We start from the raw sequence: 115343 nt of genomic DNA, 5'->3' as shown, positions 1-115343 counted from the left end.
TGACAAGAAATAGTAAGCGCCCGCACCGCCCAGCAGCACCACCGCTGCGACGGCCGCGGCGATCAGTTTCATGCGCTTGCCAGCCGGTGGGCTGTCAGCCGGCGTGTCGGGAACGCTGTCTGTCACTGCTGCGGGAGCGGCTGCTGGTTCCCGTGCAGGGGCGGGCGCAGGGACAGGATCGGCACGGCGCTTTTCCAGCACGGGCGGTGGCGCAGGTGGCGCGACCGGTTCCGCCACCGGTACCGGGGCAGGCTCAGGCACGGACACGGGTTCAATGACAGGTTCAATGACGGGCGCAATCTCCGGCGCGATGACCGGCTCTGGCAGCGGCATCGCTGCGGCCACCGGCGCCACGGCAAAGCTGAACGCGCACTTGGGGCAGAACCGGGCGTCCGGCTTGCAGTCATGGCCGCACTGGCCACAGGATTTTCCCGGCACCGGGGCGGCAACGGTCGTGGCAACGGCAAACGTCGTGCCGCAGGAAGAACAGAATTTGGCGCCCGGCTTATTCTCGGCCTGGCAGGAAAGGCATTTCAATTGGCATCTCTTTTCATATCAACGCTGGGAGCCGCGTACGCCGGCGCTTGCCAGAATGGCAGTATTGTTGACGTACGGCTAAATGTTCAACGAGTATATTTTCAAATACCAAGTTGCCACAAGGGAAAATTGCCTTTTGCTCTATTCAATTTTTAAATATTGGTAAAAATCCTGCCAGCATGGCGTGCTGCGCCCCATGTTGGTGCGCAGATGGCAAAAAACCCGGCAACGCTGTATGCGTTGCCGGGTTCTCAGTCGATGCCGGGGACAGTGACGCTGGCTTACTTGCGTCCGCCCCGTGCCGGTGCGGCATGAGCGCCCTTGGCTGGCGGCTTGCCGCCACGGCCCATCGGCGCGGCCGCCGGCTTGGCCTTGGTCTTGATGGTCGACAGGATCGATGGACGCACTTTCGATTCGACGGCTGTCGCCTTCGGCGCGGCGGCCGTGCCGCCCAGGGCGATGCGGTTCTTGCCCGGCGTGACCTTGAACTTGTCCGGCGTGCCGGCGCCATGCGTCTGGCGGCTGCGTTCGCCTGCGGCCAGTCCGCCCGACTCGGACGAGGTCCAGGCCGGAATCAAATGCTTGTCGCCATTGCCGATCAAGTCGCCACGGCCCATGTTGACCAGCGCTTCGCGCAGGATCGGCCAGTTGGCCGGGTCCTGGTAGCGCAGGAAGGCTTTGTGCGTGCGGCGGATCTTGCCGCTGCGGGCCGTTTCCACCACTTCCGAGTCCGCCGTGACCTTGCGCAAGGGATTCTTGCGCGTGTGGTACATGGTCGTCGCCATGGCCATCGGCGTGGGCATGAAGGTTTGCACCTGGTCCAGCTTGAAATTATTTTTCTTCAGCCACAGGGCCAGGTTCAGCATGTCCAGGTCCGTCGTGCCCGGATGGGCGGCGATGAAATACGGGATCAGATACTGCTTCTTGCCTGCTTCCAGCGAGAAACGGTCGAACATTTCCTTGAATTCGTCGTACGCGCCGATGCCGGGCTTCATCATCTTCGACAAAGTCCCCTCTTCCGTGTGCTCAGGGGCAATCTTCAGCAAGCCGCCGACGTGGTGCGTGACCAGTTCCTTGACGTATTCAGGCGAACGTACGGCCAGGTCGTAGCGCAGACCTGAGCTGATCAGCACTTTCTTGATGCCGGGAATGGCGCGCGCCTTGCGGTACAGCGAGATGAGCTTGCTGTGGTCCGTGCCCAGGTTCACGCAGATGGACGGGTACACGCACGACAGGCGGCGGCACGACACTTCGATCTCTTTTTCCTTGCAGGCCAGGCGGTACATATTCGCCGTCGGGCCACCCATATCGGAAATGGTGCCCGTAAAGCCTTTGGTTTTATCGCGGATATGCTCGATTTCACGCAGGATCGACGGCTCCGAACGGCTCTGGATGATGCGGCCTTCATGCTCGGTAATCGAGCAGAAGGTGCAGCCGCCGAAGCAGCCGCGCATGATGTTGACGGAAAAGCGGATCATTTCCCAGGCTGGGATATGCGCCTTGCCATAGCTCGGGTGCGGGGCGCGCGCGTAATTCATGTCGTACACGCCATCCATCTCGTCCATGGCCAGCGGCAGCGGCGGCGGGTTGAGCCACACGTCGCGTTCGCCGTGCGCCTGCACCATGGCGCGCGCATTGCCGGGATTCGATTCCAGGTGGAACACGCGCGACGCATGCGCATACATGACGGGGTCATCCTTGACGACGTCGTAGGCGGGCAGGCGCACGACCGTCTTGTCGTGCTTTTCCTTGGCCATGGCCAGGCGCTCTTCGCGGCTCATGATACGGATAGGCTTGATGACTTCGGCCGATTTCGACGCATTTTCCGTGGCGCAGGCGGTCTTGTCTTCCTGCACCATCTCATACGGGCTGTAGTGCGGATCGATCTTGCCGGGCACGTCGACGCGGGTGGAGTTGTGCACGCCCCAGTCGTCGCCGGGCAGCCAGCCGGACGGCACCATGAAGGCCGTGCCGCGCAAGTTGCGGATATCCTTGATCGATTCGCCGGCGGCCAGGCGGTGCGTCAGGTCGACCAGCGCCCGTTCGGCATTACCGAAGATCAACAGATCGGCCTTGGAATCGGGCAAGACGGAACGGCGGACCTTGTCCGACCAGTAATCGTAATGGGCGATGCGGCGCAAGGATGCCTCGATGCTGCCGATGACGATGGGCACGTCGGGATACGCTTCGCGCGCGCGCTGGGCGTACACGGTGACGGCGCGGTCCGGGCGCTTGTTCGGTTCCGCATTCGCCGTGTAGGCGTCGTCGGAGCGGATCTTGCGGTCGGCCGTATACTGGTTGACCATGGAATCCATGTTGCCGGCGGTAATGCCGTAGTACAAACGCGGCTTGCCGAGGATGCGAAACGCGTCGGCCGACAGCCAGTCCGGTTGGCTGATGATGCCAACGCGGTAACCTTGCGCTTCGAGCAGGCGGCCAACGAGGGCCATGCCGAAACTCGGATGGTCGATGTAGGCGTCGCCCGTAACGAGGATGACGTCGCACTGGTCCCAGCCCAGCGCGTCCATCTCGGCACGCGACATCGGCAGGAAAGGCGCCACGGCAGCGCGGGCAGACCGCTTGGGAACGGTCGCAAATAAATTGGTAGGGGAGCTCATAGGGTACGGATTGTACCGGAATTGGCCATTTCCAACCTGACGGCCTGCTTTTTACTGTTGGATTTCAGTACAAAAAACGTTTATTTTTCAATCACTTGGGGTCAGACCCGTTGGGTCTGACCCCAGAATTTTTGACTGCTGGGGTACGACCCGGCGGGTCGGACCCCGATCAAATTCCCATATTCGCCAGAATCTCACCAAGTTCCCGCAACGCCGGCTCCAGTTTCGGGTGCTTGACGGCAAACTTGGCCGACAATTCCTGGCTGCGCTCGGCCAGTCCATAGGTGGTCGACTCTTCTTCCTGTTCCTGCGCGGCGCGCTTTTCCATCAGCAACTTGATGTCGACATCGAGTTTTTGCAGCAAACCATGCAGTTCTTCATCGACGGGGCCGCTGGTTTCCAGTGTCGAATGCAGTTGTTGCAGCGATTCCTTGAGTTTGCTATCCATGTTTTTTCCTGTCAGTCAGTAAATTGCGTGTCCAGGAACAATTGTTCCACCTTGCTCCTGGCCCACGGGGTCTTGCGCAAAAACTTCAGGCTCGACTTGATGCTGGGATCGCTGATGAAGCAATTGATATCGATGTGCTTGGCCAGGCCGTCCCAACCGTAGTGGGCGTGCAGGCGCGTCACGATACCTTCCAGGGTGATGCCATTCAAATCTTGCTGACTCATATACTCTTTCGACTGCCTTCTTGTTTACATCTTACTCAATTCTACGCCGCCGGCACGGAAAGCTTGCGTGCGCCATGTCAACGCAACGCAAGCTTCTGACGAGGACGTCTTACTTCGCGTTCAAGCCGCGGCGTTCCAGCAGCGGTTCCACGGTGGCATCGCGGCCGCGGAAGTCACGGAACAGTTGCAGCGCATCGACGCTGCCGCCGCGCGACAGCAATTTGCTGCGGAACCAGTCGCCATTCTTGCGCGTCAGGCCGCCGTTTTCCTTGAACCAGTTAACCGATTCCGCATCCAGTTTTTCCGACCACAAGTAGGCGTAATACGCGGCCGAGTAGCCGCCCGAGAAGCTGTGCGAGAAGTAGCTGGTGCGGTAGCGTGGCGGCACGGGTGCGTAATCGACGCCAGCGTCTTTCAGCGACGCCGCTTCAAAGGCCAGCACGTCGGTTGGGATCTGGCTTGGCGCCAGCTGGTGCCAGCGCTGGTCCAGCAACGCTGCCGACAGGTATTCCGTCGTCATGAAACCCTGGTTGAATTTCTTGGCCGCAGTGACCTTGTCGAGCAATTCCTGCGGCATGGCCGCGCCGCTCTGGTAGTGCTTGGCATAGTTTTGCAGCACTTCCGGCCAGACGGCCCACATTTCATTGACTTGCGATGGATACTCGACGAAGTCGCTCGGCACGCTGGTGCCGGCAAAGCGCGGATATTTCACGTTCGAAAACATGCCGTGCAACGCATGGCCGAATTCGTGGAACATGGTCGTCACTTCATCGAACGTCAAGAGCGTCGGCTGGCCGGCCGGCGGCTTCGGAATGTTCAATTGGTTGGCCACCACTGGATGCGTGCCCATCAGCATTGACTGCGACACGTATTCATTCATCCACGCGCCGCCATGCTTGTTGCCCCGCGCATAGAAGTCGGCGATGAACAGGGCCAGCGGCTTGCCGTTGGCGTCCGTCACGTCGTAGACGCGCACGTCCGGGTTGTACACCGGTAGATCAGTGCGTTGCTTGAAGCTGATGCCGTACAGTTTATTGGCGGCAAAGAAGACGCCGTTGTTCAGCACGCTGTTCAATTCCAGGTACGGTTTCAGCTCGTTTTCATCGAAGTTGAAACGCTGCTTGCGCAGCTTGTCCGTGTAGATGGCCCAGTCGGCCGCCGCCACCTGGAAGCCGCCTTTTTCCGCATCGACCACTTGCTGCAGGTCGGCCGCTTCGCGGCGTGCGTTGGCGACGGCAGGTTTCGCCAGTTCCGACAGCAGCGTATTGACGGCCGTCGTCGTCTTGGCCGTCTGGTCTTCCAGCGAGTACGCGGCGTAGTTGGCGTAACCGAGCAAGGTGGCCCGTTCGGCGCGCAGTTTCGCCAGTTTCAAGACGGTGGCGCGGTTGTCGAACTCGCCGCCCTGGCTGCCGCGGTTCAGCGACGCATCCATCAGGCGCTGGCGTGTCTTGCGATCCGTCAATACGGCCAGCGGCGGCTGGCCGCTGGTGTTCACGAGAGCAATGACGAACTTGCCCGTCAAACCGCGTTCCTTGGCGGCGGCGGCGGCCGTGTCGATATCGCTGTCGGTCATGCCGGCCAGCTCGGCGCGCGTGTCGACGACGATGCTCTTGGCATTCGTTTCCTTCAGCACGTTTTGCGCGAAGGCCGTTTCCAGGCCCGCCTGCTCGGCGTTGTAGGCTTTCAATTTTTCCTTGTCCGCATCGGACAGCTTGGCGCCGGCGCGCACGAAGTCCGTGTGATAGCGTTCCAGCAAGCGCAAGGATTCGGCATCGAGGCCCAGCTTGTCGCGCTTGGCGTACAGGGTGTCGATGCGGATAAACAGTTTTGGATTCAGGGTAATCGCATCGCCATGCGCGGCCAGTTTCGGCGACACGTCCACTTCCACCGCTTCCAGCACGCTGTTCGTGTTGGTCGACGTCATGTTGCTGAAGATGCTTTGCACGCGGTGCAGCAGCTGCCCCGTGCGCTCGAGGGCCACGATGGTGTTCTCGAACGTGGGCGCCTGGCGGTTGTTGGCAATGGCGTTCACTTCGGCCAACTGGCGTTTCATGCCTTCGGCAAACGCCGGCGCGTAATGCGCATCCTTGATCAGGCCGAACTGCGGCATCTGGAATGGCAGCGGACTCGCTTTCAGCAGAGGGTTCTGGGCGCTGACGGCGGCGGCGGGCGCGGATTTTGCAGTGGCGGCAGCCATGGCGGATGGGGCGGCGTGTGCCAGCATGACGCTGGCGGCGATGACGAGCAGTTGTGGACGGATCATGACATCTTTCTGAAAGCGCGGGGAAGAGCCGCGATCGCGTCGCGGGCCAGTGGCAGATCATAGCAGCCTGTCACACAGGCGTCATCCAACATGGGCGATCCTGTGGTGCATCACGCCAACTGCGCGGTTTACCACGGTTTGCGTGGCGATTCGCCAAATAAAAATGGCCGCCCATTGCATGGCGGCCACTGATGTTCATCACCGGCCAGGCCGGTGACGGGTACGAGGATTACTTGCCGTTCAAGCCACGGCGTTGCAGCAGAGGCTCGATCTTCGCATCGCGGCCGCGGAAGTTGCGGTAGATGTCGAGCGCATCGGCACTGCCGCCGCGCGACAGCAGTTTGTTACGGAACCAGTCGCCGTTCTTGCGCGTCAGGCCGCCATTTTCCTTGAACCACTCGACCGTGTCGGCGTCGAGCTTCTCCGACCACAGATAGGCGTAGTAGCCGGCCGAGTAGCCGCCCGCGAACGCGTGCGAGAAATACGTGGTGCGGTAGCGCGGCGGCGCCGGGGCGAAATCGACGCCGGCGTCGCTCAAGGCAGTTTTTTCAAAGGTCAGCACGTCTGTCGGGATTTGCGCCGGGGTCAGCTGGTGCCAGCGCTGATCCAGCAGGGCCGACGCCAGGTATTCCGTGGTTTTATAGCCCTGGTTGAAATTGTCGGCCGCTGTCACTTTCGCCAGCAGTTCGGCGGGAATTGCCGCGCCCGTCTGATAGTGCTTGGCATAGTTTTGCAGCACTTCCGGCCACAGCGCCCACATTTCATTGACTTGCGACGGGTATTCGACGAAGTCGCGCGGCACGCTGGTGCCGGCAAAGCGCGGGTATGTCACGTTCGAAAACATGCCGTGCAGCGCATGGCCGAATTCGTGGAACATGGTGTTGACTTCGTCAAACGTCATCAGGGTCGGCTGGCCAGCTTCCGGCTTCGGAATGTTCAGGTTATTCGCGATCACCGGCTTGCGGCCCAGCAAGGTCGACTGGCCCACGTAGGCATTCGCCCAGGCGCCGCCGCGCTTGTTGCTGCGCGCGTAAGGATCCAGAGTGAAGATGGCCAGCTGCGTGCCGTCTTCATTGAAGACGTCGTAGACCAGCATGTCGGACGTGTAGACGGGCAAGTCGGTGCGCTGCTTGAACGTGAGACCGTACAACTTGCCTGCAGCAAAGAACACGCCCTTGGTCAGCACGCTGTGCATTTCAAAGTACGGTTTCAACTGCGTCTCGTCGAAGTTGTAGCGTTCGGCGCGCACCTTGTCGCTATAGAAGGCCCAGTCGGCGGCACCCACCTTGAAGCCGCCTTTTCCTGCATCGATGACCTTCTGGATATCGTCCGCTTCACGGCGCGCATTGACGACGGCCGGCTTCGCCAGCTCGCCCAGCAGGGCGTTCACGGCGGTCGTGTCGTGCGCCGTCTGGTCTTCCAGCGAATATGCCGCGTAGTTCGGGTAGCCCATCAGCGCGGCACGTTCGGCGCGCAGTTTTGCCAGCTCCAGCACTTCCTGGGTGTTGTCGAACTCTCCGCCACGGCTGCCGCGCGCTTGCGAGGCGGCCATGATGCGTTCGCGCAAGGCGCGGTTGGTCAGCAGCGACAGCGGCGCCTGGCCCGTCGTGTTGACGAGGGCGATCACGTATTTTCCGTCCAGGCCGCGCTTCTTGGCCAGGCCGGCGGCCACTTCGATGGCGGCCGGCGACAGGCCATCCAGTTCTTCGCGCGTATCGACGACGACGGCCGACGCGTTCAATTCCTTCAGCACGTTCTGCGCGAACTTGGTCGACAGGGCAGCGAGCTGGCCGTTGTAGGCGCGCAGCTTTTCCTTGTCCGTGGCCGACAGCTTGGCGCCGGCGCGCACGAAGTCCGTGTGATAACGCTCGAGCAAGCGTTTCGATTCGGCATCGAGGCCGAGCTTGTCGCGCTTGGCGTACAGGGTATCGATGCGCTTGAACAATTTGTCATTGAGCATGATCGCATCGCTATGGGCCGCCATTTTCGGCGCCAGTTCGCGTTCCAGGCCCTGGATCGTGTCATTCGTATTCGAGCCGGACATCACGGAAAACACGGTGCGTACGCGGCTCAGCAACTGACCCGAGCGCTCCATGGCCACGATGGTGTTGTCGAACGTGGCAGGTTTCTTGTTGTTCGCAATCGCACTGATTTCCGCCAGGTTGGCGGCCATGCCTGCCGTAAAGGCTGGCGCGTAGTCGGCGTCCTGCACCTTGTCGAACGGCGGATAGTTGAATGGCAGGCTGCTCGCTTGCGCAAACGGGTTCGAGGCAGGCAAGGCTACCGCCGCGGTAGCGGTGGTGGTTGGCGCCGCGGTGGCGGCAAAAACGGCGGCGGCTGGCGCCAGCATCAGGCTGGCGGCGATGACGAGCATTGTTGGACGGGTCATGTCTTCTTTCAAGAAACGCAAGAGAGCCGCGATTGTGTCGCGGGCCAGCCTGAAATAATAACAGCCTGAAACACTTGCGTCACCAGCAACTACCGATGGTAGCGATAGGGCCATACATGAAAGGTTTTCATGCCCGATCATCCGTCAGGCGCTCCCCTGCGGCAGGTCCATACCCACCACGCTCGGTGCCGGGTTCCCATTTGTTCAGTCCCGCATGGACGCGCCGGCGTAGCTCGGCGCTTTGGAGCCAGTCCAGAATGAACAGCGTGCGCTCGATGCGGCCAAGTGCACGCAGCGCGATTACTGAAAATATGCGAGATGCCTTGATCTAGAATGTGATGATGAAGTGAGCGCCATCGTTGACCGGGCGGGCGTAGCGCACAGTTCCGCCGTTCAACTGAATTAGCTGCCGCACCATTGCAAGGCCGATACCGCCTCCCTGTTTTTTGGTCGAGAAAAATGGCGTAAACATTTCCGCCGCTACCCCATCGGCAATGCCATGTCCATTGTCTCGCACATCGATGCGCAACCGGCCACCTGTCGTCAGGCGCGCATCGACGGCCACTTGCGGCACCAGATTCGCGGTGGTTGCTTCTACCGCATTCTGGAGCATGTTAACCAGAGCTTGTTCGATCTGGCCGGAGTCAGCCCGTAATGCCAGCGTGCTTGATGCAACGACGAAAGTCGCGCTTCCTCCGCGGGCCTGCCAGCTCGGTGCCACCAAAGCCGATAAACGTGCAAACAAGTCTTTGATTAGGAATTGTTGCGGCAGAGGCGTCGGTAGGCTAGCCAACACGCGGTAATGGCTGACGAAATGACCCAGACTTTCAGCGCGACGGCTTATTGCGTCTAGCGCGACGTCAAGGTCTGCGGCAACGTCGGGAGCAAGAGAGCCTGCTGCCTCAGCGAGCAGCGTGCGCGACGTTTGCGAAAGGGACGCCACTGGGGTCAATGAATTCATGATCTCATGGGTCAATACATGGACGAGCTTGCGCCAGGCTTGCATGGCTTCAGCGGATAGTTCGTCCTCCAGCGGCAGCAGTGCAACGAGGGACTGCGGCGTACCATCGACGGTCAAAGCATTGCGCACGGCTAGGGCACGTTCAGTGCCATGCTCACTGTCGAACTGAACCAGCGTTCGCGTGCCAACGGCAAGGCCGGCTAAAACCGTACTTAGGGGAACCGTGTCAGTGACACGTCCAGGCGCCAGAAGCCGCCGCGCGCTTGCATTCAATGGTTCCATCCTGGTCGGAGTCATGTTGAACAGCGGGACCGGTGCATGTTCAAGGCGTGCTTCAAGCAAGAGCAGTCGGAGAGTCTCAGGCGCTTGCAAAGTCGGGAGTTGAAACTGTCTCTCTGGCGTCATTGCCGTAACGTGTACGATTGAAGGCCAAATCAGCGCTGCAGCGAGCAGCACTGTCAGGACGAGCAAAACGGTGGCGCGTGCTCCCAGACCATCAACGCTCTCATTTAGCGCACCACCTACCCACCCAGCCGCAGCAAGCAGTGTCCCGCCGAGGGCGACGCGAGCCTGTCTATAACCCATGTTTGTCCAGCTTGCGATACAGCGCTGCCCGGCTTACACCCAGCGTCTTGGCGGCCTTGCTGATATTTCCCTTAACTTCCAGCAGCGCCGCGGCGATGGCGGCACGTTCGAGTGTACCCAGTTCACGTGGGACATCGATGGTGAGCGGGGACGATAACGCAGGCACAGCTGTCTTCGCAGAAATACCGAAGTCAGCGATGGTATAGACATTTTCCCGACCTAGGATGACAGCGCGTTCACAGGCATGGCGCAGGGAGCGAACATTGCCTGGCCATGCATTCGTGCACAGCACATCGAATGCAGTCGCTCCTATGGCACGCGCGGGTTTGCGATATTGGTGCTCGTAGTAGGCCAAATAATGGCGCAGCAAGTCCGGAATGTCGCCCGCGCGCTCGCGTAAGGGCGGCACGCGCAGGACGATAGTATTTAGGCGAAACAGAAGGTCTGTGCGAAAAAGCGCAACGTCGTGCAGCCGGTCTTCTTCGAGATTGGTGGCACTAATGACGCGCACGTCAACGCCCTCGGGAGTGTCCGCGCCCAAGGGCGTCACCTGGCGTCGTTCGAGCACTCTTAGCAGCTTCGCTTGTGCTGTCAAGGGCATATTGCTGACTTCGTCAAGAAACAATGTGCCACCGCACGCTGCCTGGAAGCGGCCCGCGCGGTCATTGCGTGCATCGGTGAACGCGCCGCGCCGGTGTCCGAACAATTCGCTTTCCAGCATTGCCTCTGGCAAGCTCCCCATATCCACTGCCAGAAACTGCCTGGATGCCCGGTGTGAAGCCCGGTGAACGGCTCGCGCCACCAGTTCCTTGCCCACGCCGTTTTCTCCCAGGATCATGACGTTTGCCTCGGTGGGCCCCACACTGGCGATCATGTCACGCAAGGCAGCCATCGCAGTCGAGTTTCCGAGCAATCCATCGGCGTCGGCTGGCGCCGCGTCAGATGCTTTAGCATGAATAGGCTGACGCAAGGCCTGTCGCGCAAAGGCTGCCTCGACAGCATGCACCAGGCGAACGTTATCCCACGGCTTTGTCAGAAAATCGCTTACGCCGCCCTGCATCGCCGCAACGGCCAGAGGAACATCAGCGTACGCGGTCATCGCGATGATATCGGGTGGGTTGGGCAGCGCCCTCAATTGCGCCAAAACCTGCATACCTTCGCCACCATCCGTCCGTCCCGCCGAAAAATTCAAATCGAGGAGAACAACGTCAGGACGATTGCTTGCGAGCCATGTGGGCAACTGTGCAGGATGGTCAAGTGTCGCGACCTGCGCAACGTGCCGGCGCAGCAGCATACGCGCTGCCAGCGCCACGTCTGCATCGTCGTCGAGGATCAGTACATTTGCGTGCTTGCCGGACATTGGAAATAAAAGAATTAACAGAACTCGAGTTTATCAGCATGCTTTGCATGATTCCACAGCGCGATATCACTTTGCCAAAAGTGTCCGGAAGTGGACAGTTTGCATGTGCGTTTGCGAACGAATGAGCGGGCAATTGGAAAAAATACCGGTCGATTGGTCCGAAACCGCGTGGCACGGATGTTGCGACAGTAGAAATCATGACAAAAGACGACAGCGCAAATGCATCACGCCCTACGGGTGCGGCGATGGACCAACCGGTCCTGCGACAGCGCGGCCAGCGTTGGCGCATGGCAATAGCGATTTTGCTCATCTTGATTGGACTTGCTGCACTGGCGTGGTGGCTCTGGCCCAGCGGACTTCAGGTACCCGCTGCCAGCGTGCGCATCGCTGTCGTCGAGCGCGGCATCCTGCGCGACGACGTGGCCGCGCGTGCAACGGCCCAGCCGCTGCACTCGGTCGTACTGGATGTGGTGGAAAATGGCCGGGCCGAAGAGGTGATGGTGCGCGATGGCGCGCTGGTACGCCAAGGCGAATTACTGTTCCGGCTGTCGAATCCACAGCGCCGGCTTGAGGTGCTCGCACGCGAAGCTGAGCATGCGCAGCAGATTTCAAACCTGTTGAACCTGCGCCTCGCGGGTGAAACCAGCCGGGCGGAAAGTGCGCGGCGCAGCGCCGACCTCGCGTTTGCAGTCGCTCAGGCTGAGAAGCAATTCGCGAGGAGCGCGGCACTGGCCAAGCAGGGTTTCGTGTCGGGTTCCGCACTGGAAGAAGTAGCCGACCAGCTGACGCGGCAGCGCCACGCGCTAGCCAGCGAAGACGCCGCTGGGAAAAGCGAAGAGGCAGCCCGGCGCGACGCCATCGGACAGATTGCCCAGGCGGTATCCAGGCTGGAAGATGGCCTGAAGTTGGTCAATGCCGGCGTCGATGCACTGGCCGTGCGCGCGCCCGTTGCCGGCCGCCTTGCAGATTTCAAATTGCAGGTAGGGGAAACCGTCCGATCAGGACAGCGCCTTGGACGCATCGACGACATCGCGCAATTTTGTTTAGCGGCCCAGCTCGACGAATACTATTTACGGCGCCTTGCCACCGGCCGATCGGCGACAGCCGTGATCGATGGCCAGACCAAGCACGTGGTTGTCAGCCGCATATATCCGCAAGTGAGCGACGGCAAATTCACAGTTGAGTTGACGTTCGTTGATGGCCAGCCGGCCACCCTTAGCCCAGGCCAGAGCGTCGACGTCCTGATCACGCTGGGTGCTGCGCGGACAAGCTTGCTTCTTCCAAACGATGCGTTCAGCAATGACACCGGCGGCGGCTGGGTATTCGTCGTGCGCGCTGACGGCGTACAAGCGGAGCACCGGGCCGTGCGTTTTGGCCGGCGCAACAGTACGCAGATCGAAGTACTCGACGGCCTGGTCGCCGGCGAGCGCGTCATCGTGTCATCCTACACGCCGTATGCAACGGCGCGGCATCTTCAGCTTACCCACTAACAGGGCTCTCACGGAAATGACAAAATCATGCAATTGAATCGTACACAACAGGAAAGCATGTTCAGGCTCGTCAACCTAACGAAAACGTATCGTGGCGGCGAGGTGCAGACAACGGCGCTTGACCGGATTGACCTCACCATCGCCGCGGGTGAATATGTGGCGATCACCGGGCCGTCCGGCTGTGGCAAGTCTACACTCCTGGCTATGCTGGGACTGCTGGACACGCCCGACGGTGGCGAATGCTGGTTCGACGGTCGCAATGTGGCGGGCTGGAGCGAGGCACAGCTCAACCGATTACGGCGCGGACGTATCGGCTTCATTTTTCAGAATTTCAATCTAATCGAAGAATTGACGGTTACCGAAAACGTGGCATTGGCACTTGACTACCTGGATGTGCCTGCAACGCAACGAAAGGTTCGCGTCGCCGCGATGCTCGATCAACTAGGCGTGGCGCACCGCGCCGGTCACCGTCCGTCGCAACTTTCCGGCGGACAGCAACAGCGTGTAGCCATCGCGCGCGCGCTCGTGGCCAGTCCAGCGCTGCTGCTTGCTGATGAGCCGACGGGCAATCTTGATACAGCACACGGCGACGAGGTGATGCGCATTCTGCGTCAGATCAATGCAGATGGCACGACCATCGTCATGGTGACGCACTCGCCGACGCACGCCGCGCAAGCTTCTCGTACGGTACGGCTGCTGGACGGCCGTATCCTGATCGACGCCCTGCAGCCCGCCTGACCGGAGAGCGAACATGTTATTGACCACGATGCGCCACAGCGCACGCTCACTGCGGCGGGAACCCGCCTACGCTGCCATTGCCATACTCACCCTGGCTATCGGCATTGCTTCAGCCATACTGATTCTCGGCTTAGTGCGTTACTGCTGGCAATATAATGCCGAAGTGCCCGATGTGGAACATGTCTACATCGTGAAGCAACGCGACAATGTCGATCCCACGGGCCCCTGGTACGACCAGGCGCCGCTGCTGCTGCGCTCTGTTGCAGCGGCAGCACCCGGTGTGGCTGCGGCCACCGGCTACTTGCCATCACGTCCCGAGACAGCAGGCTTGACGGTCAACGTCGACGGCAAGCTGCATGCCCTGAAAAGCCTGACTGTCTTGCCTGGGTTTGTCGAGATGCTGGGCCTGAGGGCAGTGCGGGGCGATCTTGCCACGGCATTGGGAGCGCCGGATCAGATCGCGGTCACCGAATTAACTGCAATGCGGTTGTTTGGCACCAAGCAGGCCCTGGGCCGCAGTCTGTTTGCGGAAGGTAAATTGTTACGGGTTGGCGCGGTGCTGCGTACGCCGGCTGCGAATACCACCATGCCATTTGAAGCACTGCTAGGCACCGATTCAACGCTCGCGGCCGATGTCCGCGATGAAATGCGAACCGGCCTCAAAGGCTGGTCAGGCAAGCTCCTGGTGCGTGTGAACATCGGCGCGTCCGTGCCGATGCTTGTCCGACAGCTGCAGGACGCAGTCGACGGTGCACCAGCATTACATCAGCAGGCCCCCGATATCAAGGCGCGCCTGGGCCTGCGCCCAGTAATGGACATTGCGCTAGCGCGGCTCGACGCAGCCTATTTCGATACGGGCATCAAGGGTAATTTCATCGCCAGCGCCGGCCAGCGGGGCGATCCGGTGGTCGTTGCCGGCCTTGCCGCTGTCGCCGTGCTCATCCTTGTTCTGGCTTCGATCAATTTCGTGAACCTGGCGACCGTGCGGGTAATACGGCGCCAGCGTGAACTGGCCATGCGCAAAGTGCTCGGCGCCTCAGCTTGGAGCATTGCGCTGGAATTGCTGGCGGAGGCATGGCTGATCACGTTCTTGGCGGCCTGTGTCGGCCTACTCCTGGCATGGCTGGCACTGCCGCTGTTTTCGACCCTGGTAGACCGCCAACTCAACGACGCGTTCACAGTTGGCGACCTGGGTTGGGTCGCTACCCTTGTCGTCGGGCTCGGGCTGTTGACGGCGGCCTGGCCGGCGTGGATCGCCTGGTCTGTCCCTTCGGCACAATCATTGGCCGGGCGCACGGCAACTGAATCGCGTGCGACTGCACGCCTGCGGCGCAGCATGACCGTGGCGCAGCTAACGGCAGCGATTGGATTTGCCAGTGTGACGTTAGCCATCGCCTGGCAGACAAGTTACGCCATGCGTGCTTCGCCCGGATTCGACCCGGCCTCCATACTCATCGTAGATATGCCTGAACAGGTCAAATACAGCGCGCCAGCGCGCGGCCTGATGACGGCTTTGGCGGCTGCGCCCGGGGTACAAGACGTAGCTGTGTCGGATGACGCGATCGGCCGTCATAACGACACGTGGCGCCGCGACCTGAAACGTCCGGATGGCACCAGTGCCACGATGGAAATCAAGCAAGTTAGCCGCAATTTTTTTATGCTTTACGCCATCAAGCCAGAAGCCGGGCGCTTATTCGATCGAACCCTGGACCGTGACGACGACCCCGTGCCGCTGGTCCTCAATGCACTTGCAGCACGCCAGCTGGGCTTTGCCGACGCCCGAGCAGCACTTGGTCAAATCGTCATCACGACAAGTTTTGATAACAAGCCGGCCCCAGGTCGTGTCATCGGGATCGCGCCACCACTGCGGTTCCAGTCATTGCGCGAAGCACCGGCGCCGATGGCGTTCCAATTGAGCACAGGCGGTAGTGCCTTGAGCGTGCGCACGGATGGCGACCCCGCCAAAATGGCTAATGTCATCAGGTCCATATGGCCAAGTTATTTTCCCTCGGCCATTCCGTCCATCCAGCCAGCGTCGAGCGTCCTCGCCGCCAATTATGCTGACGATGCGCGCATGGCCAGCCTACTCGCACTGGCAACAGGTATCGCCCTAACCCTTGCAGCATTTGGAACCTACGTTCTGTCGGCCGATACCGTGCAGCGCCGCGCTCGCGAAATCGTCTTGCGCAAGCTGCATGGTGCAAGTGACACTGCTATCGGCCTGCTGGTCTTGCGCGGCGTCGGAACTATGCTGTTGGTAGCCGCGTTAATTGGGTTGCCGGTTGCAGCAGTGGCCATCGCACGTTATCTGTCTACTTGGGTCGAAACGGCACCTGTCGGGTACTTGACCCTGCTGCTCGCGTTCGTCGTGACCAGCGTCGTTGCATTGGCGGCAGCCAGTCGACAAGCGTGGATCGCGATGAAGGTCCGTCCCGCCAATGCCCTTCGAATGTAAGGCATCAATGTTCGTTACGAACACGCGACGTAAGCAAAACGCAGCCTTTGAAAGGCTGCTTTGCGTCCAGGCTGTGTGAAAACGCAAAAACACGAAATTTTCATGGGTAGGGTGACCATTCCCCACGCCGAAAAAATCGCGTAGCGGGCGTTTTAAGAGACCGTTTTTTTGCGGGGCCGAATTTTTCTGCGTTTTCACACAGCCTCGGTCGAAAGCAGTCCTTCATTGAAGGACACGTTGCCTTAGAGCCCGATTTTTTCCGAATTCTGTGTTCTCCCCTGGACGACCAACAAGCGGCGTCGCCAGGCTAGTTCCTGTCTCAGTAGTGCGGTGGACGCTCGTTGACCAATCCGCCATTGGCCTGCTGCGCGCCGTCGCGTACGTGTTCGCCCAGCTTGTGCAGCATCGCTTCGAGCTGGTCGATGCGCTTGCCCTGCTGGTACACCATCTGGTTCAGCGATTCGACCAGGTCTTCCTGCTGCGCCAGCTTGATTTCGATATCGACGAAACGTACTTCCATCTGTTCTGCATTGTCCATGGTGCTCACGATCATTTCTCACTGAAAGCGGCATTCTACCGCCGTCACGGCGTGAGCCAGGACAAACAAGCGGCATTCTTCCTGTAGCGGTGCCGATTTCTGCCTATTCTCCCCGTATGGCTGAATCAAACCGCTTGACGAATGAGAACAAACGATTACAATGGATGCACCGACGCCACCCGAACCACTGCTGATCGACACGCGCAAGACGGCTGAATACCGGCGATGGGAAGAGTGTCTGCACGACGTGGCTGCCGCCGCCATCGATGCGCGCATCAAGCATTTGCAGCACGGTAAAAAGGGCGACTGGCGGCCCGTGGGCGAAGGCGTGTGCGAGCTGCGTTTTTTACAGACGGGGCCCGGCTGGCGCGTGTATTCTCACGAAACCAACCTGGGCACCCTGATCTTGCTGCTGCTCGGTGGCGACAAGTCGAGCCAGCGGCGCGACATCAAGCACGCGCAAGCGATACTGCAAACATTGAAGGCCCGACAGGCGGCCATCCGGAAACAAAAAGCGGTGGCCAGCCCATCGACAGGAGCACGAAAAAAATGAACGACCATACTGACGCTGACGGCTTTGACCTCGACGACCTGGACGCATTAGACCTGAGCAAATTTGATCCCACGCAACACCTGACCAGCAAGGAAGCCGTGGCTGCCTACATGAGCGAAATCGTCGCCACCGGCAACGCCGAACTATTCCAGTCCGCCATGAACGACGTGGTGCGCGCCTACGGTATGGGCAAGGTGGCGGCCAGGGCCGACATCACGCGTGAAGGCGCGTATAAAGCCTTGCGCGAAGGCAGCAAGCCGCGCTTTGAAACCATTTTAAAGATGCTCGATGCGCTGGGCATGCAGCTGGCCATCGTGCCGAAAACCACGCCAGACGGCGCCGTGGAAGCGTGAACGTTCTTTAGTTAACTTTCGGCGCAGCCAGCAAGGCCTTCATGCGCGCCAGACGTTCCTTGGGCGAAATCACTTCCGCCTCCGTCGGCACGGCGTCGCCTACGTCGAGTTCCATTTCCTTGATGAAGCGCGACGGGTCGCAATGGACTTGCTCGCCAGCCCGCTTGCGCTTCTTGCACCACGTGATGTGCAAGGTGCGCTGGGCCCGCGTGATGCCCACGTACATCAGCCGCCGCTCTTCCTGGATGCGCGCGGCGATGGTTTCGGCCGGCGCGTCAGGGTCGCCCTTGTGCGGCAAGATGCCCTCTTCCACACCCACCAGAAACACGTGCGGAAACTCGAGACCTTTCGACGCGTGCAGGGTCGACATGCGCACGGCGTCCTGCTCCTCGTCCTTGCCCTCGAGCATGGTCATCAGGGCTACCATCTGCGTCAGTTCCAGCACGTTCTTTTCTTCGCCGTCGCGGTCCTTGCCGCCCCGGCCCCGTTCCTTGAGCCAGTTGACGAATTCCAGCACGTTCTGCCACTTGCTTTGCGCTTGGCGTTCCTCGAAAGCATCGTACAGATACGATTCGTAGTGGATTTCCTTCATCATGTCGTCCAGCACTTCGGCCGCGTTATCGCCGCTGCCGGCCGCGCCGGGACGGCTGGCGCGCGATTCGAGGTCGTTGATGAAGTTGCAGAAGTCGCGCAGCGGCCCCAGCTGGCGGTCCGTCAGCTTGGCCTCGATGCCGCCTTTAAACACAGCCTGGAACAGCGAGCACTGCCACTGCCCCGAGAACGCGCCCAGCACCTCCAGCGTCGATTGCCCCACGCCACGGCGCGGCGTCGTCACGGCGCGAATGAACGCCGGATCGTCGTCTTCATTCGCCAGCAAACGCAGATAGCTGATGATGTCCTTGATCTCGGCCTTGTCGAAGAAACTCTGGCCGCCCGAGATCGTGTACGGGATGCGTTCCTTGCGCAAACACTGCTCGATGATGCGCGCCTGGTGGTTGCCGCGGTACAAAATCGCGTAATCGGAAAATTTGTTCTTGCGCTCGAAATGGTCGGCCGAAATCATGATGGCGACCTGCTCCGCCTCCTGCTCGTCCGTCTGCATGCCCAGCACCTTGATCGGCTCGCCCAGGCCGTGCTCGGACCACAGCGACTTTTCAAACAGTTTCGGGTTGTTGCCGATGACGGCATTGGCCGCGTTCAGCACGCGCATGGTGGAGCGGTAATTCTGCTCGAGCTTGATCACGCGCAGATCGGGGAAATCCGTCTCCAGGGTCTTCAGGTTTTCCACGGTGGCGCCGCGCCACGCATAAATCGCCTGGTCGTCGTCGCCCACGGCCGTAAACATCGGCTTCTTGCCGATGCCCGTCACCATCAGTTTCACCAGTTCGTACTGGCAGGTGTTCGTATCCTGGTATTCATCGACGAGCAGGTAGCGCAGGCGGCGCTGCCACTTGTCGCGCACGGGGCCGTTGTTGCGGAACAGTTCCACCGGCAAGCGGATCAGATCGTCGAAATCGACGGCCTGGTAGGCGGACAAAGTCGCGACATAGCTGCGGTAGATGCGCGCCGCGTTGGCTTCGTCCTCATCCTTGGCTTGCGCCAGGGCCATGTCCGGATCGATCAGGCCATTTTTCCACAGGGACATGGCATTCTGGATGCCGCGAATGACCTGTTTATCGGTGGTAATGGCGAGGTCTTGCACGAGTGAAAAACAATCGTCGCTGTCCATGATGGAAAAGCGGTCCTTCAAGCCCACGCCATTGGCTTCCTGGCGCAGGATTTTCACGCCCAGCGAGTGGAAGGTCGACACTGTCAACTGCTTGGCCTGGCGCGGCTGTTTCAACAGCTTGGCGATGCGTTCCTGCATTTCCAGCGCCGCCTTGTTGGTGAAGGTCAGCGCGGCGATGGTGCGCGGGTCATAGCCCCGGTCTTCGATCAGGTGGGCGATCTTTTGCGTGATCACGCGCGTCTTGCCCGAACCGGCGCCCGCCAGCACGAGGCAAGGGCCGTCGAGGTAGGTAACCGCTTCACTTTGGGGCGCATTCAGACCGAACTGTGGTGCTTTGGACATCAGGGTATTTCCGCAGGGAACAGCAGCCCATTGTAACAGCGTCGCGTGGGCTATTTGCATGGCGGACCCTGCCTGAAAAACAGGCATAGTCATTGATATATCGCCATATGCCGCCATCTTGGCCGATTCAATGCGTGCGGCGATGCCACGCCTGGAGTACCATTCCGCCTATATCGCCCGTGCGCGCCCACTTACCGAATGGCAGTCCCATGAAATTTGAACACCTGATTGAAATCAACGATCCCTTGAACCCGCTGATCGACACCTTGACACTGGAACAGGTCTGGCGCGGCCTGGTCTTGCGCGCCGAGTCGCCGAAGCTGTTCGTGCCGCACCTCGACGAATGCCAGATCAGCGAACGCAGCGACGCCGGTTTCGCGCGCAGCCTGCGCTATGGCGAGCTGGTCATCAACGACAAGGTGGTGCTGATACCGCAACTGCAGGTGCGCTACGAAGTGCCGGCACAACAGGATATCAGCGCGTCCTCGCTGGTGATGACCATCGAAATGCCCGACGAAGCGAGCATGTGGGTGCGCTTCCAGTACGACGACGGCCACGACGCGGCCACCGACGCGGCCAATGCCCTGTACGACGACTTCCGCCGCTCGGCCTACAAGGAGTCCGACATCGACACGGTGCGCATCATGCGCGAACTGGCGCTTGAAGGACGGCTCGATGCGGGCTTGCTGAACTAAATCAAATTCGCGCGCTGCGGCCCCACAACTGATCGGGGCGAAACTGCAAGCCCGCCTGCTCGGCACTGAGCACTTCGCGGATGGCGTGCAAGTCCACGCGCGTATCGCGCCGCAGCGGCACGTCCAGGCGCGCGCCACGCGGGCCGACCAGCGACTGCACGTGCGGCGTGGTGGCGTTCAAGCCCTTGCGCGTGACGACGCCGATTTCCCCATTGAGCAATTTGACGAAGGTGCCGACCGGATAGATGCCCAGCTCGCGCACCAGCAGGGACGCCAGCGGCGCATCGAAGGTGGCCTTGTCGGCCATCAGCATTTCGCGCAGGGCCACGTTCGGCAGCAAAGGCTGGCGGTAGCTGCGCTTCGATACGCGCGCGCAATAGCGGTCGGCCAGCATGATCAGGCGCGCGCCGATGCCGATCGCCTCGCCTTGCGTGCCCAGCGGATAACCGCTGCCATCGATATTTTCATGGTGCTGCAGCACGGCTTGCAGCCAGACGGCATCCGTCACGCCCGCCGCACGCAGCAAGTCGACACCGGCTTGCGGATGGGCGCGCAAATAGGCGCGTTCCTGCGCGTCCAGCGGCCCCGCCTTGTGCTGGAAATGGGCGTGGCGTTCCAGCATGCCCACATTCATGCTCAGCGCGGCCAGCACCACGCTGCGGATCACGCCGTCATCGAGTTTCAGGGGGCGCGCCAGCAAGGCCGTGATGACGGCCGTATCGACGCTGTGGCGCACGGCAAAGTCGCCCGCGCCCTGATTGTGCAGGATGCAGGCCAGCGCCACGTCGGCGTCCAGTGCAACGGCCTCTTCCACCAGCTGCGCCAGCGGCGCGAGGGATAGGTGGCTGCCCGCCTGCCTGGAGGCAATGGCCGGCAAGACGAGGGCCAGGCCGGCCGTGACGAGGTTGAGCATGCGCAGGGCCGACGGCGCTTCCGTGGCCGTGCGCGGCACGTCGGCGCTGGTATCGGCGATGACGCCGCGCGCCAGCAGCAATGCGATCTGGTTCTCGCTGCTGATGACATGGCCCAGCCTGGCCAGCAAGCTGCCCGTTTCGCCGTGCACGTCCCAAGGCAGGGCCACGCCCAAGGCGAGTTCTCCCGCGTAAATGCGCCGAATTTTCACATCGTCTCCGTGTCATCGCCAGCCGCCACCCTTTTTACCATTGCGGCATGGGCGGCATGTGCCAATTGAAATGTTTTTTGCTTTTAATCAATATTTCAATGTGGCAGCGATGATCGCGCAATCATGTGAGCTTGTCTACAAAATTATGTAAATCATAAAGTTGCCTTCAAGGTCCCGGTGTGCAATCGGCGCAGCCGGGCGCATGTTCCGGGTCTTTTTCCAGGTGCAGCGCCAGTTCGCGCAAGGCCGTGCGCACGCCTTCCTCGATGACGGGGTGGTAAAACGGCATGTCGAGCATGGCCGGCACCGTCAGCTGGGCTTGGCATGCCCAGGCCAGCAGATGGCCCAGGTGTTCCGCCCTTGGGCCGATCAGCTCGGCGCCGAGAAAACGCTTGCTGCCGAATTCCGCATACACGCGCAGCAAGCCCTGGTTTTGCAGCATCACGCGGCTGCGGCCCTGGTTGCCGAACGACACGGCGCCGACGGCGAAGCGGCCCGCGTGGCTCACGCACAATTGCTGGTACGTCGCGCCCACGGTGGCGATCTGCGGTTCCGTGAAGGCGATCGTCAACGGCGTGCGGCGCAAGCCCGGTTTGACGTCAGGAAAGCGCGCCGCGTTGTCGCCCGCGATACGGCCCTCGTCGGCCGCTTCGGGCAGCAGCGGTAACTCGTTGTCGGCGTCGCCGGCGATGAAGATGGCGCTCTTGCCGCACTGCATGGTGTGCGGATCGTGCAGGGGAATACCGTGGCGGTCGAGCTCGATTTGCGCCGTTTCCAGGCCGATCTTGTCCACGTTCGGCGCGCGGCCGATGGCGGCCAGCACATACTCGAACTGCTCGCTTTTTTCCACGCCGGCGTCATCGCGACTGGTCAGCACGATACCGCTGCCGTCCGGCGTTTTTGCCATGTGCGCGACCTTGGTCATGAAACGGATATCGAGTTCGCGCGCCAGCACGGCGTCCGCCTCGCGCAGCACCAGCGGGTCCGTCAGCTGCGCGACTTTATTGCCGCGCGCAAACAAGGTCACGCGCACGCCCAGCCGTGCCAGCGCCTGGCCCAGCTCCAGGCCGATGACGCCGCTGCCGACCACGGCCACCGAGCTGGGCAAATCCGTCCATTCGAACACGGCGTCGCTGGTGATGAGGCGCTCGCCCGCCTCCCGCCACTCGGGCGGCACGATGGGCGTGGAGCCGGTGGCGATGACCACGCTGGCGGCCTCGACGATCGTATGCTCATCCACCTGCAGCTTGCCTGGTCCGATGAAGCGTGCATGGCCGCGCAGTTTCTCTTCCTCGGGAATGGCGTTGACGCTGTCGAGCACGAAGCCGACAAAGCGGTCGCGCTCGCTGCGCACCCTGGCCATCACTTGCCGGCCATCGATGCGCACGGGGCCCGGATGCACGCCGAAACCGGGCGCGGCAGCCACGGCATGGGCCGCCTCGGCCGCCGCGATCAGGAGTTTGCTGGGCATGCAGCCCACCCTGGCGCAGGTCGTGCCGTACGGTCCGCTTTCTATCATCAGCACGCGCTTGTCCTGCATGCGCGCCGCCCTGTGCGCCGTCATGCCGGCCGTGCCGCTGCCGATCACGGCCACATCCACTTGTATCGTCTTCATGGTGCTATCCATCCACTGAGGTTGCTCACAGCGTTCGATACTACCCGTTTGCCGAAAATAAGGTTTTACTTTGCAGCAATATATGCATTAGTATAACTAATCATTTTCAAAATTTATAAGCTGAGCTAATGGGATCACTCGATTATCGCGCGCTGGCCGTGCTGGACGCCGTGGCCAGCCATGGCAGTTTCGACAAGGCCGCCCTGGCGCTGGGCATCACCCAGTCGGCCGTCTCGCAGCGGATCAAGGCGCTGGAAGACGCCAGCGGGCGCTTGCTGATCATCCGTGGCCAGCCAGCCGTGCCGACGGGCCTGGGCCAGCGCCTGATCGTGCATCACCGCAATGTCAAGCTGATGGAAGCGTCGCTCGACATCGACTTGGGCAACAGCGTCAGCATGCCGGAAATCGCCATCGCCATCGATGCCGACAGCCTGGCCACGTGGTTCCCCGACACCTTGTCCGCCCTGCTGGCGCCGCCGCGCTGCCAGCTCGACGTGCGCCTGGCTGACAGCGACAGCGCCTTGCAAATGGTGCGCGACGGCTCCGTGTTTGGCTGCGTGGCAGCCGAGTCCGGCACAGCGATCGACGCGGCGGCGGCCACCAGCGTCACGCCGCTGGGCACCTTGCGCTATGTCTGCGTGGCAACACCCGTGTTTGCGGGCCATTGGTTCGGCGATGGTTTTATTGCCGAGGCGGTGCAACTGGCACCGGCCGTCGTAGGCCAGCACAGCTTGCTGGCGCGTTTCCTCGCTGAACAATTAAGCATGCGTGAACCATTCCCCCACCACACCTTGCCGGTGGAAGCGGCGCGCCGCGGCTGCGTCCAGGATGGCCTCGCCTACGGCCTGATGCCGCAGCGCCTGGCCGCGCCAGCGCTGGCGGCGGACCGTCTCGTGGACCTGATGCCGGGCAGCACCCTGGACGTGGCACTGAGCTGGCATGCCTGGACCCTGGACACGCCGTTTACCAAGCTGCTGTCGGAACAGATCGTCAAGTCGGCCCGCAACTACCTGCAGTAATCAAATATCGAGCGGGTCCACTTCCAGCGACCATTTCACGCGCGTTTTCATGGCGCGCAGCTCGGCTAACCATTCCTTCAAGAACGCCTGCAGCGCGGGCCGCGAGGCGGACTCGAGCAGCAGCTGGGCGCGGTCCACGTTGTAGACGCGCGTCATGCTCATGGGAATCGGGTCATTGATGGTCACCTGCGGGTGTTCCATGCACTCTTTCGCCGCCTGCAGGAATTCGATGGCCGTGGCCAGCTCGGGCGCCTCGGCGCGCAGCAGGGCCTGGAACAGATACGGCGGCAGCGCCGCCTGCGCCCGCTCTTCCAGCAAGGTCGTGGCGAAATGGTCGTAATCGTGGTTGACGACGGCGTCGTACAGCGGATGGCGCGCATAGCGCGTCTGGATCAGCACCTCGGACACGCTGCCCCCTTCCGTCTGCGCGGCCCGCCCGGCGCGGCCCGCCACCTGCATCAATTGCGCGAACAGCCGTTCGCTGGCCCGGTAGTCCTGCGAAAACAGGGCCGTGTCCGGATTCAAAATGCCGACCAGGGTCAGCTTTTTGAAATCGTGGCCCTTGGCCACCATCTGCGTGCCGATCAGAATATCGACTTCGCCCCGGTGCACGGTGTCGAACGCTTCCTGCGCGCTGCCCTTCTTGCGCGTGGAATCGGCGTCGATGCGCAAAATCCGCGCCTCCGGAAACAATTGCTGCAAGCCCTCTTCCACCCTTTGCGTGCCGCGTCCCAGCGGCTGCAAGTCGACGTTGCCGCACGTGGGGCAATGGCGGGGAATGCGCAGTTCCAGGCTGCAATGGTGGCAGCGCAAGCGGTGTTCGGGTTTGTGCAGCACCATGAACGAGGTGCAGCGCGTGCAATTGCTGATCCAGCCGCACGATTCGCAGCAGATGACGGGCGAATAGCCGCGCCGGTTCAGGAACAGCAGCGACTGCTCCCCGCGCTCCATGCGCAGTTTCAAGGCGGCTACCAGATGCGAAGTCAGGCCATCTTTCGGCTTGTCGCGCTCCATGTCCAGGATCTTGACGCGTGGCAACACCGCATTCCTGACGGCCCGTTCGCGCAATTCCAGCTTGCGATAGCGCCCCGTCTGTGCGTGGTGCCAGCTTTCCAGCGACGGTGTGGCCGAACCGAGCACGATGGGAATCTGCAATTGCCAGGCGCGCCACACGGCCAGGTCGCGCGCCGAATAGCGCAAGCCTTCCTGCTGCTTGTAGGAAGGATCGTGTTCCTCGTCGATGACGATGAGCTTGAGCTTCGGCAACGACGCCAGGATGGCCAGCCGCGTGCCGAGCACGATGCGCGCCTGGCCCTGGTGGGCGGCCAGCCAGTGCAGCATGCGCTCGCCCTCGGACAGGCTGCTGTGCAAGGTAGCCAGCATGACGCCGGGAAAGCGCGCACGGATATTGCCTTCCAGCTGGGGCGTGAGGTTGATTTCTGGCACCAGAATCAGGATTTGCGCATCGTCCTCGCGCGCCAGCACCTGGGCGCAGGCTTGCAGATACACTTCCGTCTTGCCGCTGCCCGTCACGCCGTACAGCAGGGTGGGCTTGAAACCCTGGGCGCCGCCAATGGCATCCGCCGCCTCCTGCTGCGCCGGGTTGAGCACCGGCATGTTCAGCGGCGTGCCGTCGTGCGCGTCGGCCAGCTTGCCCAGCTTCTTGATGGCGCGGTCGAGCGCCACGGTGGTGAGCACGCGCAAATTTTTCGGCAAACCGGGCAGCGCCACTTCACCGAGCGGGCGCTGGTAGTAATCGGCGGCAAAGGCGGCCAGCGCCAGCCACTGTTCCGACAGCGGCGCCAGCTGGCTGCGCACGGCCAGCACGTCCTTCAATTTCGCGGCGGGCACGTCGGTGCTGTCGGAGACGCCGACGATCAGCCCCATCACTTCGCGCCGGCCGAATGGTACCAGCGCCAGCTGTCCCACTTGCGGCAGCGGCGCCGCAGCGTCCGCACCGGCCTCCGCCACCGCCGCGTTCCAGCGGTAGTCGAACAGGGCGTTCAAGGGCGTGTCGAGCGCGATTTTCAGGATGCACGACGTCAAAATGCACTGCGACATGGGAGGTGGGCCTATCTCAATAAAAAAGCGCGCCGCAGGGTCGGTGGCGCGCGGGAGTCCGGCATCAAGCCAGCGGGCCATGATACTTGTTTCGCCCATCAAACACCTAACGGCAGGCACGACAGCGTGTCATCGTGCCTGAAGAAAATTCTGTGGATAACTTTGTGGACAAAGCAAAATTAACTTTCAGAAAAATGTGGACAGAAAATTTCGATCGCCGTCAAGAGCGGCACGCAAGAAAAATTACCCTTTTAAAATCAATGGCTTAAAAATTGATGCCCGGGAAGCCATAAATCCACAGGGCATTTCCGGCGCTGTGCATAACTGAACCATTTGTAATGTATTTATACAGAAATCAGCACCGTTTTGATACATGCGATCCGCAAAAATACGGGAGGAATGAAGCAAAGTTGACAATTGCCGGGCAAGCGTTCGTTTTTAGCTGACGAGCGGCGAAACATTGTTCAATTATCATGCACTGCAACATGCACTTCAGGTGAAACCTGAACATCGGCGCTAAGTATCGGTTAACAAAATACTTTTCAATTTTATCCACAGAATCTGTTGATAACTTTGTGGACAATGAAGGAATAAGGCAAGCGAACGAAAGAATAACCTTATCAATAGCAACAAAGTCCACCGAACAATAGATTTTTTATATCTTAATAATCAAGCACTTGCAGAGCATCCCCGGGCATGGCTTTTACGGTGCCTCTTATTTCCGCAGCAAAAAAAATTGTGCATAAGTCGGTATTTCTTGCTAGGGCGCAGCAAAGAAAAAGGCAGGCTTCCGCTGGAAAGCCTGCCTTGTCTTGCCCCTGAACCAGGGGGGAAGCGAATACTTACTGGCCGCTGCGCATGGCGCGGCTCATGCTGTGCACGGCTTCCACCATGGCTTCCACGGATTCCGGCGGCGTGAACTGGGAAATACCATGGCCCAGGTTGAACACGTGGCCCGTGCCTGCCGATGGCGCGCCAAACGCGTTGAGCACTTTCGCCACTTCGGCGCGGATCTGCTCGGGGCTGGCAAACAGGATGGCCGGGTCGAGATTGCCCTGCAAGCCCACTTTATGACCGACCAGCTGGCGCGCGCGCGTCAGGTTGACGGTCCAGTCCAGGCCCACGGCATCGGCGCCAATGTCGGCGATCTGCTCGATCCACTGGCCGCCGCCCTTGGTAAACACGATGGCGGGAATCTTGACGCCATCCTTGTCGCGTTTCAGCTGCGCCACCACTTGCTGCATGTAGGCCAGCGAGAATTCCTGGTAGGCGCCGTCGGCCAGCGCACCGCCCCACGAGTCGAAAATCATCACGGCTTGCGCGCCGGCATCGATTTGCGCATTCAGATACTGCGCCACGGAGGTGGCGTTGATCGCCAGGATGTGGTGCATCAGGTCCGGGCGGTTGTACAGCATCTTCTTGATGGTGTGGAACTCTTTCGAGCCGCCGCCTTCCACCATGTAGCACGCCAGGGTCCACGGGCTGCCGGAAAAACCGATCAGCGGCACGCGGCCATTGAGTTCCGTGCGGATTTGCGTGACGGCCTTGAAAACGTAGTCGAGCGACTCCAGGTCCGGCACTTGCAGCGCCTTCACGTCCTGTTCCGTGCGCAGCGGACGCTCGAACTTCGGGCCTTCGCCATCGGCGAAATACAGGCCCAGGCCCATGGCGTCAGGCACCGTCAGGATGTCGGAAAACAGGATGGCCGCGTCGAGCGGGAAGCGCTCCAGGGGCTGCAAGGTTACTTCGGTGGCGTAATCGGGATTCTTTGCCAGGCCCAGGAAAGAGCCGGCCCGCTCGCGCGTGGCGCGGTATTCGGGCAAATAGCGGCCCGCCTGGCGCATCAGCCAGACAGGGGTATGCTCGGTCGGCTGGCGCAGCAGGGCGCGCAGGAAATTGTCGTTCTGGAGCGGAGCAAATTGTGGCATGGCAGGCAATCGAGCTTGGAGAAGCGGTATTATCGCATCCAATCGCCGCCATTTCATTGATTCCGGTGCCGCTTTGCAGCATTTGCCACGCACAGCGATGACTTTCGTTGTGCTTGCCCTTCCATTATGATGATGCACGCCGCCGCGCGCCCTGACCCTGCCTGGCGGCCCTTGATCCCCTCACTACACGGAGCCCGCATGACCTCGACCGCATCCAGCACCCCTTATGGCATCTGGCCATCGCCGATCAGCGCGGCCATCGTCGCCGCCGGCGCCTCGCCGCTGACGCAGCTGGCCCTGGGCGGTGCGGATGGGGCCGACGTGTTCTGGCTGGCCGGGCGCGCCAGCGAAGCGGGCCGCAACACCCTGCTGCGCCAGCGCGGCGCCAAGGTTAATGAACTGACGCCGGCGCCGTTCAATGTGCGCACCCGCGTGCATGAATACGGCGGCGGCGCGTATGCCGTGGCCGGCGATACCGTATATTTCTCGCATTTTGCCGACAATTGCCTGTACCGCGTGGCCGGCGACAGCGCGCCTGAAGCGTTCACCACGGGCGGCAACACGCGCCATGCGGACTTCGTCGTCGATGCGGCCCGTTCCCGCCTGATCGCCGTGCGCGAACAGCATCCGGCGGAAGGCCATGCGCATCCGGAAAACAGCCTGGCGGCCGTCGGTTTCGACGGGCGCGAAACGGTGCTGGCGCGCGGTCACGATTTCTATGCGGCGCCGCGTTTGTCGCCGGACGGCAGCCAGCTGGCCTGGATCAGCTGGGACCACCCGCGCCTGCCGTGGCAAGGCACGGAACTGTGGCTGGCCGACGTGCAGGCGGACGGCAGCCTCGGTTCGCCGCGCCTGATCGCCGGCGGCGCGCGCGAGTCGATTTGCCAGCCGGAATGGTCGCCGAACGGCTTGCTGCACTTCGTTTCCGACAGCAGCGGCTGGTGGAATCTGTACCGCCTGCATGGCGCCGACATCGAGGCGCTGTGCCCGATGGAAGCGGAATTTGCCACGCCGCACTGGACTTTCGGCGGCAGCATGTACGGTTTTCTTTCCGACGACGAGATCGTCTGCACATATATCCAGGCCGGCGTCAGCTACCTGGCGCAATTGAACGTGGCGGCGGCCAAGCTCGAGCCGATACCGCATCCGTACCAGGAAATCCGCGAACTGCGCGTGGGCCCCGGCTTCGTCGCGCTGCTGGGCGGCAGCCCCACCATCGCGCTAGAACTGGCGCGCATCGATTTGTCCAACCATGAGCTGGAAGTACTGGCGCAGTCGATCGCACAATTGCCCGCGCTCGAGTATTTGTCCGTGCCGCGCAGCTTGAGTTTCCCAAGCAGCAATGGCCGCACGGCCTACGCCTTCTTTTATGCGCCCACCAATGGCGACGTGCAGGCGCCGGCGGGTACTCTGCCGCCCGTCATCGTCATCAGCCATGGCGGCCCCACCAGCATGGCCAGCAATACCTTGAAACTGGCGACGCAATACTGGACCAGCCGCGGCATCGGCGTGCTCGACGTCAACTATGGCGGCAGCAGCGGCTTCGGCCGCGAATACCGCGACGCGCTGCGCGGGCAATGGGGCATCGTCGACGTGGAAGACTGCATCGCCGGCGCGCGCTACCTGGCCGCCAACGGCCTGGCCGATCCGGAACGCCTGATCATCCGCGGCGGCAGCGCGGGCGGCCTGACGACCCTGTGCGCATTGACGTTCCACGACGTCTTCAAGGCGGGCGCCAGCTACTATGGCGTGTCCGACCTGAAGGGCCTGGACGACGATTCGCACAAGTTCGAATCGCGCTACACCGATTACCTGATCGCTTCGCAGCCGCAAGCCGAGGCGCTGTACCTTGAGCGCTCGCCCATCCACCACACGGATAAACTGTCGCGCCCGATGATCTTCTTCCAGGGCCTCGACGACAAGGTCGTGCCGCCGCAGCAGTCGCAGCTGATGGTCGACGCGCTGCAGGCGCGCGGCGTGCCGGTGGCCTACGTGCCGCTGGAAGGCGAGGGCCACGGCTTCCGCAAGGCGGAAAACATCGTGCGCACCCTGGACGCGGAACTGTATTTCTACCAGCGCGTGTTCGGCCTGCCAGTGGCGGCCGGCGAACCGCCCGTCCACATCGCCAATTTGCCCGCATGACAGACCAGCTCTTGCTTGACGAATTTGCCGCACTGGAGCAGCACGAACAGATGATCCTGGCCCTGCTGGCCATCGCGGGCGAACCGGTGGGCAAGCATGCCGTGTATGAACACTTACAGCGCGCCAATGTCGTCGAGCCGGACGGCACGCCGTTCGCCCTGCTCACCGTCACGAACATGCTGCAGCATTTGACGCGGCACGCGCTGGCATCCGAAGTGGTGGGACGGGGCTTTGCCTGCGAAGCGAAATTGCGCTGGCCCGCCATGCGCGCCGCCATCGAGCACCTGGTGTTTCGCGACCTGTGCCAGGCCATCGAGCTGATCAACCCCGTGCGCCGCAACTGGGATGGCTATGTGGAATTGCGCAGCTACCGGCAAGGCGTGGCGCGCTTGCGCATCGCCCTGCTGCGCAACGACGAGGTGCGCCACGTGGCCGCCATCCTGGCCGCCTGCATGGCCTGCTATGAAGCGCAGCAGCTGCATCCGCTGATTGAGATTTTCGGCCGGCCGTTCGAACCGGAAATGCTGTCTTTCGTCATGCCGCAACTGCAGGATGACATACTCGCCGTGCTGCTGGGCAACGCCCCGCGCGAGCCGGCCACGGCGCACGCCATCCGCACGTATGCGCGCGCCCACCATGCGCGCCAGGCGGCCGCCGGCGACCATATCGGCGCCGCCCTGCCGCTGGCCCTGGCAGAAGACGCCCTGCTGTGCGGCGAACTCGACGCGGCCGCCCGTTACCTGGCGGGCCAGCAGGGGCCGCAGGCGCTGTTTGTCGACAGCAGCATCGCCCTGTTGCGCGGCGAACATGCGCACGCCGTGGCCGGCTTTGAAACGGCCTTGAAAGGGCTGCGCAAGGAGGCGGGCAAGCGCAAGCTGTGCTTCACGGGCATCGGCGGCCATTTGTACGTGCTGGCGCTATTGCGCGGCAACGATGCCAAGCTGCTGAAAAACGCGGAAACCTATCTCGATATCGCGCTGCACGCGCAGCCGAACCACGACAGCATCGTCTACCAGCAACTGAGCACCTTGCGCCTCGTGCGCGCCGGCGTGCAGCAGGCGGAAAGCATTTCCACGCGCAGTTGGGAAACGGGACTGCAGGCGCAGCTGTTCCAGGCCTTGCTGTACTACTGGCTGGCGCTACCGCAACTGGCCGAACGCAAGGACCAGCTGCGAGCCCTAGTGCAGCAAGCGGACGCCGCCGGCTACGATTTGATCGCCGCGCAGGCGGCCAGCTTGCTGGGCTTGATGGGCGAGCCGCAGCAGGAGCGCTATGCCACGGGCAAGCGGGCGCAACACGGCCTGACGGACATGGCGCCGTGGTTCGAACGCCAGGAAGCGTGGCAGCGCCAGCTGAGCGCCCTGATCAACCTGCAGCAGAACGCGCCCGCCGAAGCGCTGGGCGGCGTGTCGCGGCTCGTATGGCTGGTGGCGTTCGATCCGCGCTTTGGTCTCACTGCAGTGGAAGTGCGCGAGCAGAAACGCGACGCACGCGGCGGCTGGAGCAAGGGCCGCGCCATGGGCCTGAAACGCCTGGCCGAGGAAGCGGGCGACATCGATTTCCTCACGCCGCAGGACGCCCGCGCGGCCGGCAGCATCGCGCCGTTCAAACAATACTATTCATCGGCGCCGCGCTATGAAGTCGAGCTCGACAAAGCCGCCATCCTGCTCGTCGGCCACCCGCTCGTCTTCTGGCTCGACAATCCCGACACGAGAGTGGAACTGATCGCCGGCGCGCCGGAGCTCCTGATCAAGTCGCACGAGGGGCAGCTGTGGCTGGGCATGCAGCCGCCCCTGCCCGACAGCGGCAGCAATGTCGTGGTGCAGCGCGAGACGCCGACGCGCTTGCGCGTCGTGCACATCCTCGACGAACACCGGCGCATCGGCGCCATCGTGGGCCTGGGCCTGTCCGTGCCCCTGCATGCGGAAAAACAGGTGATGCAGGCGATCGGCGCCATCTCGTCCATGGTCACCGTGCAATCGGACATCGGCGGCGGCGCCGGCGACGCGGAAGCGATCACGGCCGACCACCGCCTGCACGTGCATTTGCTGCCCTACCAGCAGGGCCTGAAAATGCAGATTTTAGTCCGCCCACTGCTCGACAACGGCGCCTATTACGCGCCGGGCAGCGGCGCCGAAAGCGTGTTTGCCGATGTGGCAGGCCGTGCCGTGCAAGCGCGGCGCGACCTGAACGCGGAACGCGAAGCGCAGCGCCAGCTGATCGGTAAGTGCCTGGTGCTGGAAGAGGCGGAAGAAGAGCATGGCGAGTGGCTGCTGGGCCAGCCAGCGCTGGGCCTGCAACTGCTGGTGGAACTGCAAGCGCTCGACCCCGCTGGCATCGTGCTGGCCTGGCCCGAGGGCGAAACCATGCGCGTGTCGAAACGCATCGACAGCGGCCAGATGCGCCTGAATATCAAGAGTGAAAAAGATTGGTTTGCCGCCAGCGGCGAGGTGCAGATCGATGAAGACAAGGTGATGGATTTGCGCGCCCTGCTCGACTTGATGCAGAACAATAAAAGCCGCTTCGTGGCCTTGGGCGACAACCAGTTCCTGGCCCTCAGCGACGAGCTGCACCGGCGACTGTCGGAACTGGCCGCGTATGGTGAGGCGCATGCCGATGGCGTGCACATCCACCCGCTGGCCGCGTTTGCGCTGGAAGAGCTGGTCAACGATGCGGGCGGCGTGAACGCCGACAAATTGTGGCGCGAACACTTGCTGCGCCTGCGCGCGCTCGACGACTATCAACCGCAGCTGCCCAGCACCTTGCAGGCGGACTTGCGCGACTATCAGCTGGCCGGCTACGAATGGCTGGCGCGCCTGGCGCACTGGGGCGTGGGCGCCTGCCTGGCCGACGACATGGGCCTCGGCAAGACGTTACAGGCGCTGGCCCTGATCCTGGCGCGCGCGCCGAACGGCCCCACCCTCGTCGTCGCCCCCACGTCCGTCTGCATGAACTGGATCAGCGAAGCGCAGCGCTTCGCGCCCACCTTGAACATCAAACTGTTCGGCAGCGGCGACCGCGCCGACATGCTCGATACATTGCAGCCGTTCGACGTGGTGGTGGCCAGCTATGGCTTGCTGCAGCAGGAAGCGGCCATGTTTGCCGGCGTGCACTGGCATACGATCGTGCTCGACGAAGCGCAGGCGATCAAGAATGGCGCGACCAAGCGCTCGCAAGCCGTGATGGCCCTGCAAGGCGATTTCCGCATGGTGGCCAGCGGCACGCCGCTGGAAAACCATTTGGGCGAATTATGGAACCTGTTCCGCTTCATCAACCCCGGCTTGCTGGGCACCCTCGACCAGTTCAATTTGCGCTTCGCCGGGCCCATCGAGAAGGATCAGGACAAGCGGGCGGCGGCCGGCGCGCGCTTGCGGCTGCGCCGCCTGATCGCGCCGTTCATCCTGCGCCGGACAAAAACGCAAGTGCTGTCGGAATTGCCGTCGCGCACGGAAATCGTGCTGGAAGTGGAATTGTCGCCGCAGGAAACGGCGCTGTACGAATCGTTGCGCCGCGAAGCGCTGGAAAAGCTGGCCATGGTGGAAGGGCCGGCGTCCAAGAAAGCCATCCAGATCCTGGCCGAGATCATGAAGCTGCGCCGCGCCTGCTGCAATCCGCAACTGGTGGCGCCCGAGCTGGGCCTGGCCAGCAGCAAGCTGGCGGCGTTCGCGCAACTGCTGTCGGGCTTGCTGGAAAACCGCCACAAGGTACTCGTCTTCAGCCAGTTTGTCGACCATCTGACCCTGATCCGCCAGCATCTGGAACAGCATGGCGTGCGCTACCAGTATCTCGACGGCAGTACGCCGATGCAGGAGCGCAAGCGCCGCGTCGACGCCTTCCAGGCGGGCGACGGCGATGTTTTCCTCATCAGTCTGAAGGCGGGCGGCATGGGCATCAATTTGACGGCCGCCGATTACGTGATCCACATGGATCCGTGGTGGAATCCGGCCGTGGAAGACCAGGCCTCGGACCGCGCTCACCGCATGGGGCAATTGCGCCCCGTCACCATCTACCGCCTGGTGGCGAAACATACGATCGAGGAAGGCATCGTCGAATTGCACCAGCACAAGCGCGACCTGGCCGACAGTCTGTTGGAAGGCAGCGATGCGGCCGCGCGCATGTCGGCCAATGACATGCTGGGCATGCTGCAGGAAGGGTTGAAGCGATGAGCTTGAAAAAATGAACGGCGCCGCCGCGTTCCATGCGATGATCCATTTTTCCTGTTGCTCTCCCACGCCATGACCGACTATATCGCCACCAGCGCCGGCCAGCGCGCCACCTTTTTGTGCGGCAAATCCTGGACCGCCTACGTCAGCACCTTCCTCATTGCCGTGCTGCTGTTTTTTGCCGCCCTGCCGCTGGCCTTCAAGTACAACACGCGCGCCGCCTTCATCGTGCTGGTCGGTTCGGCCCTGATCGTCGGCTACCGCCTGCTGACGATACGCAGCTATCAGCTGTACTACGATGAGGCGGGCGTGTGGCTGGCGTCCGGTATCTTGCCGTGGAAAAAGAAACTGACGGGCGTCAAATGGCGCGACATGGATGAAGCCGTCTATGAAACGAACTTCTGGAGCTGGCTGTTCCAGTCCTACACGGTGCGCGTCAGCCAGCGCTACACGCAGGAAACAGAAATCCACGCCACCGGCATGGCGCGCGGCAAGGATGCTGTGGCGGCCATCAATGCGCGCCACCAGGAGCTGCTGCACGGCAGCGCCATCGTCGTCTAGCGCCGCAGGGGCAATTAGTGCTAATCTTTGGGCCGCCCAGACAAGCAAGGCCAACCTTTCAATAGTTGTTTGTTACTTATATTATCAGTTTATTATTTTCTGATGAGGGCAAACGACAAAATATTCAAGAGATAAACTATGCTGATAAAAAATAAAGTTGCGCTCGCCGCATTGATGATGGCTTTTACCCTGACACCGGCCAGCGCCGCGAAAAAGCCGCAGAAAAACGGCAAGGCCAGCACCAGCAGCAAGAAGAAAACCGTCGCCAAGAAAGCAGCCGTCGTCACGGCGGCAACGGCAGCCACGGTCGCGGCCGTCGCCAGCGAGAACAGCAGCGACCGCTCCATGAATAACCTGAGCGGCCAGTTCCTCACGGCCCTGTGGCGCCTGGACCCGGAAAGCGCGATTTCCGTCGGCAAGTACGATGGCGCCGCCAACCTGAGCATTCCCGACGCGGCCAGCCGCCAGAAGCAACTGGCCTTCATCGAAGAATGGCTGGGCAAGTTCGGCAAGCTCAATGCCGGCAAAATGTCGGACAAGCAACGTACCGACCTGGCCTTGCTGACGAATAAACTGCAATCGGACCGCTGGTATCTGACCACCTTCCGCGAATTCGAATGGAATCCCGCCCAGTACAACGTGGCCGGTTCCATCGACTTCATCCTGAACACGGAATATGCGGCCCAGCCGCAGCGCCTGCGCACCTTGCTCAAGCGCATAGCCACCGTGCCGCAATACTATGCGGCCGCGCGCGCCAGCATCGTCAACCCCACGCGCGAACACACGCAGCTGGCCATCGCACAGAGCGCAGGGGTGATCAGCGTGCTTGACGACTTGAACAAGACGGCACAGGGTTCCATCCTGACGCCGGCGGAAAAGCAGCTGTACAACGCGCGCATCGCCGCGGCCCGCACGGCCGTGCAAGGCTATGCGGCCTGGCTGACGGAACAGGATGCGGCGCTGGCGCAGAACGGCAATGCGCGCTCCTTCCGTATCGGCAAAGATTTGTATGAGCAGAAATTTGCCTACGATATCCAGGCCAGCGTGAGCGCCGAGCAGATGTACCAGAAAGCCCTGGCCGCGCGCGAAAAGCTGCTCGAACACATGGATAGCCTGTCCGATGAGCTGTGGGTGAAAACCATGGGCAACACGGCCAAGCCGGCGGACCGCACGGCGAAGATCGGCATGGTGATCGACAAGCTGTCGAGCAACCACGTGGCGGCCGCCGATTTCGTGCCGGAAATCCGCCGTCAGATTCCCGAGCTGCAGGAATGGGTGACCAGTCACAACCTGCTGACGATGGACCCGAAAAAGCCCCTCGTCGTGCGTGAAACGCCCGCTTACCAGCGCGGCGTGGCCGGCGCCAGTATCGAGGCGCCCGGCCCGTACCGTCCGCAAGACCGCACCTATTACAACGTGACGCCGCTCGATGGCGAAACGCCGGAACAGGCGGAAAGCAGCTTGCGCGAATACAACCACTGGATCTTGCAGATCCTGAACATCCACGAAGCCATCCCCGGCCACTACACGCAGCTCGTGTATGCCAACAAATCGCCGTCCCTGGTCAAGTCCATCTTCGGCAACGGCGCCATGATCGAAGGCTGGGCCGTGTATGGCGAGCGCATGATGCTCGAATCGGGTTATGGCAACAACGCGCCGGAAATGTGGCTGATGTATTCGAAGTGGAACTTGCGCAGCGTCACCAACACCATCCTCGACTACAGCGTGCACGTGCTGGGCATGACGGAAGCGCAAGCGCTCGACCTGCTGACGCGCCAGGCCTTCCAGACCCAGCGTGAAGCCAAGGAAAAATGGCGCCGTGTGCAGCTGAGCTCGGTGCAATTGACCAGCTATTTCAGCGGCTACAGCGAAATCATGGATTTGCGCGAACAGCGCAAGCAAGCGCTGGGCAGCAAGTTCGTGCTGAAGGATTTCCACGAGCAATTCCTCAGCTACGGCAGCGCGCCCGTGAAAGTCATCAAGGAACTGATGAATTAACTCGTACGCATCCTCTCCTTGCAAAGGGCGCTGCGGCGCCCTTTTTGCATGCGTTTGCGCCACCGCAAACCGCCGGCGTGCCTGTCCATTACGCTGACGGGAAGGCAGGCGCCACCGCACTCCTCACTGGCAATTGCCGATTTTCCTGCTAGGCTGGATACAGGAGCGTCCATGCATATGCCCATCCAGTTCGACACCTTCGATTACGCCAAACGCCTTGCCTCGGCCGGCGTGCCCACGCGGCAGGCGGAAGCCCATGCGACGGCGCTGGGCGACGTACTGGGTTCGGCCGTCGTCGTGCATGGCGAACTGGCGGCGCTGGAGCGCAATCTGCTGGGGGAAATCAAGCTGGTGTCGCACAACGTCGATGCCAAGGTGGGCGCCCTGGAGTTGAAGATCGATGCACTGGAGCTCAGACTCGATACCCGGATCGATGCACTGGACCTGAAACTCGATACGAGGATCGATGCGCTGGAGCACAAATTCGATACTAAATTCGACGCCTTGGAACACAAATTCGACGCCCGCCTGGAACGCCTGGACTTGCGCCATGGCGCGGACATGAAACACGTGTACTGGATGATGAGCACCCTGATCCTGCTCAATCTGGGCATCCTCAGCAAACTGATGCTGCAGTAAGCACCTGCTAACTGATCTGGCAATAAAAAAGCCGCTGCTCCCGAAGGAGGCCAGCGGCTTTTGCTTGCGCGTCTTGCAAACCGTCTAGGACGCTTCTTCCGGCGCCTGCGTGGCCTTGACGAAGATGGGCGCTACCAGCAGGCCCAGCTCGAACAGCAGACACATCGGGATGGCCAGCGAGAACTGGCTGACGACGTCCGGCGGCGTGACGATGGCGGCAATCACGAAGGCGCCGACGATGATGTAGGGACGCACTTCCTTGAGTTTCGCAATAGAAACAATGCCCATGCGCACGAGGATCACCACCACTACGGGCACTTCGAACGTGGCGCCAAAGGCCAGGCACATCGACATGACGAAATCGAGGTAGTTTTCGATATCGGGCGTGACGGCGATCGACGATGGCGAAAAGTCGCTGATGAAGTGGAAGACGCGGCCAAACACAAAGAAATAGCAGAAGGCCACGCCAGACATGAACAGCAGGGAAGACGAAATGACCAGCGGCGCGATCAGGCGCTTTTCATGCGTGTACAGGCCGGGGGCGATAAATGCCCACATCTGGTACAGCACCCAGGGCAAGGCGACGATGAAGGCGATCACCAACGTCACTTTCATCGGTACGAGGAACGGTGAAATGACGCCGGTGGCGATCATTTTCGAGCCGGCCGGCAGCGAGGCGATCATCGGCGCCGCGATAAAATCGTAGATCTGCGAGGGGCCGGGCCAATAGAACAGCACGGCGCAGACGACGGCGATGCCGATCGACGCCTTGACCAGGCGGTTGCGCAGCTCGACCAGATGCGAGATAAAAGTTTCTTCCACCGGGGATTTGCTACTCATGAGTAAAAGGAGGAGGAACTGGTGCGCGGACGGAAGCGCGCCACGCGGGCGGCCGCCGACTGCACGTGCAGCTTGCCGCCATGGCGCTGCTTGTACCAGCCAGGGATGGCGGAATTGCGCACCAGCTTCTTGCGGCGGAATTCGCGCGCCTTGCGGGCCAGGTCTTCATTGGTGGCACGCAGCATGGCTTCATGGGTATCGTGATGCCCGTCATACGCACTGGCATCGCCGCGCCAGGCGTTTTCCACCTCGGCCAGGTTGCCGGAGATCGAGTTTTCCACGCCATGCATGGATTTCTCCACGCTTTGCTTGACGGAATGGGCCGCATCCTGCACTTCCTTCTGCAGGTTTTTCAGCTCTTCCATTTCAATTTCGCGCGAGACTTCGGATTTCACCTGGTTCAGGTAGCGTTGCGCACGGCCATACAGGGTACCGGCCATGCGCGCCACTCTCGGCAACTTTTCAGGGCCGATGACTATCAACGCAACCACGCCGATGATGGCGATTTTAGAGAGACCGAGATCGATCATAAGCGGACAAGGGCCGTTACCGGACGAGGCAAGCGCCCCGCCACGCTATCAGGACTTGCTTTTCTCTTTCGTCTCGACGTCGATGGTGCTTTTGTCGGCCACTTGCGATGGCGCAGCAGGAGGGGTATTGGCTGCCGGGGCGTCATCTTCGCCCTTGACGCCATCCTTGAAGCCTTTGACGGCCTTGCCGATATCACCGCCGATATTGCCCAGTTTCTTGGTGCCGAAGACCAGCATCACAATGACCAGAACGATCACCCAGTGCCAAATACTCAATGAACCCATCACATTCTCCTTGCGGGACGGTGCCCGAATAGCGTCAACCAATGCCGGTAGTATACACGTGAACCCGGCGCGCAGCGAAATCAGTGTTGCCCGCGCCAGGGACGGGGACCGCCGTACACGTGCATGTGCAGGTGATACACCTCTTGCCCGCCGTTCGGGCCGCTGTTGATCATGGTCTTGAAGCCGCCGGCAGGCGCGCCATCGGCGTCATACGTGACGGCGCAACCGAACTCGGCAGCAAGTTTCGGCGCCAGGCGCAGCAGCTTGCCCAGCATGTCCGTATGGCTATCGTCGCAATCGGACAGGCTGGCCACGTGGCGCTTCGGGATCAGCAGCAGGTGCACGGGGGCGGCCGGGTTGATGTCCTTGAAGGCCAGCAAGTCCTCGTCTTCATACACGATGCTCGAGGGAATTTGTTTTGCAGCAATCTTGCAGAAAATACAGTTATCCACGCACGCTCCAGTAGGTCAGTGTTTGTCTGTTTCGCCGGCGTCGCGCAGCTCATCCTTGCGCGCTGCCTTTTCCTCGAGGCCGGACAAGCCTTCGCGGCGCGCCAGCTCGTCGAGTACCTGCTGCGGCGTCAGATCGAACTGCGCCAGCATCACCAGCGAGTGGAACCACAGGTCGGCGCATTCATACAGGACCTTCGACGGGTCGTTGTCGCGGCGCGCATCCTTGGCCGCCATCACGGTTTCCGTGGCCTCTTCGCCGATTTTTTTCAAAATCGCATCATCGCCCTTGGCAAACAGGCGCGCGACATACGACGTGGCGGGGTCGCCGCCATTGGCCAGCTTGCGCGATTCGATCACGGCGGCCAGGCGCTTCAGGGTTTCACTCATTTGCTCTTGCTTTCCGCGTAAATCGTCTCAGGGTCTTTCAGGACGGGGTCGGTGACTTGCCATTCGCCCGTTTTTTCGTCGCCTTCGAATTTCTGGAAGAAACACGAATGGCGGCCCGTATGGCAGGCGATGCCGCCCGCCTGCTCGATTTTCAGCAAGACCACGTCTTCATCGCAATCGAGGCGGATTTCCAGCACCTTTTGCGTGTGGCCCGACTCTTCGCCTTTATGCCACAATTTCTTGCGCGAACGGCTCCAGTACACGGCTTCGCCCAGCTCCACCGTGCGCGCCAGCGCGTCGCGGTTCATCCAGGCGAACATCAGCACGTCATTGCTGCCCGCTTCCTGCGCGATCACGGGTACGAGGCCGTGCTCGTCCCATTTGACCTTTTTCAGCCACTTGGCATTGCTTGCTACGATGGTTCCGTTTTGCATGTTCTTCTATCCTGCTGATTTTACGCCAGGCGCATGGGGATGCCCTGCTGCGCCATGAAACGCTTGGCTTCCTGCACCGTGTGCTGGCCATAGTGGAAAATGCTGGCGGCCAGCACGGCATCCGCGCGGCCCACCTTGATGCCATCGACCAGGTCCTGCAAGCCGCCCACGCCGCCCGAGGCGATGACGGGAATGCTGACGGCGTCGGACACGCCGCGCGTCAGGCCCAGGTCGAAGCCGACTTTGGTGCCGTCGCGGTCCATGCTGGTGAGCAAGATCTCGCCGGCGCCCAGGCTTTCCATTTTACGCGCCCATTCGAACGCGTCCAGGCCCGTCGCGGTGCGCCCGCCATGGGTAAACACTTCCCACTTGCCGGGCGACACCTGCTTGGCGTCGATGGCGACGACGATGCATTGCGAGCCGTGCTTTTGCGACGCCTCGTACACGAGCTGGGGATTCGTCACGGCCGAGGTGTTGATGCTGACCTTGTCGGCACCCGCATTGAGCAGCCGGCGCACGTCTTCCACCACGCGCACGCCGCCGCCCACCGTCAGCGGAATGAACACCTGCGACGCGACGGCTTCGATGATGTCGAAGATTAGGCCGCGGTTGTCGCTGGACGCGGTAATGTCGAGGAAAGTGATTTCATCGGCGCCCTGCTCGTCATAGCGGCGGGCGATTTCCACCGGGTCGCCGGCGTCGCGCAATTCCGTGAAATTGACGCCTTTGACGACACGGCCATTGGTCACGTCGAGGCAGGGGATGATACGTTTTGCAAGCATGATGGTATCCAGATTGTCGCCAGGCCAGGGCGTGCGCAGGCACGCTCCCGGCCGGGCAGGCTTAAACGGCGGCGTCGGTCAGTTCGTCGGCGCGTTCTTGCGCCTGCGCCAGGTCGATCGTGCCTTCATAGATGGAACGGCCGCAGATCACGCCTTCGATGCCCTCGGCCTGGACCGCGCACAGCGCTTCCACGTCGCCGATATTGTGCAGGCCGCCCGAGGCGATGACGGGGATCTTGACGGCTTGCGCCAGCTTGACGGTGGCGTCGATATTGATGCCGCCCATCATGCCGTCGCGGCCGATGTCCGTGTAGATGATCGATTCGACGCCGTAGGCTTCGAATTTTTTCGCCAGGTCGATCACTTCGTGACCCGACATCTTGCTCCAGCCATCCGTTGCCACTTTACCATCCTTGGCATCGAGGCCGACGATGATGTGGCCGGGGAAAGCGCTGCAGGCGTCATGCAGGAAGCCGGGGCTTTTCACGGCCGCCGTGCCGATGATGATGTAGGTGATGCCGGCGTCGAGGTAGCGCTCGATGGTGTCGAGGTCGCGGATGCCGCCGCCCAGCTGCACGGGGATTTCCTCGATGTCGTTTTCCACGGCGAAATCCTGCACGGCCTTCAGGATGGCCTTGACGGCGCCCTCGTTCTTCGGCTTGCCGGCAAAGGCGCCGTTCAGGTCGACCAGATGCAGCCGGCGCGCGCCTTGCATCAGCCAATGGCGGGCCATGTCGGCCGGGTCTTCGGAAAATACGGTGGCAAGTTCCATATCGCCTTGTTTCAGGCGTACGCAGTGACCGTCTTTCAGGTCGATGGCGGGAATGAGCAGCATGGTCAGTGTGATTTAAAAGTGAGTGAGGGGCGGAAAAAAAGCCGGAGAGCTAACGTTAAGGTTGCCAGTGAACGAAGTTCTTGTACAGCTGCAAGCCAGCGGCAGCACTTTTTTCAGGGTGGAACTGTGTGGCGAAAATATTATCACGGGCGACGGCGCAAGCGAACGGCGCACCATAGACAGTCTCGCCCACCGTGTGCAACGCCTCTTGAGGTTGAGCAAAATAGCTGTGCACAAAGTAAAAATAGGCGTTGTCGGCGATACCATCCCACATGACATGGGACGCCGTTTGCCGTACTTGGTTCCAGCCCATTTGCGGCACCTTGAAGCGCGAGCCGTCTTCCTGCACCTGGCCGTCGAGCTGGAAACGCACGACTTTGCCGGGCAGCAAGCCCAGACCGGCCGCATCGCCCTCTTCGCTGCCGTCGAACAGCATTTGCTCACCGATGCACACGCCCAGCACGGGCTTGCTGTCGGCGGCGCGCAGCAGCGCTTCGAGCACGCCCGATTCGCGCAGGCTGCGCATGCAGTCGGGCATGGCGCCCTGGCCCGGCAAGACGATGCGGTCGGCGCTGTCGATGTCTTGCGCCAATCCGGAAATGCGCACGTCGGCTTCCGGCGCCACGGCACGCAGCGCTTGCGCCACCGAGCGCAAATTGCCCATGCCGTAATCCACCACCACAATTTTATTCATGTTTGATCTCGGAATCTACAGTGGTTCGCGGGCGCTTACAGGCTGCCCTTGGTCGATGGAATGATGCCGGCCGCGCGCTCATCGAGCTCGGCAGCCATGCGCAGCGCGCGGCCAAAGGCCTTGAACACGGTTTCGCATTGATGGTGGGCATTCGTACCGCGCAGGTTGTCGATATGCAAGGTTACGCCCGCATGGTTGACGAAGCCGCGGAAAAATTCCAGGGTCAGGTCGACATCGAAGCCGGCGATCATGGCGCGCGTAAACGGGATGTGGTATTCGATGCCCGGGCGGCCCGAGAAATCGAGCACCACGCGCGACAGCGCCTCGTCCAGCGGCACGTACGCATGGCCGTAGCGGCGGATACCCTTCTTGTCACCGATGGCCTTGGCCACGGCCATGCCCAGGGTGATGCCCACGTCTTCCACTGTATGGTGGTTGTCGATATGCACGTCGCCCGTCGCTTCGATATCGAGGTCGATCAAGCCGTGGCGGGCGATCTGATCCAGCATATGGTCGAGGAAGGGCACGCCAGTGTTCAGCTTTTGCTGGCCGGTGCCATCGAGGTTGAGGGCGACGCGAACTTGCGTCTCATTGGTATTGCGCGTGATTTCTGCGGTGCGGTTCATGGGAGGCTCTGGCGGTAGGCTAAACGAGGGATGCCTTGAAGGCATCGTAAAAAAGGGAATTTTCTTCCGGGGTGCTGACGCTGATGCGCAGGCAATTGGCCAACGCAGCATGCATTTTACTCATATTTTTAATTAAAACCCGGCGGGCAAGCAGTTTTGCGCAAACATCGTCGGAATCAGCCACACGAATCAGAAGAAAATTTGCCTTCGAGGGAAATACCGTCACGCCGGGCAGCTGCGCCAGGCGCAGCGCCAGGTCGTCGCGCGCGCTGTTGAGCAGGGCCGCCTGGGCATTCAATACGTCGAGGTGATCGAGCGCGAATTCAGCCGCCGCCTGCGTCAGCACGTTCACATTGTACGGCGGGCGCACTTTCTCGAATTGCGCCAGCAGGGCCGGCGCGGCCGACATGTAGCCGAGGCGGATGCCGGCCAGGCCCAGTTTCGACACGGTGCGCATCACCACCAGGTTCTCGAACTCGGGCAAGCGGCCCATGAAGCTGTGCTGCGCGAACGGTTCATACGCTTCGTCGACGACGGCGATGCCCGTGTCGCCGAGCGCCGCGAGGATGCGCTCGATGTCGGCGCTGGCAAACAGGTTGCCCGTCGGGTTGTTCGGATAGGCGAGGAAGACCAGCGCCGGGCGGTGTTCTTCGATGGCCGCCAGCATGGCCGGCATGTCCAGGCTGAAATCGGCCTGCAAAGGCACGCCGACGAAATCCATGCCGGCAAACTGCGCCGAGCGCGCATACATGACGAAGGCGGGAACGGGCGCCAGCAGCACGGCGCGCTTGCCCGGCTCCTGATGCGCGCACGCCATGGCCAGGATGGAAATGAGTTCATCGGAGCCGTTGCCCAGCATGACATCGTAGCCGGCGGGTACGCCGAGCTTGGCACAGATGGCCGCCTGCAGACTGGCATACGACGGCGGATAGCGGTTCAATACCACGCCGGCCAGGCGCGCGCCCAGTTCCTCGCGCAGATGCGGCGGCAGCGGATACGGGTTTTCCATCGCATCGAGTTTGATGTAACCGCTGGCATCGGCTACCTGGTAGCTTTTGACGGCCCGCACATCGGCGCGCACGGTGTTGCTGATTAACTGATCGAGGAAAGACATGCTGCAAACACTCCTGATGAAATTAAATGGAGACTAAATGACGACGTCTTCCGGCACGGCGGCGCTGCGCGCCTTGCGCGCCGGCGCTTTTTTCACGGCGGGCGGTTTCTTCACGGCGGCCGGCTTTTTGGCCGCCGCCGGTTTCTTCGCTGCCGCCTTGGCGGGTTTGGTCGCGGGCGGTGCTGCCAGCTCCTGCGTCAGCGCCGCCAATCGCTGTTCGATGATGGTGCAGTAGTCGGCGTTCAATTCAAAGCCGACAAAATCGCGCCCGCAGCGCTTCGCCGCCAGCGCCGTGGTGCCGCTGCCCATGAACAGGTCGAGCACCACGCCGCCGGGCGGGCACGACGCCTTGACCATGCGCTCGATGATTTCGAGCGGCTTTTGCGTCGGGTGGTCGGCCCGTTCCGGGTGTTCCTTGTGCAGGCGCGACACGCTCCACAAGTCTTTCGGGTTGTAGCCCACTTCCAGCCATTTGGCGCCGATGAAGATCGAGCGCGAACGGGCTTTCTTGGTGGCCGCGTCGTAGGCGATGCGCACCGCGTCAAGGTCGAAGTAGTAATCCTTGCGCTTGACGAAGAAGCCGATGGTGTCGTGCACCGATGAAAAGCTGCGCACGCTGCCGCCCATGGACGGCACGCGGCGGTCCCAGATGATTTCATTCATCATCGCCATGCGCTGTTTCAGCATGACGAAGATCTCCGGCGAATAGCGCCAGGTGAGGAAGATATACAGGCTGCCGTTGGCTTTCAGCTTGGGCAGCGCCGCATCGATCCACTGTTCCGTCCAGCGCAGGTAGTCGGCCACCGACTGCTGGTCCGAGGCATTGCCGTAATCCTTGCCCAGGTTGTACGGCGGATCCGTCAGGATCAGGTCCACCGAGCCATCGGGAATGCGCGCCAGCCCCGCCAGCGCATTTTCGCAATAGACCCGGTTGACCCAGTCCGGCTGCTCCGCCAACTTCGTCATGGCTGCGGCTTCAGGCGCAGTTCGGCGCTGCGCGCGTGCGCCTGCAAGCCTTCACCGTACGCCAGGGTGGCGGCGACACGGCCCAGGGTTTGCGCGCCCGCTTCACTGACGTGAATGATGGACGAGCGCTTCTGGAAGTCGTACACGCCCAGCGGCGACGAAAAGCGCGCCGTGCGCGACGTCGGCAGCACGTGATTGGGACCGCAGCAATAGTCGCCCAGCGATTCGGACGAGAAGCGCCCGAGGAACATGGCGCCCGCGTGGCGGATCTGCTCGGCCCACTGCTGCGGATTCTCCGCCGAGATTTCCAGGTGTTCCGCAGCGATGGCATTGGCGATCTCGCACGCCTCTTCCATGCTGCGCACCTTGATCAGGGCGCCGCGGTCGGCCAGCGAGGTGCTGATGGTGGCCTGGCGCGGCATCGTCGGCAGCAGCTTGGCGATGCTCTCTTCGACTTGCGCGATGTAAGCGGCGTCCGGGCACAGCAGAATCGCCTGCGCCAGTTCGTCGTGCTCGGCCTGGGAAAACAGGTCCATGGCCACCCAGTCCGGGTCCGTCGTGCCATCGCACAGCACGAGGATTTCGGAAGGCCCGGCGATCATGTCGATGCCGACGATGCCGAATACGCGGCGCTTGGCGGCGGCCACGTAGGCGTTGCCGGGACCGACGATTTTATCCACGGCGGTGATGCTCTGTGTTCCATACGCCAGTGCGCCGACGGCTTGCGCGCCGCCGATCGTGATCACGCGCGTCACGCCGGCGATCGCGGCGGCGGCCAGCACCATTTGGTTTTTCACGCCATCGGGCGTCGGCACCACCATGATGATTTCGCCCACGCCCGCCACGTGCGCGGGAATGGCGTTCATCAGCACGGACGACGGATACGCGGCCTTGCCGCCCGGGACGTAGATGCCGACCCGATCCAGCGGCGTGATCTTCTGCCCCAGCACCGTGCCATCGGGCTCGGTGTAGGTAAAGCCGCGCAATTCTTCGCGTTGGCGTTCGTGGAAGGCGCGGATGCGCTGGGCGGCGATCTGCAGCGCTTCGCGCTGCGCCGACGGCAAGCCGTTCAGGGCCGCCTGCAATTCGGCTTGCGAAATATCGAAGGCCGCCATTTCCGCCGCGCCGCCATGCGGGATGCGGTCGAAACGGTTCGTGTATTCCAGTACGGCGGCGTCGCCGCGCGTTTTCACGTCGGCCAGGATTTTTGCGACCGACGTTTCAATCGCTGCATCGGTACCCGCCTCGAACGCCAGCAAGGTGTCGAGCGATTGTTGGAAACCATCCTGGCTTGAATCGAGCTTGCGTATCTGTATCGGCATAATCGGCTTTCTGCTACTGAATAAGTCTAGGCTTGCGAGGCGCGTTCAAACGCCTCGATAATCGGCTGCAAGCGCTCGCGCTTGAGCTTGAGCGCGGCCTGGTTGACCACCAGGCGCGACGAAATTTCCATGATGTGCTCGACTTCGACGAGGTTGTTCGCGCGCAGGGTGCTGCCCGTGCTGACCAGGTCGACGATGGCGTCGGACAGGCCGACCAGGGGCGCCAGCTCCATCGAGCCATACAGCTTGATCAGGTCGACGTGCACGCCCTTGGCGGCGAAGTGTTCGCGCGCCGTGTGCACGAACTTGGTGGCCACGCGCAATCGCGCGCCCTGGTGCACGGCCTTTTCATAGTCAAAACCGGCCTGCACCGCCACCGACATGCGGCAGGCGGCGATATTCAGGTCGATCGGCTGGTACAGGCCTTCGCCGCCATGTTCGAGCAAGACATCCTTGCCCGCCACGCCGAAATCGGCCGCGCCGTACTGCACGTAGGTCGGCACGTCGCTGGCGCGCACGATGATGACGCGCACGTTCGGATCGTTGGTGGCCAAAATCAGCTTGCGCGAGGTCTCCGGGTTTTCCAGCACCTTGATGCCGGCCGCTTCCAGCAGCGGCATGGTGTCCTCAAAAATGCGGCCTTTCGACAGCGCCAGGATCAGCTGGGAGCTGTCACCGTTGTTCGATCCGTTCATGCTCGTTCCTTGTTATTTGATGCGTACGATATTCGCGCCGACGGCCGACAGCTTCACTTCCATGCGGTCGTAACCGCGGTCGAGGTGATAGATGCGGTCGATCAGCGTTTCGCCATCGGCGGCCAGGGCCGCGATCACCAGCGACGCCGACGCGCGCAGGTCGGTCGCCATCACGGGCGCGCCGCGCAGCTGCTTGACGCCGGCGATGATGGCCGTGTTGCCTTCGATGGTGATGTCGGCGCCCAGGCGGTTCATTTCCTGCACGTGCATGAAGCGGTTCTCGAAGATCGTTTCGGTGACGCGGCTGGCGCCATTGGCGATCGTGTTCACGGCCATGAACTGCGCCTGCATGTCGGTCGGGAAGCCCGGGTATTCCGTCGTGCGGAAGCTGACGGGATTCGGGCGGGCCGACATCTCGGCGCGGATCCAGTCGGCGCCGAAGGTCATCGTCAGGCCCATGGCGCGCAGCTTGTCGAGCGCAGAGTCGAGGATATCGGTGCGCACGTTGCGCAGGGTGATATCGCCGCCGGTGGCCGCCACGGCGCACAGGAAGGTACCCGTTTCGATACGGTCGGCGATCACCGCGTGCGAGGCGCCGTGCAGGGCGTCCACGCCCTGGATCACCAGGCGGCTGGTGCCGATGCCGTCGATCTTCGCGCCCATGGCAACCAGCAAATGGGCCAGGTCCGTCACTTCCGGTTCGCAGGCGGCGTTTTCCAGGATGGTCTCGCCTTCGGCCAGGGTCGCGGCCATCAGCAAATTCTCGGTGCCGGTGACGGTGATCATGTCGGTGACGATGCGCGCGCCTTTCAGCTTGGCGCACTTGGCGTAGATGTAGCCCGCCTCGATGCGGATCTCGGCGCCCAGCGCTTCCAGGCCCTTGATGTGCTGGTCGACGGGGCGCGATCCGATGGCGCAGCCGCCGGGCAGCGAGACCTTGGCTTCGCCGAAGCGCGCCAGCATGGGACCGAGCACGAGGATCGAGGCGCGCATGGTTTTCACCAGTTCATACGGCGCTTCCAGGGTGTCGATGGCGCTGCCGTTGAGCACCACGCGGTCGCCGTCCTGCCGCACTTTCAGGCCCGTCTGGCCCAGCAGTTTCAACATCGTGGCCACGTCGTGCAGGTGCGGCACGTTGGTCAGGTCCAGGTCGCCCGCGGTCAGGAGACCCGCGCACAGGATGGGCAGGGCGGCGTTTTTCGCGCCGGAGATGGCGATGTCGCCGTTCAGGCGGTTGCCGCCGTTGATGAGGAGCTTGTCCATGTGCTTATCCTTGGAATTCTTCAGGTGTCAGGGTTTTCATCGACAGCGCGTGGATTTCCTCGCGCATGCGGTCGCCCAGCGCCGCGTAGACGATCTGGTGGCGCTGGATCAGACGCTTGCCGGCAAACGCGGGCGAGACGATCACGGCCTGGAAGTGCTGGCCATCGCCCTCCACTTCGAGGTGCGTGCATTCGAGGCCGGCCGACAGATAGCCGTGGATCAGTTCTGGAGTGGTGGTCACGATAAGTCCTTGATATTGAATAATGTAGTGATGTGATATGCCGCAATCAACGGCGCAATTAGTGTCGCAGTCGGTAGCCGCTTTTCAGCAGGCGGATCGACGCCAGCGCCAGGATCACGAGGAAGCCGGCGACGATGGAAAGACTGAGCCACGGGCTGACGTCGGACACGCCGAAGAAGCCGTAGCGGAAGCCGTCGATCATGTAGAAGAAGGGGTTCAAATGCGATACCGTCTGCCAGAAGGCGGGCAGCGAGTGGATCGAATAGAACACGCCCGACAAGAAGGTGGCCGGCATGATCAGGAAGTTCTGGAAGGCGGCCAGCTGGTCGAATTTCTCGGCCCAGATGCCGGCGATCAGGCCCATGGTGCCCAGCATGGCGGCGCCGAGGAACGCGAAGACGACGATCCACAGCGGCGCGACGAACGACAGGTCGGCGAACCAGCACGTGATGGCGAACACGCCAAAGCCCACGGCCAGGCCGCGCGCGACGGAAGCGAGTACATACGCCGAGAAGATTTCCCAGTGCGACAGGGGAGTGAGCAGCACGAACACCAGGTTGCCCGTGATCTTGGACTGGATCAGCGAGGACGAGGAATTGGCGAACGCGTTTTGCAGCACGCTCATCATCACCAGGCCGGGAATCAGAAAGGCCGTGTAGCTGACGCCGGGACTCGGCTCGACGCGGCCGTCGAGCACATGGCCGAACACCAGCAGGTACAGCATCGACGTGAGCACGGGCGCGGCCACGGTTTGCGTCGCCACTTTCCAGAAGCGCAGCGTCTCTTTGTAGACGAGGGTGCGAAATCCTGTCGAAATCATACGGTACCTTTATCCATGATCTGCAAGAAGATATCTTCCAGGTCGGCTTGTTGCAATTGCATTTCATCGATCTCGGCGCCCGCTTCGCGCAGGCGGGCGAGGATTTTTTCAACTTCGCTGTATTCGTTGACGCGCAGGCTGAACTTGTTCGGCGCCTGCTGTTCTTCCGCATGCAGCACCAGGTGCCGCAGGTCGTCCGGCAGGCTGCCGTTTTTGAGGTGCAGCTGCAGCTGCGAGCCGGCGATGCGGCGGATCAGGGCCGACATGGTGTCGAGCGCCACCACCTTGCCCGTCTTCAGCATGGCCACGCGCTGGCACATGGCTTGCGCCTCTTCCAGGTAGTGGGTGGTCAAGACGACCGTGTGGCCGCCTTCGCGGTTCAGGCGCGAGATGAACTTCCACAAGGTCTGGCGCAGTTCCACGTCGACGCCGGCCGTCGGCTCGTCGAGCACGATGACGGGCGGCTTGTGCACCAGCGCCTGCGCCACGAGCACGCGGCGCTTCATGCCGCCGGACAGCGCGCGCATATTCGTGTCGGCCTTGCCGGTGAGGTCAAGGTTTTCCATGACCTCGTCGATCCACTTGTCGTTGTTCGGCAGGCCGAAATAGCCGGACTGCAGGCGCAGGGTTTCGCGCACGGTGAAAAACGGGTCGAACACCAGTTCCTGCGGCACCACGCCCAGGTTGCGGCGCGCGTTGCGGAAGTCCTTGACCACGTCGTGGCCATGGATCTTGACGGTGCCCGCGTCGGGGCGTATCAAGCCGGCGATGATGGAAATGAGGGTGGTCTTGCCGGCGCCGTTGGGACCGAGCAGGCCGAAAAACTCGCCTTCTTCGATGGCCAGCGACACGCCGCCCAGCGCCTTGAGCGATTTATAGCTCTTTTCTACATTCGTTATTTGAATTGCGGTCATGTGCTTGTTTCAAGTGTAATGCGTCTGGTGTGATGCACCAGTTGCCGGAGACATCGAGGCCGGCAGGCCGGTGCAGGGCGCCACCTTCAGGCGAGGACGGCGCAACAGTCAATTATAGTTGGAAAATTCGTGGAACACTTGGAGATCAATCCGGCGGCGCTGCTGGCCTGCCGGCTTGAAAGCTACTGCTGATGCGGGGAGTGGGACAGGATCAATGATGATGCAGGTCGGACGGGCTGCGTTCGGCGTGGCCGCCGGCGCTGGCGCAGTCGTCGGCCGTCAACGTGCTCGAGACGAGCGAGCAGACGCCATACAGCTTGGTGAGGTTTTTCAGGTTGTTCGGCAGGTTTTTCAGCTCCAGCACGGCGCCGGCATCCTGCGCGGCGCGCTGCCACGTCAGCATGACGGAAACGGCGGCCGAATCGACAGCCTTGACGTTGCGCAAGTCAAACTTCGTCTGACCCGAGCGGATGGCGTCCAGACCCTGCTCCAATGCCGAAGTGGCATTGTGCACGGTCAGGGAAGTCAGGGACTGCAAGGTGTCGAGAGAGTCGGGCATGGCGTCGGGCTGCGCTGGTCTGGAGCTATATGATAGCCGATTATTTGGCTTTGGCAGCGGGACGGCTGGCCAGGGCCTTGTTTTTTGCCTGCAAGGTCTTGATCAGGCCATCGATGCCGCCCTTGCTGATCTCGCTGGCAAAGCTGCTTTTGTACGTTTCCACCAGCCACGCGCCCAGCACGTTGATGTCATAGATCTTCCAGCCGGACGGGGTTTTCGCCACGCGGTAGTTCAGGGGCACGGGTTCGCCGCGCGCCACGTTCACTTGCGAACGTACTTCCACTTCCGTGTCGGCCGGGTCGGCGCGCAGCGGCTTGAATTCCACGGTTTCGTTCTTGATCTGCGACAGGGCGCCCGAGTACGTGTAGATCAGCAAGGTGCGGAATTCCGCAGCCAGCTGCTTTTGCTGGTCGGGCGTGGCGTCGCGCCAGTGGCGGCCGGCGGCCAGCGACGTCATGCGCTGGAAATCCACGTATGGCAAGATCTTGCTTTCCACCAATTCGGTGACGCGCTTGATATCGCCAGCCTGGATGGCCTTGTCGGCCTTGGCTGTGTCGATCACGTCCTGGCTGATGCGTTTGACGAGGACGTCCGGTGCTTCGACAGCAGGGGCGGCCTGAGCGGCGGTGGCAAAGGCGATGGTGGCCATCGCCAGCAGTTGTTTCATCAATTTCATGGTTTTACCTTTCATGGTGTTGCTATGCACCGGCTGGCGTTGATCGCAGCCGTGGTGTTCTTGCGTCCAGTTTACTCCTGCGGCCTGGCCTGGGAAGCAACGGTATTGCTACCAGATGTTACGAGGTCCGCTGGCGCCACATCGGCGGTGGCCGTGGCCGCAGGCGCGTCATTGGCAGGCTGCGGTTTTGCCTCGTACTCCGGCTCGTAATCGCTGGTGTCGTTTTTTGGCACTTTGCGGTCGCGGCGGTCCGTATCGCCATCGAACACCTTGCTTTCGCGCGCCTGCAGGAAGCCGTCGCGGATGAACTCATAACGGTCCAGCGCGGCCGCTTCCATCAGGTTGGTCGCGTCGAGCAGCGCGGCGCGCTTGTCAACCACGCGCGTCACCGTGCCGATATTGCGCACATACGCCGGATCCTTGTAGCGCCATGGGTCGCCCGCGATATCGAGCGGCAGGGCCGCCGTGTCGCGCACGGTCGATGGGCCCAGCAGCGGCAGCATCACGTACGGACCGGACTGGACGCCATACCAGCCCAGGGTCTGGCCAAAGTCTTCGTTATGCTTGGGAATACCGGCCTGCGAGGCGATGTCGATCAGGCCGAAGATACCGAAAGTCGAGTTCATGCTGACGCGCACGACGTCTTGCAAGCCCGCTTCGCCCTTGCCTTGCAGCAAGTTGTTCATGGCGCTCCACACATCGGACAAGTTGCCGAAGAAGTTGCCCACGCCCGTTTGCACGAACGATGGCGTGACCTTCTTGTAGGCCGTGGCGACCGGCTTCAGGGCGACCTGGTCGACCGTGTCGTTGAACTTGAACATGGCGCGGTTATACCCTTCCAGCGGGTCGCGCGGATTGGTGCCGGTGGCGCACGCGCTCACGCTGGCGGCGATGGCCACGGCCAGGCCGATACGCGCCAGGCTGCCTTGGGATTGTTTGGTCGACTCGCTCATTTGCTGTCCTTTCCTTCCGCTGCCTTGCTGTAGATGAACTGATTGATCAGATCTTCCAGCACTGTGGCCGATTGAGTACGGGCGATCTTGTCGCCCTCTGCCAGGTTCGCCAGATCGCCGCCTGCTTCCAGGCCGATATATTGCTCACCCAGCAAACCGGCCGTCAAAATCTTGGCCGAGCTGTCTTTCGGAAATTTGTAGCCATCTTCGATGTCGAGTTTCACCAGCGCCTGGTAGGTCTTGTCGTCAAAGACGATTTCCGAGACCCGGCCCACCACTACGCCAGCGCCCTTGACGGGCGCCTGCGGCTTGAGGCCGCCAATATTGTCGAACTTCGCACTAATGGTATACGTCTTGCTGAAAGACAGCGAGCTCATATTGCCGGCCTTGAGCGCCAGAAACATCAATGCCGCCACACCGAGCAAGACGAACAAGCCGACCCAGACATCCAAAGATTTACGTTGCATAAACAATCCTAAATAATTTTTACTTGCCGCCACCTGCGCAGAACACTGCCCAGGCCGATAATTTTGTCGCCTATCGGCAATTACTTGCTAAACATCAAAGCCGTCATCATGAAATCGAGCCACCACACCATCAACGACGAAATGACCACCGTGCGCGTGGTGGCGCCGGACACGTCTTCCGGCGTCGGCTGTGCCTGGTACCCCTGGAACAGCGCGATGAAGGTCACCGCGATGCCGAACACCAGGCTCTTGATGGTGCCGTTGCCCACTTCTTTCCAGACATCCACGCCGCCTTGCATCTGCGACCAGAACGAACCTTCATCGACGCCGATCAGCACCACGCCGACCAGGTAGCTGCCGATGATGCCGACGGCCGTGAAGATGGCGCCCAGGATCGGCATGGCGATCACACCGGCCCAGAAACGGGGCGCCAGCACGCGCTGGATCGGGTTCACGGCCATCATTTCCATGGCCGACAGTTGCTCGCCCGCCTTCATCAGGCCGATTTCCGCCGTCAGCGACGTGCCGGCGCGGCCGGCGAACAGCAGCGCAGTGACGACGGGGCCCAGTTCGCGCGTCAGGGACAGCGCCACCAGCAAGCCCAGCGACTGCTCGGCGCCATACGTGGTCAAGGTGTAATAGCCTTGCAAACCCAGCACCATGCCGACGAACAGGCCGGAAACGGCGGTAATCACCAGCGAGCGGTTACCGATAAAAAACAGTTGCTCAATCACCAGGCGCGGACGGCGCCACAGGCCGCCCGACGAGGCGATGATGATGAAAAACGACCGCACGGCAAAGCCGAGGTCTTGTACCGAACGACGCAACCACGCTCCGATCGCCGCCAGGAAACGCGCGATCATCGGCCGCCCCCCGCCTGCAGACCCAGGTCGTCGGCCAGCGACTTGCCCGGATAATGGAACGGGACGGGGCCATCGGCCTCGGCATTGACGAACTGCTTGACGTATGGATGCGTCGACACGGCCATCTCGGCCGGCGTGCCGTGCGCCACGATCTTGCCCGATGACAGAAAATAGACGTAATCAGCGATGGCGAAACACTCCTTCACATCGTGCGATACCAGGATAGACGTGGAACCCAGCGCATCGTTCAGATTGCGGATCAAATTGGCCGTCACGCCCATGGAAATCGGATCCAGGCCGGCGAACGGCTCGTCGTACATGATCAGTTCGGGGTCGAGCGCGATGGCGCGCGCCAGCGCGACGCGGCGGCCCATGCCGCCCGAGATCTCGGCCGGCTTCAATTGCGCCGCATTGCGCAGTCCCACGGCGTGCAGCTTCATCAGCACCAGGGTGCGGATCAGCTCTTCATTCAAGTCCGTGTGTTCGCGCAGCGGGAACGCCACATTCTCGAACGCCGTCAGGTCCGTAAACAGCGCGCCGTGCTGGAACAGCATGCCCATCTTGCGGCGCAGCTGGTATAACTCGTCGGTGCCCAGCGTATGCACGATCTGGCCGTCCACATTCACGGAACCGGAACTGGGGCGCAACTGCCCGCCGATCAGACGCAGTACGGTCGTCTTGCCACTGCCGGAGCCACCCATGACGGCCACAACTTTTCCACGTGGGAAATCCATTTGAAGGCCCGATAAAATCGAACGTTCTCCATAGGCAAAGTGTAAATCACGGATCTCAACAAGATTTGGCACGACGAAGCTCACTATTTTAATGGCGTATTGTAGTGCAGAAACGCCAACCTCTGCTGAGACACCCCTGCTTACAGCCCGGGACAGGGGAAGAATACAACACTAATGAATCGAAAGTCAGATATTGTAGTGGAAATTCAGCCGCCACATCGCGTCCCTGCCCGATGACGTTCACGCCTGTTGACTTGACCAGTAAAAATAACAAAAGCCACGTCGCGATCCGCGCCGTGGCCCTGGCAAAAAAACGAACAATTGCTCGTTTTTTAGCGCGGCAGCAGCGATGCCCCCATCAGGAACTCATCGACGGCGCGCGCGCACTGGCGCCCTTCGCGAATGGCCCACACCACCAGCGACTGGCCACGGCGCATGTCGCCGGCCGCAAAGACTTTCGGCACCGAGGTCTGGTAGCAGCCGGCGCCATCCGTTGTCGCCTTGACATTGCCGCGCGCATCCGTATCGACGCCGAACGCTTCCAGCACTTGTTGTACTGGTGAAACAAAACCCATGGCCAGGAAGACCAGGTCCGCCTTCATCTCGAACTCCGAGTTCGGCACTTCGCTCATCTTGCCGTCTTTCCACTCGACTCGGCAGGCGATCAGCTTTTCCACCTTGCCGCCCTTGCCTTCGAAACGCTTGGTGGCCACGGCCCAGTCGCGCTCGCAGCCTTCCTCGTGCGAGGACGAGGTACGCAGCTTGGTCGGCCAGTACGGCCAGACGAGCGGCTTGTTTTCCTGTTCCGGCGGCTGCGGCATCAGTTCGAACTGGGCCACCGAGGCGGCGCCATGGCGGTTCGACGTGCCGACGCAGTCGGAACCCGTGTCGCCGCCGCCGATCACCACCACGTGCTTACCCGTCGCCTTGATCTGGTCCTTGAGCTTGTCGCCCGCGTTGACCTTGTTTTGCAGCGGCAGGAAATCCATGGCGAAATGCACGCCTTTCAGTTCGCGGCCCGGTACGGGCAAGTCGCGCGGCTGCTCGGCGCCGCCGGCCATGATGACGGCGTCAAATTCTTTTTCCAGGTCTTCGGGGAAAATGGTTTCCTTGGCCCAGTTATTCACGTGGGCAGGGAAATCTTTGCCAACGAGCACGCTGGTGCGGAACACGACACCTTCGGCTTCCATCTGTTTCACGCGCAGATCGATGTGCGATTTTTCCATCTTGAAGTCGGGGATGCCGTAACGCAGCAAGCCACCGACCCGGTCGCTCTTTTCAAACACGGTGACAGCGTGGCCGGCGCGCGCCAGCTGCTGCGCCGCCGCCAGGCCGGCAGGACCGGAACCGACGATGGCTACTTTCTTGCCCGTGCTGAATCCCGCCGGCTGCGGCGTGACCCAGCCGTGCTCCCAGCCCATGTCGATGATTTTATGTTCGATCGACTTGATGCCGACCGGGTCTTCGTGGATGCCCAGGGTGCACGCCGATTCGCACGGCGCCGGGCAGATGCGGCCCGTAAATTCCGGGAAGTTATTCGTCGAATGCAAGACGTCGAGCGCTTCGCGGTAGTTACCGCGGTACACCAGGTCATTCCAGTCGGGAATGATGTTGTTCACGGGGCAGCCCGTGGTGCAGAAGGGAATGCCGCAATCCATGCAGCGCGCGCCCTGCACCGTCGCTTGCGCATCCGACAGGTGCAAGACGAATTCCTTGTAGTTCTTCAGGCGCGCGGCAGGCTCCAGATAGTGTTCGTCCTGGCGCTTGAATTCCATGAAGCCGGTAATTTTACCCACGATAGTTCCTTTGTATTTGGCTGGCGGGGAGCGGCCGGGCCGCTCCCTGGTCATTCATTTGGCAATGAGCTTGGCTGGCTCAGGCGGCGACGGCTTGGACTTCCATGGCGGCATCAGCGGCCATTTCAATCAGCGCGCGCTTGTATTCGTTCGGGAAGACTTTCACGAACTTGCCGCGCGCCGCAGCCCAGTCGTCGAGCAAGACGCGGGCGCGGGTGCTGCCCGTGTGCTTGAAATGACGCTCGATCAGGCGCTTGAGGATCACCTCGTCCGCTTCCGGCACGCCATCGCGGTGCTGCGTATGCCAGGCATCGCGGTCGACATGCTGTTCCGCTGCCGACACGACCTTGTCCAGGCCGACCATGGCCGTGTTGCACTTGCTGGCAAAGTCGCCGGCCGGGTCATACACATAGGCGATGCCGCCCGACATGCCGGCCGCGAAGTTGCGTCCCGTGTTGCCCAGCACCACGACCGTACCGCCCGTCATGTATTCGCAGCCATGGTCGCCCAGGCCCTCGACCACCGTGGTGGCGCCCGAGTTGCGCACGGCAAAGCGTTCGCCTGCCACGCCATTGAAGAACGCTTCGCCGGCGATGGCGCCGTACAGCACCGTGTTGCCGATGATGATGTTGTCCACGGCCCAGCCGCGGAACTCGGTATTGGGCCGCACGATGATGCGCCCGCCCGACAAGCCTTTACCCACGTAATCGTTGCCTTCACCCACCAGGTCGATGGTGATGCCGTGCGCCAGGAAGGCACAGGCCGACTGGCCCGCCGTGCCTTGCAACTGGATGTGGATGGTGTCATCCGGCAAGCCGGCATGGCCGTATTTCTTCGCCACTTCGCCGGACAGCATGGTGCCCACCGTGCGGTTCAAGTTGCGTACGGGCGAGATGAACGAGACGCGCTCGCCCTTTTCCAGCGCCGCGCGCGCTTGCGCGATCAGCTTGTGATCGAGCGCCTTTTCCAGCGCATGGTCCTGGAACTCCACGTGCCGGCAAGCTTGGCCATCTGGCGTTTCCGGCTTGTGGAAGATGGCCGAGAAGTCCAGACCCTGCGCCTTCCAGTGCGAAATCGCCTTCGATTTGTCCAGCAGGTCGACACGGCCGATCAGCTCGTCATACGTACGGATGCCCAGCTGCGCCATCAATTGACGGGCTTCCTCGGCAACGAAGAAGAAGTAATTGACGACATACTCGGGTTTGCCCGAGAACTTGGCGCGCAGCACCGGATCTTGCGTGGCCACGCCCACCGGGCAGGTATTCAAGTGGCATTTGCGCATCATGATGCAGCCTTCGACCACCAGCGGCGCCGTGGCGAAACCGATCTCGTCGGCGCCCAGCAGGGCGGCGATGACCACGTCGCGGCCCGTCTTCATCTGGCCGTCGGCCTGTACGCGGATGCGGCTGCGCAAGCCGTTCAAGACCAGCGTTTGTTGCGTTTCAGCCAGACCCAGCTCCCATGGCGTGCCCGCATGTTTCACGGAAGACAATGGCGACGCGCCCGTGCCGCCGTCATGGCCGGCAACGACCACATGGTCGGCTTTTGCCTTGGTGACGCCGGCGGCCACAGTGCCGATACCCACTTCCGACACCAGCTTCACGGAAATCGACGCGCGCGGATTGGCGTTCTTCAAGTCATGGATCAGCTGCGCCAGGTCCTCGATCGAATAGATGTCATGGTGCGGCGGCGGCGAAATCAGGCCCACGCCCGGCACGGAGAAGCGCAGGCTGGCGATGTATTCCGACACTTTATGCCCTGGCAACTGGCCACCTTCGCCCGGTTTCGCGCCCTGCGCCATCTTGATCTGGATCTGGTCGGCCGAGTTCAGGTAGGCGGCCGTGACGCCGAAACGTCCGGACGCCACCTGCTTGATGCGCGAACGCATGGAATCGCCTTCCTGCAGCGGAATGTCGACGACAATCTGCTCGGCGCCCACGATGGACGCCATGGTGTCGCCCTGGCGGATCGGGATGCCCTTCAATTCCTGCGTGTAGCGGTTCGGATCTTCGCCGCCCTCGCCCGTGTTCGACTTGCCGCCGATACGGTTCATGGCGACCGCAAGCGTTGCGTGCGCTTCCGTGCTGATCGAACCGAGCGACATGGCGCCCGTGGCGAAACGCTTGACGATTTCCTTGGCCGGCTCCACTTCATCGAGCGGGATGGCCTTGGTCGGGTCGAGCTTGAACTCGAACAGGCCGCGCAGGGTCAGATGGCGACGGCTCTGGTCGTTGATGATTTGCGCATACTCTTTATAGCTGGAGAAATTGTTGCTGCGCGTGGAATGCTGCAGCTTGGCAATCGCGTCCGGCGTCCACATGTGGTCTTCGCCGCGCACGCGGAACGCGTACTCGCCGCCCGCGTCGAGCTTGTCGGACAGCACGGGATCGTTGCCGAAGGCCAGCGCATGCAGGCGCAGCGCTTCTTCCGCCACTTCAAACACGCCGATGCCTTCCACGTTCGACGCCGTGCCCTTGAAGTATTTGTCGACCAGCGACTTGTTCAAGCCAATCGCTTCGAAGATTTGCGCGCCGCAGTAGGACATGTAGGTCGAAATACCCATCTTCGACATGACCTTCATCAAGCCTTTACCCACCGCCTTGGTGTAGTTATAGATGGCTTTGTCGCCCGACAAATCGCCCGGCAAACCATGCGCCATGTCGGCCAGGGTTTCCATGGCCAGGTACGGATGGACGGCTTCCGCGCCATAGCCAGCGAGCAAGGCGAAGTGGTGCGTTTCGCGGGCCGAGCCCGTTTCCACGACGAGGCCGGTGGAGGCGCGCAAGCCCTTGCTCACCAGGTGCTGGTGCACGGTGGACGTGGCCAAGAGCGCAGGGATCGCCACCTGGTCGGCGCAAATGGCGCGGTCCGAGACGATCAGGATGTTGTGGCCGGATTTCACGGCATCGACGGCTTCCGCGCACAGCGAGGCCAGGCAGGCTTCCACGCCTTCCTTGCCCCAAGCCAGCGGGTAGCAGATATCGAGTTCGTACGACTTGAACTTGCCGCCCGTGTGGGCGCTGATGTTGCGCAGACGGGCCATGTCGTCAAAGCCCAGCACGGGCTGCGCCACTTCCAGGCGCATCGGCGGGTTGACGTTGTTCGTATCGAGCAAGTTCGGTTTCGGGCCGATGAAGGACACGAGCGACATCACCATCGCTTCGCGGATCGGGTCGATCGGCGGATTCGTCACTTGCGCGAACAGCTGCTTGAAGTAGTTATACAAAGGCTTCAGTTTGTTCGACATGACGGCCAGCGGCGAGTCATTGCCCATCGAGCCCGTCGCCTCTTCGCCGGCCACGGCCATCGGCGCCATGAGGAATTTCAAATCTTCCTGCGTATAGCCGAACGCCTGCTGGCGGTCGAGCAAGGACGGCTGGGCTTTTTCGCCCTGCGCGCGGTCCTGTTTCGCTTGGCCTTCGGCCAGCTTGATCTCGTCGAGCTTGATGCGCACGGAGTTGATCCACGCTTTATACGGCTTGGCGTTGGCGTAGGTGTTTTTCAATTCCTGGTCGTCGATGATGCGGCCCGCTTCCAGGTCGATCAGGAACATTTTGCCAGGCTGCAAGCGCCATTTCTGGATGATTTTCGACTCGGGAATCGGCAGCACGCCCGATTCCGACGCCATCACCACGAGGTCGTCGTCCGTAACGATGTAGCGGGCCGGACGCAAGCCATTGCGGTCCAGGGTGCCGCCGATGTGGCGGCCGTCCGTAAACGCCATGGCGGCCGGGCCGTCCCACGGTTCCATCATCGCCGCGTGGTATTCGTAGAAAGCGCGGCGGTTGTCGTCCATCGTCGTGTGGTTTTCCCACGCTTCCGGAATCATCATCATCATCGCCTGGGCGATCGGATAGCCGGCCATCAGCAGCAGCTCGAGCGCATTGTCGAAACACGCTGTGTCAGACTGACCTTCATAGATCAGGGGGAACAGCTTTTGCAGGTCGTCGCCCAGCACGGCCGACTTCATCACGCCTTCGCGCGCGCGCATCCAGTTGAAGTTGCCTTTGACGGTGTTGATCTCGCCATTGTGCGCGATCAAGCGGTACGGGTGGGCCAGCGGCCATTCCGGGAAGGTATTCGTCGAGAAACGCTGGTGCACGAGGGCCAGGGCCGAGATGCAGCGCGCATCCTGCAAGTCCTTGTAGTACACGCCCACCTGGTCGGCCAGCAGCAAACCCTTGTACACAATAGTACGGGCCGACATCGACGGCACGAAGAATTCCTTGCCGTGCAGCAGTTTCAAGGCCTGGATGGCGTGACCCGACGATTTGCGGATCACATACAGTTTGCGCTCGAGCGCGTCGGTGACCATGATGTCCGGGCCGCGGCCGATGAAGATCTGGCGGATGACGGGTTCCTTGGCGCGCACGGTGGGCGACATCGGCATGTCCGTATCGATGGGCACGTTACGCCAGCCCAGTACGACTTGCCCCTCGATACGCACGGCGCGTTCGATTTCCTGTTCGCAAGCGATGCGCGATGCGTGTTCCTTCGGCAGGAAGACCATGCCCACGCCGTATTCGCCAGGCGGCGGCAATTCCACGCCCTGCTTGGCCATTTCTTCGCGGTAGTACTGGTCGGGAATCTGGATCAGGATGCCGGCACCATCGCCCATCAGCGCATCGGCGCCCACGGCGCCCCGGTGATCGAGGTTTTTCAGTATCAGCAAACCCTGTTCGACGATCGAATGGGTCTTGTTGCCCTTGATATGGGCGACGAAACCGACGCCGCAGGCATCGTGTTCATTGGCTGGGTCGTACAGGCCTTGCGCTTTCATGGGCTTCTCCGCTGCATATGACTATCGAAAAACTAGAGTAGTGCAACGCAACAAAAAACTCAACCAAAACAATTAGGGTCGGAGTCGAATTAAATCTGATTCTGTCGCCCCGAAAATTTAATAGGGACATAGTAAAGGGCATTTCAATAAAACGTCAGAAAGGAATCATTTTTTATTTTAAATGCGAATGTGTTTCACGGCGTCCGCTTCGGCCACGATTTTGCGGGGACGGCCGCGCTTGGCAGGCAGCACTTGCCGCTGCATTTTCTGCTCCAGCGCCTGCTTGAAAGCGTCGGACCCGAGCGGCCAGCCCTTCAATACAGCCTGTTCCAGGGTTTTGACCTGGCTGCTACCGAGGCCTTGCTCGAACAAGCGCAGATACGCCGCCTCGCGGTCGAACGGCGTGTTGCCCAGCGCCCAGTACAGCGCGTGGTCGGTGATGACGGGATCGGGTCGCACACCGGCATGGTGGGCATAGCTCGACCACGTATGGTCGAGGGCATGTGCCACCAGCCCCGTTTGCACGGGCACGCATTCGAGGTAGCGGCAGCAAGTGAGGAAGAAATTGTCGGGATCGATGACGGAAGTTTTGTAGCGTCCCTGCCACAATGCCCCTACACGGTCGTATTTTTGGTTGAAATAGGGCACGTAATAGCGTCCCAGCCACTGCATCAGCTGCCCCAGACCCGTCGCATCGCTGGGCGTGGCCAACAAATGTAGCTGATCAGGCAATAAAACATAGGCATGAATGGCCACCTTGAACATTTTCGCGCCCGTTTTCAGCCAGGAGAGGAATTGCGCGTAATCTGCCGCGTCCTCGAACACGGGCTGGCGGTTGCTGCCGCGCTGGATCACGTAATGGGGCAGTGCTGGAATGATAAGGCGGGGCAAACGGGCCATGGCAAGAGTCGGTAAAGATAGGCTAAGGCCTTGATTTTACACACTTTCGAGCACAAGACGTGACTCTGACCCTGTTTTATTTGACATGCTGAAAAAAACGGCTGACTCTGTCCCTTAATTGCAAAACAGGATACTCATGCACCTTCGCAAAAGGCAAGTGGATAGTTCCAACGGCCACCATTGTCGAGACAGCTGTCTATTTTCCATTCCTGACGCAGCCACAGGACAGCACAGGACAATCCAATGATCAGCAATAGCCCAAGCAGGAAACGCAGTTTCATGTGAACCGCTTCTGGCGGTCAGGACAGATTAAAACTGGCCGACAGGCTGTAGCCCTCGCCATACGCGCTGCGCAGCGGCAAGTCCTGGCCCAGACCTGTCTTGGCTTTCTTGCGCAGGCGGTACACGAGCATGTCGACCCGGCGCCCCGCGTCGGGATCTTCGCCGCCCATGCCGGCCACGATGACATCGCGCGGCACGGGGCGGGTATTGATGGTCAACAGGTGCAGGAAGTTGAATTCCTTTTCCGTCAGGGCGATGACGGCCCCCATCAGCTCAAGTTGGCGAGCGCTTACTTTCAAGGTCCACTTGCCCGGCTCGGGCACGGGATCTTGCGGACCGACGCGGCGGTCGAGCGCCTCGATGTGGGCGGCCAGTTCGGGGAATTTGATCGGCTTGGTCAGATAGTGGTCGGCACCCAGGCGCAAGCCGAGGATGCGGCTGTCGAAAGCGACGCGCCCCGTCAGCACCAGCACGCCGATTTGCGGATACAGCTGGCGCATGCGGGGGATGACGTTGAAGCCATCCTCATCGGGCAAGCCCAGGTCCAGCACGACCACGCCAACATTGCCATGGCTCAACGCCGTCCACATCCCGCCAGCGGAGCTGGTGATATGAACTTCGTGTTCGAGCTCAACGAGAAACTCCGCCATGTCTTCGGCGTAGTCCAGATTGTCTTCGACGATCAGTATTTTCGTCATTGCAACGCCATTCTTCCGTTAGTGAGCTACCGTGGGCAAACCATGCCATTCACTTCTACACCATGATGGACGGCACAATAGGTTTACGTCAAGGAATTATCACGGTTGCCTTCAGCGGAAGCAACTTTTTTCTAGTCTAGCCAGGAAGCGGCAGCCAAATCCGGAAAAGTGCCCCGCCTTCGGGCAGATTATGCCCCTGCAAACTCCCGCCATGCACGTCGACGACGGCGCGCGCCATGTACAGGCCCAGGCCCGCGCCCGGATGCGTCGCATGGCTTCCACGGCTTCCTTTCTCGAACAGTCGCGCCAGTTCTTCTTCCCGCAAGCCAGATCCCGCATCGCGCACGCACAGCGCCACGCCGCCTTCGGGTACCAGCCTGGCTGACAAGGTGATGGCGCTGCCCGGCGGGCTGAACTTGACGGCGTTATCCAGCAAGATTTTCAGGCACAGGGCCATGCCGGGCACGTCGCAGCGCAGCCGGGCCGGCAAGTCTTCGTCGAGTTCCAGCTGCACCGGGTGGCTGGCAGGCACGGTGGCGGCCGCCTGCTGCAGCAAGGCCAGCGGCGCGATGCCGTCGGCGGCCCGCTCGCGGCCGATGGCCGCCATGCGTTCGGGCGACAGATAGTCGTCGATCATGGCCAGCAGGCGGTCGACGGCCGTCTGGATTTTTACGTAGCGCTTGCGCGTGGCCTCGTCGGCATCTTTCGATGTCGAGACGAGGCGCTGGATGGCGCCGTCGATGGTGGCCAGCGGCGTGCGAAATTCATGCGACAGCATCGAGGCGAAGCGCTTCTGCTCCTTTTCCCGTTCCGCTTCCTGCGCCTGGGCCGCGCTGACGTCGCGCACCGTGCCCGCCAAGGTCAGGCCCCTCCCTGCCGCCGCGGGCACGATGGTCGAACTGATTTCCAGCGCCAGCTGGTGGCCGTCCGCGTGCGGCAGTTCCACTTCGCGCAGCAGGGTCAGGCGGCTGGTGTCGCCATCGCGCCAGCGTTGCAAGCGGGCCGGCACGTCGGCCGCCAGACGCGCCGCATGCTCGCGCAAGGCAGGCATGTCATGGCCCGTCAGGCGCTGCGCGGCGGGGCTGATGTAGAGCAATTCGAGGGTGGTGGCGTCGAGCAGGAAGGCCGCGTCGCGCCCGTGCTCGGCCAGCAGGCGGAACTGCGCTTCGCCCGCCCGCGCGCGCAGCAGGGCGCGGCGCAACTGGACGAAACGCAGCGCCATGAGGATGGCGCCGGCAAGCAGCAGTAAGAAAATGGGCAGCATGCGTTATACCTGGCAAGAAAGAATCGCCAAGTATAAGCGTGCGGCAGCGTTAATCTTCCAGCGGGGCGAAAATCTGCTGCAAGTCTTCCTGCGTGAGGGCCATCTTCTGCGATTCGCCTTCGGCCAGGATCGATTGCGCCAGCTCCGATTTCTTTTGCTGCAGCAGCTGGATTTTTTCTTCCAGCGTGCCCTTCGCGATCAGCTTGTAGACGAACACGGGCTTGTCCTGGCCGATGCGCCAGGCGCGGTCCGTGGCCTGGTTTTCCGCCGCCGGATTCCACCACGGATCGTAGTGGATGACCGTGTCGGCCGCCGTCAGGTTCAGGCCCACGCCCCCCGCTTTCAGGCTGATCAGGAAAATCGGTACGGCGCCCTGCTGGAAGGCCGCCACTTGCGCCCCCCGGTCCTTCGTTTCGCCTGTTAAAAGCGCGTAGGGAATGTCGCGCGACTCGAGTTCTTCCTCGATCAATTCCAGCATGCTGGTAAATTGCGAGAACACAAGAATCTTGCGCCCTTCGTCGAGCAAGTCTTCCACCATCTGCATCAGGTCGAGCAGCTTGGCCGAGCCGGCCGACTGCTTCTTCGCCGGCAAGGACTTCACCAGGCGCGGGTCGCAGCACACCTGGCGCAATTTCAGCAGCGCTTCGAGGATGACGATCTGGCTGCGCGCCACGCCCTTCTTGTCGATTTCTTCACGTACCTTTTGATCCATCGCAAGACGCACAGTTTCATACAGGTCGCGCTGCGGCCCCGTCAATTCCACCTTGCGCACCATTTCCGTTTTCGGCGGCAGTTCCTTGGCCACATTGTCCTTCGTGCGGCGCAGCAGGAAAGGCTTGATGCGGCGGTTCAGCAGCATGCGGCGCAGCGGGTCGTCCTGGCGCTCGATCGGATGGCGGAACTGGGTGTTGAACGTCTTCTCGTCGCCCAGCAAGCCCGGCAGCAGGAAGTGGAATTGCGACCACAGTTCGCCCAGATGGTTTTCCAGCGGCGTGCCGGACAAACACAGGCGATGGCGCGCGCGCAGCAGGCCCGCGCTTTGCGCCGCCTTGCTGCGCGTATTCTTGATGTAATGCGATTCGTCGAGGATGACCAGGTGGAAATCGTGCTCGCGCAAGGTTTCCTCGTCGCGCGGCAACAGCGCGTACGTCGTCAGCACCAGGTCGCATTGGTCGATCTGGTCGAACTGCTGGGCGCGGTCCTTGCCTTGCAGCAGCAGCACTTTCAGGGAAGGCGCGAACTTGGCCGCCTCGTCCTGCCAGTTGCCCATCAAACTCGTCGGTGCAATCACCAGGGCCGGATGCGTGAGACGGCCCGCCTCCTTTTCCACCAGGATATGCGCCAAGGTTTGCACAGTTTTACCTAAGCCCATGTCATCGGCCAGGATGCCCGCCAGGTCATGGTCGCGCAGGAATTGCATCCACGCCAGGCCATCGGCCTGGTAATCGCGCAAGGTCGCCTGCAGGCCGGCTGGGGCCGCCACTTTTTGCACGGAACCGAACTGGCTCAGCTTGCGGCCCATGGCGCGCAATTGCTCGCCGCCCGTCCATTCCATCTCCAGGCCCCGCGCCAGCTCTTCCAGGCGCGCCGCGTCCAGGGTCGACATGCGCACGGCATGTTTGATCTTGTCGCTGAAATACAATTCGCCCAGGGTGTTCAGGATGGGGCGCACACGGCCCCACGGCAGGGCCACGCGCGTACCGTCCGGCAAGGTTGCCAGCATCTGGTCATCGTCCGCGTGCGCCTCGATGACTTTCGGATTGAAATCGTTAGGTGCGTTGCGGATCAGCTGTACCAGCACGGGCAGCAGCGGCACTCGTTCGTGGTTGACGACGATGCCCAGTTCCAGCTCGAACCAGGCGTTGCCGCTGTCCGGGTCCTGGTCGTCGATTTCCGCGTACCAGTCGCCCACGTCGCTCACGTCATAGCGGTACTTGGCCGTCTTTTCCACGATCCAGCCCTGCTCCAGCAAGGCGTCGATGCCGGACTCGGCAAAACGCAGCCATTCCGCCTGGGACGGCAGTTGCAAGGCGCCCTTCAAGCCGCTCAATGGGGCCGAGCCCGGCTTCTTGAATTGCAGCTCGGCCAGGGTGGCCAGCGCACGCGCTTCGTCGACCGTATTTCTCTGGATAATTTCCGTCACGTCGCCCACTTGCCGCACCACGCGCTGCGACGGGTCGAACGAGACGCGCTCGCCATCGTAGTCGTAAGACAGCACGGCAAAATCGCTCCAGCGCTGGATGCTGCCATCGGCCAGCATGGCGCTATCGAGCAGCAAGACCGGTTGCGCCGGCACGTCCTTGCGCAAGCGCTGCGGCAACGGTTGCGGCAGCGGCATCAAATGCTGCAAGCCTTGCGCCAGCAGCAGTTGCGACACGCGCACCTTGTCATTCGCGTTCAACGGCGGCGCCTGCGCCACCAGCGCCTGCAAGTCGGCCAGGGAAATGTCGGAGCCGCCCTGGTTCAGTTCCAGCACGCCGCACGACAGATTGTCGATGTACCACGGCGGATCGGTGGGCAGCATGTAGTCGATCTGGTCGGCGCCATGGTGCTTCGCGCCTTCCGGCGGGTCCACTTGCCAGCCCAGACGCATGGTCTTGCCCTCGTCGCGCCAGAACAGGCGCGCGGGACGCACGGGACCTTCCTTCAACGGGTACACGAGGCCATTGCCGACATCGGCCCAGGAATTGGCCCACAACAATTTATCCTGCTCGGCCAGCATTTTCAGCAGGGCCGCGCCCACCTTGCCCTTCGGCTCCGTGGCGCTGCCGGTCTGCGAATTCTGCCCGCTGCGCATGGCCACGAAGAAACGCACGAGGTCTTCGTCGGCCGGCGTCAAAAACGTGGGGGGCGCCGACAGCAGCGAAAAGATCTCGCTGATGGGCGACGCCGCCGCCACGTCGCCGTTCGGCCGCAGCCGCGCCTTGTACAGGCACAGGGCCACGTGGCGGCCGCCGCTGGTGGGCGCCAGCACGTAGATCAGGCGGTGCTGGTTGAGTTTGGGATCAGGCTCGGCAATCGTCAGCACGGCCTTCGGATGGGCGGCAGCCTCCACCCGCTGCAGCCAGGTGGCGACGGCATACGGCAAAGGCGCTCCCGGCGCGCTGGCCGGGGCAACTGGGGTTTCACTGGTTTCGTCGCGGGTAAAATCCATGGGGCGCATTTTTGTGTAAAGGTCGTATCCAAATCGGCAACAGGCAATATTATCCGCCATACAGCCGTTGCTGGCTTGATTCACACACGCTCTTTGAGCAGTTTTAATGCGCGATGCCTAAAAAATAAGTATTTAATACGACACTTGAGACCCGCAGATGGCAAAAATGGCCCGTCGCGGGCCATTTTTCCTCCACTGGACGGCTTATCAGGCCGGCACAGTTTCTTCTTCTGCCACGCTGGCGGCCTCGACTACCGGTGCGGTGCTTGTATCGACCGGCGTAAAGTTGCGCAAAAACAAGAAGAACTGGCCCATCATCTGCGTCCACAGTTGCAGATTGATATTCAGGTACTCCGTGCTGACGCCGCCGGCGACCAGCACATCCATCTCCAGCACGACGAAATCGCCATGCTGGGCCACGCGGGCAAAACGCTTGCTGCGGTGCCATTCGGCCAGCAAGCCGGCCGGCAAGTCGCCGCCCTGCACGCGCAGCGGGCAGCTCAGGGTCAGATCCGCGTACTGGCCAGGCGCGGCTTCATTGCCCCACAGCACCTGGAAGCCGATGCCATGGCTGGCGCTGTGCAGGCGCACGACGCCGTCGTGTTCGATACTGGTCACGGCGCAGCCGGCCGCCTTGATGGCGTCGGCCGTTTGTTCCGCATTCAGGGTGGTCAGCAAGTTGTTGGTGTTTTCCATCGTCATTCCATTCATTTCAAAAAAATTATTGGGGGGCCGGCGTTTCTGTTTGGCGTGCATCAAAGCGGCCCTGGTACAGCTGGTCGCCATACTGCTGCGCGATTTGCTCGAGTTTCACCCTGCTTTGCGCGGCGAACGGCTGGCGCGCCTTCATGACGTCCAGCACGCCGAGGCCCTCATACGCTTGCAGGATGTCCTGCCCAGCCGCATACAGCTGGGCATTCTTGCTTTCGCAGCGCGCCAGGGCGCCCCGCTGGGCCGTCACTTCGCCGTCGAGACGCGCGCGCTCCGCTTCCAGCCGCTTGCCCGTGGCAGTCAATTGCTCGCTGGCCTGGCGGTACTGCGCCAGGCTGGCGGCCGCCTCTTGCGCGGCGGCCGTGCTGCGCTGTTGCTGCTCGCCCAGTTTTTCCCGCTGCGCGCGCTCGTGCGCCAGTTGCGACTGGCTGCGCGCCAGCTCCTTTTTCAAGCCATCGCTGGCGGGCGCGGCCGCAGCGGGCGCCGCCTTCTCGGCCGGTACACCCTTGGCTTTCAGCAGTTCCAGCTCGCCGCGCGTCTGCTGCAATTGCGCCGTCACGTTGCGCAGTTCAGCCCGCAAGCGCTCTTCCATGCTTTGCCCCTTCTGCGCCTGGGCCGTGCCGGCGGCCAGCAAGCTCAGCAGCAATAAAGGCAGGCGCATTTTGTTGGATATCAACATCATGGCTCCTTAAAAACGCGCGTTCAATTCGATTTGCAAGGTGTCGATCGACAGTGCCGAACCGAACACTTCGCGGCTCGACGTCCAGCGGCCGTTCAGCCACGTATTCTTGTCGAGCGCATACGCGCCGCCCAGGTAGTAGCCGCGCGCATTCGTGCCACCCAGGTGGAAAGTGGAATCGTTGTAGGCGTCAGGCAAGGCATCCGGTTCGATGCGCTTGTAGCCAAGCAAGACGTTCCAGTCGCCGCGCGCAGCCGGGCTGGCCTTGCCCAGGGTCGCTTGCAGCATGTAGGCATTGCCGCCGCTCTTGAAATCGGCTTGCGAGACGCCGCCCGTGCCGCCGAAGTTGTTCATGATGCCGCCCTTGGCGCGCGCCCACATTTCGTTCTTGTCGTAAGCCATGTTGCGCACATAATCGCCTTCGATGCGCAAATCCGTGCCGCCCGCGACCTTGCTATCCCAGCGCGCATTCAGGTTGGCCAGGCGGAACTTCGAGGCCAGGCCCACGAATTGCGGCTGCGGCGTATTGGCCGGGTCCAGCGGGTTCAGAGCGATATTGCGCAGCAACATCAAGCTATTGCCCTTTTGCATGCTCGATGGACGCGACCAGTCCGTGCTGCAGCCATCGGCGCCCGCGTACAGCGCGCACGGCTGCGAGTACTCTCCACTGATGTTGCGGAAGTTGTAGTAGGCCAAGGCGCCGCGCAGCTGATGGTCGCTATTGATCTTCCACGACGCGCCCACTTGCGCGCCCAGCAGCCATTTGTTTTCGCTCGACATTTTTGCCTGGCTGCGGCTAGGCGCATTGTCGGACGAATACTCGAGCGGAATCAGGCCCAGGGTACCGAAGACGGTGACGTCCTTGTTTGCACCGACCGGTTGCTGCACCTTGGCGGCGATACCGTCGAAATTGAGTTCGCTGGAAAACAGTTCGTCGCCAGACACAAACGGATTGTCGAAACGGCCCGCCGTCAGTTTCAGCCAGGAAGCGGGCTGGTAGGACAACCAGGCCTGGTCCAGCCAGATGTTTTTCTTGCCCAGGCCGCCACCGAGGGTTTGCGTGGTGGACACGGGGCTGTCGTCGTTGCCGCTGGCCAGGCGGATGCCTGCCTGCGTGGTCTCGGAAATATCGGCCAGGATGCCCAGGCGGGCACGCGCGCGCAGCAAGTGCTTGCGGTCTTCGCGCGTGTTCAGCAACGCCGGCAGAGCCAGGTTGGTGTTCGAATTGACGTCGTAGCCGCTGCCGCTGTTAAGCGAGCGCCAGTCGATCTCGATATTGCTGTTGGCCATGTCGTAATAGCGCGACTCGTAGCGCGCGCGCACGTCGCCTTCCAGGCGGATGCGCTTGGTCCAGGCCGGTGTTTCATTCGGCGCCGCCCAGCCGCCCGCTTTTGCCTCGGCCATGACCTGGCCCTTGATCTCGTCGCGGATCTGCTCGCGCACGGTTTGCGAAATATACGGCACACGCACGTCGCCCGGCTGCACCTGCGCCAGGGCGGCCGGCGCGGCGGCCGGACGGGCCTGCGCTTGTGCCAGCGCTTCGCTCTGCGCCTGCGCCAGCAGCGCTTCGCCGGCATCCTTGTTCAGGGCGCCGCTCTGAATCAGGCCGCGGATCAGCTTGACCATGGTGCTGTCGGCCGGGGCTTGCGCTTGTACCGCGCCCGCCGCCATGCTCAGGGCCAGGGCAGCCAGCGCCAGCGGAAGGCGGCGCATGCGCTGTGAGGGAGAGAATAAGGAATTCATTGTTTCTTTCGGAAAAAATTAATATGAATTTGGGGACGCTATGGCCGGCGGCCCTTAATGGAAACGCGGGCCGGGAAACGCAAGGACGCCGGTGGCCGTTCATCGGCGCGGAAGTCGCGCACCATGGCCAGCACTTGCTCATCCGTCTGCGCATTGCCCGTGCCTTGCACCAGCTGCACTTTCGTCGTCTTGCCTTCCGCATCGAGCCACAGGTCGACGCGGATATCGCTAAACGCCAGCTGGCGCGTGCGCGGGTCGCGGGCAAAGGCGAGCTGCAGCGCGTTAGCCACATAGCGGCCATACGATCCCGCGCCGAGTCCGCCGCCACCGCCGCCGCCCGTCATGCCGCCGCCGCGTCCGGCCTGGATGCCGAAGGCATCGCTGCCGGCCTGCGCCGCACCGTCGATCGTGACGGGGTCGCCCTTGTCCGGCGACGGACTTTCCGGCGCGTCATCCATGGGCTTGTCGGCCGGCGTCGGTTCCGGCTCCGACACTTCCGGCACCACCTTGTCCGGTGTCGGTTCCGGCAGTTTTTCCGGTTCCGGCGGCGGTGGCGGCGGAGGGGGCAGCATCAGCATCGGCGGGGCCGCCACTTCGCGCTTGGTGGCGGCCGTGTCCGACAGCAAATACCAGACCAGCGCGGCCAGCGCAGCGGCCAGCAGCACGCCGCCGGCCACGCCGCCCCAGCGGCGCCACCACTGCGCCGCGCCCGACGATTCCGGCGCGGCCATCTTCATCATGTCGTCACGCTTCACCTTGCGCTCCTCATGCCGGCTTGCCGGTCACCAGGCCCACCTGGTTCAGGTCGATGCGGCGCAGCAAATCGAGCACTTCGACCACTTTCGCGTACTGCACGGCGGCATCGCCGCGCACGATCACGGGAAAGTCGGGCGTCAGGGCCTTTTCCGTGCGCAAGCGCTCTTCCAGCTCGGGCAGGGTGACGGGATAGGCGTCGAGAAAGACCTGGCCCGCGTTGTCGATGGTGATGGCCTTGGTCTTCGGTTTTTCCAGCGCCATGGCCGAGCTGGCCTTGGGCAGGTCGACCTTGATGCCGGGAATGCTGGCGTTGCTGGTCAAGATGAAGATCACCAGCACCACCAGCAGCACGTCGACGAAGGGCGTGATGTTGATGCCGCCGCTACGCTTGCGGGGGGTAAACTTGGCGGAGGTGGTCATGGTTATGCGCCCCTCACGCCTGTTGCAGCACGGGACGCATCTGGCGTCCGTCGCCCTGCTCTTCAGCCAGGCGCGTGGCGAATTCGTCGACGAAGACGGCCATGTCGGCAACGATGGCGTCCGAACGCGAGGACAGCCAGTTGTAGCCGAACAGGGCAGGGATGGCCACGCCCAGGCCGGCGGCCGTACACAGCAGCGCGGCAGCCATGCCCGGCGCCACGGAGTTGATGTCCACGGCGCCTGCCATGGCCGCCACGACGAACACCAGCATGATGCCGATCACGGTGCCGAACAGGCCGACATACGGTGCGCCTTCGATGGTGGTCGACAGCCAGATCATGCGTTTGGACATGCGCTCGCTTTCACGCACCATCACGCCATCCATGGCGGCGCGGATGGCGCCAATCGTTGCGTTCGAGACGGCGTTCAGGTCGTAGCCGCGGTCGTGGCGGCGGCGCATCTCGTCGATGGCCACGTCATACAGACGCCACAGCGAGGAATCGGCCTTCACGGAAGCGCTGAGCTTGCCGTTGCGCGACAAGTGGTCGAGCGGCGCGCCGGCCGCTTCGTGGAACGACTGCATGAATTGCGCATTGGCGCGCGAGATGGCGCCATAGCTGCGGCCCTTGCCGATCATGATGATCCACGACAAGACCATCATCAGGCCCAGCACGCCGACGACGATCCAGGCGTCGAGCGGCATGGCGGCGATGATGAAACCGAAATGGCTTTTACCCGCTTGCTGTTCGTCTGCGCCAAACACGGCCAGGCGCGATTCGGAACCTTGCGAGACGGCGTCGGCCAGCAGCAGGGCGTCGGGACGGGCCGTGCGCGACAGGCGCAGCTCGTCGATGGCGCCCGTGAAGTTGGCCAGGGTGGCGGTACCGGAAGCGACCGGCGGCGCATCGGCGCCCACCGAGGCGGCCGTCGTAAAGGCTGGCAAGGCGATGGCCAGCGACACGGCCGGACGGCCGCCCACGTACAGGGCCACGTTGGCTTTGTCGGCCTTGACGGCCAGGTGCGACCATTGCGCGGCCTGGATCGGCTGGCCCGGCTTGCTGCGCTGGCCATTCACCTGCACGAAGGGCACGCCCTGGTCTATGCCGATCAGCAATTCATTGGCGCCGTCGCGGCGCGCATACAGCACTTGCTGCGCGCCCAGGCTGTCGGGACGCACCCAGGCGGAAAACGTGAACGGCGCACCGGCGGCCAGCGCCAGCGATGGCGAGGCGGGCAGCATCAACGGCGTGGTGCCCAGGCGGGCGCCGGCACCGATGACGGAACCGTCGAGCGACGGCACGGCCGTCTGCGCATGGTTGCCGTAGGCGGTGCTGTCGCGCGAGGGGACGCCAGGTTCGGTGAAGTGGTACACGAGGCTGTAGTCGGGGTCGAAAGTGCGCTGGCCATTGCCGGAAGCGGGCGCCTTTGGATTGCCGTAGTACATCCACAACTGCTGCGGCGTACCAGCCGTCAGGGCCGGCACGTCGACCCAGATCAGGGCGATGCCCAGCAGCGGATTGAATTGCTCGATCTGGTGGTTCAGCACCGTTTTATCGTCGCCCGCCACGAAACGCAGGTCGGCGCCGTTGTCGCTGACGCCTTCGAAGTTGAAGTTACCCGAATGCAGGCGCAGCAGCACAGGAATGCGGCCGGGATCGCCGCCCACGGCGCCCGCCTTCGGGCCGGCGTCGACGGTGACGGGTTTGCGGTAAGCCCAGTCGGGCTGCCACCAGGCATGCGCCAGGCCGGGAACGAGCGTGCCCAGGATCGTGAGCAGGAAAAAAAGACGTTGCATGACAGTGATTCTCCGAAGAAAAGTCTAAAAAAGTGCGGTGCTGGTGAGCTGGCCCGTCAGTAGCTGGCCGACAGGTTGAAATTGATGCGGCGCACGTGCTTGTGCGTGCGCGGGCCATCGCGCAGCGGGTAGGCGAAATCGATGCGGCCATTCAGGTAGCGCAGGAACTGGAAGCTGCTGCCCACGCCCACCGAAGCCAGGCCGAACAGGTCTTTCTGTTCCGGCAGCGGGTCGCGCAGACGCAGGCGCGCGCCATCGGCAAAGGCAAACAGACGCCAGTTTTCCAGGCGGCTGAAATACGTCAGCTGGGGCGTGCGCCATTCGACGGTACCGGAAACACCGTAGTCGCCCGTCGCTTCGGCCGACAGGTAGCCGCGCACGGAATTGGCCCCGCCGGCGGCCATCTGCTCGCCCGACACGAGCGCCGCGTCGGCCAGCTGGCCCGCCAGCTTGCCGTACAGCTGCGCGCCGCTGCCCAGGGTAGTGGTGGCGTTGGCGTCGCCCTTCAGGACGAGGAAGCTGGGCGAAGCCTTGTAGCGCTTGTTGTCGTAGGCGGCGCTGTTGCTGCCATAGCCGAACGCGGCGCGCGTGCCGGCCACCAGCGACAGACCCAGGCCGTACGTCGCCGTCTCCGTCTGCGCAAAGCCGTTGTAGGCCACGCTGAGCGGCACGTACTTCAGGGGAACGCTGGAGCCGGCGCCATTCAGCTGCAGCGCTTCCTGGTTATCCTTGAAATCGATGCCGCCGCTAAAGCTGTGCCACCAGATGCCGCTGTTGGGTACCGTGTAATTGAGCTTCATGCCCAGCGCATGGCCCTTGCCCAGCACGCTGGTGCCGCCCGTGCTGGCCACGTTGCTGTTCGACTGGTAGCCGGTCGCTTCCACGCTCCAGCCCTGCGTGCCGATCGGCGCCACGTACGAGGCCGACCACACCTTGGTCTGGTTCAAGTCGCCCGGCGTGCCGAAAAAGCTGATGGTGGCACTATGCCCCATCTGCCACAGGTTGTCGTGACCGAGCGAGATGCTGCTGCGCAGCTTCTTGGTATCGGCGCTGTAATCGTTGTTCAAGCCGACGCTGGCGCGCCACGGGCTGCTGTCCTCGACTTTCAAGTCCACGTCCATGGTACCGGGCAGGCTGCCCTGCTTGACCAAGGGCATCACCTGACGCTTGGGACCGCGGTTCAGAGCCGTCAATTCCACTTGCGCCTGCGTAAAATCAGGCACCTTGCCTTCCGTCAGGGCCGGCACTTGCTGGCGCACGTCGAGCGGCGAGTTGTATTGCGCACCGACCACGCGCAAGCGCCCCACCTTTGTTTCGCTCACCTGCAGCACCACCACGCCCTGCTCCACCTGCTGCTCGGGCAAGTCCACGTAGACGGACTGGTAGCCGCGCGCTTGATATGCAGCAACGAGGGCGTCGCGCGCCCCTTCCACGTCCTTCAGGGTGCGGCCCGGCCCCAGGAAGGGCGTGACCGCTTCTTCGATGGCACGCGCGTCGAGCACGGTATTGCCGCGCACCAGGTATTCCTCGATCGTCACCTGCCGTTCCGGCGCGGCCACGGGGGCCGCTGCCGGCACCGCGTCCTGCGCGCGCGCCATGCCGGGCAGCGCCAGCATGGCCAGGCACAGCATCGTCAAGGCGGTCGCGGGTGCCGCGGGTGCTGCCCCCTTGCCCTGTTTTTTCATTTCACGCATCTTCCATTCACCTTAAAATCAAACGGTTGCCCTGTGTTGCGGCGCTGGGCCGGCGTTTTTTCTGTTAATGCTGATCTACTGATGCCTAGACAGCCGCCGCGCGCGACGACTGCCGAATGTCATCAAATGTTCATAAAACTCCACTCAAGGCTGCAAGCCGCGCCGCTCGTTCGGCGTGAGCGCCTGCAACTGCGGCGCCGTCAACGGTCCCGCGCCCAGCACCTGCACCACGCCGGCCGGCTGGTAGCTGGACGCCTGCGGCTCGCCGCCCTGGTGCTTGCCGGCACCGGCGTCGTCCGCCTGCTCATTGCCAAAGCCCAGCACCTTCACCGTGAACAGCGACGGTTGCGCCTGGCGCGTGGCGGCCCGTTCGCGCTGCAGCACGTCCTGCGCCGCCGTGACGGCTTGCGTGGCGGCCGCGCTGGCATTGCTGAGCGCACCCACGTTCACGGTAGCGATCACCGGCAGGCCCGCCGACTTGCCCTGCACCTGGACGTTTTCCGCATTGATCACCTGCAAGGCCGCCAGGTTGACGTTGCCCGAGACGCGGATACCCGCCTCGCCCGCGTCGATGCTTCCCAGCGGGGCGATCAGGTCGATGTCGCCGGGCGGCACCTCCGGGATCGGGTTCAGGGTGGCGATGCCGGCGCCCGTGGCCGGCGTGCTCGGCGACAGGCTGACGAGGCCGATGCTGTCGTAGGTGCGGCGCTGCGGCGTGTAGACGACGGTGGACTTGGTGCCGCGGCCCGCATTGATGTCGCCCGTGGCCGACCAGGCCAGGATGTTGCCGCCGAAGGTGGTGAAGATGCGGCTCTGGCCCAGCAGGATGCTGTCCTTCGCGTACATCTGGATCTCGCCCGCGCCCTGCGTCAGCACGCCCGAGCCTTCGCCCGGCGCATAGCCGCCATCGACGCCGATCAGCGCCCGTCCGCCCGGCACCGTGATGCCGATATCGCCGCCGACATCCGTGTGGATGCCCGCGTCGTTGACGATCACGTGCGGCACGTTGACCGTCGGACGGCCCGCCTCGGCCCACTCCTGCGGGCTCAGGTAGCGCACGCCCGCGACCGGCCGCTTGGTGTACACGCCCTCGTAGTCGTTGACCGTGTACAGCGCGCTGCTGAACATCGTCAGGTCGCCCTTGTACTCGATCTTCTGGCCCGCCTTGTCCTGCGCCGGGAACAGGGTGGCGATGGCTTCGCGGCCGCGCAGGTAGCTGCCGCGGCGCATGCCGTCCGGATCGTTGTACTCGCGCCCGGCCGCCTTCAGTTCGGCAAAGTAGACATTGCTCAGGTAGACCTGCTGCTGTTCCTTCGGCAAGGCGGCAAAGAAGCTGCGCGCATCGGTGGCCGGGTCGTAGCGGATGCCCAGGCCGCTGTCGCCGCCAAAGCGCGTCGTCAGCCAGTTCACCAGGTGCAGCTGGCTGACCTGCGCATATTCGCGCGCCAGGTCGCGCCGCACGGCGCCTGTCTGCTGGCCGGCCTTTTCCAGTTCCGCCTGCTTCGTGCCGAGGAAGGCGGACGCGCCCGCCTCGTCGCCGCTGTAGGCGAACTGGCCGCGCAGCCAGTCGGCCAGGGTCAGCTTGCCGCCGTAGACGTACACGGCGCTGCCGGCCTGGTCGGCCAGCGGCTTGGCCGGATCGGCCAGCTTGGCCGGGTCCAGGTAGCGCGCCGCGAAAGCCGCATAGTCGGGACCATTGCGGCCCACGCCGGCCGCCACGCTGATGCCGGCGCCATTGCCGCGCTCGCCGGGGCCCGTGTTGACGATGGAGCCGATGCTGCGCAATTCCGCCTTGTCGGCCATGTACAGGTCGCGCCCGGCGCTCACGTTCAGCTGGCCCGGTCCCGCCACATAGAAGGTGCTGTAGCGGATGTCGCGCCCGGCGCTGACGACGGAAACGTCGTCAGCATTGCGGTGCACGAACAGATTGCCGCGCGCGGACGAGACGCCGGAGACGACCGGCTTGTCCGGAAAATCGGGCCGGCCGACAAAGCCCTGGCTGGTCCATCCGGCCGCGCCTTCCGGCACGCCTTCGACGCTGCCGAGCGGCGTGCCGGAATTGACGATGTCGCGTCCGGCCCGCACGGCCACGGCGCCGCCGCCTTCGTACCACACGCCCAGCGGGCCCGTTTCGCCCTTCAGTGTTCCCCGGTACACGATGCCGCCCGTGCGCAAGCCGACGATGTCGCCGCTGTTGGCATAGAAATGCGCGGGCTGCTGACCCACCGGCACGTAATCCGACACCGTCGGCGCCGTCATGCTGAACAGCGGATACAGTTGCTGCGAGGCATCGCTTGCGCCATTCGACGACGAACCGAACCATTTCAGCGCGCCGGGCGCCAGCCCGTTGGCGCTGACGTTATGCAAGGGCAGCAGGCCGAACCAGACCGGGTCCAGGGCGCCGACGAAGCCCGGGTTGAATGGACTTGGCAACAGGCGCGGATCGGCGCCCGATGCGGTGATCGGATAGCCGGCCGCATGGATGGAGTCGGCCGCCAGCATTTCCAGCTGGCCCGTGCCCGTCTTGACAAATTGCGGCGCCACCGGCGACGGCGCCAGGATCACGCCGTTTTGCGGCATGTCGACCTTGCCGCCCTCGCCCAGCCTGCCCAGGCTGGCATTGCCGTAATACAGGCTGCCGCTGGCGGCCACGGCGCGCAACACGGATGGCATGACGAAACGTGCATCCGTTGGCGCGTGGTTATCGCCCATGTCCGATTGTATCCAGGCGGACGTCGGCGTCAGATTGCCGCCCGCGCTGAACAGGTCGATGGCGGTGGCTGGCGTCCACAGCGAGAACCAGCTCCAGCCCTCGCCCTGGCGCTCGACGCCCTGGTAGTTGAACGGCGAACCATTGCCCAACTGCTTGACGCGGCCCGCATCGGCCGTACCGCCCAGCACCAGGTCGCCGCGCGCATCGATGCGCACGCCGCTGTCGCCCGGCACGAGGATGGGCCCGCCGCTGGCAATGGCCGTGCCCGCCGCATAGGTTTCATACGGCCGCGATTCCTTCGGATCGGCGCGGTCGAAGCGCAGTTCGACGCCGCCCACGGCGCCCGCCTCCATGCGCAGCGCGCCGCGCAAATTGGTGAAGGTGCTGTTGAGCGTCGGATACTGGCGCTCGAAGCGCGTGTCGGCATTCGGGGCATCGCTGTTGGCATCGAAGCTGCGCACCTCGGCGACAGGGTTGAGCCCGCCGCCGATGCGGATATCTAGGTCGCCACCGCCCGTCAGCAGCAGCTTGCCGTCCGGCGTCACCCTGCCCGTGCTGCCCACGGCCACGTTCAGGCCCTGGCTGCGCGGCGCGAACACGCCGCCCGGATCGGCGCGCGAGGTCAGCATGCCGGCGTTGCCGCCCGCCTGCAGCAGCACATTGCCGCCGCCGAGGGTGCCGATGCCCGTAAAGCCCGACACGACCGGCAGACCCGCAAACAGGTCGCCGCCTTCGGGACGCGCGACATAGGTGCCGAAATTGATCCACCATGCCGTCGGCACGCCCGCCCCCGTGCTGCCGCTGCCCTGGCGCCACAACCAGGCGCCGATGTCGCTGGTGTCCTGCTGCGCGCTCAGGGTGCCGATGGCATCCTCGCGGCGCTGCAGGGCGGTGCCTACGGTGTCGCCCTTGACGTCGCCCTGGGCGCGCAGCAGCAGGTTGCCGCCGTGCTCGGGATACCAGGCGCGGTACAGGCTCTCGCTGCCGCCATCGACGAAACGCGTCAACTTCTCGTCGCCCAACGCGCCGAGCAGCTTGCCCTTGGCGTTCAGGCCGCGCGGCAGGTTGAACAGATCCTTGCCATCGACCAGCGGCGAGGCCGACTGCGTGCCCGCCGTGTAGACGCCATACAGCGAACGCATGTCGAAATCGCCGGCGGCGAGCAAATCGAGGTCGCCCGTGCCCGTGCGCAGCACGCTGAACAGAAGCTGGCGCGCCGGCTCATCCTTGGTCACCATTTCGGGCGGCGTGCCGTCGGCAATCTTGGTCACCAGATCCGCATAACTCTCCAGCATGTTAGCTTCGGTACCAAACCACATTGTGATATCGACCTCGCCTTCCGGATACCCCAACATGGTGGCGTACTCGTTGAAAATATAGGTGCTTGGCAAGCCCGTGCCCGGCTTGACCGACGTCCGTTCTTCCATGCCGTAATGCGTATCGGCCAGCATCAGATGGGCGTCCTTCGCATGCGGCCGCAGCGCGCGCGTATCGGCGGCGGCCGTATCGGCGCCGCCCACCAGGCGCAGCGACCACGCTTGCGAACCCTGGGCCAGCATGGGCGCCAGCGCCAGGTTGCGGCCCTGCTTGCCCGCGCCGTCGGCAGGGCGCAGCGCCACCACGGTCGCGTCGCCAGGCAGCTTGACCAGCGTGCCGGCCGGCAGCACGCTGCCCTTGTCCAGCGCCAGCGCCGCCGCCAGCACCACGCCGTTGACGGGATTGACGCTATCGCCCGTGTCCCGCGGCTTGCCTTCCGGGAAAGGCAAGGCCACGTTCGCCGGCCACAGCATGGCCGCCACGCTGGCCGCGCCGGGCAGGCGCAGGCCGGGATCGAGCTGCATGCCGCTCGATAAGGCCAGCGCCTTCGGCAAGACCGTGCCGGCCGCGTACAGCACCTTGCCGTCGGCATCGCGCACGGCGCCGCCCAGCACGCTGCCGGCAGGCAGGTTCAACTCCGCCGTCAAGGTGGCGCGCGCCGCCAGCAAGGTGCCGCCGCGCAGCTGCATGGCTTTCATCGGCACGGCGAAATTGACGCTCGTGCCCGATTGGAAATACGTGTCTTCGGCCAGTGTCACGAGGCCCGCTTGCGGAACGACGACCTCGCCGCCCCATGGCAAGCGGCCCTTCACCAGCTGCCAGCCCTTGTCGTCCGGCGTGACGGGCAAGGTACGGGTATCGAAGCCATCCGTGATACTGCCAAAGACGCTGAGCTTGCCACCGGCGCGCACGACCAGCGCGCCCGCCTCGCCCGAGCCGTACACGCCGCTCAGGCGCGCCAGCGGATTGACGCCGTCGTAGCGGTGGCCCGACAGGTCGATGTCGCCATCGATGTGCAAGTCGCCGCCCGGCGTGGCGCTGACGATCTCGACGCCAGGGCGCAGGTGGAAAGCGTTGGCATCGCCACGCAAGCCGCGCAATTTTCTGTCCATCAAGTTGCCGTTGGCCAGCGCCTGGGCCATGAAGAGCTGGCTGTCCCCGTGTTTCTCGTCCAGATAGGCCTGGTTGATGCCCTGGTAGCTGCGGCCGTCCGCATCCTTGCCGGTACCGGCCGGGGCATCCTTGTATTGCCAGAAAGCGTTGACGTTGATGGTGCGCGCGCCGGCGATGTTCAGCGCGCCAGCCGCATCGATATCGACATCGTCGCCCGTGGCGCCACCGAGGCGCCGCGCGTTCAGGTCGATGCTGCCGTAGTTGCCGCCCTTGTCACCGCTGCGCAAGTCGAACCGCGCGCCATTTTCCAGGCTCAGGCGTCCACCAGGCGCGGCCAGTTCGATGACGGCGCGGTTCGGCGCCTCGATCGCTTGCCCGTAGCTGTCCGTGCGCAGCACCGTGCCATGCGCGTCGAGCACGGCGCCGGACTGGATGGTGACGCCGTCGCGGCCGGCCAGACGGATGCTGCCCACCTGCTCGCCGCTGGCGTCGATGCGGCCGCTCACGGTCAAGCTGCCGCCATCGACGGAGACGCTCACTTCGCGCGCCTTGACCTCGTCGCCGATGGTCAAATTGCCCTGCTTGAGCTGGAAGCTGCGGCTGCCGAATACCTTGCCCGTGTTCAGGCGCTGGTTCAGGCCGGCGAAGTCGCCGATCTGCTGGGCCCGCACCTCCACGCCGCCGGCCGCGTACGGCACCAGGGTGCCGCCTGCGTCATAATGGCCGCTGGCGCCGCCCAGCAAGCTGCCGCGCAAGTCGGCAGTACCGGCCGCGTCGCCCGTGGCGATCACGCTCAGCTTGCCGGCGCGGTTGTTCACGGCCGACAGGTCGATCACGGAAGCGCCCGCCTGGCGCACGTCGCCTGCGCGGCTGTCGAGGATCACGTCACCGCCCCAGCTGTACTTGCTGGTGTCGTAGAAATCGATCTTGCGGCCAGCCAGGTCCAGCTTGGCCTTGTCGCCCAGCAGCACATCGCGCTCGGCCGACAGGGTCAGCTTTCCGCTTGGTAGAACCACGGACGTATCCACGCTGACACTGTTGCCGTTCAGCGCCACTTCCGCGCCCAGGGCACCAGCCAGCGCCGCGTTCGTCGGCGTGGCGGCGGCCGCGCCGGCCGGCGCGCTCACCTTGAGGTCGCCGCCCGCCGTGATGCGGTTGACGGAACCGGCCGCGCCCGTCAACAGCGGCGTGTTGATCAGCAGATCGCCGCCGCTGTAGCGGTAGCCATTCGTGGCCGTATCCCACGCGCTTTGCGACTGGTAGACGGACAGGCTGCCCTTGTTGTTGGCGGTCAGCTGCTCGCTGGCATTGAGCGCCACCTGGCCGAAGCCCAGTATCAAACGGTCGAGGTTGTGGATGGTGTCGGGACGGCTGTCCGGCGTGAAGCCGAACTCGATGCGCTTGGCGTCGATCTGCAAGCGGCCGGTGCCCGTGCCGGGGCCGTTGGCAACGACGGCGCCGGGCGCATTCGTCGCGCCCTGCCACACGAGGGTGTCCGTGTGGATGCGCGCCAGCGCGTCCGTGCCGCCATAGCCGTAGATGGCGGGCGTGTTGAGCACCAGGCGCGACAGCGACGACTTGCCAGTCGCCGCATCGATGGTCGACAGTTGCGACGAATCATAGAAGTTGAAGGAATTGCGTGCCGTCAAGCCCAGGCTTTCCAGCGCCGGCGCGCCCGTACTGGTATCGCCGCGCAGCAGGCGGTCGAGCACGTCCTGGTTCAGCGCCAGGCCGTCCGGCAAGGCGCCGCGGGCGCTGGCATCGGCCAGCGAGGCGGCGCTGCCGATATTGATCGAACCCATCCCCAGCACCAGGTTGCGCGTGCCGTAGCGCACGTTATCGCGCAGGGTAAATGCGCGCTCCGTGACGGCGGCGATGGTGCCTTCCGAATACAGCGAAGTGGTGCCCGTGCAGGCGCCGCCCGCCTTGGCGCACGTGCCGATGTCGATGATGCCGGGACCGCCCGAATCGGACGGCGTGCGCACGGCCGGCAGCATATCCAGCCAGCCGTTCGAGACAGCCAGCACGCTGCCCATGGGCTGGTACACAAAGCCGTCGCGCGAATCCCAGGCCGCCTTGCCGCGGCCCAGCGTATTGATGCCGGAACCTTGCTCGAGGAAGATGCCGTCGTCGGTTTTCGTGGTCACCAGGAACACTTCGGCCGCCTTCAGCACGGCACCGTCGCGCAGCACGATGCCGCCCGCCGATTCGTTGATGGCGGCGATATTGGCGCGCTGATTGGTACCCGTGGCGAAATCGCTGTAGGTGACGCGCGGCAAGCCGCCGATGCCCAGGCGCTGGGCGCCGAAGGCGTTGATCTGCGAAGCGTGCACGGAGACGCCATCGAAGTCCGCCTGCGCTGCCGTGCCGTCGGCCAGCACTTGATAGCGGGTACCCGCATGGCCACCCGTGCCCAGCAGCAGCGAGCCGCCAAAGCCGCCCTCGGCCGGCGTGTACAGGGCGCTGCCATCCATCATCAATGGCGTGTGGTTATTTTCGACGCTGTGCAGGGACGGGGCGATCAGTTGCACCCGCACGCCCTTGGCGTCGCGTTCCAGCGTGGCGCGCGGCACGCCGTCGCGCGTGGCTTGCGCCACGGCAAAGGCGGCATAGCCCGTTTCATTGTATTGCGAGTAGGTACGCAGCACGTCGGCCGGCGTCAGGATGGCCTGGCTCGGCACGGCGTCGCGGATGGCCGTGCCGGCGATGCCCGTCTGCGCCGCCGTCGCATACGAACCATTGCGCATGGCCACCGTGCCGCCCGCCTCGACGGCGCCGGCCAGGCCATTCAGCTCCACGCGGAAGGCGCCCGGCAGCAAAGCGAAATTCGATGGCAGCAAGGTGTAGGTACCGGCCGCCAGGCCGGGCACGCCCGCGGCGATGGTGATCTGGCGTCCCACGGCCGGCTTGCCCGCGCCCTGCTCGGCCGTCAACGGCGCCACGTCCGGCTGCACGCCGGGAATGATGGCGTACACGGGGTTGGTATTCAGGCCGGGCAAGGTAAAGCCGCCATTCGGCTTCATCTGCACCAGCGGATTGAGGCGCGCATCGGTGGAGCCGCCCCGTCCGGCCAGGAAGGCCGCGCCCGTCAAGGTGCCGCCGCCCGACAGGTCGAGCACGGCGCCGGCTTGCACGTCGACGGCGGCGCCGACCAAGGCGATCTCGGGACCGTTGCCCACGCCCTTGAAGACGACGTCGTTGCCGTCATACAGGTAGCTGAGGCCATCGAGCGTGCCGCCGTACGGCATCGTCAAGCCTTTCGCGCTGACGGACGTCAGGCTGCCCGGCAGCAGATTGACATGGCCCGTATTGGCTTCAAAGCCTTCGGCCCCCAGGGTGATCTGGCCCTGCGGCGCGCGCAGCACGCCGTGCTGGTTGATCGTGGGCGCGACCAGGCTCAGGCTGCCGAACACGGAAAACGGCTGGTTCGGCGTGGCGCTGCCGGCGCTGCGCTCGACAGTGAGCGTGCGCAAGGGATCGAGCGTGACGCGGATATTGCCGTATTCATCGATCCGGCTGCTCTGGCCCACCGTGACCATGCCGCTGTCGCCCGTGGCCGGGTAGATTTGCGCGGCGACCAGGGTCGCGTTGCCCGGCTGGTACAGGGCGGCGTTGTTCGACATGCGCAAGTCGCCGCGGCTATTCAGGGTCAGCTGCTCGAAGGCATCGCGTTCGACGGCCAGCGGCGTGCCGCTGCTCTGCACGATCTCGCCGCGCGTGCCCATGTTGACCTCGCCCGCGAGATCGAGCATGCCCGCATCGATCTGCAGCAGGGAGCCATCGGCCACCAGCGGCACGCCCAGCATGCCGCGCCCCTTGCCCGAGTTTTTCGAGCCCTTCACGGCATTGGGCACGATGTAATTGTCTTTCTGCGCGCGCGCGGCCGTTCCCAGGCGCACATACGGCGCCGCCAGGCGCACCTGGCTGGCAAGGCTAGGCACCTTGTCCTGGCCGTCCGCATCGGGCGGCGGCGTCTGCGGCGGCTGCTGCGCCAGGCCCAGCGAACTGGCGCTCAGGCGCAGGCTCTGGCCCAGCGCCAGGCTGACGTCGCCATCGACGCTGAGCATGCCGTTTACATGCATGGCCAGGTTATCGAAGCCGCCGGCCTTCACACGGTCGGCGCCCAGGCGCGCACTGCCGTAGCGCAAGGCCTCATTCTGCTGGCCGGCGCGCAAATCAACCGGCAAGACGCTGTCGCCCTGTACTTGCGCCAGCACGAATTCGCGCGGTACCCGCACCGCATTGTCGACGCTATCGCCTTCCAGCGTCTGACGGTTCACCTGGCCGTAATTGGGCGTGTCGAGCGCCATCGCCAGGGTGCCGCCGGCCGCCCCGGCGCCACCGGCCACCGCGCGCAGCGTGCCATCGGCAAAGATGCCGTTGTACGAACTGAGCGAAATCAAGCCGCCGCTGCCGGCCACGTTGACGGCGCCCTGGTTCGGCAAGTCCAAGGTGGCTTGCGCGCCGCTGGCGTCGAGCAGGGCGCCCGGACGCACGACGACAAAGGCATCGGCCGCGTCGACGCTGGCCGCGTCGGCCTTGTAGCGGGCGCCGATTTCGATGCTGCCGCCCTTGTCCGCGCGGCCATAGCGCCCGCCGCGCATGTCGGTGGCGACGGTGGCGCGGCCGGCGACGTCGAGCACCGCGTGTTCGCCGATCCAGATCGACGTGGCTTGTCCCTTGCCGTTCGGCACATCGGCATCGCTGCCCGTACCCAACGTGCCGGGCAGGATGGCGATCTTGCCGCCCCAGGCGTCAAGGCGGCCGTCGATACTGACCTGGCCATTGCTCGTCATGCTGATCTGGCGGCCCGGATCGACCGTGACGACGGCGCCTTGCGCCACCGCCAGGGCGCCCTTCACATACGGGCTGCCGGCCGTCAGCGTCAGGTCGGCGCCTGCGCGCTGCGTCAAGCGGCCCTTGCGCGCATCTTCCTGGTACAACTCCGGCGTCCACACTTCCAGCGCGGCAGCCGGATCGGTGCCGCTCGCCACCGTGTGGCCGGTGGCGGGATTGAAGCGCAGCACGGGCATTTTCACATCGATATGCGCATCCTTGACCACCACGACGCCGTCGCGGCCCGTGACGGCGTAGTCGGCAAAGCCGCTCTGGAACAGGCTGGCGTCCAGCGCCAGCATGGGCTGCACGGCAACGTCACGGCCCAGCATGGTGCCGGTCGGCAACAGCGCGCCGCGCGGCGCGCGCACGTCGTCGGCGGCGATGCTGCCGGCCGCATACTGGGTCGTCATCGGCAAGATGGGCAAGCCGTTCGGAAAAGCCGCCGCCGAAACCTCGAAGCCTGTAGCGAGGCCGTTGATGGCCGTCACCACGCTGCCTGCGGGAACGATGGAACCGCCCCAGACATACGTCGTGCCGTCGATGAAGAAGCTCGCGCCCGGCGGCACCAGAAAATCACTCTCCAGCACCAACGGTTTCTGCGCCGACACGTCCACCGTCACGGGCATGCTCAAGGTCTGGCCCGGCTTGATCACGCTGGTGCTGAGCGCGAAATCGAAGGGAATCTTCTCGCCCTTGGCAATCAAAAATTCATCGGCCAGGCGCAGGCCGACGGGAGCGCTGCTTCCTCCTGGCAGCACGTCGCCGTCCTGCAGCTTGCCGCCGATGCTGACGGCCGTGCCGCTGTCGATCGTCAGGCGTCCGCCGCCCTTCACGCCGTGGCCGCGCAACTCGCCGTCAAGCTTGAGCAAGGCGCCCGTCGGCGTTTTTTCGCGCGGCAAGTCGACGGCCAGGGCGATGTCGCCGCCGCGCCCGCCCTGCAGGCTGCCATTGCTCATCAAAGCCGCGCCCGATGAAACGTCGATGACGCTGCCGCCGGCCAGCTCGATGCCGCCCGAACTCTTCACCGTGACCTTGCCGCCATTCACGTATGGCAGGCCGGCGACCGCGCCCGGGTCCAGTTCCAGGTTGCTCCACAGGCCCCGCGTATCGAGACGCACGCCCGGCGCCACGCGCACGCCGGCCGGGCCCGCGGCGCGCCCTTCCGGCGACACGGTCCCTTCCACCCACACGGCGCCCGCGTTCGCCAGGTAGCGCGAGATGATGTCACCGGCGGCGATGCTGCCGCTGCGCGCGCTCACGTTCGCCTTGATGGCCACGTCGGTGGCGTGCAGGGCAATGTCGCCGCCATCGGCCACGCGCACGTCCGCGTTGACGTCGAGCTTGTCGTAGGCGTAGATATTCAGGGCGCCCAGTTCCAGCCCATTGAGCCAGTCGGCATCGAGCTGCAAGGTCTTGCTACGCGCGGCCGGCAAGGCTTCACTGAGCAGCTGGCCATCGGCGACGGATGCCACCTTGCCGATCTCGACGTTTTCCAGCACGGCTTGCGGGCTGTCGCGCAACTGGCCCGCCTTCGTATCGAAGACGGGCGTCATTTTGCCGACGATCAATTGACCGGCGCGCGCGGCCGACGTCTGCGCCTGCTTGTAGCTATCGACGCCGTCATCGCGCTTGCGCTGCTGGCGCTCGCCCTGGAATACGGACGTGTCGATATCGCCTTCGAGCACGGCGGCGCCCGTGGAAACGATCAGGCGGCCCGCATCGCGGCCCACCGTGTAGCCGTTTTCCAGGCGCTCGCGCGGACCGATCAAGGCATTCGCATGGGTTTCCGTCGTGTTCGCGCCCCAGCGCGCATGCGTACTTTCATAGCCGCGGTACAAGCCCGTGTACAGATTGTCGCCAGGGGCCGTGCTGAGCTTGTACATCGCGCCATCGGCGCCCTTCAGCCACGTCTGCTTGACCATGCCCGTCTGCACGTCCAGCGAACCGCCGGCGATGTTGATGCGCGAACCGGCCTGCGTCACCACTTCGCCGCCGCCAAAGCCGACAGTGCCGCCCTGGGCCGCCCATTCGCCGATGCCGTGGCCGCTGGTGTTCAGGTAGCCGCTCACTTCCAGCAAGCCGCCCGCCGTGTACCAGCGGTCCGTGGCGTAGCCGTTGGTGCCGGCCGGCACCAGCACCAGGTCGCGGCGGTCGACCCACACGTCGCTGTTGTTCAGGTATTTGGCGTCGCGGCTGCCCGGTGCGTCGCGCTGTTCGTTGCCCTGCACGTTGATCAGCACATTGTTGCTGCTCATGTCGACCTTCACGCCGACGGCGCCGGACACGTCGATGGCGGCGCCGCGCGCCACGTGGCTGCGGCGGGCCGCATCGGCCAGCACCTGGCCGCCCGTAGCCAGGGTCAGCGAATCGCCTTCGAACTCGATGTTGCCGGCGGAAACGATGCGCACCAGCGACTGGTCGCGCCGGTCCTGCGGCGTGTCCGTGCCCTTGCCCGTGTCTTTCAGCAAGGTATCGCGCTGCACGTCGAGCGCCGTGGCGCCGTTGTCATCGATGACGATGGCGCTGACGCTGCCGCGCGCCAGGGTCACGCCGGCGTTCTCGCCCGCCGCCGCCAGGTGGATCGTGCCGCGGCCATTGACGGTCGTGCTCGACAACAGCACGCCATCCTGGCGCACGCTATTGCCGCTGAGCGTGATGTCGCCCGTGGCCGCCTGGATCAGGCCGTTGTTGACGACGCTGCCGGCGCCGCTGTCGGCCACGCGCAGCATCTCGACTTCATTGCCGCGCGTGCTCGAATACTGGTTCTTGTCCGTGCCCATGCCCTGGCGCACGACGATGGCGTCGCCAGCCGCCAGGGTGGTCTGGCCATTCGGCGTGGTGATGGCGCCCGCATTCTCGACGGCGCGGCCGGCCAGCAGCACGTAGCCGCCGCCTTCCGTCACCGTCTGCGGCTTGCGCGTGTCGATGCGCGCGCCGGCGGCGACGACGACGTCCGCTTCGGCCGCCGCATGCGTAAAGGTATTCTGGTCCAGCAACAAATCATTCGCGAAGGTCGGCACGGTGCCCGTACCCTGCGCCTTGCCGTACAAGCCGCTCTTGAACTGGCTGTCGCTCATGCCCATGGCGGCCGCGGCCAGGCTGCGCATATCGACCTGGCTGCTGCCCGTAAACACGATGCCGTTGCGGTTGACGATCATCACCGTGCCATCGGCCTTGATCTGGCCCTGGATCTGGCTGGGGCGCGCCAGCGGATCGTTGACGCGGTTCAACACGGACCAGTGCGATTTCTGGTCGAACTGCAAGGTGGTGTTCTTGCCGACGTTAAAACTTTCCCAGTTCAGGATGGCCTTGTCGTCCGTCTGCACGACCTTCACGACGGTCTTGCCATCGGCCTGGCTCTGCACGGGCGCCTGGGCGTTGAGCCAGCCCGCCGTCAGGCTGTTGCTGTCGACCTGCAAGCCGCCCTTGACGAGGCCATCGGGCGCGCCGCCGGCCGCCAGCGCCGCCTGGCGCGCGGCTGCCTGCACCGCCTGTTCGGCGGCGATGCCGCGCGCGGCCAGCAACAGGTTGTTCAGCGACTGCTGCAGCTTGCCTTCGGCTTTTTGCTGCTGCATCAAAGGATTGTTCAGCGAGGTGGCCGGCTGGCCATTCGGCAAGCGTCCCGTGGCGGCCGCCGTGCCCTGCTGCGCGCCCTTGCCCGCGAACCAGGCGCCGCTGAACGGCTGCTGCGCCTGCGCGCCGCCCGCCTGCAGCAGCATGGCGATGGCCAGCGCCAGCGGTTTCAAGCGCACGGGGCGCCCGTTGTGGCTGCCCGCCATGGCGGAGGAGGATGCGTGTTTCGTGACCGACTTGCTTCGCTGCATGGCGACATTCCCTTTTCATGTTCCGTTGCTGACCGATATCGCGAGGCGGCGCGCGGCACGCACGGGGCGGGCGGCAGGCACTGATTCGCGGCTTCCAGCAGCATTGACAGGGAACAAGGTCCGGGACTGCAAAAGGTCATGAAAATGTCATAATTGGCGCCACGCTTTTGCGCTTAGCCGAACAGCACGATGCCGCCAGGCAAACGCGTCACGCGTGCGCCATACGCGTCCTGGATCAGGGCGATCACGTCGTCGAGGCGGTCGAGCGAAAAGCTCGCTTGCACACGCGTGTGTTTCAATGTGTCGCCATTAAGGATCAGCTTGCCGGGACGGTAGCGGTTCACCTCGTCCACCACCTCGGCCAGGGTGCTTTGTTTGAAGACCAGCAGGCGGTGGCGCCACGCGCTGACGTCGCCCCTGGCCACCGCGCGGGCGATGCCAAAATGCTCGGGCCGGTAACGCAGCTGCTGACCGGCGGCCAGTTCCGCATCGTTGCCGGCCTGCACCACGCGCAGGCGGCCCGCCAGGCACGTCACGCACACTTCCTGGCCGAACAGGCGGATATTGAAACGCGCGCTGCCGGCCGACACGGTGCCGTCGCCTGCCTGCACGCGCACGCTTGCCGCGCCGTGCAAGCCGGCTTGGAATTCCGCTTCACCGGCCAGCAGCACCAGCGACGCGGCGCCGTCCTGCACGGGCGCCGCATCGAGCCGCGTCTGCGTATTCATCTGCACCAGCACGCCGCCATCGAGCGCCACTTCGCGCTGCTCGCCCGTGCCCGTGGCATAGTCGGCGGCCAGACCCGCCACGGCCGGCCACAGGTCGGTCGGCGGGCGCAGCACCAGCAAGTCCAGCGAAGCAGCGACGGCGCCGCCGAGCCAGGCGCGCCGCGCCACGTTGACAGGCGCCTGCGCCCGCTTGACGGCGCGCGCGGCCGGCGCCATGGCGCCCCACACGGCGCGCGCTTCGGCAAACGCCGTCGCATGCCTGCGGCTGCGCGCGCACCAGTGACGGAACACTTGCGCGTCGCGCTCGCTGACCTGGCCCGAGGCCAGGCGCACGACCCACGCCTGCGCTTCCTTCTGGATGACACCCATGTCGTCTTCCGTTTGTTCAATCATGATGTTTAGACGTTTTTCCCGCGCCGGGACCGAAGCGCTGGATGAAATCGCGTCCCATGCGTTCGCAGCAATGTTCGAGTCCCGCGCGCAATTCCTTCTCCACGGTGCGGGCGGAAATGCCGAAGCGCTCGGCGATATCACGGTGCGGCAACTGGTCGACGCGGGCGGCGATGACGATGGCGCGCCGGCGTTTCGGCAACTCCTGCAAGGCCCGTTCCAGTTCCTCGAGCTCGGCGCGCGCGCTGAAGGTGCGGGCCGGGTCGGCCAGCTCATCGGCCATCTCGTACAGATCGTCGATATCGGGCAGGCTGAGCAGGCGCGCATTGTCGCGGCGTTGATCTTCCGCAATGTTGATGGCGATGCGCATCAGATAGGCGGACGGATAGCTGATCGCCTCGGGCGCCGTCATCCGCTCCACCCGCAAATACGTTTCATGCAGCGCGTCATTGGCCAGGTCTTCCGAGCCCAGGCGGCGCTGCAAATGGCGGCGAAACTGTCCGTAGCGTTCCAGGAACAGCTTGCGCAAAGTGGCTTTCAGCAAATCCGACATGGTCAGGGCGCTCCGGCCACGAGGTAGGGCGCGCAATCGGCATCGGGATCGGGCCGCGGCGTCAATAAGATCGTCAGCGGCTGCGGCAAGCCCGCCGGCGGCGCGCCATCGATCAGCAGGCTGCGCAGGCGCTGCAGCACGGCGCGGTCGCGCTGTTCCACGCCGCTCGGTTCGAGCACGTGCACGGCGCGCACCTTGCCCCGCTCGTCGAGCCACAGCTGGAAGGCCAGGCGGTAGCGACCGAAGGCGTCCGGATGCAGACGGCACAGGGCGCGCGTGAGCGAGCGCTGCAGGACGGCCGCATAGCCTTGCAATGGTGCGGTGGCGGGGGCAGCTTCGGCCGGCACGGGCGCCGACGCCACGGGTGCATCGGCCAGCGCCAGCAAGGTGAACGCATTGCTGCCGCTGAAGCGCGCGCCCAGCTGGGTGCCGGCCAGCAAACGCTGCAGCGCTTCGGCAGGCGTGTAGTCGCCGCGCACGGGCGAGGCCACCCTGCCGGCCGCCAGCTGGCTGCTGACGAGCACGGAATACCCGGTCACTTCGCCAAACGCCACCAGGGCCGCGTCGAGCGGCTGGGCGGGCAAGTCGAAGCGCAGGGTTGCGTGCGCGGCGGCGTCAGCACCGTCCGCGCCCGCAGCCGGCCGCACGAATGTCATGAATGTCATCAATGTCATCAGCAAGCAGGCGGACAGGGCATTGCCCTTTGCGGCGCGGCGGTGGCTTAGTGTCATTTTCCAGGGGACGCAACGAAAAGTCCTGCTCATGAAGTGTCTTGACTGCAATAGATCAAGCAGAATGGCAAGATGGTAGCTTCGTAAAATGACAACTGCATGACATGGCATCAGCCCGCACCCCGGCCTGTGTCATCGCCGCGACACATGACCTTGCTATGCTGGACGCTGATTCCACCGTTCCGGGAGCCGCCATGGCACGCCTGTTCTTGACTGTTTTATTCGCTTGCTTATTCGCTTGCGCCGCCCTGCCCGCGCAGGCGGACGAACACACCGTTGTCGTGAAGGCTCCCGCGCCGGAGAAGGGCTGCGTGGAGGTGGAAGTCAGTGGCCAGCGCACGCAGTCGATGTCTTGCTTGAATGAAAAATTATTGCCGAATAGCAACACCATGAACCGGCAGCCACCCGCCCTGTCCGGCGCGGAAGCGGTCATGCAGCGCCCGTCGAACCAGCTGGGCCTGTACAACCGCGCCGCCCTCGAACACCGCATGGGCAATGCCTTTGGCAAGTCCGTCACGCCGCAGAGGCCGCCAGCTCCCGCGCCCGCCAGCCCGCTGCTGCCGACGCGCTAGGCCGCTTGTCAACGCACAGTCCATTTGCGCTGTCAAGATTGCGCAATCGCGCCGATTGCGTATCATTCCAGGCTTGATCGCTCTGGAAACAACCATGCTGCCCACTATCGAACAACGCCTTGCCCTTGAACTTGCCGCCAAACCGGTGCAAGTTGCCGCCGCCATCGAACTGCTCGACGAAGGCGCCACCGTGCCCTTCATCGCCCGTTACCGCAAGGAAGCGACCGGCGGCCTCGACGATATCCAGCTGCGCCTGCTGGAAGAGCGCTTGCGCTATCTGCGCGAACTGGAAGAGCGGCGCGCCGCCATCGTGGCGTCGATCACGGAACAGAACAAGATGACACCCGAGTTGCTCGACGCCGTCATGCACGCGGAAGACAAGACGCGCCTGGAAGATTTGTATTTGCCGTACAAACAGAAGCGCCGCACGAAGGCGCAGATCGCCATCGAAGCGGGCCTGATGCCGCTGGCCGACGGCTTGCTGGAGAACCCGGAACTGACGCCGGAAACAGAAGCGGGCAAGTTCCTGCGCGACGCGTTTACGAGTGCCGACGGCAACAACCCGGGCGTGCTTGACACCAAGGCGGCCCTCGACGGCGCGCGCCAGATTTTGATGGAACGTTTCGCCGAAGATGCGACCCTGCTGCAAACCTTGCGCGAATACGTGCAGGAACACGGCATCGTCGAATCGAAAGTGGTGGAAGGCAAGCAGGACGAAGGCGAAAAATTCGCCGATTATTTCGATTACTCGGAAACCATCTCGACCGTCCCTTCGCACCGCGCGCTGGCGCTGCTGCGCGGCCGCCGCGAAGGCATCCTCGACGTCACCCTGCGCCTGGACACGGAAGCGGAAAAACCGAAATGGGATGCGCCGCACAATCCGTGCGAAGGCCGCATCGCCGCCCGCTTCGGCATCAAGCAACAGGGCCGCCCTGCCGACAAATGGCTGGCCGACACGGCGCGCTGGACCTGGCGCGTGAAAAGCTTCATGCATCTGGAAACGGAACTGATGGGCGCGCTGCGCGAACGCTCGGAACTCGATGCGATCAATGTGTTTGCCACCAATCTGAAGGCGCTGCTGCTGGCCGCGCCGGCCGGCCAGCGCGCCACCATGGGCCTGGACCCAGGCTTGCGCACGGGCGTCAAGGTCGCTGTCGTCGATGCCACCGGTAAAGTCGTCGACACGGCCGTGATCTACCCGCACCAGCCGAAGAACGACTGGGATGGTTCGCTGCACACCTTGGGCCGCCTGGCCGCCAAGCACAATGTGTCGCTCATTTCCATCGGCAACGGCACGGCCTCGCGCGAGACCGATAAACTGGCGCAGGACCTGATCAAGCAGCATCCGGAAGCGAAGATGACGAAGATCGTCGTCTCGGAAGCGGGCGCGTCGGTGTATTCGGCGTCCGAGTTCGCCTCGAAAGAATTGCCGGACATGGATGTGTCGCTGCGCGGTGCCGTCTCGATCGCGCGCCGCCTGCAAGACCCGCTGGCCGAACTGGTGAAAATCGACCCGAAATCGATCGGCGTGGGCCAGTACCAGCATGACGTAAGCCAAAGCCAGCTGGCCCGCTCGCTCGATGCCGTCGTGGAAGATTGCGTGAACGCCGTCGGCGTGGACGTCAATACGGCGTCGGCGCCCCTGCTGGCGCGCGTGTCCGGCCTGTCGGCCAGCGTGGCGCAAAGCATCGTCACCTACCGCGACATGAAGGGCGCGTTCACTTCGCGCGCAGCCTTGAAAGCCGTGCCGCGCTTGGGAGATAAAACGTATGAGCAGGCGGCCGGCTTCCTGCGCGTGATGGGCGGTGAGAATCCGCTGGACGCCTCGGCCGTCCACCCGGAATCGTACCCGCTGGTGGAAAAGATCCTGGCGGACATCAAAAAGGATATCAAGGCCGTCATCGGCGAAACGGCCTTGCTGAAAACCTTGAGCCCGGCAAAGTACGCGGATGAAACGTTTGGCGTGCCGACCATTTCCGACATCTTGAAGGAACTGGAAAAGCCGGGCCGCGACCCGCGTCCGGAGTTCACCACCGCCACCTTCAAGGAAGGCGTGGAAGAAATCCGCGACTTGCGCCCGGACATGATTCTCGAAGGCGTGGTCACCAACGTGGCCGCCTTTGGCGCGTTTGTCGACATCGGCGTGCACCAGGATGGCCTCGTGCACATCTCGGCCCTGTCGAACACGTTCGTGAAAGATCCGCACACGGTGGTCAAGGCTGGCCAGGTCGTGCGCGTGAAAGTGCTGGAAGTCGATGAAAAGCGCAAGCGCATCGCGCTGACCATGCGTTTGACGGACAGCGCGCCGCAAGCGGGCAGCAAGCCTGAGCAACGTGGCGACCGCAACGACCGGCGCAGCATGGCGCAGCACCAGTCGCAATCGCGCAACGCGCCCGAGCCGGCCGGCAGCATGGCCGCCGCGTTCGCCAAGCTGCGCGGCTAAGTCCATGGCCGCCAGGCATGATCTCATCATCCTGGCGGTGGATGCCGCCAGCGTGGAGGCGCAGCTGCTGCTCGACGCATTGTCGGACGCGCTGCTGCGCATCAATGGCGACAGTGGCCGTTCTTCCTTCGATGTCGAAGCGGCAACGCCGCGCGGCGGCTTTTACCTGGCCCGCGATGCGGCTGGAGAACTGCTGGGCTGCGCCGCCCTGCGCCCGCTGGGCGAAGCGGACAGCGCCGTAGGCGAACTCAAGCGTATGTATGCGCGCCCGGGTTCGACTGGCGTGGGTGCGGCCCTGCTGGCCCATGTGGAGGCGCAGGCGCGCCAGCATGGCTACCAGGCCCTGCACCTGTCCACGCGCGTGGCGAATACCCGCGCCGTGGCGTTTTATGCCAAACACGGCTATGCACCCGTCATTGCCTGGGGCAAATACGTGGGCGCGGCACAATCGACCTGCCTGGGCAAGACCTTATAAGCGTCAACGTGGCTGACTTGCCCAATTTATGACTTGAGCGCATACCCGTGCCGGCGTTTTCTTATAAAATGACGGCATCTATTTATTTACCCATCAGAGGCAGCTATGAGCGACGTACAAACCTGGATCAAAGAAACCGTGACGAACACGCCAGTCGTGCTGTTCATGAAGGGCACGGCCCAGTTCCCGCAGTGCGGCTTTTCCGGCCGCGCCATCCAGATCCTGAAAGCGTGCGGCGTGGAAAACATCGCTACAGTCAACGTGCTGGATGACCCGGAAGTTCGCCAGGGTATCAAGGATTACTCGAACTGGCCGACCATTCCACAGCTGTATGTCAAAGGCGAGTTCATCGGTGGTTCCGATATCATGAATGAAATGTTTGAATCGGGCGAACTGAAGTCCCTGCTGGATGCCTGATAGCCAAACGCAGCGGCCGCGCCGTATCGTCGTGGCCATCACGGGCGCCACGGGCGCCGTGTATGGCTTGCGGCTGCTGCAATTGCTGGGCGCCACTCCCGGCGTCGAAACGCATCTGGTCTTGTCGGATGCGGCCGTATTGACCCTGCACCAGGAAACGGGCGTGGGGCGCAAGGAAATCGAAGCGCAGGCGCACGTGGTGCACAAGCTGCGCGACATCGGCGCCTCTATCGCCAGCGGCTCGTTTCAATCGGATGGCATGGTCGTCGCACCGTGCTCGATGAAGACGCTGGCGGCCGTGGCGCATGGCTTGTCGGATAATTTGATCACGCGGGCAGCCGATGTCGTGCTCAAGGAACGCCGCCGCCTGATCCTGATGGTGCGCGAAACGCCGTTCAACCTGGCGCACCTGCGCAATATGACGGCCGTGACCGAAATGGGCGGCATCATCTTCCCGCCCTTACCGAGCTTTTATCACCACCCGCAGAGCATCGCGGAGATGGTCGACCATACGGTGGCGCGCGTCATCGACCTGCTCGGCATCGAGCACAGCCTGGCGCCGCGGTGGAATGGTCTTAAGTCCACTAGTGACACCCCTATTCTGTAGTTGGCGTCACGATGTAACTCTGGCGTCACGATGCCTGACAAAAGCGTAGCGAGCAGCAGTGATTTGTGGCCGAGAAGCGCAACCGTGCTCCAGCACGGTGAGCATCGCCGGCCGCAAAGCGCGACGCGCAGTAGCTTTGGTCAGGCATCCACCACTCAGCGTTTTTCGAACTGCGTGGCACTTGCCTGCTTCAAATCCCTGGCTTCTTCAACCATCCTGCGGTGGGCGATCCGTTTGCGCATCACTTCCGCATGTTGCGCGGCAGTCATGGGGGGCACGGTCATCAAGTCCTTCAGCTGCGCGGTATTGCTGTAGTTACTTTTCATAAGACGGCTCAAATGCTCGGCTCCGTAGTGGATGAACTGGCTGCTTCTGATGTGATTATGCGCTGGTATTGGCCGCTGCGCCGCCGCACGCGGGATTATTGTCAAATAATTCCGCTGCAGCGCAACATGCGAGGTCTTATTGTGCGGCAAAATCATGTCTCCAGTATGACCTTGCGCAAATAAAAGGACAGGGGGAGCACCGCCAGCGAAAGGCGGACGGCGCTGGCCGGGGATGGCCTGGATGCTTACTTTTGGTAGTTGACTCGTACCAGCATGCGAATAAATTCTCGCGCGATTTGACGATGATGTTCATCTAATCTTTGCAAATCGGCAATTAATTTCACATCAGCGGACTCAAAACGCGACAAAGCGCTGCCCGCTTCGCCATTCGGCGTGGCGCTTTCCGGGCCGCCAAAACGCAACCATTCCGCCGGAACGCCCAACCATTGGGCAATCATGCGCAATTTCTCTTGCGTCGGAATTGCTTCACCTACTAACCATTTCCTAGCTGCATGCACGGTAATCGGGCGCCCGTCGAAACGGATATTGAATTCCCGGGCCAGTCTGGTCGGGCTGTCTGGAGAATAATGGGCGTTTTTGAGAGCCAACTGAAGTCGCTGGCTGAAGCTTTCGCGTTCGTTAGAAGAATTCATAGGTGTACTATTTCATGTTGTAACATGAAAGTCAGTTTCTTGAATGACCATACAGATTGTTACATTTGAAAAGAGTATCAATTAACAATTAACACTCCAGCCGGGCTTTTCAGGTCAAAAAGTGGGCCGAATTTTCTCTTGCGATTCTGCGTGGCTTCGGTTCAAATTCGCGGTTAGCCTTGATTTTCGCACTGCAGCACGATTCAAAGCCTCGGTTTGGCATTACAACGTACGGTATCGGATAATGCCCTCCTCTACCGATACATGCAATGCCGATGTCATACAATTTCTTGTAGACAAAGTTTTCAGAAGGGCCATTTTGTTTCCAATATAGAAACGACATGAACAACGTGCTCATAGTGAAACGTTGTTTTTCGATCGTGCCTATTGGAAAGAGTCTGCGCCTAAAAATTTTACTGCCATCGCAGCGAAAAGAATGTCGCCGTTATGCCAGGAAAGCTCTTTTTGGTGTCATCTTGGCCACCAACTCTCGATCTTAAGCGCGTTTGTGCAAGAAGAATCAATTTATTTTCAGTAATTGTTGTCTGATTCGCCAAATTCTCCCGTTCACGCCCTCTCTTTTCTTTGTTGCAGCACGGGCAGGGCACGCTACAATAGTATTGACGTTGACGTAAACGGCACCTTGCCACCATTGCCTCGCAGCACCCATCCACACCCATCCAGTGACCGACCACCCATGCAACCGACACCGCCCGCATCCATGACTACCTATACGATTACCGAACTGGCGCGGGAATTCGACATCACGGCGCGCGCCATCCGTTTCTATGAAGACCAGGGCTTGCTCAGCCCGAAACGCGAAGGCGCTGGCGGACGCAGCCGCGTCTACACGCCGCGCGACCGCACCCGCTTGAAACTGACCCTGCGCGGCAAGCGCCTGGGCCTGGCGTTGTCGGAGATCAAGAGCCTGGTCGACATGTACGAGTCGCCGAAGGACACGCGCGCGCAGATGGACCGCTTCCTCGGCGTGCTGGCGCAGCACCGGCAGACCCTGGAGCAGCAGCGCATCGATATCGAAATGGCGCTGGCGGAAATCAGCGCGCATGAAGATGCGTGCGCGCGCATGCTGGCGGACTTGAACCTTGATAAGGCGCAAACAAACTAAATCGATGCGGCGGCGCTTACCACGCACAGCGCTTTACACGCCTCACTTTACGTTTACGTAAACGTCACAACTGAGTATCATAGCTTCACTGACCCGGCCCCCATGACCGCCACACTTATAACGACGACGAGGACGACATGCTCCATCTCCCAGGCTTGACCTTTGACCACGGCGACGACATCGCCTCGCTGCGCGAAGCGATCCAACAATTTGCCGCCGCCGAAATCGCGCCGCGCGCGGCCGAAATCGACCGTACGGACCAGTTCCCCATGGACCTGTGGCGCAAGATGGGCGACATGGGCTTGCTCGGCATCACCGTCAGCGAAGAATACGGCGGCGCCGGCATGGGTTACCTGGCGCACATCATCGCCATGGAAGAGATCTCGCGCGCCTCGGCTTCCGTCGGCCTGTCCTACGGCGCCCATTCGAACCTGTGCGTCAACCAGATCAAACGCAACGGCACGGCCGAGCAAAAAGCGAAATACCTGCCGAAACTGATCACGGGCGAACACATCGGCGCCCTGGCCATGTCGGAACCGAACGCGGGCTCGGACGTCGTCAGCATGAAGCTGCGCGCCGACTTCAAGGGCGACCGCTGGGTCTTGAACGGCACCAAAATGTGGATCACCAACGGCCCCGACGCGGACGTGCTGGTGGTGTATGCGAAAAACGACCTGGAAGCGGGTCCGCGCGGCATGACGGCTTTCCTGATCGAAAAGAATTTCAAAGGCTTTTCCATCGCGCAAAAGCTCGACAAGCTGGGCATGCGCGGCTCGCACACGGGCGAACTGGTGTTCCAGGATTGCGAAGTGCCGGCCGAAAACGTGCTGGGCGGCCTGGGCAAGGGCGTCAACGTGCTGATGTCGGGCCTCGATTTCGAGCGCACCGTGCTGTCCGGCGGACCGCTGGGCATCATGCAGGCTTGCATGGATCTGGTCGTGCCCTACGTACATGACCGCAAGCAATTCGGCCAGGCCATCGGTGAATTCCAGTTGATGCAAGGTAAGCTGGCCGATATGTATTCGACCATGATGGCGTGCAAGGCCTATGTCTACGCCGTGGGCCAGGCCTGCGACCGCGCCACCACGCCGGAAGCCGTGCGCCAGTTGCGCAAGGATGCGGCCGGCGCCATTCTGTATAGTGCGGAGAAGGCGACCTGGATGGCGGGTGAAGCGATCCAGGCCCTGGGCGGCAACGGCTACATCAACGAGTATCCGGCCGGCCGCCTGTGGCGCGATGCCAAGCTGTACGAGATCGGCGCCGGGACCAGCGAAATCCGCCGCATGCTGATAGGCCGCGAACTGTTTGCGGAAACCAAGTAAGCACGGGCGCGCGACGATCGACTGGGTGATGAGCCATTCATGCGAGCACAGATATGACGCACATTGCCTTCCCCAAATTGCTCTCTTCCCAGATTGCATTCGATATCGCGCGCACCATCCGCGACGGCTTCGACAAGCATTACCGTTTGTTCCGTGAAACGAGCCAGCAAGCCAAGCGGTATTTCGAGCAAGGCGCCTGGACTGCGGCGCAGACGGCGGCCCGCGAACGCATCGACTTTTATGACAAGCGCGTGCAGGAATGCGTGCAGATGCTGGAAGATGAGTACGAAGAGTCGGAGTTGAGCGACGAAGTGTGGCGCGAACTCAAGTTGCACTACATCGGCATGCTGACGGAACACAAGCAGCCGGAACTGGCCGAAACCTTCTTCAATTCCGTCTGCTGCAACATCCTGCACCGCACGTATTTCAATAACGACTATATTTTCGTGCGCCCTGTCGTTTCCACGGAATACATCGAAACGCAGGATCCCGTCCCCACCTACCGCGTGTATTACCCGGGCAAGGATGGCTTGCGCCATACCCTGACGCGCATGGTGAGCAACTTCCAGCTCGACTGCGCATTTGCCAACCTCGAGCGTGACGTGGCCCAGGTGGAAGCGCGGCTGCAGCAGCTGTTCGGCGGCGAGCGGCTCGAGCCGAACCACCAGATCCAGGTCTTGACCAGCTTGTTCTACCGCAACAAGGGCGCCTATCTGGTCGGCAAGGGCATCAACGGCAACCGCGAATATCCGTTCGTCGTACCGATCCTGCACAACCGGCACAGCAAGCTCGTGCTCGACACGGTGCTGTTCGACCACCAGCAGATCGCCGTGCTGTTTTCATTTACGCGCGCCTATTTCCTGGTCGATATGGAAGTGCCGTCGGCCTATGTGCAATTCCTGCGCAGCTTGCTGCCGCGCAAACCGCGCAGCGAAATCTATACGATATTGGGTTTGCAAAAACAGGGCAAGACCTTGTTTTACCGCGACTACCTGCAGCACTTGAAACACTCGTCGGACCACTTCGAAAGCGCGCCCGGCATCCGCGGCCTCGTGATGCTGGTGTTTGCCCTGCCCTCGTTTCCGTATGTCTTCAAGGTGATCAAGGACTTTTTCCCGCCGCCCAAGGAAACCACGCGCGCGCAAGTCCAGCAAAAGTATTTGCTGGTGAAACACCACGACCGGGTAGGCCGCATGGCCGACACGCTCGAGTATTCCAACGTGGCCTTTCCCCGCGCCCGTTTTGCCGAGGAATTGCTGGCCGAGCTGAAACAGTTCGCGCCCTCGCTGATCGAAGAAGACCACGAGCAGATCATCATCCGCCACCTGTACATCGAACGGCGCATGGTGCCGCTGAACATGTGGCTGAGCAATGCTGAAAAGGACGGCCGCGATGACCTGGTCGAACACGCCATCGTCGAGTACGGCAACGCCATCAAGGAACTCGTGGCGGCAAATATTTTCCCGGGCGACATGCTGTATAAAAACTTTGGCGTGACCCGTCATCAACGCGTCGTTTTTTACGATTACGATGAAATCGAGTACATCACCGATTGCCAGTTCCGTGTCATCCCCGAGGCGCGCACGGAGGAAGAAGAAATGTCGGCCGAACCTTGGTATCCCATCGGCAAGCACGATGTGTTTCCCGAACAATTCGGCACCTTCCTGCTGGGCAATCCCCGCATCCGCCGCTATTTCATGCAGCACCATGCCGACCTGCTGACGGCGCAATACTGGCAGGCGCGCAAGCAGCGCATTGAAGACGGCCATATCGAGGACGTCTTCCCGTATCCGCAGCACCTGCGTTTTTGTATGCAGTCACCCTCCCCACCCTTAACCGGAGATCCAACATGAATGATCCAGTCGTAATCGTCGGTGCCGCGCGCACCCCCATGGGCGCCTTCCAGGGCGACTTTGCCAACGTCACCGCCAGCGACCTGGGCGCCGTGGCCATCCGCGCCGCCGTCGAACGGGCCGGCGTGGCGCCGGACGCCGTTGAACACGTGTATTTCGGCAATTGCCTGATGGCTGGCCAAGGCCAGGCGCCCGCGCGCCAAGCCTTGCGCAAGGCGGGCTTGCCCGATTCCACGGGCGCAGTGACCCTGTCGAAAATGTGCGGCTCGGCCATGCAGACGACCATGTTCGCGCATGACACCTTGCTCGCCGGCAGCGCCGACGTGGTGGTGGCGGGCGGCATGGAATCGATGACCAACGCCCCTTACCTGGTGCCGAAGGCGCGCGGCGGCTACCGCATCGGCCATGGCATGATCTATGACCACATGATGATGGATGGCCTGGAAGACGCCTACAGCCGCGATGAAAAGGGCAATGCCCGCTCGATGGGCACGTTTGCCGAAGAGTGCGCCAGCCAGTACCACTTCACGCGCGAAGCGCAGGATGCGTTCGCCATCGAATCCGTAAAACGCGCGCAGGCGGCCACCAAGGATGGCAGTTTCGAGTGGGAAATCGCCCCCGTGACCGTTTCCGGCCGCGGCGGCGACACCATCGTCAGCATCGATGAAGGCCCGCAAAAAGCCCGCCTGGAAAAAATCCCGACCTTGAAGGCGGCATTCAAGAAGGATGGCACGATCACGGCCGCCTCGTCTTCTTCGATCAACGATGGCGCGGCAGCCCTGGTGCTGATGCGCGAATCGACGGCGAAAAAACTCGGCTGCACCGTCATCGCGAAAATCCACGGCCACGCCACGCATGCGCAGGCGCCGAACGAATTCACCACGGCCCCTATCGGCGCGGTGAAAAAACTGTACGCCAAGACGGGCTGGAGCAGCAGCAATGTGGATTTGTTCGAGATCAATGAAGCGTTCGCGGCCGTGCCGATGGCCGCCATGCACGACCTCGACATTCCGCACAGCAAGATCAACATCCACGGCGGCGCGTGCGCGCTGGGCCACCCGATCGGCGCCTCGGGAGCGCGCATCATCGTCACCCTGCTGGGCGCCTTGAAAAAAACCGGCGGCAAGCGCGGCGTGGCGGCCTTGTGCATCGGCGGCGGCGAAGCGACGGCGATGGCAATCGAACTGGTATAAGCTGCTCTGTTGACGACAGGCGCGCGCGGCGTGGATACGTTCGCTGCGCGCCTTTTCATTGATTACTCAGGGAGAAAGACATGCCTACCGCATTGATTATCGGCGCCTCGCGCGGCATCGGCCACGAAATCGTCCGTCAATACCGCCACGACGGCTGGCGAGTGATTGCCACGGCGCGCACGCAAGACGCTTGCGACGCCCTCACGCAACTGGGTGCGGAAGCGCACCGGCTCGACGTGACGGACGTGGACGGCTGTGCCGGCCTGGGCTGGAAACTCGACGATGAAAAGCTCGACGTGGCCATCCTCAACGCGGGCGTGTATGGCCCGCGCCACGACGGTACCCCCACGCAAGAAGATTTCGATGCCGTCATGCACACGAACGTGCTGGCGGCCATGCGGCTGCTGCCGATCCTGGCACCGCTGGTAGGCAATGCCAAAGGGAAACTGGCCGTGCTGTCCTCGCACATGGGTTCCCTGAGCGAGCGGGGCAACCCCAGCGGTTCGCTGTACCGCGCCAGCAAGGCCGCCTTGAATTCCGTGCTGATCGACACGTCCCTCGTGTACGGCCCGCAAGGCGTCAGCTGCGTGGCCTTCCACCCGGGCTGGGTGCGCACGGACATGGGCGGCGCCGGCGCCGATCTTTCCCCAGAGCAAAGCGCTGCCGGCATCCGCGCCACCCTGGCCAGCTTGCCGGCCACGGACAAGGCCGTGTTCCGCAATTACGATGGCAAGCCCATCAGCTGGTAATTCCACCACACACCATAAAAACAAACGAGACGACGTCCCATGATACTCAATGAAGAACAGACCATGATCCAGGAAGCACTGCGCAGTTTTTCGCGCGAGCGCCTGGCGCCCAACGCGGCCCGCTGGGACAAGGAACATCATTTCCCGAAAGAAGAATTGCAGGAACTGGCCGCGCTGGGCGCCTTTGGCGTGGCCGTGCCGGAAGCGCTCGGTGGTGCCGGCCTCGACTACGTGTCGCTGGCCCTGGTGCTGGAAGAAATCGCCGCCGGCGATGGCGGCACGTCGACCATCATTTCCGTCAACAATTGCCCCGTGTGCAGCATCGCCATGATGTACGCCAACGACGCGCAAAAGGAACAATGGCTGCGCCCGCTGGCGCAAGGCACGATGCTCGGTGCGTTTTGCCTGACAGAACCACACACGGGCAGCGACGCCTCGGCCCTGCGCACGACGGCCACCCGCGATGGCAATGAATACGTAATCAACGGCACCAAGCAGTTCATTACCAGCGGCAAGTATGCGGACGTGGCCATCGTCATGGCCGTCACCGACAAGGCGGCTGGCAAGCGTGGCATCAGCGCCTTCTGGGTGCCGACGAACACGCCTGGCTACATCGTGGCAGGACTGGAACAGAAGATGGGCCAGCACTCGTCGGACACGGCGCAAATCCTGTTCGAGAATTGCCGCATCCCGGCGGAAAATCTGATCGGCGAAGAAGGACAAGGCTACAAGATCGCCCTGTCCGGCCTGGAAGGCGGACGCATCGGCATCGCCTCGCAAGCCGTGGGCATGGCGCGCGCCGCGTATGAGGCGGCCCTGAGCTATGCGCGCGACCGGGAAAGTTTCGGCAAGCCCATCTATGAACACCAGGCCGTGCAATTCCGCCTGGCCGACATGGCCACGCAGATCGAAGCGGCGCGCCAGCTGATCCGCCACGCGGCGGCCATGAAGGATGCGGGCCTGCCCTGCCTGAAGGAAGCGGCGATGGCCAAGCTGTTTGCGTCGGAAATGGCGGAAAAAGTGTGCTCGGACGCCATCCAGGTGCACGGCGGCTATGGTTATGTATCCGACTTCCCCGTCGAGCGCATCTACCGCGACGTGCGCGTGTGCCAGATTTATGAGGGGACCAGCGATATTCAGAAGATTTTGATTGCGCGGGCTTTGTAAACCCACGGCAAAGACCGGGGTCGTACCCTGCAGGGTACGACCCCAGCTTCTGCCTTTGGGTTTCTCCTGCCAACTATGGACGAAAAAAAGCCCGCTAAAACGCGGGCTTGTTCCAATGTATTACCAATGCTTTAATCGTGTCATGGACGCCAGTGCTATCTGCAAAGTGCCTCCTGATTTTCGGACTCCCATGCTATCTGCATGGTGACTCCAAGTGTAAATCGACCATCGTATCCGGAATTACAAAATCCATTTCTTCGCACTGTCACGCCATCGACATTACACCTGTCGGTCGCCGCGCTGAAACTGGATGGTGAGATAATTTGCTGCCAAATCTCAATCACTGAACGGAGTATAGCACAGCTTTTTGTGCGGTGCAATAATCTTTTTAAATCAAGTCCTTAGCGCCAGCGGCTTGTCTTCTTCGCCGCCACGGGCCACTCTTTCGTATTCGGAAATCACTTGCGCGCCCAGCAGCAGCAAGGTGGCGCCGATTTCCAGGCTGAACATGACGACGATAGCCGTCGTCATCGAGCCGTAGACAATATTCACCTGCGACAAGGTAGAGAAATACCAGACCAGCACGTGGCGCGCAATTTCCCACAGCAGGGCCGCCGTCACGCCGCCGATCAGCGCATGCGTGATCGACAGGCGCCCCACCGGCATGACCAGGTAGATCGAGCTGAGCACGAGGATTTCGCCCGCCAGCCCCAGCAAATACAGCAGCACGCCCGATACCCCTTCCAGGCCCCAGTCATGGCGCAGGAAGCGCACGCTTTCCTCCCCCATCACTTGCAGGCTGCCCGCCACCAGGGTGATCAGCAAAATACCGATACCCAGGCACAAGATGTAGCAATACGGCAGCACGGCGGAAATGAGGAAATGGCGGCGGCGGATGGCGACGCGGTGGATGAAGATCACGCTCATGGCGTTTTCCAGCACGGTAAACGCCAAGGAACTGAAAAACAGCATGGTCAGCAGCAGTAGCCAGCCGATCACGCCCCGGTTGTTGAGGAAATGCGCCACTTCCGCCACGATGGCTTTCGATTGCCCGGGCACCAGCCATTCCAGGTAATGGCCTATGGTTTGCAGCAATTCGTCCTGCGCGATCACGTGCGACAGGGCCACCACCACCAGCATCAGCAGGGGCACGATGGACAGCAGCGAGTAATACGCGACGGCGCCCGCCAGCAGCAAGCCCTGATTGGCGCGGAAACCCTTCAGCACCTGCAGCACGAAGGCCAGCGGGTGGCTGAGGATGTAGGTACTGGCGTGGCGGTTGATCATGTCGGGTACGGTGAAGAAGGCGGCGCGGCCTCGTGCCACGCCTGCATTCACACTAGCATACTGACCATCGACCCGCTGCACCGTACGCTAACAGACGGCCGGCTCCAATAAGGTCAAGGTTTGCCGGTCCGCATCCAGGGTGGCGAGGATGCCCATCGGTATCGTGAACTGGTGGCGGATGTGGCCAAACGAGTAGCCGCTGACGGCTGGCACGCGCAAGGGCTGCAAATGCTGGTCCACGGTGGCATCGAGGGTCAGCGCGGTATCGCCCTCGGCCGCCTCGCAATGCTCGAAGATACCCAGCATCAAGGCCGCGGCCTTGTTGAACCCTACAGACAGGTCGAGCTGGCACAACATCCTGTCGATGCGGTACGGCACTTCATTGATTTCTTCGAGGAACAAAATATGCTCGCGGAAATCGGCCGCATACGGCGTGCCGGCCAGCGCGCTGACCATGCACAGATTGCCGCCCGTCAAGCGCCCCGTCGCCTGGCCGCCGTGCACGGTGCGGATGGCAAAGTTCGGCTGCGTCTGCGCGCGGCGGTGATTGTCGAGCGCCATCGGGATCGTGTACTGCTCTTGCGGCGTCATCAGCACGTTTTGCAGCTGCGTCACCGTGTACTCGGAAAACGTGGACGAGGCCACGGGGCCGTGGAAGGTCACCAGGCCCGTCTGGCGGGCGATGGCCAAGTGCAGGGCCGTGATATCGGAATAGCCGATCAGCACTTTCGGGTTGGCGCGGATCAAGGCATAGTCGAGCAGCGCCAGCAGCGAAATGCAGCCCGAGCCGCCGCGTATCGCCCACACGGCCTTGACGTCCGGGTCGCGGAACGCCGCGTGCAAATCGTCCAGGCGTTGCTGCACCGTGCCCGCATAGTTGCCGTGCACGGCGCGGATATTGGCGCCCAGGCTGGCGCGCAAGCCCAGCGATTCGATATTGTGCACGGCCTTGGCAATGGCGTCTTCATCCGTAAAACCGCCCGGTGCGATGATGGCGACCAGGTCGCCCTGGCGCAAACGCGCCGGCTTGATCAATGCGTGTTGCTGTTGCATGCGTTTGCCCTTCCCTTGCGCGGCCGCCGCCAACACCGGTGTGCCCGTCGCCCCCAGAGTGGCGGCCAGCAAGCCGCCGAAGCGGCGCCGGCTGAGATTGGTCTGACTGGACATGCGGCCCTTTCCTGGAATAAAAACGGCGACGCCAGGCGCCGCCGCACGAGGTTAGCACGCCAGCGGGATCGCCGCCGGCATGGTTGCCTTACATGAACTTGTACTTCAGCTGGAACGACAGCGAACGGCCGCGAGGATCGGCCACGCGCGGGTCCCAGCCGGCGCCCACCACTTCATCCACGTTGTGCGCGGTGAATGGCGGATCGCGGTCGAACAGGTTCTGGATGCCCACGGTAATCGTCGTATTTTTGAAGCCCGTGTAGGTACCCGACAAGTTATACGTGGTGTAGCTGGACACGTCCGGCTTGAAGCCCGGTGGCGGCGCACCCTTGCCGCCGTTCGGCAGCTGGTCCTTGTAGCCCGACGAAAAACTCTGGATCAGTAAACCGCTCCAGTCGCCGCGCGACACGCCAAAGCTGGCATTGTGTTTCCAGCGCAGGTACAGATCGCGCGTATAGAACTTGCCGACCAGTTCCTGGTATTCCTGGCCTTGATATTCTGCAAACTTGAAGCTGTCCATATACGTACCGTCCAGGGTCGCCGTCCATTTCGCGTCCTGGATCTTGCCTTCGCCACGCAAGCCCACGTCGAGGCCGCGCACGCGGCTGCCTGCCGCATTGATCCAGCCCGCCTGCACGTACTCGATGGTGCCGTCCGGATTGCGGTGGATGTACTGGTTCAGCGCCTGGTAATTGGCCAGCACGATTTGCGGCGTGCGGTTCAGGATGCGGTCCTTGGTATTGATGGCCCAGTAGTCGAACGAGGCCGAATAGCCCTTGAATGGCTCAATGACAAAACCGACGCTGCCCTGCTTCGACGTTTCCGGCTTCAGGTTCGTGTTGCCGCCCGTCCTGTAGTCGAGGCGGTCGATGGCGCAGTACTCGGGCACGCCCGGATGCTTGGCGCAGCCTTCCTGATCGATCACGCCGTTCGGCAACTCCTGGCTCAGCGAACCCGAATACAGCTGCTGGAAGCTTGGTGCGAGGAAACCCTTGCTGGCCGAACCACGGAACAGCAGGAAGTCGGTCGGCTGGTAGCGGAAGGCCACTTTCGGATTCGTCGTCGCGCCCACCAGGCTGTAATCGTCGCGGCGGATGGCCAGCTGCATTTCCAGGTCCTTCGTGACCGGCACCAGCAGCTCGGCATACACGGCCTTGACGGTACGGCTGGCATCTTTGAGTGCGGCATTGCCTGGCGACAGCAAAATCTGCGTGGCATCGACGTCTTGCGCAAAGCTGTAACCTTCGCGGCGCAAGTCAAAACCGGCCGCCATGGCCAAGGCACCGGCCGGCAGCTGGAACAGCTCGCCCGAAACGGAACCGTCGATCTGCGTCAGGGTCGTCTTGCCGTGCTGGAAGTCGCCACGGAACTTGGTCGATTCGATCAATTGCTTGGCCGCTTCCGTCTGGCTCTGGCCGGCGCCCACCCACGGATTGATGATGCCGCTGGCCAATGCCGCGTACAGCTTGTCCGTGTAGGAATAGCCATCCGTCAGCTTGGTCTTGGTGCTGCTTTCGGCGCGCGAAATGCCGGCCTTGTAATCCCACTTGCCAAAGTTGCCTTCAAAGCCCACCAGCACGCGGGCATTGTCTGTCGTGTTTTCCTGCGTGCGGTTGCCCACGTCATTGGCGCGCCATTTGTAGGAAATCGGCTTGGTCCTGTCGAAAGAAGGGATGTAGGCCGACAGATCCTGGTAATACGCGCCACCGACCGGATACAAATTCTTGTTGGCAACGGTCGCCTGCACCTGCATCGGCGTCAAAATGGCCGTGGCCTTGGTGCGCGAACCGAGCACTTCGACAAACATGCGGTGGTCGGGCGCCAGCTGGAACGTACCGCGCGACAACAGATTGGCCCGTTCAACGGGGAATTGCAGCACATAGTCGGCGCCATAGTCATAGGCGCAGGAATACGTGGTGCGCAGCGGCGAGGTCACGTCTTTCCACAGTGCCGTCTGGTACTGCGACATGCCGGCGATGGTGTCGCACTTGCCCTGGAAACTCAGCGGATTGGCTTGCAGATACACATTCGGATCGCCGGGCAAAGTATAGCCGCCGATAAATTTCCCTGGATTTTTAGGATCAGGAATTTGCAAGGCCGTACCAGGGCCCGACAATTGATTGGCAAACGGCGTGCCCGTGGTATCGGGCGACAGGCCGCGGCCCGGCTGGTAGCCGTTGACGAAGGAGCGGTCGCGGCCATTGAGCTGCTGCGCCTTGTCGACGGTCAGGCTGGCCATGATGTTGTAGCGGTCGCTTTCAAGCGAGCCCGTGCCGGCCAGCAGCGAGGCACGGCGTGTGGCGCCGCCGCCTGCCTGCGTGTCGTTGGTGGAGACGGACGCTTCCACACCGCTGTAATTGGTTTTCAGAATGAAATTGATGACGCCGCCGATGGCGTCCGTGCCGTAGATGGCCGAGGCGCCATCCTTGAGAATTTCCACGCGCGAAATCGCACCCAGCGGGATCGAGTTCAGGTCGACCGACTTGCCGCTGGCGCCATGCGTGGCGATGCGGCGGCCATTCAACAGCACCAGCGTGCTCGACGGTCCCAGGCCGCGCAGCGAGGCGAACGAAGCGCCGCCGCTGACCCTGTCGGCATCGGCGCCAAACACGTTATTGCCCGAAGTCATGTTATCGGCACCCGTGCCATTCGCTGACAAGGTGCGCACCAGTTGCTCGGTCGTCGTAATGCCCTGTTTTTCGATCTGGTCAAAGGTGATGACTTGCACGGGCAACGCGCCTTCCTTGGCCACGCGTTTGATGCTGCTGCCCGTCACTTCGACCCGTTGCATCGATGGCGGCGCCGCTTCCTGTGCGACGACCGGCCCCACCACCCCCATCAATGCCACCAACTGCGCTAGCTTTTTCAATTTCACAGGTCTTCTCCTTGTTGGGCAATCGAAACTTGAGTCATCAAGTCAGGCTGTATAGATATGTCGCAACGTCTGTCTCGCGGTACATTTTTTTATGACAATTGCGCATGACTTTATTTGTTTTCATTTTCAGAGTAGCGCGATGCATCCGCGGCCAGCCAATGAAAAATGCTTTCCTAACCATAACTTTTTGGAATGAATGCCCTTTTCAGCGACATGGTCACTTGCCTGCGGGGCTACCCTTGGCTTTATCCACGTCCAGATAGCGCCAGGACGTGAATTCCACGGGGTGGCGCCTGTAGTTTTTTAGCCACGGTTGTTGCAGGTCGGCAGAGATGGGATGCGTCAGCAGCACCCACGGCGTGTAAGCGTGGATCAGCTGAAACAGGTCGAAGTACAGACTGCGTCGGCGCGGCGTATCGGATAGCAGGCGCGCCTCCTCATAGCGTTTATTGTAATCGGGCAAGTTGAAGCGGGCATAGTTGGCGCGGCCACTGTTGGGACCGTACAACAATTGCATAAAGTTATCACCATCGGGGAAGTCGGCGATCCAGTTGGTCTCGAACATCTGCACCTTGCCCAGGCGCGACGCCTTGATGATTTCCGTCTTCTTGTCGCTTTTAAACTCCACGCGCACGCCGATGGCGTTCAGGTTGCGGCGCCACAATTCGTCGCGCAAACGTCCCACCGTGCTCGGCTCCGTATGCATGGTGAGGATCAAGGGCGTGCCGTCCGGCTGGGTGCGGAAACCGTCTAGACCCGCCTTGTAGCCGAAGCGGTCGAGCAGGGCGCGCGCCAGGGCTGGATCGTAGCCGACGGGGCTGCGGTAGCTCTTGTCGTAACCGAGCACATTGGGCGGCAGCGGTGACTGGGCCGGCAAGGCCAGCCCCTTTTTCAGCAGCGCGATGTCTTCGCGGCTGTTGTAGCTGAGGGCGATGGCGCGCCGCAGGGCCAGCTTGTCCTTGCCCGTGCCGCCCAGCACAGGGTCATCCATGTTCATCCACATGTAATACGTCTGCAGCACGGGAAAGCGCGTCAGCTGCATGCCCTTGGCGGCCAGCGCCGGTTTCAGCGCGCCGTTTTCCAGCACCATATCCGTCATCGATTCCGGCACCTGCTCCAAGTAATCGAACTCGCCTTTCAAAAAACCCAGCATGCGCGATTGATATTCCTCGACGATACGCACCTCGATGCGTTCGACCAGCGGTAATTGCTTGCCTTCCAGCGCTGTGGCGATGGCGCGCGCGTCGACCGGCAAGGCGGCCAGCGCCTTGGTTTCCGTATGGAACACGGTGGCACGGAAAGTCGGATTGGCCTGCAGCACGATCTTGTCGCTGCGTTTCCATTCCTTCACCAGGAACGGCCCCGTGCCCACGGGATGGTTGCCGATCTGCCCTGCCGCCGGATACGCTTCGGCCACTTCGCGCGCCACCACGGCGGTCGCCGGCATGGCCAGGTAAAACAGGAAGTTCGGGTCGACGCCGTTCAGGCGGATGCGCAGGGTGTATTTGTCCAGCGCCTGCAAGCCGGCAATCGGCGTGTCGTAACTGAATTTTGTTTTCAGCGCCGCATCGCCCACCAGCTTGTCTTCCAGAAGGAACAGCCACGGCGACTTCAGGCTGGGGTCATACAGCCGCGTCAGGCTGTACACATAATCCTGCGCCGTCACTTCGCGCGGCTTGCCCTTGAAGGCGGGATCGGGCGTAAAGAATATGCCGGGCTGTAAGTGAAAAGTATACGTGCGCCCGCCATCTTCCACGGTCGGCATGGCGCGCGCTGTATTGCCCTGCAGCTGCACAGGGCGCGCCAGGTAGTCATAGCGCAGCAAGGGATCGAAGATGTTTTCCATCAAATTCAGGCTGGCCAGGTCCGATGCCACGGCCGGGTCCAGGCCCGTCTCGCTGGTGCTGAGGAACAGGTGCAAGGTCTTGTTCGCGCGGGCATCGGCGGCGGCGTGGGCCGGTACGATAAAAAGCGTCAACAGGGCCAGGCCGGCGGCGCAGGCGGTTTTGCGTAAAAACATCATCAGTAATCCAGTGCAGACAAGGGTAAGGAACAGCGGTAAGCGACAGGCATCCCCCACACTACGCGGGCACGCTGCGTGGCGCCAATGAAAACAGGCTGCCAGCTTATAACTTTTTGGCATGCGATTGCTGCATTCTTTCATCAACTCGTATCGGGCTGCCCCTATACTTTGTTTGCAGACATTTTTCACTCCCGACACACAGAACTGATCGCATATGGCACTTAATTACATCTGGTCCGGCTTTTTCCTCGTTGGCTTCCTGGCCGCAGTGCTGCAGTGGCTGTTTCTCGGCGATACCGATATCTTCAAGCGCATCATCGACGGCACGTTCGAGACGGCGCGCATGGGCGTGATGGATATCGCCCTGCCGCTGGCGGGCGTGATGACCTTGTGGCTCGGCATCATGAACATCGGCGAAAAGGCGGGCATCGTCGGCTGGCTGGCGAAAGTGATCGCACCGTTCTTTTCGCGCATCTTCCCGGAAATTCCGAAAGACCATCCGGCCACGGGCCACATGGTGATGAATTTCTCGGCCAACCTGCTGGGCCTGGACAATGCGGCCACGCCGTTCGGCTTGAAGGCCATGGAAAGCCTGCAGACCTTGAACCCGAACAAGGAAGAGGCGACGAATGCGCAAATCATGTTTCTGGTGCTGCATACCTCGGGCCTGACCCTGATTCCGCTGGCCATCATGGCGCAGCGCTCCATCCTCGGCGCGGCCGACCCGTCCGACATCTTTATCCCGTGCATGATCGCCACCTATGTGGCCACCATGGTCGGCATCATCACGGTATCCATCAAGCAGCGCATCAACTTGCTCAACAGGGTCGTGCTGGGCTGGATGGGCGGCATGACGAGCGCCATTGTCGCCATGATCTGGTACTTCACGCAATACCTGACGAAACAGGAAATCGAGCTGGTCTCGAAGGTGGTCAGCAACCTGGTGTTGATCAGCGTCATCGCCATATTTATTATTGGCGCGCTGCGCAAGAAAGTGAACGTGTATGACGCCTTCATCGAGGGGGCGAAAGGAGGCATCCAGACGTCGATCACCGTGATTCCCTACCTGGTCGGCATGCTGGTGGCCATCAGCGTGATCCGCAACGCGGGCGTGTTCAATTTCCTGATGAGCGGCATGCACTGGTTCTTCGCCAACCTGGGCATCAATACGGACTTCGTGCCCGCCTTGCCGACGGCGATGATGAAGCCGCTCAGCGGCTCCGGCTCGAAAGCCATGATGATCGATGCCATGAATACCTACGGCGTCGACTCCTTCGTCGGCCGCCTGGCTTGCGTCTTCCAGGGCTCGGCCGACACTACCTTCTATATCGTGGCCCTGTATTTCGGCTCGGTGGGCATCCGCAAGACGCGCTATGCCATCACGGCCGGCCTGATCGCGGATCTGGCTGGCGTGATCACCGCCGTCTTTGTCGCCTACGTCTTTTTCCACTAAGGAGCACCATGTTACGTCCTGTTCTGATGGCGGCACTGTTGGCGAGTCTTGGCCTGTCGACTGCGCACGCGCAATTGCCCGAATCTGTCAGCCTGCTGTTGCGCAGCGCGAATATCCCCGAAGACGCCATGGGCGCCATCGTCCTGCGCGGCAACACGGTGGTGATGTCGCATGGCGCCGAGCGCAGCATGCAGCCGGCCTCCACCATGAAACTGGTGACGACGGCCGTGGGCCTGGAGCAGCTCGGGCCCATCTTCCGCGGCCGCACGGAACTGCGCACCAGCGCCGACGTCATCAATGGCGTACTGAAGGGCGACTTGATCCTGCGCGGCGGCGCCGACACGGATTTCAATGCGAACGTGCTCGAGCACATGCTGCAAACCTTGCGCACGCAAGGCATCGTGAAAATCAAGGGCGACCTGATCCTCGACCGACAGCTGTTCCAGCCGGCCCGGCCCGACATTGGTGCGCCGCCGTTCGACGAATCGGCCGAGTTCCGCTACAACGTCATTCCCGATGCCTTGCTGCTGAACACTAATCTGCTCGATATCAATATCAACTCGACGGACCGGCAATTGAGCATCCTGATGCAGCCGGCGCTCGAGAACGTCAGCGTCACGAGCGACATGAAGCTGATCAAGGGCAGTTGCGCCAGATGGGAAGACGGCTGGCGCCCACCCGAATACCGGCGCGATGCGAGCGGCAAGCTGCAAGTGATCCTGCATGGCACCTTCCCGCAAAATTGCAGCAAGGCTACCAGCATCAATGTTCTTGATCGTAATGATTACGCGGACCGCTTGTTCCGTGCGACCTGGAAACGCCTGGGCGGCACGATCACGGGCACGGTGCGCGAAGCGCCGGCAACCGGCTTGCCGCCGACGGCCGAACCGGTCGGCACGCGCATGCTGGCCGACCATGTGGCGCGCGCCTTGCCGGAAGTGCTACGCGATATCAACAAGACGTCCGACAATACCCTGGCCCGCACCCTGTTCATGAGCCTGGGCAGCTTGCAAAGCGATGGCTGGCTGGGCAGCCGCCCCGTCGCCATGGCGGTGCCGGAAGACACGGCCACGCGTGCGCGGCAAGTGATACAGGAATGGTTCCAGCGGCATCAGATCGACACCCAGGGCATGCTGGTCGACAACGGTTCCGGCTTGTCGCGCACGGGACGCATTGCGCCTGCGCAAATGGCCGGTGTCCTGCAGGCGATGCAGCAAAGCCCGTGGGCACCCGAGTTCCAGTCCAGCCTGCCCATCGTCGCGCTGGACGGCACCATGCGCAAGCGCCTGCTGAACAGCCCGGCCGCCGCACGGGCCCGCATCAAGACGGGAACGTTGAAGAATGTGGTGGCCATCGCCGGCTATGTCCCCGACGCCAACAACCAGCTGTGCGTGGTGGTCGCCATGATCAATAGCGACCTGGTGGGCAACGGCAATGGCCGCGCGGCGGTTGATGCGCTGATCGAGTGGGTCGCCAGGAGCGGCGTCACATCGGCGGTTGCCGGTCAATAAACGGGAAGCAAAGACAGAAAGGCAGCGCGTAGCGCTGCCTTTTTTTCGTTTGTCACTTCTACCCGCCATCCAATAAACGTAGGTCGGCTTAGCGCGCAGCGCGTAAGCCGACACCACCTGCGGCGCCCAACAAAAACCCCAGACGTAAAAAAACCCCAACCGGATCACCGGAAGGGGTTTTTTCGAATAACAAGCCTGACGATAACCTACTTTCACACTGGTTGCAGCACTATCATCGGCGCAAAGTTGTTTCACGGTCCTGTTC

At 62.6% G+C, this 115343-nt stretch carries 87 protein-coding genes and 2 pseudogenes (1 of these 89 running past the window's edge); 25 read left to right on the top strand and 64 right to left on the bottom strand.

The window, feature by feature from the left end:
• The 10 genes and pseudogenes from AC54AG_RS25920 to AC54AG_RS25875 form a co-directional block, all read right to left on the bottom strand.
• A protein-coding gene (locus AC54AG_RS25920; protein ID WP_496632294.1) for a hypothetical protein crosses the window boundary here: on the bottom strand, positions 1 to 72 show its 5' portion. It extends 483 nt beyond the left edge of the window; the window shows 72 of its 555 coding nt (coding positions 1–72); the start codon lies at positions 70 to 72; the stop codon falls past the left edge of the window.
• 357 nt (positions 73 to 429) lie between these two features.
• A pseudogene (locus AC54AG_RS25915) lies at positions 430 to 537 on the bottom strand (zinc-ribbon domain-containing protein); the annotation flags it as partial.
• 281 nt (positions 538 to 818) lie between these two features.
• Entirely contained in the window at positions 819 to 3155 is a 2337-nt protein-coding gene (locus AC54AG_RS25910) for a YgiQ family radical SAM protein (protein ID WP_496632167.1), read from the bottom strand.
• A gap of 169 nt (positions 3156 to 3324) precedes the next feature.
• Positions 3325 to 3603 (bottom strand): DUF4404 family protein, encoded by a 279-nt coding sequence (locus AC54AG_RS25905; RefSeq protein WP_034753883.1) that lies wholly within the window; start codon positions 3601 to 3603, stop codon positions 3325 to 3327.
• An 11-nt stretch (positions 3604 to 3614) separates the two neighbouring features.
• Positions 3615 to 3827 (bottom strand): VF530 family protein, encoded by a 213-nt coding sequence (locus AC54AG_RS25900; protein ID WP_070219603.1) that lies wholly within the window; start codon positions 3825 to 3827, stop codon positions 3615 to 3617.
• Between the two features lie 109 nt (positions 3828 to 3936).
• The gene (locus AC54AG_RS25895) at positions 3937 to 6090 is read right to left on the bottom strand and encodes a M3 family metallopeptidase (RefSeq protein ID WP_496632164.1); all 2154 of its coding nucleotides are present in this window, start codon (positions 6088 to 6090) and stop codon (positions 3937 to 3939) included.
• 229 nt (positions 6091 to 6319) lie between these two features.
• The gene (locus tag AC54AG_RS25890) at positions 6320 to 8479 is read right to left on the bottom strand and encodes a M3 family metallopeptidase (RefSeq protein ID WP_496632162.1); all 2160 of its coding nucleotides are present in this window, start codon (positions 8477 to 8479) and stop codon (positions 6320 to 6322) included.
• Positions 8480 to 8672: 193 nt separating this feature from the next.
• Positions 8673 to 8780: pseudogene (locus AC54AG_RS25885) on the bottom strand (Tn3 family transposase); the annotation flags it as partial.
• A gap of 27 nt (positions 8781 to 8807) precedes the next feature.
• Complete coding sequence (locus AC54AG_RS25880; protein WP_496632160.1) at positions 8808 to 9782, bottom strand: sensor histidine kinase; 975 nt, start codon at positions 9780 to 9782, stop codon at positions 8808 to 8810.
• Positions 9783 to 10014: 232 nt separating this feature from the next.
• On the bottom strand, positions 10015 to 11385 hold the full coding sequence (locus AC54AG_RS25875) for a sigma-54-dependent transcriptional regulator (protein WP_496632158.1): 1371 nt from the start codon (positions 11383 to 11385) through the stop codon (positions 10015 to 10017).
• A gap of 197 nt (positions 11386 to 11582) precedes the next feature.
• Between AC54AG_RS25875 and AC54AG_RS25870 the strand changes: the two genes are divergently transcribed.
• From AC54AG_RS25870 to AC54AG_RS25860, 3 genes are read left to right on the top strand one after another with little or no spacing between them, the layout of a single operon-like run.
• Entirely contained in the window at positions 11583 to 12875 is a 1293-nt protein-coding gene (locus tag AC54AG_RS25870; protein ID WP_496632156.1) for an efflux RND transporter periplasmic adaptor subunit, read from the top strand.
• A 57-nt stretch (positions 12876 to 12932) separates the two neighbouring features.
• Positions 12933 to 13613 (top strand): ABC transporter ATP-binding protein, encoded by a 681-nt coding sequence (locus AC54AG_RS25865; protein ID WP_496632291.1) that lies wholly within the window; start codon positions 12933 to 12935, stop codon positions 13611 to 13613.
• 13 nt (positions 13614 to 13626) lie between these two features.
• On the top strand, positions 13627 to 16068 hold the full coding sequence (locus AC54AG_RS25860) for an ABC transporter permease (RefSeq protein WP_496632154.1): 2442 nt from the start codon (positions 13627 to 13629) through the stop codon (positions 16066 to 16068).
• A gap of 319 nt (positions 16069 to 16387) precedes the next feature.
• Here the strand turns inward: AC54AG_RS25860 and AC54AG_RS25855 are convergent, their stop codons facing one another.
• A complete protein-coding gene (locus AC54AG_RS25855; RefSeq protein WP_034753936.1) occupies positions 16388 to 16606 on the bottom strand; it encodes a SlyX family protein in 219 nt (72 codons plus the stop codon).
• Between the two features lie 160 nt (positions 16607 to 16766).
• On the opposite strand from AC54AG_RS25855, the gene AC54AG_RS25850 reads away from it, so the two are divergent.
• Positions 16767 to 17159, top strand: a complete 393-nt coding sequence (locus AC54AG_RS25850; RefSeq protein WP_496632152.1) for a type II toxin-antitoxin system RelE/ParE family toxin — start codon at positions 16767 to 16769, stop codon at positions 17157 to 17159.
• Entirely contained in the window at positions 17156 to 17512 is a 357-nt protein-coding gene (locus tag AC54AG_RS25845) for an addiction module antidote protein (protein WP_219329337.1), read from the top strand. The genes AC54AG_RS25850 and AC54AG_RS25845 overlap by 4 nt, the downstream gene beginning before the upstream one ends.
• Before the next feature lie 7 nt (positions 17513 to 17519).
• Here the strand turns inward: AC54AG_RS25845 and AC54AG_RS25840 are convergent, their stop codons facing one another.
• On the bottom strand, positions 17520 to 19583 hold the full coding sequence (locus tag AC54AG_RS25840) for a UvrD-helicase domain-containing protein (RefSeq protein WP_496632149.1): 2064 nt from the start codon (positions 19581 to 19583) through the stop codon (positions 17520 to 17522).
• Between the two features lie 209 nt (positions 19584 to 19792).
• Between AC54AG_RS25840 and AC54AG_RS25835 the strand changes: the two genes are divergently transcribed.
• On the top strand, positions 19793 to 20278 hold the full coding sequence (locus AC54AG_RS25835) for an SRPBCC family protein (protein ID WP_046683204.1): 486 nt from the start codon (positions 19793 to 19795) through the stop codon (positions 20276 to 20278).
• A 1-nt stretch (position 20279) separates the two neighbouring features.
• Here AC54AG_RS25835 and AC54AG_RS25830 read toward each other — a convergent pair whose 3' ends face one another.
• Together AC54AG_RS25830 and AC54AG_RS25825 are read right to left on the bottom strand one after the other, a co-directional pair.
• Entirely contained in the window at positions 20280 to 21401 is a 1122-nt protein-coding gene (locus AC54AG_RS25830) for an HD-GYP domain-containing protein (RefSeq protein ID WP_496632147.1), read from the bottom strand.
• A gap of 166 nt (positions 21402 to 21567) precedes the next feature.
• On the bottom strand, positions 21568 to 23016 hold the full coding sequence (locus AC54AG_RS25825) for a dihydrolipoyl dehydrogenase (protein WP_496632145.1): 1449 nt from the start codon (positions 23014 to 23016) through the stop codon (positions 21568 to 21570).
• 128 nt (positions 23017 to 23144) lie between these two features.
• On the opposite strand from AC54AG_RS25825, the gene AC54AG_RS25820 reads away from it, so the two are divergent.
• A complete protein-coding gene (locus tag AC54AG_RS25820) occupies positions 23145 to 24035 on the top strand; it encodes an ArgP/LysG family DNA-binding transcriptional regulator (protein ID WP_496632143.1) in 891 nt (296 codons plus the stop codon).
• Here AC54AG_RS25820 and AC54AG_RS25815 read toward each other — a convergent pair whose 3' ends face one another.
• Positions 24036 to 26096: a primosomal protein N' gene (locus tag AC54AG_RS25815; protein ID WP_496632141.1), complete on the bottom strand. Its 2061-nt coding sequence runs from the start codon at positions 26094 to 26096 to the stop codon at positions 24036 to 24038. It lies immediately after the preceding gene.
• 842 nt (positions 26097 to 26938) lie between these two features.
• Positions 26939 to 28024 (bottom strand): uroporphyrinogen decarboxylase, encoded by a 1086-nt coding sequence (gene hemE / locus AC54AG_RS25810; protein ID WP_070303749.1) that lies wholly within the window; start codon positions 28022 to 28024, stop codon positions 26939 to 26941.
• Between the two features lie 198 nt (positions 28025 to 28222).
• Between hemE and AC54AG_RS25805 the strand changes: the two genes are divergently transcribed.
• The 5 genes from AC54AG_RS25805 to AC54AG_RS25785 all read left to right on the top strand — a co-directional run bounded on the left by AC54AG_RS25805 (position 28223) and on the right by AC54AG_RS25785 (position 37527).
• Positions 28223 to 30166, top strand: coding sequence for a dipeptidyl-peptidase 5 (locus AC54AG_RS25805; protein ID WP_496632138.1), 1944 nt, complete (start codon positions 28223 to 28225; stop codon positions 30164 to 30166).
• On the top strand, positions 30163 to 34332 hold the full coding sequence (locus tag AC54AG_RS25800) for a DEAD/DEAH box helicase (protein ID WP_496632136.1): 4170 nt from the start codon (positions 30163 to 30165) through the stop codon (positions 34330 to 34332). The genes AC54AG_RS25805 and AC54AG_RS25800 overlap by 4 nt, the downstream gene beginning before the upstream one ends.
• A gap of 69 nt (positions 34333 to 34401) precedes the next feature.
• Entirely contained in the window at positions 34402 to 34890 is a 489-nt protein-coding gene (locus AC54AG_RS25795; RefSeq protein WP_070303742.1) for a hypothetical protein, read from the top strand.
• Positions 34891 to 35031: 141 nt separating this feature from the next.
• Entirely contained in the window at positions 35032 to 36888 is a 1857-nt protein-coding gene (locus tag AC54AG_RS25790; protein WP_496632288.1) for a DUF885 domain-containing protein, read from the top strand.
• 171 nt (positions 36889 to 37059) lie between these two features.
• Positions 37060 to 37527, top strand: coding sequence for a hypothetical protein (locus tag AC54AG_RS25785; protein WP_496632134.1), 468 nt, complete (start codon positions 37060 to 37062; stop codon positions 37525 to 37527).
• Between the two features lie 84 nt (positions 37528 to 37611).
• Here the strand turns inward: AC54AG_RS25785 and tatC are convergent, their stop codons facing one another.
• From tatC to AC54AG_RS25575, 42 genes are all read right to left on the bottom strand, one after another.
• Positions 37612 to 38367 carry a twin-arginine translocase subunit TatC gene (tatC, locus tag AC54AG_RS25780; RefSeq protein ID WP_319993532.1) on the bottom strand — a complete coding sequence of 252 codons (756 nt, stop codon included), beginning with the start codon at positions 38365 to 38367 and terminating at the stop codon, positions 37612 to 37614.
• A complete protein-coding gene (gene tatB / locus AC54AG_RS25775) occupies positions 38364 to 38897 on the bottom strand; it encodes a Sec-independent protein translocase protein TatB (RefSeq protein ID WP_496632132.1) in 534 nt (177 codons plus the stop codon). Before tatB ends, tatC begins: the two co-directional genes overlap by 4 nt.
• 48 nt (positions 38898 to 38945) lie before the next feature.
• Complete coding sequence (gene tatA / locus AC54AG_RS25770; protein ID WP_034753854.1) at positions 38946 to 39182, bottom strand: Sec-independent protein translocase subunit TatA; 237 nt, start codon at positions 39180 to 39182, stop codon at positions 38946 to 38948.
• An 80-nt stretch (positions 39183 to 39262) separates the two neighbouring features.
• Positions 39263 to 39634: a histidine triad nucleotide-binding protein gene (locus AC54AG_RS25765; protein WP_072457432.1), complete on the bottom strand. Its 372-nt coding sequence runs from the start codon at positions 39632 to 39634 to the stop codon at positions 39263 to 39265.
• A gap of 15 nt (positions 39635 to 39649) precedes the next feature.
• Positions 39650 to 40021, bottom strand: coding sequence for a phosphoribosyl-ATP diphosphatase (locus AC54AG_RS25760; RefSeq protein ID WP_034753849.1), 372 nt, complete (start codon positions 40019 to 40021; stop codon positions 39650 to 39652).
• Positions 40018 to 40455 (bottom strand): phosphoribosyl-AMP cyclohydrolase, encoded by a 438-nt coding sequence (gene hisI / locus AC54AG_RS25755; protein WP_034753847.1) that lies wholly within the window; start codon positions 40453 to 40455, stop codon positions 40018 to 40020. The genes AC54AG_RS25760 and hisI overlap by 4 nt, the downstream gene beginning before the upstream one ends.
• Positions 40456 to 40475: 20 nt before the next feature.
• Positions 40476 to 41237, bottom strand: coding sequence for an imidazole glycerol phosphate synthase subunit HisF (gene hisF, locus AC54AG_RS25750; RefSeq protein WP_034753845.1), 762 nt, complete (start codon positions 41235 to 41237; stop codon positions 40476 to 40478).
• A gap of 61 nt (positions 41238 to 41298) precedes the next feature.
• Positions 41299 to 42072 carry a 1-(5-phosphoribosyl)-5-[(5-phosphoribosylamino)methylideneamino]imidazole-4-carboxamide isomerase gene (hisA, locus tag AC54AG_RS25745; protein WP_034753842.1) on the bottom strand — a complete coding sequence of 258 codons (774 nt, stop codon included), beginning with the start codon at positions 42070 to 42072 and terminating at the stop codon, positions 41299 to 41301.
• A gap of 55 nt (positions 42073 to 42127) precedes the next feature.
• Positions 42128 to 42766, bottom strand: coding sequence for an imidazole glycerol phosphate synthase subunit HisH (gene hisH, locus AC54AG_RS25740; RefSeq protein ID WP_072457435.1), 639 nt, complete (start codon positions 42764 to 42766; stop codon positions 42128 to 42130).
• A 35-nt stretch (positions 42767 to 42801) separates the two neighbouring features.
• Positions 42802 to 43392, bottom strand: a complete 591-nt coding sequence (hisB, locus tag AC54AG_RS25735; protein ID WP_010402123.1) for an imidazoleglycerol-phosphate dehydratase HisB — start codon at positions 43390 to 43392, stop codon at positions 42802 to 42804.
• Between the two features lie 19 nt (positions 43393 to 43411).
• Positions 43412 to 44506 (bottom strand): histidinol-phosphate transaminase, encoded by a 1095-nt coding sequence (gene hisC, locus AC54AG_RS25730; RefSeq protein ID WP_219329346.1) that lies wholly within the window; start codon positions 44504 to 44506, stop codon positions 43412 to 43414.
• 33 nt (positions 44507 to 44539) lie between these two features.
• Positions 44540 to 45472, bottom strand: a complete 933-nt coding sequence (locus AC54AG_RS25725) for a DNA-methyltransferase (protein WP_496632127.1) — start codon at positions 45470 to 45472, stop codon at positions 44540 to 44542.
• Positions 45469 to 46794, bottom strand: coding sequence for a histidinol dehydrogenase (gene hisD, locus AC54AG_RS25720; protein ID WP_496632125.1), 1326 nt, complete (start codon positions 46792 to 46794; stop codon positions 45469 to 45471). Before hisD ends, AC54AG_RS25725 begins: the two co-directional genes overlap by 4 nt.
• 26 nt (positions 46795 to 46820) lie before the next feature.
• Positions 46821 to 47489: an ATP phosphoribosyltransferase gene (gene hisG / locus AC54AG_RS25715; protein WP_034753828.1), complete on the bottom strand. Its 669-nt coding sequence runs from the start codon at positions 47487 to 47489 to the stop codon at positions 46821 to 46823.
• Positions 47490 to 47501: 12 nt separating this feature from the next.
• On the bottom strand, positions 47502 to 48752 hold the full coding sequence (gene murA / locus AC54AG_RS25710; protein WP_034753826.1) for a UDP-N-acetylglucosamine 1-carboxyvinyltransferase: 1251 nt from the start codon (positions 48750 to 48752) through the stop codon (positions 47502 to 47504).
• A gap of 4 nt (positions 48753 to 48756) precedes the next feature.
• On the bottom strand, positions 48757 to 48993 hold the full coding sequence (locus AC54AG_RS25705; protein WP_034753824.1) for a BolA family protein: 237 nt from the start codon (positions 48991 to 48993) through the stop codon (positions 48757 to 48759).
• Between the two features lie 58 nt (positions 48994 to 49051).
• Positions 49052 to 49813 carry an ABC transporter permease gene (locus AC54AG_RS25700; protein ID WP_034753822.1) on the bottom strand — a complete coding sequence of 254 codons (762 nt, stop codon included), beginning with the start codon at positions 49811 to 49813 and terminating at the stop codon, positions 49052 to 49054.
• Complete coding sequence (locus tag AC54AG_RS25695; protein ID WP_070303724.1) at positions 49810 to 50727, bottom strand: ABC transporter ATP-binding protein; 918 nt, start codon at positions 50725 to 50727, stop codon at positions 49810 to 49812. Before AC54AG_RS25695 ends, AC54AG_RS25700 begins: the two co-directional genes overlap by 4 nt.
• A 211-nt stretch (positions 50728 to 50938) precedes the next feature.
• Positions 50939 to 51286 (bottom strand): STAS domain-containing protein, encoded by a 348-nt coding sequence (locus AC54AG_RS25690; RefSeq protein WP_034753819.1) that lies wholly within the window; start codon positions 51284 to 51286, stop codon positions 50939 to 50941.
• A 40-nt stretch (positions 51287 to 51326) separates the two neighbouring features.
• Complete coding sequence (locus AC54AG_RS25685; RefSeq protein ID WP_034753816.1) at positions 51327 to 51962, bottom strand: MlaC/ttg2D family ABC transporter substrate-binding protein; 636 nt, start codon at positions 51960 to 51962, stop codon at positions 51327 to 51329.
• Positions 51963 to 52033: 71 nt separating this feature from the next.
• Complete coding sequence (locus AC54AG_RS25680) at positions 52034 to 52915, bottom strand: MlaA family lipoprotein (RefSeq protein ID WP_496632120.1); 882 nt, start codon at positions 52913 to 52915, stop codon at positions 52034 to 52036.
• Complete coding sequence (gene mlaD / locus AC54AG_RS25675; protein WP_034753810.1) at positions 52912 to 53382, bottom strand: outer membrane lipid asymmetry maintenance protein MlaD; 471 nt, start codon at positions 53380 to 53382, stop codon at positions 52912 to 52914. Before mlaD ends, AC54AG_RS25680 begins: the two co-directional genes overlap by 4 nt.
• An 80-nt stretch (positions 53383 to 53462) precedes the next feature.
• Positions 53463 to 54245, bottom strand: a complete 783-nt coding sequence (gene mlaE, locus AC54AG_RS25670) for a lipid asymmetry maintenance ABC transporter permease subunit MlaE (RefSeq protein WP_034753807.1) — start codon at positions 54243 to 54245, stop codon at positions 53463 to 53465.
• Positions 54242 to 55051 (bottom strand): ABC transporter ATP-binding protein, encoded by an 810-nt coding sequence (locus AC54AG_RS25665; protein WP_034753922.1) that lies wholly within the window; start codon positions 55049 to 55051, stop codon positions 54242 to 54244. Before AC54AG_RS25665 ends, mlaE begins: the two co-directional genes overlap by 4 nt.
• Positions 55052 to 55311: 260 nt before the next feature.
• On the bottom strand, positions 55312 to 56775 hold the full coding sequence (locus tag AC54AG_RS25660; RefSeq protein WP_072457449.1) for a glutamate synthase subunit beta: 1464 nt from the start codon (positions 56773 to 56775) through the stop codon (positions 55312 to 55314).
• 79 nt (positions 56776 to 56854) lie between these two features.
• The gene (locus AC54AG_RS25655) at positions 56855 to 61555 is read right to left on the bottom strand and encodes a glutamate synthase-related protein (protein WP_319993539.1); all 4701 of its coding nucleotides are present in this window, start codon (positions 61553 to 61555) and stop codon (positions 56855 to 56857) included.
• Between the two features lie 177 nt (positions 61556 to 61732).
• Complete coding sequence (locus AC54AG_RS25650; protein ID WP_496632117.1) at positions 61733 to 62455, bottom strand: transposase; 723 nt, start codon at positions 62453 to 62455, stop codon at positions 61733 to 61735.
• A gap of 134 nt (positions 62456 to 62589) precedes the next feature.
• Positions 62590 to 62736, bottom strand: coding sequence for a hypothetical protein (locus AC54AG_RS25645; protein WP_496632115.1), 147 nt, complete (start codon positions 62734 to 62736; stop codon positions 62590 to 62592).
• A gap of 18 nt (positions 62737 to 62754) precedes the next feature.
• Positions 62755 to 63435 (bottom strand): response regulator transcription factor, encoded by a 681-nt coding sequence (locus AC54AG_RS25640; protein WP_034753797.1) that lies wholly within the window; start codon positions 63433 to 63435, stop codon positions 62755 to 62757.
• A gap of 136 nt (positions 63436 to 63571) precedes the next feature.
• Entirely contained in the window at positions 63572 to 64699 is a 1128-nt protein-coding gene (locus AC54AG_RS25635) for a PAS domain-containing sensor histidine kinase (RefSeq protein ID WP_496632112.1), read from the bottom strand.
• A 49-nt stretch (positions 64700 to 64748) separates the two neighbouring features.
• On the bottom strand, positions 64749 to 67853 hold the full coding sequence (locus AC54AG_RS25630) for a DEAD/DEAH box helicase (RefSeq protein WP_496632110.1): 3105 nt from the start codon (positions 67851 to 67853) through the stop codon (positions 64749 to 64751).
• 207 nt (positions 67854 to 68060) lie between these two features.
• The gene (locus AC54AG_RS25625; RefSeq protein ID WP_254671660.1) at positions 68061 to 68549 is read right to left on the bottom strand and encodes a YbjN domain-containing protein; all 489 of its coding nucleotides are present in this window, start codon (positions 68547 to 68549) and stop codon (positions 68061 to 68063) included.
• 25 nt (positions 68550 to 68574) lie between these two features.
• Positions 68575 to 69243, bottom strand: coding sequence for a hypothetical protein (locus AC54AG_RS25620; protein WP_331778964.1), 669 nt, complete (start codon positions 69241 to 69243; stop codon positions 68575 to 68577).
• 9 nt (positions 69244 to 69252) lie between these two features.
• Positions 69253 to 70956: a putative porin gene (locus tag AC54AG_RS25615; protein WP_496632108.1), complete on the bottom strand. Its 1704-nt coding sequence runs from the start codon at positions 70954 to 70956 to the stop codon at positions 69253 to 69255.
• A gap of 68 nt (positions 70957 to 71024) precedes the next feature.
• On the bottom strand, positions 71025 to 71741 hold the full coding sequence (locus AC54AG_RS25610; protein ID WP_223279041.1) for an energy transducer TonB family protein: 717 nt from the start codon (positions 71739 to 71741) through the stop codon (positions 71025 to 71027).
• Between the two features lie 10 nt (positions 71742 to 71751).
• Positions 71752 to 72162, bottom strand: a complete 411-nt coding sequence (locus tag AC54AG_RS25605; RefSeq protein ID WP_331778962.1) for an ExbD/TolR family protein — start codon at positions 72160 to 72162, stop codon at positions 71752 to 71754.
• A gap of 13 nt (positions 72163 to 72175) precedes the next feature.
• On the bottom strand, positions 72176 to 73957 hold the full coding sequence (locus AC54AG_RS25600) for a DUF2341 domain-containing protein (RefSeq protein ID WP_331778961.1): 1782 nt from the start codon (positions 73955 to 73957) through the stop codon (positions 72176 to 72178).
• Between the two features lie 56 nt (positions 73958 to 74013).
• Positions 74014 to 75651 carry a ShlB/FhaC/HecB family hemolysin secretion/activation protein gene (locus AC54AG_RS25595; protein ID WP_081368398.1) on the bottom strand — a complete coding sequence of 546 codons (1638 nt, stop codon included), beginning with the start codon at positions 75649 to 75651 and terminating at the stop codon, positions 74014 to 74016.
• A gap of 144 nt (positions 75652 to 75795) precedes the next feature.
• The gene (locus tag AC54AG_RS25590) at positions 75796 to 89457 is read right to left on the bottom strand and encodes a filamentous hemagglutinin family protein (protein ID WP_496632104.1); all 13662 of its coding nucleotides are present in this window, start codon (positions 89455 to 89457) and stop codon (positions 75796 to 75798) included.
• 173 nt (positions 89458 to 89630) lie between these two features.
• Positions 89631 to 90578: a FecR family protein gene (locus AC54AG_RS25585; RefSeq protein ID WP_496632102.1), complete on the bottom strand. Its 948-nt coding sequence runs from the start codon at positions 90576 to 90578 to the stop codon at positions 89631 to 89633.
• Positions 90571 to 91128, bottom strand: a complete 558-nt coding sequence (locus tag AC54AG_RS25580) for an RNA polymerase sigma factor (protein WP_034753775.1) — start codon at positions 91126 to 91128, stop codon at positions 90571 to 90573. Before AC54AG_RS25580 ends, AC54AG_RS25585 begins: the two co-directional genes overlap by 8 nt.
• A 2-nt stretch (positions 91129 to 91130) precedes the next feature.
• Positions 91131 to 91793, bottom strand: a complete 663-nt coding sequence (locus tag AC54AG_RS25575; protein WP_331778958.1) for a secretin and TonB N-terminal domain-containing protein — start codon at positions 91791 to 91793, stop codon at positions 91131 to 91133.
• 260 nt (positions 91794 to 92053) lie between these two features.
• Between AC54AG_RS25575 and AC54AG_RS25570 the strand changes: the two genes are divergently transcribed.
• From AC54AG_RS25570 to AC54AG_RS25550, 5 genes are all read left to right on the top strand, one after another.
• Positions 92054 to 92431, top strand: coding sequence for a hypothetical protein (locus AC54AG_RS25570; protein WP_331778957.1), 378 nt, complete (start codon positions 92054 to 92056; stop codon positions 92429 to 92431).
• A 94-nt stretch (positions 92432 to 92525) separates the two neighbouring features.
• The gene (locus tag AC54AG_RS25565) at positions 92526 to 94874 is read left to right on the top strand and encodes a Tex family protein (RefSeq protein ID WP_046683175.1); all 2349 of its coding nucleotides are present in this window, start codon (positions 92526 to 92528) and stop codon (positions 94872 to 94874) included.
• A gap of 4 nt (positions 94875 to 94878) precedes the next feature.
• Positions 94879 to 95349, top strand: coding sequence for a GNAT family N-acetyltransferase (locus AC54AG_RS25560; protein ID WP_331778956.1), 471 nt, complete (start codon positions 94879 to 94881; stop codon positions 95347 to 95349).
• 105 nt (positions 95350 to 95454) lie between these two features.
• Entirely contained in the window at positions 95455 to 95766 is a 312-nt protein-coding gene (gene grxD / locus AC54AG_RS25555; RefSeq protein WP_034753766.1) for a Grx4 family monothiol glutaredoxin, read from the top strand.
• The gene (locus tag AC54AG_RS25550; RefSeq protein ID WP_331778955.1) at positions 95759 to 96373 is read left to right on the top strand and encodes a UbiX family flavin prenyltransferase; all 615 of its coding nucleotides are present in this window, start codon (positions 95759 to 95761) and stop codon (positions 96371 to 96373) included. The genes grxD and AC54AG_RS25550 overlap by 8 nt, the downstream gene beginning before the upstream one ends.
• 155 nt (positions 96374 to 96528) lie before the next feature.
• Here AC54AG_RS25550 and AC54AG_RS25545 read toward each other — a convergent pair whose 3' ends face one another.
• Both AC54AG_RS25545 and AC54AG_RS25540 read right to left on the bottom strand, forming a co-directional pair.
• On the bottom strand, positions 96529 to 96855 hold the full coding sequence (locus tag AC54AG_RS25545; RefSeq protein WP_046683172.1) for a hypothetical protein: 327 nt from the start codon (positions 96853 to 96855) through the stop codon (positions 96529 to 96531).
• An 89-nt stretch (positions 96856 to 96944) separates the two neighbouring features.
• On the bottom strand, positions 96945 to 97352 hold the full coding sequence (locus tag AC54AG_RS25540) for a hypothetical protein (RefSeq protein ID WP_034753756.1): 408 nt from the start codon (positions 97350 to 97352) through the stop codon (positions 96945 to 96947).
• Positions 97353 to 98073: 721 nt separating this feature from the next.
• On the opposite strand from AC54AG_RS25540, the gene AC54AG_RS25535 reads away from it, so the two are divergent.
• The 6 genes from AC54AG_RS25535 to AC54AG_RS25510 all read left to right on the top strand — a co-directional run bounded on the left by AC54AG_RS25535 (position 98074) and on the right by AC54AG_RS25510 (position 104762).
• A complete protein-coding gene (locus tag AC54AG_RS25535) occupies positions 98074 to 98478 on the top strand; it encodes a MerR family transcriptional regulator (protein ID WP_034753754.1) in 405 nt (134 codons plus the stop codon).
• 137 nt (positions 98479 to 98615) lie between these two features.
• Positions 98616 to 99800 carry an isovaleryl-CoA dehydrogenase gene (locus AC54AG_RS25530; RefSeq protein ID WP_034753750.1) on the top strand — a complete coding sequence of 395 codons (1185 nt, stop codon included), beginning with the start codon at positions 98616 to 98618 and terminating at the stop codon, positions 99798 to 99800.
• Between the two features lie 53 nt (positions 99801 to 99853).
• Positions 99854 to 101653: a bifunctional isocitrate dehydrogenase kinase/phosphatase gene (gene aceK / locus AC54AG_RS25525; protein ID WP_496632096.1), complete on the top strand. Its 1800-nt coding sequence runs from the start codon at positions 99854 to 99856 to the stop codon at positions 101651 to 101653.
• The gene (locus AC54AG_RS25520; protein ID WP_331778953.1) at positions 101650 to 102846 is read left to right on the top strand and encodes an acetyl-CoA C-acyltransferase; all 1197 of its coding nucleotides are present in this window, start codon (positions 101650 to 101652) and stop codon (positions 102844 to 102846) included. Before aceK ends, AC54AG_RS25520 begins: the two co-directional genes overlap by 4 nt.
• An 80-nt stretch (positions 102847 to 102926) precedes the next feature.
• Complete coding sequence (locus tag AC54AG_RS25515; protein ID WP_331778952.1) at positions 102927 to 103595, top strand: SDR family oxidoreductase; 669 nt, start codon at positions 102927 to 102929, stop codon at positions 103593 to 103595.
• Between the two features lie 39 nt (positions 103596 to 103634).
• Positions 103635 to 104762 (top strand): acyl-CoA dehydrogenase family protein, encoded by a 1128-nt coding sequence (locus AC54AG_RS25510; RefSeq protein ID WP_072457479.1) that lies wholly within the window; start codon positions 103635 to 103637, stop codon positions 104760 to 104762.
• A 393-nt stretch (positions 104763 to 105155) separates the two neighbouring features.
• On the opposite strand, the gene AC54AG_RS25505 is transcribed toward AC54AG_RS25510, so the two are convergent.
• The 4 genes from AC54AG_RS25505 to AC54AG_RS25490 form a co-directional block, all read right to left on the bottom strand.
• Complete coding sequence (locus tag AC54AG_RS25505) at positions 105156 to 106049, bottom strand: YihY/virulence factor BrkB family protein (RefSeq protein ID WP_034753736.1); 894 nt, start codon at positions 106047 to 106049, stop codon at positions 105156 to 105158.
• 87 nt (positions 106050 to 106136) lie between these two features.
• A complete protein-coding gene (locus AC54AG_RS25500; protein WP_331778950.1) occupies positions 106137 to 107216 on the bottom strand; it encodes a S66 peptidase family protein in 1080 nt (359 codons plus the stop codon).
• An 88-nt stretch (positions 107217 to 107304) separates the two neighbouring features.
• Complete coding sequence (locus AC54AG_RS25495; RefSeq protein ID WP_254798707.1) at positions 107305 to 110091, bottom strand: TonB-dependent receptor; 2787 nt, start codon at positions 110089 to 110091, stop codon at positions 107305 to 107307.
• A 217-nt stretch (positions 110092 to 110308) separates the two neighbouring features.
• The gene (locus AC54AG_RS25490; RefSeq protein WP_496632285.1) at positions 110309 to 112111 is read right to left on the bottom strand and encodes an ABC transporter substrate-binding protein; all 1803 of its coding nucleotides are present in this window, start codon (positions 112109 to 112111) and stop codon (positions 110309 to 110311) included.
• A gap of 217 nt (positions 112112 to 112328) precedes the next feature.
• On the opposite strand from AC54AG_RS25490, the gene AC54AG_RS25485 reads away from it, so the two are divergent.
• Together AC54AG_RS25485 and dacB are read left to right on the top strand one after the other, a co-directional pair.
• A complete protein-coding gene (locus AC54AG_RS25485; protein ID WP_496632092.1) occupies positions 112329 to 113567 on the top strand; it encodes a nucleoside recognition domain-containing protein in 1239 nt (412 codons plus the stop codon).
• Between the two features lie 8 nt (positions 113568 to 113575).
• Positions 113576 to 115078, top strand: coding sequence for a D-alanyl-D-alanine carboxypeptidase/D-alanyl-D-alanine endopeptidase (dacB, locus tag AC54AG_RS25480; RefSeq protein ID WP_496632090.1), 1503 nt, complete (start codon positions 113576 to 113578; stop codon positions 115076 to 115078).
• Positions 115079 to 115343: the final 265 nt, after the last annotated feature.

The sequence above is a fragment of the Janthinobacterium sp. BCJ23 genome, from assembly GCF_059617945.1.
Note: the sequence above shows the minus strand (reverse complement) of the source record. Positions and strands in the feature narration are given on the sequence as shown.

Excerpts from the sequence above, each read along its gene's own strand:
- AC54AG_RS25910 (WP_496632167.1), bottom strand. The coding sequence starts at position 3,155 with ATGAGCTCCCCTACCAATTTATTTGCGACCGTTCCCAAGCGGTCTGCC.
- AC54AG_RS25905 (WP_034753883.1), bottom strand. The coding sequence starts at position 3,603 with ATGGATAGCAAACTCAAGGAATCGCTGCAACAACTGCATTCGACACTG.
- AC54AG_RS25900 (WP_070219603.1), bottom strand. The coding sequence starts at position 3,827 with ATGAGTCAGCAAGATTTGAATGGCATCACCCTGGAAGGTATCGTGACG.
- AC54AG_RS25895 (WP_496632164.1), bottom strand. The coding sequence starts at position 6,090 with ATGATCCGTCCACAACTGCTCGTCATCGCCGCCAGCGTCATGCTGGCA.
- AC54AG_RS25890 (WP_496632162.1), bottom strand. The coding sequence starts at position 8,479 with ATGACCCGTCCAACAATGCTCGTCATCGCCGCCAGCCTGATGCTGGCG.
- AC54AG_RS25875 (WP_496632158.1), bottom strand. The coding sequence starts at position 11,385 with ATGTCCGGCAAGCACGCAAATGTACTGATCCTCGACGACGATGCAGAC.
- AC54AG_RS25870 (WP_496632156.1), top strand. The coding sequence starts at position 11,583 with ATGACAAAAGACGACAGCGCAAATGCATCACGCCCTACGGGTGCGGCG.
- AC54AG_RS25865 (WP_496632291.1), top strand. The coding sequence starts at position 12,933 with ATGTTCAGGCTCGTCAACCTAACGAAAACGTATCGTGGCGGCGAGGTG.
- AC54AG_RS25860 (WP_496632154.1), top strand. The coding sequence starts at position 13,627 with ATGTTATTGACCACGATGCGCCACAGCGCACGCTCACTGCGGCGGGAA.
- AC54AG_RS25855 (WP_034753936.1), bottom strand. The coding sequence starts at position 16,606 with ATGGACAATGCAGAACAGATGGAAGTACGTTTCGTCGATATCGAAATC.
- AC54AG_RS25850 (WP_496632152.1), top strand. The coding sequence starts at position 16,767 with ATGGATGCACCGACGCCACCCGAACCACTGCTGATCGACACGCGCAAG.
- AC54AG_RS25845 (WP_219329337.1), top strand. The coding sequence starts at position 17,156 with ATGAACGACCATACTGACGCTGACGGCTTTGACCTCGACGACCTGGAC.
- AC54AG_RS25840 (WP_496632149.1), bottom strand. The coding sequence starts at position 19,583 with ATGTCCAAAGCACCACAGTTCGGTCTGAATGCGCCCCAAAGTGAAGCG.
- AC54AG_RS25835 (WP_046683204.1), top strand. The coding sequence starts at position 19,793 with ATGAAATTTGAACACCTGATTGAAATCAACGATCCCTTGAACCCGCTG.
- AC54AG_RS25825 (WP_496632145.1), bottom strand. The coding sequence starts at position 23,016 with ATGAAGACGATACAAGTGGATGTGGCCGTGATCGGCAGCGGCACGGCC.
- AC54AG_RS25820 (WP_496632143.1), top strand. The coding sequence starts at position 23,145 with ATGGGATCACTCGATTATCGCGCGCTGGCCGTGCTGGACGCCGTGGCC.
- AC54AG_RS25815 (WP_496632141.1), bottom strand. The coding sequence starts at position 26,096 with ATGTCGCAGTGCATTTTGACGTCGTGCATCCTGAAAATCGCGCTCGAC.
- hemE (WP_070303749.1), bottom strand. The coding sequence starts at position 28,024 with ATGCCACAATTTGCTCCGCTCCAGAACGACAATTTCCTGCGCGCCCTG.
- AC54AG_RS25805 (WP_496632138.1), top strand. The coding sequence starts at position 28,223 with ATGACCTCGACCGCATCCAGCACCCCTTATGGCATCTGGCCATCGCCG.
- AC54AG_RS25800 (WP_496632136.1), top strand. The coding sequence starts at position 30,163 with ATGACAGACCAGCTCTTGCTTGACGAATTTGCCGCACTGGAGCAGCAC.
- AC54AG_RS25795 (WP_070303742.1), top strand. The coding sequence starts at position 34,402 with ATGACCGACTATATCGCCACCAGCGCCGGCCAGCGCGCCACCTTTTTG.
- AC54AG_RS25785 (WP_496632134.1), top strand. The coding sequence starts at position 37,060 with ATGCATATGCCCATCCAGTTCGACACCTTCGATTACGCCAAACGCCTT.
- tatC (WP_319993532.1), bottom strand. The coding sequence starts at position 38,367 with ATGAGTAGCAAATCCCCGGTGGAAGAAACTTTTATCTCGCATCTGGTC.
- tatB (WP_496632132.1), bottom strand. The coding sequence starts at position 38,897 with ATGATCGATCTCGGTCTCTCTAAAATCGCCATCATCGGCGTGGTTGCG.
- tatA (WP_034753854.1), bottom strand. The coding sequence starts at position 39,182 with ATGGGTTCATTGAGTATTTGGCACTGGGTGATCGTTCTGGTCATTGTG.
- AC54AG_RS25760 (WP_034753849.1), bottom strand. The coding sequence starts at position 40,021 with ATGAGTGAAACCCTGAAGCGCCTGGCCGCCGTGATCGAATCGCGCAAG.
- hisI (WP_034753847.1), bottom strand. The coding sequence starts at position 40,455 with ATGCAAAACGGAACCATCGTAGCAAGCAATGCCAAGTGGCTGAAAAAG.
- hisF (WP_034753845.1), bottom strand. The coding sequence starts at position 41,237 with ATGCTTGCAAAACGTATCATCCCCTGCCTCGACGTGACCAATGGCCGT.
- hisA (WP_034753842.1), bottom strand. The coding sequence starts at position 42,072 with ATGCTGCTCATTCCCGCCATCGACCTGAAAGACGGTCACTGCGTACGC.
- hisH (WP_072457435.1), bottom strand. The coding sequence starts at position 42,766 with ATGAATAAAATTGTGGTGGTGGATTACGGCATGGGCAATTTGCGCTCG.
- hisB (WP_010402123.1), bottom strand. The coding sequence starts at position 43,392 with ATGAACCGCACCGCAGAAATCACGCGCAATACCAATGAGACGCAAGTT.
- hisC (WP_219329346.1), bottom strand. The coding sequence starts at position 44,506 with ATGTCTTTCCTCGATCAGTTAATCAGCAACACCGTGCGCGCCGATGTG.
- AC54AG_RS25725 (WP_496632127.1), bottom strand. The coding sequence starts at position 45,472 with ATGACGAAGTTGGCGGAGCAGCCGGACTGGGTCAACCGGGTCTATTGC.
- hisD (WP_496632125.1), bottom strand. The coding sequence starts at position 46,794 with ATGCCGATACAGATACGCAAGCTCGATTCAAGCCAGGATGGTTTCCAA.
- hisG (WP_034753828.1), bottom strand. The coding sequence starts at position 47,489 with ATGAACGGATCGAACAACGGTGACAGCTCCCAGCTGATCCTGGCGCTG.
- murA (WP_034753826.1), bottom strand. The coding sequence starts at position 48,752 with ATGGACAAGCTCCTCATCAACGGCGGCAACCGCCTGAACGGCGACATC.
- AC54AG_RS25700 (WP_034753822.1), bottom strand. The coding sequence starts at position 49,813 with ATGATTTCGACAGGATTTCGCACCCTCGTCTACAAAGAGACGCTGCGC.
- AC54AG_RS25695 (WP_070303724.1), bottom strand. The coding sequence starts at position 50,727 with ATGACCGCAATTCAAATAACGAATGTAGAAAAGAGCTATAAATCGCTC.
- AC54AG_RS25690 (WP_034753819.1), bottom strand. The coding sequence starts at position 51,286 with ATGCCCGACTCTCTCGACACCTTGCAGTCCCTGACTTCCCTGACCGTG.
- AC54AG_RS25685 (WP_034753816.1), bottom strand. The coding sequence starts at position 51,962 with ATGAAATTGATGAAACAACTGCTGGCGATGGCCACCATCGCCTTTGCC.
- AC54AG_RS25680 (WP_496632120.1), bottom strand. The coding sequence starts at position 52,915 with ATGAGCGAGTCGACCAAACAATCCCAAGGCAGCCTGGCGCGTATCGGC.
- mlaD (WP_034753810.1), bottom strand. The coding sequence starts at position 53,382 with ATGCAACGTAAATCTTTGGATGTCTGGGTCGGCTTGTTCGTCTTGCTC.
- mlaE (WP_034753807.1), bottom strand. The coding sequence starts at position 54,245 with ATGATCGCGCGTTTCCTGGCGGCGATCGGAGCGTGGTTGCGTCGTTCG.
- AC54AG_RS25655 (WP_319993539.1), bottom strand. The coding sequence starts at position 61,555 with ATGAAAGCGCAAGGCCTGTACGACCCAGCCAATGAACACGATGCCTGC.
- AC54AG_RS25650 (WP_496632117.1), bottom strand. The coding sequence starts at position 62,455 with ATGGCCCGTTTGCCCCGCCTTATCATTCCAGCACTGCCCCATTACGTG.
- AC54AG_RS25645 (WP_496632115.1), bottom strand. The coding sequence starts at position 62,736 with ATGAAACTGCGTTTCCTGCTTGGGCTATTGCTGATCATTGGATTGTCC.
- AC54AG_RS25640 (WP_034753797.1), bottom strand. The coding sequence starts at position 63,435 with ATGACGAAAATACTGATCGTCGAAGACAATCTGGACTACGCCGAAGAC.
- AC54AG_RS25635 (WP_496632112.1), bottom strand. The coding sequence starts at position 64,699 with ATGCTGCCCATTTTCTTACTGCTGCTTGCCGGCGCCATCCTCATGGCG.
- AC54AG_RS25630 (WP_496632110.1), bottom strand. The coding sequence starts at position 67,853 with ATGGATTTTACCCGCGACGAAACCAGTGAAACCCCAGTTGCCCCGGCC.
- AC54AG_RS25625 (WP_254671660.1), bottom strand. The coding sequence starts at position 68,549 with ATGGAAAACACCAACAACTTGCTGACCACCCTGAATGCGGAACAAACG.
- AC54AG_RS25620 (WP_331778964.1), bottom strand. The coding sequence starts at position 69,243 with ATGTTGATATCCAACAAAATGCGCCTGCCTTTATTGCTGCTGAGCTTG.
- AC54AG_RS25615 (WP_496632108.1), bottom strand. The coding sequence starts at position 70,956 with ATGCGCCGCCTTCCGCTGGCGCTGGCTGCCCTGGCCCTGAGCATGGCG.
- AC54AG_RS25605 (WP_331778962.1), bottom strand. The coding sequence starts at position 72,162 with ATGACCACCTCCGCCAAGTTTACCCCCCGCAAGCGTAGCGGCGGCATC.
- AC54AG_RS25600 (WP_331778961.1), bottom strand. The coding sequence starts at position 73,957 with ATGCAACGTCTTTTTTTCCTGCTCACGATCCTGGGCACGCTCGTTCCC.
- AC54AG_RS25595 (WP_081368398.1), bottom strand. The coding sequence starts at position 75,651 with ATGCGTGAAATGAAAAAACAGGGCAAGGGGGCAGCACCCGCGGCACCC.
- AC54AG_RS25590 (WP_496632104.1), bottom strand. The coding sequence starts at position 89,457 with ATGCAGCGAAGCAAGTCGGTCACGAAACACGCATCCTCCTCCGCCATG.
- AC54AG_RS25585 (WP_496632102.1), bottom strand. The coding sequence starts at position 90,578 with ATGATTGAACAAACGGAAGACGACATGGGTGTCATCCAGAAGGAAGCG.
- AC54AG_RS25580 (WP_034753775.1), bottom strand. The coding sequence starts at position 91,128 with ATGTCGGATTTGCTGAAAGCCACTTTGCGCAAGCTGTTCCTGGAACGC.
- AC54AG_RS25575 (WP_331778958.1), bottom strand. The coding sequence starts at position 91,793 with ATGACATTCATGACATTCGTGCGGCCGGCTGCGGGCGCGGACGGTGCT.
- AC54AG_RS25570 (WP_331778957.1), top strand. The coding sequence starts at position 92,054 with ATGGCACGCCTGTTCTTGACTGTTTTATTCGCTTGCTTATTCGCTTGC.
- AC54AG_RS25565 (WP_046683175.1), top strand. The coding sequence starts at position 92,526 with ATGCTGCCCACTATCGAACAACGCCTTGCCCTTGAACTTGCCGCCAAA.
- AC54AG_RS25560 (WP_331778956.1), top strand. The coding sequence starts at position 94,879 with ATGGCCGCCAGGCATGATCTCATCATCCTGGCGGTGGATGCCGCCAGC.
- grxD (WP_034753766.1), top strand. The coding sequence starts at position 95,455 with ATGAGCGACGTACAAACCTGGATCAAAGAAACCGTGACGAACACGCCA.
- AC54AG_RS25550 (WP_331778955.1), top strand. The coding sequence starts at position 95,759 with ATGCCTGATAGCCAAACGCAGCGGCCGCGCCGTATCGTCGTGGCCATC.
- AC54AG_RS25545 (WP_046683172.1), bottom strand. The coding sequence starts at position 96,855 with ATGATTTTGCCGCACAATAAGACCTCGCATGTTGCGCTGCAGCGGAAT.
- AC54AG_RS25540 (WP_034753756.1), bottom strand. The coding sequence starts at position 97,352 with ATGAATTCTTCTAACGAACGCGAAAGCTTCAGCCAGCGACTTCAGTTG.
- AC54AG_RS25535 (WP_034753754.1), top strand. The coding sequence starts at position 98,074 with ATGACTACCTATACGATTACCGAACTGGCGCGGGAATTCGACATCACG.
- AC54AG_RS25530 (WP_034753750.1), top strand. The coding sequence starts at position 98,616 with ATGCTCCATCTCCCAGGCTTGACCTTTGACCACGGCGACGACATCGCC.
- aceK (WP_496632096.1), top strand. The coding sequence starts at position 99,854 with ATGACGCACATTGCCTTCCCCAAATTGCTCTCTTCCCAGATTGCATTC.
- AC54AG_RS25520 (WP_331778953.1), top strand. The coding sequence starts at position 101,650 with ATGAATGATCCAGTCGTAATCGTCGGTGCCGCGCGCACCCCCATGGGC.
- AC54AG_RS25515 (WP_331778952.1), top strand. The coding sequence starts at position 102,927 with ATGCCTACCGCATTGATTATCGGCGCCTCGCGCGGCATCGGCCACGAA.
- AC54AG_RS25510 (WP_072457479.1), top strand. The coding sequence starts at position 103,635 with ATGATACTCAATGAAGAACAGACCATGATCCAGGAAGCACTGCGCAGT.
- AC54AG_RS25505 (WP_034753736.1), bottom strand. The coding sequence starts at position 106,049 with ATGATCAACCGCCACGCCAGTACCTACATCCTCAGCCACCCGCTGGCC.
- AC54AG_RS25500 (WP_331778950.1), bottom strand. The coding sequence starts at position 107,216 with ATGTCCAGTCAGACCAATCTCAGCCGGCGCCGCTTCGGCGGCTTGCTG.
- AC54AG_RS25490 (WP_496632285.1), bottom strand. The coding sequence starts at position 112,111 with ATGTTTTTACGCAAAACCGCCTGCGCCGCCGGCCTGGCCCTGTTGACG.
- AC54AG_RS25485 (WP_496632092.1), top strand. The coding sequence starts at position 112,329 with ATGGCACTTAATTACATCTGGTCCGGCTTTTTCCTCGTTGGCTTCCTG.
- dacB (WP_496632090.1), top strand. The coding sequence starts at position 113,576 with ATGTTACGTCCTGTTCTGATGGCGGCACTGTTGGCGAGTCTTGGCCTG.